This window comes from Stakelama pacifica (genome assembly GCF_004361835.1).
Classification (GTDB): Bacteria; Pseudomonadota; Alphaproteobacteria; order Sphingomonadales; family Sphingomonadaceae; genus Sphingomonas; species Sphingomonas pacifica.
Genome location: NZ_SNWD01000002.1, coordinates 285,867 through 397,335, shown reverse-complemented (window position 1 = coordinate 397,335; position 111,469 = coordinate 285,867). Strand labels below are relative to the sequence as shown.

117 protein-coding genes, 1 tRNA gene and 1 riboswitch (1 of these 119 running past the window's edge) are annotated in these 111,469 nt (G+C 64.0%); of the genes, 46 read left to right on the top strand and 72 right to left on the bottom strand.

Features of this window, described 5'->3' with window-relative positions:
- Nucleotides 1-84: the 3' portion of a serine hydrolase domain-containing protein gene (locus EV664_RS05015; protein WP_133494570.1), read on the top strand. It extends 1,245 nt beyond the left edge of the window; only the last 84 of its 1,329 coding nucleotides appear in the window; the start codon falls outside the window, past its left edge; its stop codon occupies nt 82-84.
- On the top strand, nt 81-956 hold the full coding sequence (gene nudC / locus EV664_RS05010; RefSeq protein WP_133494569.1) for an NAD(+) diphosphatase: 876 nt from the start codon (nt 81-83) through the stop codon (nt 954-956). Before EV664_RS05015 ends, nudC begins: the two co-directional genes overlap by 4 nt.
- 3 nt (nt 957-959) lie before the next feature.
- Here nudC and EV664_RS05005 read toward each other — a convergent pair whose 3' ends face one another.
- On the bottom strand, nt 960-1,856 hold the full coding sequence (locus tag EV664_RS05005; RefSeq protein WP_133494568.1) for a prephenate dehydratase: 897 nt from the start codon (nt 1,854-1,856) through the stop codon (nt 960-962).
- Nucleotides 1,857-1,969: 113 nt separating this feature from the next.
- Between EV664_RS05005 and EV664_RS05000 the strand changes: the two genes are divergently transcribed.
- Nucleotides 1,970-2,641, top strand: coding sequence for a c-type cytochrome (locus tag EV664_RS05000; RefSeq protein ID WP_133494567.1), 672 nt, complete (start codon nt 1,970-1,972; stop codon nt 2,639-2,641).
- Between the two features lie 192 nt (nt 2,642-2,833).
- On the opposite strand, the gene map is transcribed toward EV664_RS05000, so the two are convergent.
- The 3 genes from map to EV664_RS04985 all read right to left on the bottom strand — a co-directional run bounded on the left by map (nt 2,834) and on the right by EV664_RS04985 (nt 4,499).
- The gene (gene map, locus EV664_RS04995) at nt 2,834-3,613 is read right to left on the bottom strand and encodes a type I methionyl aminopeptidase (RefSeq protein ID WP_133494566.1); all 780 of its coding nucleotides are present in this window, start codon (nt 3,611-3,613) and stop codon (nt 2,834-2,836) included.
- Nucleotide 3,614: 1 nt separating this feature from the next.
- Nucleotides 3,615-3,821, bottom strand: coding sequence for a ParD-like family protein (locus EV664_RS04990; RefSeq protein ID WP_133494565.1), 207 nt, complete (start codon nt 3,819-3,821; stop codon nt 3,615-3,617).
- A gap of 75 nt (nt 3,822-3,896) precedes the next feature.
- A complete protein-coding gene (locus EV664_RS04985; protein ID WP_133494564.1) occupies nt 3,897-4,499 on the bottom strand; it encodes a TetR/AcrR family transcriptional regulator in 603 nt (200 codons plus the stop codon).
- A 49-nt stretch (nt 4,500-4,548) separates the two neighbouring features.
- On the opposite strand from EV664_RS04985, the gene EV664_RS04980 reads away from it, so the two are divergent.
- On the top strand, nt 4,549-5,394 hold the full coding sequence (locus EV664_RS04980; RefSeq protein ID WP_133494563.1) for an oxidoreductase: 846 nt from the start codon (nt 4,549-4,551) through the stop codon (nt 5,392-5,394).
- Between the two features lie 48 nt (nt 5,395-5,442).
- Here EV664_RS04980 and EV664_RS04975 read toward each other — a convergent pair whose 3' ends face one another.
- Nucleotides 5,443-6,321, bottom strand: coding sequence for an LOG family protein (locus EV664_RS04975; RefSeq protein ID WP_133494562.1), 879 nt, complete (start codon nt 6,319-6,321; stop codon nt 5,443-5,445).
- Nucleotides 6,322-6,369: 48 nt separating this feature from the next.
- Entirely contained in the window at nt 6,370-7,053 is a 684-nt protein-coding gene (locus tag EV664_RS04970) for an extensin-like domain-containing protein (protein ID WP_133494561.1), read from the bottom strand.
- A 149-nt stretch (nt 7,054-7,202) separates the two neighbouring features.
- Between EV664_RS04970 and EV664_RS04965 the strand changes: the two genes are divergently transcribed.
- The 4 genes from EV664_RS04965 to EV664_RS04950 all read left to right on the top strand — a co-directional run bounded on the left by EV664_RS04965 (nt 7,203) and on the right by EV664_RS04950 (nt 12,624).
- The gene (locus EV664_RS04965) at nt 7,203-8,375 is read left to right on the top strand and encodes a phosphoserine transaminase (protein ID WP_133494560.1); all 1,173 of its coding nucleotides are present in this window, start codon (nt 7,203-7,205) and stop codon (nt 8,373-8,375) included.
- 101 nt (nt 8,376-8,476) lie between these two features.
- Entirely contained in the window at nt 8,477-10,054 is a 1,578-nt protein-coding gene (gene serA / locus EV664_RS04960) for a phosphoglycerate dehydrogenase (protein WP_133494559.1), read from the top strand.
- A 32-nt stretch (nt 10,055-10,086) separates the two neighbouring features.
- Nucleotides 10,087-11,193 carry an ATP phosphoribosyltransferase regulatory subunit gene (locus EV664_RS04955; RefSeq protein ID WP_133494558.1) on the top strand — a complete coding sequence of 369 codons (1,107 nt, stop codon included), beginning with the start codon at nt 10,087-10,089 and terminating at the stop codon, nt 11,191-11,193.
- Between the two features lie 87 nt (nt 11,194-11,280).
- Complete coding sequence (locus EV664_RS04950) at nt 11,281-12,624, top strand: methyl-accepting chemotaxis protein (RefSeq protein ID WP_133494557.1); 1,344 nt, start codon at nt 11,281-11,283, stop codon at nt 12,622-12,624.
- Between the two features lie 23 nt (nt 12,625-12,647).
- Here EV664_RS04950 and EV664_RS04945 read toward each other — a convergent pair whose 3' ends face one another.
- On the bottom strand, nt 12,648-13,121 hold the full coding sequence (locus EV664_RS04945; RefSeq protein WP_162848770.1) for a DUF6456 domain-containing protein: 474 nt from the start codon (nt 13,119-13,121) through the stop codon (nt 12,648-12,650).
- A gap of 99 nt (nt 13,122-13,220) precedes the next feature.
- Between EV664_RS04945 and EV664_RS04940 the strand changes: the two genes are divergently transcribed.
- Nucleotides 13,221-13,784, top strand: coding sequence for a helix-turn-helix domain-containing protein (locus EV664_RS04940; protein WP_133494556.1), 564 nt, complete (start codon nt 13,221-13,223; stop codon nt 13,782-13,784).
- Nucleotides 13,785-13,819: 35 nt separating this feature from the next.
- On the opposite strand, the gene EV664_RS04935 is transcribed toward EV664_RS04940, so the two are convergent.
- Nucleotides 13,820-13,895 (bottom strand) — tRNA-Val (locus EV664_RS04935).
- Between the two features lie 138 nt (nt 13,896-14,033).
- On the opposite strand from EV664_RS04935, the gene EV664_RS04930 reads away from it, so the two are divergent.
- On the top strand, nt 14,034-14,831 hold the full coding sequence (locus tag EV664_RS04930) for a DUF72 domain-containing protein (RefSeq protein ID WP_133494555.1): 798 nt from the start codon (nt 14,034-14,036) through the stop codon (nt 14,829-14,831).
- 173 nt (nt 14,832-15,004) lie between these two features.
- Here EV664_RS04930 and EV664_RS04925 read toward each other — a convergent pair whose 3' ends face one another.
- From EV664_RS04925 to hemC, 6 genes are read right to left on the bottom strand one after another with little or no spacing between them, the layout of a single operon-like run.
- Complete coding sequence (locus EV664_RS04925) at nt 15,005-16,123, bottom strand: CaiB/BaiF CoA transferase family protein (RefSeq protein ID WP_133494554.1); 1,119 nt, start codon at nt 16,121-16,123, stop codon at nt 15,005-15,007.
- Nucleotides 16,120-16,575, bottom strand: coding sequence for a GreA/GreB family elongation factor (locus EV664_RS04920; protein WP_133494553.1), 456 nt, complete (start codon nt 16,573-16,575; stop codon nt 16,120-16,122). The genes EV664_RS04925 and EV664_RS04920 overlap by 4 nt, the downstream gene beginning before the upstream one ends.
- Nucleotides 16,576-16,577: 2 nt before the next feature.
- Nucleotides 16,578-17,762, bottom strand: a complete 1,185-nt coding sequence (locus tag EV664_RS04915; RefSeq protein ID WP_133494759.1) for an acyl-CoA dehydrogenase — start codon at nt 17,760-17,762, stop codon at nt 16,578-16,580.
- A gap of 22 nt (nt 17,763-17,784) precedes the next feature.
- Nucleotides 17,785-18,678: a hypothetical protein gene (locus EV664_RS04910; RefSeq protein WP_229668089.1), complete on the bottom strand. Its 894-nt coding sequence runs from the start codon at nt 18,676-18,678 to the stop codon at nt 17,785-17,787.
- A 31-nt stretch (nt 18,679-18,709) separates the two neighbouring features.
- A complete protein-coding gene (locus tag EV664_RS04905; protein ID WP_133494552.1) occupies nt 18,710-19,381 on the bottom strand; it encodes a uroporphyrinogen-III synthase in 672 nt (223 codons plus the stop codon).
- Nucleotides 19,378-20,292 carry a hydroxymethylbilane synthase gene (gene hemC / locus EV664_RS04900; protein WP_133494551.1) on the bottom strand — a complete coding sequence of 305 codons (915 nt, stop codon included), beginning with the start codon at nt 20,290-20,292 and terminating at the stop codon, nt 19,378-19,380. Before hemC ends, EV664_RS04905 begins: the two co-directional genes overlap by 4 nt.
- 41 nt (nt 20,293-20,333) lie before the next feature.
- Here hemC and tsaD point away from each other — a divergent pair, with 41 nt between their 5' ends.
- Together tsaD and EV664_RS04890 are read left to right on the top strand one after the other, a co-directional pair.
- On the top strand, nt 20,334-21,368 hold the full coding sequence (gene tsaD / locus EV664_RS04895; protein ID WP_133494550.1) for a tRNA (adenosine(37)-N6)-threonylcarbamoyltransferase complex transferase subunit TsaD: 1,035 nt from the start codon (nt 20,334-20,336) through the stop codon (nt 21,366-21,368).
- Nucleotides 21,365-22,342 (top strand): NAD(P)H-dependent glycerol-3-phosphate dehydrogenase, encoded by a 978-nt coding sequence (locus EV664_RS04890; protein WP_133494549.1) that lies wholly within the window; start codon nt 21,365-21,367, stop codon nt 22,340-22,342. The genes tsaD and EV664_RS04890 overlap by 4 nt, the downstream gene beginning before the upstream one ends.
- Before the next feature lie 137 nt (nt 22,343-22,479).
- Here EV664_RS04890 and EV664_RS04885 read toward each other — a convergent pair whose 3' ends face one another.
- Nucleotides 22,480-22,650 carry a DUF1674 domain-containing protein gene (locus EV664_RS04885; protein WP_133494548.1) on the bottom strand — a complete coding sequence of 57 codons (171 nt, stop codon included), beginning with the start codon at nt 22,648-22,650 and terminating at the stop codon, nt 22,480-22,482.
- Nucleotides 22,651-22,718: 68 nt separating this feature from the next.
- Here EV664_RS04885 and htpX point away from each other — a divergent pair, with 68 nt between their 5' ends.
- The 5 genes from htpX (at nt 22,719) to purH (ending at nt 29,043) form a co-directional block, all read left to right on the top strand.
- The gene (gene htpX / locus EV664_RS04880) at nt 22,719-23,672 is read left to right on the top strand and encodes a zinc metalloprotease HtpX (protein ID WP_133494547.1); all 954 of its coding nucleotides are present in this window, start codon (nt 22,719-22,721) and stop codon (nt 23,670-23,672) included.
- A complete protein-coding gene (locus EV664_RS04875; protein WP_133494546.1) occupies nt 23,672-24,955 on the top strand; it encodes an RsmB/NOP family class I SAM-dependent RNA methyltransferase in 1,284 nt (427 codons plus the stop codon). The genes htpX and EV664_RS04875 overlap by 1 nt, the downstream gene beginning before the upstream one ends.
- A 48-nt stretch (nt 24,956-25,003) precedes the next feature.
- Nucleotides 25,004-25,669 (top strand): ribulose-phosphate 3-epimerase, encoded by a 666-nt coding sequence (gene rpe, locus EV664_RS04870; protein ID WP_133494545.1) that lies wholly within the window; start codon nt 25,004-25,006, stop codon nt 25,667-25,669.
- Between the two features lie 95 nt (nt 25,670-25,764).
- Nucleotides 25,765-27,396 (top strand): heparinase II/III family protein, encoded by a 1,632-nt coding sequence (locus EV664_RS04865; protein ID WP_133494757.1) that lies wholly within the window; start codon nt 25,765-25,767, stop codon nt 27,394-27,396.
- A 60-nt stretch (nt 27,397-27,456) separates the two neighbouring features.
- The gene (purH, locus tag EV664_RS04860) at nt 27,457-29,043 is read left to right on the top strand and encodes a bifunctional phosphoribosylaminoimidazolecarboxamide formyltransferase/IMP cyclohydrolase (protein WP_133494544.1); all 1,587 of its coding nucleotides are present in this window, start codon (nt 27,457-27,459) and stop codon (nt 29,041-29,043) included.
- A 69-nt stretch (nt 29,044-29,112) separates the two neighbouring features.
- On the opposite strand, the gene EV664_RS04855 is transcribed toward purH, so the two are convergent.
- The 3 genes from EV664_RS04855 to EV664_RS04845 all read right to left on the bottom strand — a co-directional run bounded on the left by EV664_RS04855 (nt 29,113) and on the right by EV664_RS04845 (nt 34,779).
- Entirely contained in the window at nt 29,113-30,639 is a 1,527-nt protein-coding gene (locus EV664_RS04855; RefSeq protein ID WP_229668090.1) for a lipopolysaccharide biosynthesis protein, read from the bottom strand.
- Nucleotides 30,636-33,386 carry a DNA polymerase I gene (gene polA / locus EV664_RS04850; RefSeq protein ID WP_133494543.1) on the bottom strand — a complete coding sequence of 917 codons (2,751 nt, stop codon included), beginning with the start codon at nt 33,384-33,386 and terminating at the stop codon, nt 30,636-30,638. Before polA ends, EV664_RS04855 begins: the two co-directional genes overlap by 4 nt.
- Nucleotides 33,387-33,681: 295 nt before the next feature.
- On the bottom strand, nt 33,682-34,779 hold the full coding sequence (locus EV664_RS04845) for a serine hydrolase (RefSeq protein ID WP_244923122.1): 1,098 nt from the start codon (nt 34,777-34,779) through the stop codon (nt 33,682-33,684).
- A gap of 145 nt (nt 34,780-34,924) precedes the next feature.
- Between EV664_RS04845 and EV664_RS04840 the strand changes: the two genes are divergently transcribed.
- On the top strand, nt 34,925-36,172 hold the full coding sequence (locus EV664_RS04840; protein WP_229668091.1) for a cation:proton antiporter: 1,248 nt from the start codon (nt 34,925-34,927) through the stop codon (nt 36,170-36,172).
- Between the two features lie 2 nt (nt 36,173-36,174).
- Here EV664_RS04840 and nadB read toward each other — a convergent pair whose 3' ends face one another.
- Nucleotides 36,175-37,764, bottom strand: a complete 1,590-nt coding sequence (gene nadB, locus EV664_RS04835; RefSeq protein ID WP_133494542.1) for an L-aspartate oxidase — start codon at nt 37,762-37,764, stop codon at nt 36,175-36,177.
- A 117-nt stretch (nt 37,765-37,881) separates the two neighbouring features.
- On the opposite strand from nadB, the gene EV664_RS04830 reads away from it, so the two are divergent.
- Nucleotides 37,882-38,784, top strand: a complete 903-nt coding sequence (locus EV664_RS04830) for a CE1 family esterase (protein ID WP_133494541.1) — start codon at nt 37,882-37,884, stop codon at nt 38,782-38,784.
- A 4-nt stretch (nt 38,785-38,788) separates the two neighbouring features.
- Here EV664_RS04830 and EV664_RS04825 read toward each other — a convergent pair whose 3' ends face one another.
- The gene (locus tag EV664_RS04825) at nt 38,789-39,718 is read right to left on the bottom strand and encodes an ABC transporter ATP-binding protein (protein ID WP_133494753.1); all 930 of its coding nucleotides are present in this window, start codon (nt 39,716-39,718) and stop codon (nt 38,789-38,791) included.
- A 106-nt stretch (nt 39,719-39,824) separates the two neighbouring features.
- Here EV664_RS04825 and EV664_RS04820 point away from each other — a divergent pair, with 106 nt between their 5' ends.
- A complete protein-coding gene (locus EV664_RS04820) occupies nt 39,825-40,073 on the top strand; it encodes a zinc-finger domain-containing protein (protein ID WP_133494540.1) in 249 nt (82 codons plus the stop codon).
- 59 nt (nt 40,074-40,132) lie between these two features.
- Complete coding sequence (gene tldD / locus EV664_RS04815) at nt 40,133-41,560, top strand: metalloprotease TldD (protein ID WP_133494539.1); 1,428 nt, start codon at nt 40,133-40,135, stop codon at nt 41,558-41,560.
- Between the two features lie 11 nt (nt 41,561-41,571).
- Here tldD and EV664_RS04810 read toward each other — a convergent pair whose 3' ends face one another.
- Nucleotides 41,572-41,868: a CcdB family protein gene (locus EV664_RS04810; RefSeq protein ID WP_133494538.1), complete on the bottom strand. Its 297-nt coding sequence runs from the start codon at nt 41,866-41,868 to the stop codon at nt 41,572-41,574.
- Nucleotides 41,868-42,119 (bottom strand): type II toxin-antitoxin system CcdA family antitoxin, encoded by a 252-nt coding sequence (locus tag EV664_RS04805; protein WP_342353520.1) that lies wholly within the window; start codon nt 42,117-42,119, stop codon nt 41,868-41,870. Before EV664_RS04805 ends, EV664_RS04810 begins: the two co-directional genes overlap by 1 nt.
- A 40-nt stretch (nt 42,120-42,159) precedes the next feature.
- On the opposite strand from EV664_RS04805, the gene EV664_RS04800 reads away from it, so the two are divergent.
- The 4 genes from EV664_RS04800 (at nt 42,160) to EV664_RS04785 (ending at nt 44,765) form a co-directional block, all read left to right on the top strand.
- Nucleotides 42,160-42,711 carry a pyridoxamine 5'-phosphate oxidase family protein gene (locus EV664_RS04800; RefSeq protein ID WP_133494537.1) on the top strand — a complete coding sequence of 184 codons (552 nt, stop codon included), beginning with the start codon at nt 42,160-42,162 and terminating at the stop codon, nt 42,709-42,711.
- The gene (locus EV664_RS04795) at nt 42,711-42,914 is read left to right on the top strand and encodes a putative signal transducing protein (protein WP_133494536.1); all 204 of its coding nucleotides are present in this window, start codon (nt 42,711-42,713) and stop codon (nt 42,912-42,914) included. The genes EV664_RS04800 and EV664_RS04795 overlap by 1 nt, the downstream gene beginning before the upstream one ends.
- A 154-nt stretch (nt 42,915-43,068) precedes the next feature.
- Complete coding sequence (locus EV664_RS04790; protein WP_133494535.1) at nt 43,069-43,407, top strand: P-II family nitrogen regulator; 339 nt, start codon at nt 43,069-43,071, stop codon at nt 43,405-43,407.
- 14 nt (nt 43,408-43,421) lie between these two features.
- A complete protein-coding gene (locus EV664_RS04785; RefSeq protein WP_133494751.1) occupies nt 43,422-44,765 on the top strand; it encodes an ammonium transporter in 1,344 nt (447 codons plus the stop codon).
- A gap of 221 nt (nt 44,766-44,986) precedes the next feature.
- Here EV664_RS04785 and EV664_RS04780 read toward each other — a convergent pair whose 3' ends face one another.
- The 3 genes from EV664_RS04780 to recQ are packed head-to-tail and all read right to left on the bottom strand — an operon-like array spanning nt 44,987 to nt 47,613.
- Nucleotides 44,987-45,379: a hypothetical protein gene (locus EV664_RS04780; protein WP_133494534.1), complete on the bottom strand. Its 393-nt coding sequence runs from the start codon at nt 45,377-45,379 to the stop codon at nt 44,987-44,989.
- Nucleotides 45,376-45,810, bottom strand: coding sequence for a protein tyrosine phosphatase family protein (locus EV664_RS04775; protein WP_133494533.1), 435 nt, complete (start codon nt 45,808-45,810; stop codon nt 45,376-45,378). Before EV664_RS04775 ends, EV664_RS04780 begins: the two co-directional genes overlap by 4 nt.
- A gap of 39 nt (nt 45,811-45,849) precedes the next feature.
- Entirely contained in the window at nt 45,850-47,613 is a 1,764-nt protein-coding gene (gene recQ / locus EV664_RS04770; protein WP_133494532.1) for a DNA helicase RecQ, read from the bottom strand.
- Between the two features lie 133 nt (nt 47,614-47,746).
- Between recQ and EV664_RS04765 the strand changes: the two genes are divergently transcribed.
- The gene (locus tag EV664_RS04765) at nt 47,747-48,406 is read left to right on the top strand and encodes a hypothetical protein (RefSeq protein WP_133494531.1); all 660 of its coding nucleotides are present in this window, start codon (nt 47,747-47,749) and stop codon (nt 48,404-48,406) included.
- 66 nt (nt 48,407-48,472) lie between these two features.
- Here EV664_RS04765 and dcp read toward each other — a convergent pair whose 3' ends face one another.
- Entirely contained in the window at nt 48,473-50,689 is a 2,217-nt protein-coding gene (gene dcp / locus EV664_RS04760; RefSeq protein ID WP_229668092.1) for a peptidyl-dipeptidase Dcp, read from the bottom strand.
- A gap of 370 nt (nt 50,690-51,059) precedes the next feature.
- Nucleotides 51,060-52,874 (bottom strand): ABCB family ABC transporter ATP-binding protein/permease, encoded by a 1,815-nt coding sequence (locus EV664_RS04755; protein ID WP_188656358.1) that lies wholly within the window; start codon nt 52,872-52,874, stop codon nt 51,060-51,062.
- Nucleotides 52,875-52,970: 96 nt separating this feature from the next.
- Here EV664_RS04755 and EV664_RS04750 point away from each other — a divergent pair, with 96 nt between their 5' ends.
- The gene (locus EV664_RS04750; protein ID WP_133494530.1) at nt 52,971-53,204 is read left to right on the top strand and encodes a hypothetical protein; all 234 of its coding nucleotides are present in this window, start codon (nt 52,971-52,973) and stop codon (nt 53,202-53,204) included.
- Nucleotides 53,205-53,288: 84 nt separating this feature from the next.
- Nucleotides 53,289-53,699, top strand: a complete 411-nt coding sequence (locus tag EV664_RS04745) for a hypothetical protein (RefSeq protein ID WP_133494529.1) — start codon at nt 53,289-53,291, stop codon at nt 53,697-53,699.
- Nucleotides 53,700-53,720: 21 nt separating this feature from the next.
- Here the strand turns inward: EV664_RS04745 and EV664_RS04740 are convergent, their stop codons facing one another.
- From EV664_RS04740 to EV664_RS04715, 6 genes are all read right to left on the bottom strand, one after another.
- Nucleotides 53,721-54,686: a phytoene/squalene synthase family protein gene (locus tag EV664_RS04740; protein WP_133494528.1), complete on the bottom strand. Its 966-nt coding sequence runs from the start codon at nt 54,684-54,686 to the stop codon at nt 53,721-53,723.
- On the bottom strand, nt 54,683-55,264 hold the full coding sequence (locus EV664_RS04735; protein WP_133494527.1) for an LOG family protein: 582 nt from the start codon (nt 55,262-55,264) through the stop codon (nt 54,683-54,685). Before EV664_RS04735 ends, EV664_RS04740 begins: the two co-directional genes overlap by 4 nt.
- Before the next feature lie 116 nt (nt 55,265-55,380).
- Entirely contained in the window at nt 55,381-56,160 is a 780-nt protein-coding gene (locus EV664_RS04730) for an SDR family oxidoreductase (protein WP_133494526.1), read from the bottom strand.
- 240 nt (nt 56,161-56,400) lie between these two features.
- Nucleotides 56,401-57,879: a phytoene desaturase gene (locus EV664_RS04725; RefSeq protein ID WP_133494525.1), complete on the bottom strand. Its 1,479-nt coding sequence runs from the start codon at nt 57,877-57,879 to the stop codon at nt 56,401-56,403.
- Complete coding sequence (crtY, locus tag EV664_RS04720; RefSeq protein ID WP_133494524.1) at nt 57,876-59,039, bottom strand: lycopene beta-cyclase CrtY; 1,164 nt, start codon at nt 59,037-59,039, stop codon at nt 57,876-57,878. Before crtY ends, EV664_RS04725 begins: the two co-directional genes overlap by 4 nt.
- A gap of 135 nt (nt 59,040-59,174) precedes the next feature.
- Nucleotides 59,175-60,131, bottom strand: coding sequence for a hypothetical protein (locus tag EV664_RS04715; protein ID WP_133494523.1), 957 nt, complete (start codon nt 60,129-60,131; stop codon nt 59,175-59,177).
- Nucleotides 60,132-60,249: 118 nt separating this feature from the next.
- Between EV664_RS04715 and EV664_RS04710 the strand changes: the two genes are divergently transcribed.
- Nucleotides 60,250-61,017 carry an SDR family NAD(P)-dependent oxidoreductase gene (locus tag EV664_RS04710; RefSeq protein WP_133494522.1) on the top strand — a complete coding sequence of 256 codons (768 nt, stop codon included), beginning with the start codon at nt 60,250-60,252 and terminating at the stop codon, nt 61,015-61,017.
- 512 nt (nt 61,018-61,529) lie between these two features.
- Here the strand turns inward: EV664_RS04710 and pip are convergent.
- Nucleotides 61,530-62,483 (bottom strand): prolyl aminopeptidase, encoded by a 954-nt coding sequence (gene pip / locus EV664_RS04705; RefSeq protein WP_133494521.1) that lies wholly within the window; start codon nt 62,481-62,483, stop codon nt 61,530-61,532.
- A gap of 157 nt (nt 62,484-62,640) precedes the next feature.
- Between pip and EV664_RS04700 the strand changes: the two genes are divergently transcribed.
- Entirely contained in the window at nt 62,641-64,086 is a 1,446-nt protein-coding gene (locus tag EV664_RS04700) for a S10 family peptidase (protein WP_133494748.1), read from the top strand.
- A gap of 5 nt (nt 64,087-64,091) precedes the next feature.
- Nucleotides 64,092-64,799 (top strand): class I SAM-dependent methyltransferase, encoded by a 708-nt coding sequence (locus tag EV664_RS04695; protein ID WP_229668093.1) that lies wholly within the window; start codon nt 64,092-64,094, stop codon nt 64,797-64,799.
- On the opposite strand, the gene EV664_RS04690 is transcribed toward EV664_RS04695, so the two are convergent.
- The 5 genes from EV664_RS04690 to EV664_RS04670 form a co-directional block, all read right to left on the bottom strand.
- A complete protein-coding gene (locus EV664_RS04690) occupies nt 64,789-65,571 on the bottom strand; it encodes a helix-turn-helix domain-containing protein (protein WP_133494520.1) in 783 nt (260 codons plus the stop codon). The genes EV664_RS04695 and EV664_RS04690 overlap by 11 nt on opposite strands.
- A 67-nt stretch (nt 65,572-65,638) precedes the next feature.
- The gene (locus EV664_RS04685; protein ID WP_133494519.1) at nt 65,639-66,634 is read right to left on the bottom strand and encodes an alpha/beta hydrolase; all 996 of its coding nucleotides are present in this window, start codon (nt 66,632-66,634) and stop codon (nt 65,639-65,641) included.
- Nucleotides 66,635-66,788: 154 nt separating this feature from the next.
- On the bottom strand, nt 66,789-67,271 hold the full coding sequence (locus EV664_RS04680; RefSeq protein ID WP_170178724.1) for an RES family NAD+ phosphorylase: 483 nt from the start codon (nt 67,269-67,271) through the stop codon (nt 66,789-66,791).
- Complete coding sequence (gene parS / locus EV664_RS04675) at nt 67,268-67,756, bottom strand: type II RES/Xre toxin-antitoxin system antitoxin (RefSeq protein ID WP_133494517.1); 489 nt, start codon at nt 67,754-67,756, stop codon at nt 67,268-67,270. Before parS ends, EV664_RS04680 begins: the two co-directional genes overlap by 4 nt.
- 121 nt (nt 67,757-67,877) lie before the next feature.
- A complete protein-coding gene (locus tag EV664_RS04670) occupies nt 67,878-68,498 on the bottom strand; it encodes a TetR/AcrR family transcriptional regulator (protein WP_133494516.1) in 621 nt (206 codons plus the stop codon).
- A gap of 77 nt (nt 68,499-68,575) precedes the next feature.
- Here EV664_RS04670 and EV664_RS04665 point away from each other — a divergent pair, with 77 nt between their 5' ends.
- The 5 genes from EV664_RS04665 to EV664_RS04645 all read left to right on the top strand — a co-directional run bounded on the left by EV664_RS04665 (nt 68,576) and on the right by EV664_RS04645 (nt 71,501).
- A complete protein-coding gene (locus EV664_RS04665) occupies nt 68,576-68,929 on the top strand; it encodes a darcynin family protein (protein ID WP_133494515.1) in 354 nt (117 codons plus the stop codon).
- Nucleotides 68,930-69,061: 132 nt separating this feature from the next.
- Entirely contained in the window at nt 69,062-69,829 is a 768-nt protein-coding gene (locus EV664_RS04660) for a sterol desaturase family protein (protein ID WP_373287491.1), read from the top strand.
- On the top strand, nt 69,792-70,199 hold the full coding sequence (locus EV664_RS04655) for a DUF2141 domain-containing protein (protein ID WP_308423510.1): 408 nt from the start codon (nt 69,792-69,794) through the stop codon (nt 70,197-70,199). The genes EV664_RS04660 and EV664_RS04655 overlap by 38 nt, the downstream gene beginning before the upstream one ends.
- 114 nt (nt 70,200-70,313) lie before the next feature.
- Nucleotides 70,314-71,156 (top strand): MipA/OmpV family protein, encoded by an 843-nt coding sequence (locus tag EV664_RS04650; protein ID WP_229668094.1) that lies wholly within the window; start codon nt 70,314-70,316, stop codon nt 71,154-71,156.
- 18 nt (nt 71,157-71,174) lie between these two features.
- A complete protein-coding gene (locus tag EV664_RS04645; protein ID WP_133494514.1) occupies nt 71,175-71,501 on the top strand; it encodes a hypothetical protein in 327 nt (108 codons plus the stop codon).
- A 128-nt stretch (nt 71,502-71,629) separates the two neighbouring features.
- Here the strand turns inward: EV664_RS04645 and EV664_RS04640 are convergent, their stop codons facing one another.
- A complete protein-coding gene (locus EV664_RS04640; protein WP_133494513.1) occupies nt 71,630-72,085 on the bottom strand; it encodes a hypothetical protein in 456 nt (151 codons plus the stop codon).
- An 80-nt stretch (nt 72,086-72,165) separates the two neighbouring features.
- Here EV664_RS04640 and EV664_RS04635 point away from each other — a divergent pair, with 80 nt between their 5' ends.
- Nucleotides 72,166-72,618 (top strand): MarR family winged helix-turn-helix transcriptional regulator, encoded by a 453-nt coding sequence (locus EV664_RS04635; RefSeq protein WP_133494512.1) that lies wholly within the window; start codon nt 72,166-72,168, stop codon nt 72,616-72,618.
- Between the two features lie 92 nt (nt 72,619-72,710).
- Here EV664_RS04635 and EV664_RS04630 read toward each other — a convergent pair whose 3' ends face one another.
- The gene (locus EV664_RS04630) at nt 72,711-73,199 is read right to left on the bottom strand and encodes a flavodoxin family protein (RefSeq protein WP_133494511.1); all 489 of its coding nucleotides are present in this window, start codon (nt 73,197-73,199) and stop codon (nt 72,711-72,713) included.
- A gap of 77 nt (nt 73,200-73,276) precedes the next feature.
- A riboswitch (TPP riboswitch) is annotated at nt 73,277-73,368 on the top strand.
- Between the two features lie 48 nt (nt 73,369-73,416).
- Between EV664_RS04630 and thiC the strand changes: the two genes are divergently transcribed.
- The 4 genes from thiC to EV664_RS04610 all read left to right on the top strand — a co-directional run bounded on the left by thiC (nt 73,417) and on the right by EV664_RS04610 (nt 77,110).
- The gene (gene thiC / locus EV664_RS04625; protein WP_133494510.1) at nt 73,417-75,294 is read left to right on the top strand and encodes a phosphomethylpyrimidine synthase ThiC; all 1,878 of its coding nucleotides are present in this window, start codon (nt 73,417-73,419) and stop codon (nt 75,292-75,294) included.
- A gap of 26 nt (nt 75,295-75,320) precedes the next feature.
- Nucleotides 75,321-76,475 (top strand): site-specific integrase, encoded by a 1,155-nt coding sequence (locus EV664_RS04620; protein WP_133494509.1) that lies wholly within the window; start codon nt 75,321-75,323, stop codon nt 76,473-76,475.
- A 157-nt stretch (nt 76,476-76,632) separates the two neighbouring features.
- The gene (locus EV664_RS04615) at nt 76,633-76,875 is read left to right on the top strand and encodes a DUF4160 domain-containing protein (protein ID WP_133494508.1); all 243 of its coding nucleotides are present in this window, start codon (nt 76,633-76,635) and stop codon (nt 76,873-76,875) included.
- Nucleotides 76,850-77,110, top strand: a complete 261-nt coding sequence (locus EV664_RS04610) for a DUF2442 domain-containing protein (protein ID WP_133494507.1) — start codon at nt 76,850-76,852, stop codon at nt 77,108-77,110. Before EV664_RS04615 ends, EV664_RS04610 begins: the two co-directional genes overlap by 26 nt.
- 194 nt (nt 77,111-77,304) lie before the next feature.
- Here the strand turns inward: EV664_RS04610 and EV664_RS04600 are convergent, their stop codons facing one another.
- Nucleotides 77,305-77,613, bottom strand: a complete 309-nt coding sequence (locus EV664_RS04600) for an alkylphosphonate utilization protein (protein WP_133494506.1) — start codon at nt 77,611-77,613, stop codon at nt 77,305-77,307.
- 106 nt (nt 77,614-77,719) lie between these two features.
- On the bottom strand, nt 77,720-77,881 hold the full coding sequence (locus EV664_RS19150) for a hypothetical protein (protein ID WP_162848762.1): 162 nt from the start codon (nt 77,879-77,881) through the stop codon (nt 77,720-77,722).
- Nucleotides 77,882-78,018: 137 nt separating this feature from the next.
- Here EV664_RS19150 and EV664_RS04595 point away from each other — a divergent pair, with 137 nt between their 5' ends.
- Nucleotides 78,019-78,756: a hypothetical protein gene (locus tag EV664_RS04595; RefSeq protein WP_188656360.1), complete on the top strand. Its 738-nt coding sequence runs from the start codon at nt 78,019-78,021 to the stop codon at nt 78,754-78,756.
- 41 nt (nt 78,757-78,797) lie between these two features.
- On the opposite strand, the gene EV664_RS04590 is transcribed toward EV664_RS04595, so the two are convergent.
- The 4 genes from EV664_RS04590 to EV664_RS04575 are packed head-to-tail and all read right to left on the bottom strand — an operon-like array spanning nt 78,798 to nt 81,545.
- A complete protein-coding gene (locus tag EV664_RS04590; protein ID WP_133494505.1) occupies nt 78,798-79,934 on the bottom strand; it encodes a GGDEF domain-containing protein in 1,137 nt (378 codons plus the stop codon).
- A 12-nt stretch (nt 79,935-79,946) separates the two neighbouring features.
- Nucleotides 79,947-80,372, bottom strand: a complete 426-nt coding sequence (locus tag EV664_RS04585; RefSeq protein WP_133494504.1) for an ion channel — start codon at nt 80,370-80,372, stop codon at nt 79,947-79,949.
- Nucleotides 80,373-80,387: 15 nt separating this feature from the next.
- Nucleotides 80,388-81,101: a uracil-DNA glycosylase gene (ung, locus tag EV664_RS04580; RefSeq protein WP_133494503.1), complete on the bottom strand. Its 714-nt coding sequence runs from the start codon at nt 81,099-81,101 to the stop codon at nt 80,388-80,390.
- A gap of 30 nt (nt 81,102-81,131) precedes the next feature.
- Complete coding sequence (locus EV664_RS04575) at nt 81,132-81,545, bottom strand: DUF1810 domain-containing protein (protein ID WP_133494502.1); 414 nt, start codon at nt 81,543-81,545, stop codon at nt 81,132-81,134.
- A 78-nt stretch (nt 81,546-81,623) separates the two neighbouring features.
- On the opposite strand from EV664_RS04575, the gene EV664_RS04570 reads away from it, so the two are divergent.
- Complete coding sequence (locus tag EV664_RS04570; protein WP_133494501.1) at nt 81,624-82,259, top strand: DUF6445 family protein; 636 nt, start codon at nt 81,624-81,626, stop codon at nt 82,257-82,259.
- On the opposite strand, the gene EV664_RS04565 is transcribed toward EV664_RS04570, so the two are convergent.
- The 21 genes from EV664_RS04565 to EV664_RS04470 form a co-directional block, all read right to left on the bottom strand.
- A complete protein-coding gene (locus EV664_RS04565; protein WP_373287492.1) occupies nt 82,241-83,674 on the bottom strand; it encodes a UdgX family uracil-DNA binding protein in 1,434 nt (477 codons plus the stop codon). The genes EV664_RS04570 and EV664_RS04565 overlap by 19 nt on opposite strands.
- Nucleotides 83,646-84,128 (bottom strand): hemerythrin domain-containing protein, encoded by a 483-nt coding sequence (locus EV664_RS04560; protein WP_133494499.1) that lies wholly within the window; start codon nt 84,126-84,128, stop codon nt 83,646-83,648. The genes EV664_RS04565 and EV664_RS04560 overlap by 29 nt, the downstream gene beginning before the upstream one ends.
- 66 nt (nt 84,129-84,194) lie before the next feature.
- Nucleotides 84,195-85,442, bottom strand: a complete 1,248-nt coding sequence (locus tag EV664_RS04555; protein ID WP_133494498.1) for a putative DNA modification/repair radical SAM protein — start codon at nt 85,440-85,442, stop codon at nt 84,195-84,197.
- Nucleotides 85,443-85,532: 90 nt separating this feature from the next.
- Nucleotides 85,533-85,925, bottom strand: coding sequence for a hypothetical protein (locus tag EV664_RS04550; RefSeq protein WP_133494497.1), 393 nt, complete (start codon nt 85,923-85,925; stop codon nt 85,533-85,535).
- Between the two features lie 45 nt (nt 85,926-85,970).
- On the bottom strand, nt 85,971-86,507 hold the full coding sequence (locus EV664_RS04545; protein ID WP_133494496.1) for a demethoxyubiquinone hydroxylase family protein: 537 nt from the start codon (nt 86,505-86,507) through the stop codon (nt 85,971-85,973).
- Nucleotides 86,504-86,986 carry a disulfide bond formation protein B gene (locus EV664_RS04540; RefSeq protein WP_133494495.1) on the bottom strand — a complete coding sequence of 161 codons (483 nt, stop codon included), beginning with the start codon at nt 86,984-86,986 and terminating at the stop codon, nt 86,504-86,506. The genes EV664_RS04545 and EV664_RS04540 overlap by 4 nt, the downstream gene beginning before the upstream one ends.
- A gap of 6 nt (nt 86,987-86,992) precedes the next feature.
- A complete protein-coding gene (locus EV664_RS04535) occupies nt 86,993-88,315 on the bottom strand; it encodes a S41 family peptidase (protein ID WP_133494494.1) in 1,323 nt (440 codons plus the stop codon).
- A gap of 110 nt (nt 88,316-88,425) precedes the next feature.
- Nucleotides 88,426-89,607 (bottom strand): murein hydrolase activator EnvC family protein, encoded by a 1,182-nt coding sequence (locus EV664_RS04530; RefSeq protein WP_425326416.1) that lies wholly within the window; start codon nt 89,605-89,607, stop codon nt 88,426-88,428.
- An 8-nt stretch (nt 89,608-89,615) separates the two neighbouring features.
- The gene (locus EV664_RS04525) at nt 89,616-90,038 is read right to left on the bottom strand and encodes a 23S rRNA (pseudouridine(1915)-N(3))-methyltransferase RlmH (protein ID WP_133494492.1); all 423 of its coding nucleotides are present in this window, start codon (nt 90,036-90,038) and stop codon (nt 89,616-89,618) included.
- A 19-nt stretch (nt 90,039-90,057) separates the two neighbouring features.
- Nucleotides 90,058-90,444, bottom strand: coding sequence for a ribosome silencing factor (gene rsfS, locus EV664_RS04520; RefSeq protein ID WP_268237624.1), 387 nt, complete (start codon nt 90,442-90,444; stop codon nt 90,058-90,060).
- Nucleotides 90,445-90,477: 33 nt separating this feature from the next.
- Nucleotides 90,478-91,116, bottom strand: a complete 639-nt coding sequence (locus tag EV664_RS04515) for a nicotinate-nucleotide adenylyltransferase (RefSeq protein WP_133494491.1) — start codon at nt 91,114-91,116, stop codon at nt 90,478-90,480.
- Between the two features lie 7 nt (nt 91,117-91,123).
- Nucleotides 91,124-92,173 carry an aldo/keto reductase gene (locus EV664_RS04510; protein ID WP_133494490.1) on the bottom strand — a complete coding sequence of 350 codons (1,050 nt, stop codon included), beginning with the start codon at nt 92,171-92,173 and terminating at the stop codon, nt 91,124-91,126.
- A 137-nt stretch (nt 92,174-92,310) separates the two neighbouring features.
- Entirely contained in the window at nt 92,311-93,594 is a 1,284-nt protein-coding gene (locus EV664_RS04505) for a glutamate-5-semialdehyde dehydrogenase (RefSeq protein ID WP_229668095.1), read from the bottom strand.
- Between the two features lie 127 nt (nt 93,595-93,721).
- Complete coding sequence (locus tag EV664_RS19620) at nt 93,722-93,856, bottom strand: hypothetical protein (protein WP_268237625.1); 135 nt, start codon at nt 93,854-93,856, stop codon at nt 93,722-93,724.
- Between the two features lie 215 nt (nt 93,857-94,071).
- On the bottom strand, nt 94,072-96,039 hold the full coding sequence (gene ftsH / locus EV664_RS04500; protein ID WP_133494489.1) for an ATP-dependent zinc metalloprotease FtsH: 1,968 nt from the start codon (nt 96,037-96,039) through the stop codon (nt 94,072-94,074).
- A 64-nt stretch (nt 96,040-96,103) separates the two neighbouring features.
- Nucleotides 96,104-97,057, bottom strand: a complete 954-nt coding sequence (gene tilS, locus EV664_RS04495) for a tRNA lysidine(34) synthetase TilS (protein WP_280524582.1) — start codon at nt 97,055-97,057, stop codon at nt 96,104-96,106.
- A gap of 82 nt (nt 97,058-97,139) precedes the next feature.
- A complete protein-coding gene (locus EV664_RS04490) occupies nt 97,140-98,087 on the bottom strand; it encodes a tetratricopeptide repeat protein (RefSeq protein WP_133494487.1) in 948 nt (315 codons plus the stop codon).
- A 64-nt stretch (nt 98,088-98,151) separates the two neighbouring features.
- Nucleotides 98,152-98,955, bottom strand: a complete 804-nt coding sequence (locus tag EV664_RS04485; protein WP_133494486.1) for a helix-turn-helix domain-containing protein — start codon at nt 98,953-98,955, stop codon at nt 98,152-98,154.
- A gap of 107 nt (nt 98,956-99,062) precedes the next feature.
- Complete coding sequence (gene ptsP / locus EV664_RS04480) at nt 99,063-101,339, bottom strand: phosphoenolpyruvate--protein phosphotransferase (RefSeq protein ID WP_133494485.1); 2,277 nt, start codon at nt 101,337-101,339, stop codon at nt 99,063-99,065.
- 45 nt (nt 101,340-101,384) lie between these two features.
- On the bottom strand, nt 101,385-102,596 hold the full coding sequence (locus tag EV664_RS04475; RefSeq protein WP_133494484.1) for a hypothetical protein: 1,212 nt from the start codon (nt 102,594-102,596) through the stop codon (nt 101,385-101,387).
- Nucleotides 102,597-102,704: 108 nt separating this feature from the next.
- Nucleotides 102,705-103,736, bottom strand: coding sequence for an NAD(P)H-dependent flavin oxidoreductase (locus EV664_RS04470; protein WP_229668097.1), 1,032 nt, complete (start codon nt 103,734-103,736; stop codon nt 102,705-102,707).
- Nucleotides 103,737-103,806: 70 nt separating this feature from the next.
- Here EV664_RS04470 and EV664_RS04465 point away from each other — a divergent pair, with 70 nt between their 5' ends.
- Nucleotides 103,807-104,223 (top strand): secondary thiamine-phosphate synthase enzyme YjbQ, encoded by a 417-nt coding sequence (locus tag EV664_RS04465; protein WP_133494483.1) that lies wholly within the window; start codon nt 103,807-103,809, stop codon nt 104,221-104,223.
- Between the two features lie 138 nt (nt 104,224-104,361).
- A complete protein-coding gene (locus tag EV664_RS04460; protein WP_133494482.1) occupies nt 104,362-105,480 on the top strand; it encodes a GGDEF domain-containing protein in 1,119 nt (372 codons plus the stop codon).
- 479 nt (nt 105,481-105,959) lie between these two features.
- Here the strand turns inward: EV664_RS04460 and EV664_RS04455 are convergent, their stop codons facing one another.
- Nucleotides 105,960-106,223 (bottom strand): DksA/TraR family C4-type zinc finger protein, encoded by a 264-nt coding sequence (locus EV664_RS04455; RefSeq protein ID WP_133494481.1) that lies wholly within the window; start codon nt 106,221-106,223, stop codon nt 105,960-105,962.
- A gap of 348 nt (nt 106,224-106,571) precedes the next feature.
- Nucleotides 106,572-107,825, bottom strand: coding sequence for an aspartate kinase (locus EV664_RS04450; RefSeq protein WP_133494480.1), 1,254 nt, complete (start codon nt 107,823-107,825; stop codon nt 106,572-106,574).
- A gap of 55 nt (nt 107,826-107,880) precedes the next feature.
- On the opposite strand from EV664_RS04450, the gene ubiG reads away from it, so the two are divergent.
- The gene (gene ubiG, locus EV664_RS04445; RefSeq protein ID WP_133494479.1) at nt 107,881-108,618 is read left to right on the top strand and encodes a bifunctional 2-polyprenyl-6-hydroxyphenol methylase/3-demethylubiquinol 3-O-methyltransferase UbiG; all 738 of its coding nucleotides are present in this window, start codon (nt 107,881-107,883) and stop codon (nt 108,616-108,618) included.
- Nucleotides 108,619-108,870: 252 nt separating this feature from the next.
- On the opposite strand, the gene ppa is transcribed toward ubiG, so the two are convergent.
- Both ppa and EV664_RS04435 read right to left on the bottom strand, forming a co-directional pair.
- Nucleotides 108,871-109,410: an inorganic diphosphatase gene (gene ppa / locus EV664_RS04440; protein WP_133494478.1), complete on the bottom strand. Its 540-nt coding sequence runs from the start codon at nt 109,408-109,410 to the stop codon at nt 108,871-108,873.
- A gap of 9 nt (nt 109,411-109,419) precedes the next feature.
- Entirely contained in the window at nt 109,420-111,324 is a 1,905-nt protein-coding gene (locus tag EV664_RS04435; RefSeq protein ID WP_133494740.1) for a M61 family metallopeptidase, read from the bottom strand.
- Nucleotides 111,325-111,469 lie beyond the last annotated feature (145 nt).

The window sequence follows — 111,469 nt, the reverse complement described above, 5'->3', positions numbered from 1 at the left end:
GTGATGGTCAATTATATCCCGGCCGACAAATGGCCGCTGCGGCGCGAGATCGTCTCACGCGTCTACGCCGATCTCGGCAAATGATCGAAACCGGTTTTACCGGCGGGACGCTCGACCGCGCCGATCATGTCCGCACCGATGCTGCGGCGTATGCGGCGGCACTGCGCCACCCGGACGCGCGGCTGTTGCAGATGGACGGGCTGGCGGCGCTGATCCATCCCGACGGCGCGCTGCGCTGGGAGGCGCTTGGTGACGCGGGCGAAGGCGACGATCTCGTCCTGCTGGGCTTTGCCGGGGAGGTGCCGCATTTCGTCGCGGTCCCGCCGGGGATGCCCGATGGCGGCAATATGTTCGAGATCATGCGCGCGGTCGCCGCGATGCCGCGCGCCGATATGGCGCATTATGCCGCGGCGCGCAGCCTTGTTTCCTGGCATGCGCGCCATCGCTTTTGCGCGATGTGCGGCGGTCCGACGCATCCCATCCGTGCGGGATGGGCGCGGCTGTGCGATTCGTGCGGCACCGAACATTATCCGCGCACCGACCCGGTTGTCATCATGATCGCGCAGCATGACGGCCGCGCGCTGCTGGGGCGTCAGGCAAGCTGGCCCGAGAGGCGCTATTCGGCGCTGGCAGGATTTCTGGAGGTCGGCGAATCGATCGAGGAAGCGGTTGCGCGCGAAACGCTGGAAGAGGCCGGAATCGCGTTGTCGCGCGTGCGCTATATCGCCAGCCAGCCCTGGCCCTTTCCTTCCTCGCTGATGATCGCGTGCATCGGCGATGCCGTCGCCGACACGATTACGGTCGACACCAACGAACTGGAGGATGCCCGCTGGTTCACGCGTGACGAGGTACGCGCCGCGCTTGCCGGGGAGGAGCGCGCCGCGTTCCTGCCGCCGCCGCCGCACGCCATTGCGCATGCGTTGTTGACGGCATGGTTGGAGGAAGAGCCGGGCTGAGACCTAATCGCCGCCGCGCTTGCGCGCGCGCGGATAGGTGCCGAGCAGCCGCACCCATTTCGTTTGAAAGCGAAGTTCTTCCAGCGCGCGATCCAGCGCGGCATCGCCGGGGCCACCTTCGACATCGCAATAGAATTCGGACGCGGCGAAACTGCCCTCGCGCTGATAGCTTTCCAGCTTGGTGAGATTGATGCCGTTCGTCGCGAACCCGCCCAGCGCTTTGTAGAGCGCGGCGGGCACATTCTTCACCGCGAACATCAATGTCGTCATCATCGGCGTGTCTGCCGCTGCCGGAACGGCTTCGCGCGCGAGCACGACGAAGCGCGTGGTATTATGATCGGCATCGGCGATGCTCGCTTCGTGCAGGGTCAGGCCGTATAATTCCGCCGCCATCGGCGGGGCGAGCGCGGCGATTTCGGGATCGTCCATTTCGCGCACCCGTGCGGCCGCCCCGGCGGTGTCGGGATAGGCAAGCGCCGAAATCCCCTGCCCGGCGAGCCAGTGGCGGCATTGCCCCAAAGCCTGTTCATGGCTGATCGCCTGACGAATCCGCGCGCGTTCGCCGATGCTCATCATCGCGTGGCGGATCGGCAGGAAATATTCGCCGATAATCACCAGCCCCGATTCGGGCAGCAGAAAATGCATATCGGCGACGCGGCCATGCTGCGAATTTTCGATCGGGATGATCGCGCGATCGGCCCGGCCTTCGCGCACCGCGTCGATCGCATCGCCGAATCCGAAACAGGGAAGCGGCAGGCAGTCGGGAAAGGCGCCGAGTGCCGCAATGTGCGAATTCGCGCCGGGCGCGCCCTGATAGGCGACCGCTTTTTCGGGCGCTGCCAGCGCCGCTTCTGTCATGCGCGCGATCAGGGGCTGCGCGGGGCCGGGAAATTGTTGCATGGGACGCGCGAAGTAGATCGCCGTACGGCTCTAGGCAAGCATGGCTTGCGGTGGCAGGGTAGCGTCAATAGAAGACGCAATACCTGAGACGGCTCAAAGCATCGGCGGGGGCAATGGATAATCGAACGAATACAATTGCGGGGTGGGTGCTGGCAGCCTGTGTGGCGGCGCTGGGACTTTCGATCGTCGGCGGCATGATTTTTCTGGGGCATTCAGAGCCGGAGAAGTTCGGCTATCCGGTGGAAGGTGTCGAAACCGGCGGCGATTCGGGGCCGCAGGTCGCCCCGATCGCGACGCGGCTCGCCGCCGCTGACGCCGCTGCGGGTGAAAAGGTGTTCAACAAATGCACCGCCTGCCACACCGTGGCGCAAGGCGCGCCCAACGGCATCGGCCCCAATCTGTGGGGAACGGTGGGTGAGGAAATCGGCCACGGCAAGCGCGGCTTTGCCTTTTCCGATGCGCTCGCATCGCATGGCGGCAAATGGACCTTTGAAAATCTCGACGAATGGCTGATGTCACCGCGCAAATTCGCGCCGGGCACGAAGATGACCTTTGCCGGGCTGTCCGATCCGCAGGATCGCGCCGATGTGATCCTCTATCTCAATCAGCACGGCTCCAACCTGCCGCTCCCCGCCCCGCCGCCGCCGGGCGCGACCGGCGGCGACAATGCGGGCGCGGCGGCAGCGAATGAGGGCGCGGCGAACGAAACCGGCGCGCAGGAGAACGCGGTCGAACTCAACATGCCGCCCGCTAAGACGGGGCAGCAGCCCACGCCCGACCGGTAAGCGCCGGGCCGTGCCGGGGTCGTCGCTTATGCGGCGGGCCCTGGCGGGGCGGGGCGGGGCAGTGCGCAGAGCCATCCGTTTTACGCGGCGGCTCCGCCGGATAGGGCAGCGACGCCTTCCCCGTTCGTGTCGAGCGAAATCGAGACACGTAGCGCGATCCCGGGCGGTGCCCCTTCGCGCCCTCCGCCTTCCTCAGGCGGCGCGCGCCACCGGCGGGGTTTCGTCCTTGCGCAGGGTCAGCACCTCGACCCCGTCACGGGTCACCGCGACCGTATGTTCGAACTGCGCTGAGAGCTTCCCGTCCTTCGTCGCGACGGTCCAGCCGTCATCGCGGGTGACGACCCGTCGGCTGCCCTGATTGACCATCGGTTCGATCGTGAAGACCATGCCTTCGCGCAACTGCACGGCTTGCCCGCGATGGCCGAAATTCAACACCTGCGGCTCTTCGTGCATTTCGCGCCCGATGCCGTGGCCGCAATATTCGCGCACCACGGAACATCCGTTGCGCCGCGCATAGCGTTCGATGGCAAAGCCGATATCGCCCAGATGCGCACCCGGCCGGACTTCGCCGATGCCGCGCCACATCGCATTCTGCGCGATCTGGACGATCCGTCGGGCGGCAGGCGCGACGTCACCCACCAGATAGGTCTTGCTCGAATCGGCGATATAGCCGTTCTTTTCCAGCGTGATATCGAGATTGATGATGTCGCCGTCGCGAATCACGACATCATTGTCGGGCACGCCATGGCAGACCACATCGTTGATCGAACAATTGAGCACATAGGCAAAGCCATATTGCCCCTTGCTCGCGGGGCGCGAGGCAAGGTCATGCGTGATGAAGCGCTCGACCAGATCGTTGACCGCCATGGTCGACCGCCCGGCAAGGTCGACGCGATCGAGCATTTCGAACACGCTGGCGAGCAGCCGGCCCGATTGCCGCATCAGCGCGATTTCGTCCGGGGTCTTTACCATGTCAGGCCGCCGCGCGATCGGGCATGCGGACCTCAGCGCGGTCGAGCTCGCGCCGGACCAGATCGTTGAACGACAATTGCGGATTGGCCTCGGCGAGCATGCCGATCCTGATCCAGAATTCGGCCTGCGCATTGATCGAGCGGCACATCACCCCGCTCGCCTTGCGCACTTCCTCATGCAATTCGTCCCCGATCTTTACGATGCCCATCCGCGCGCTCCGAATATATGAATATATGAACCATATATGATTCGTATATCGGCGGGTCAACGGGCCGCAGCAGCCTCAACCCGACGGGGCCGGTCCGGTAAAGCCCGACAGCAGCATCCGCGCTGCCTCGCGCGCATGCGATGCCAGCGCGTCACCGGCCAGTTCGCCCGCGGTCCAGAAGGAGAGTACGCCGCGAAAGGCGAAAGCGAGCTGGCGCGGCAACGCATCCAGCGCTGCCTGCCGCCGCGCAGGGGCAAGGCCTTCGCCATCGCCGAGCGCGAGCGACCACAGCATCGTCGAATGGTGCAGCACATCGCCGCCCCCTGCGGTGCCGACCCAGCTCATCACCGCGCGGTTGATCGCCGGTTCCTCGATCATGACTGCCACGGCGATATCGATCGCCAGCAATATCCGGTCCTGCGCATTGCGCGGCGCGGGTGCGGCAGTGAACCGGCGGCTCATCGTGTCGATCCGGCGCTTCGAAAGCGCGTGCATGATCGCCGCCTTGCTGCCGAACTGATTGAACGGTGTCGCAAAACTGACCCCCGCCTCGGCGGCAAGCTGGCGCATCGAAAAATCCGCCTTGCCGTCGCGCAGGAGCGTTTCGGCGGCGTCGAGCACGCGATGGCGAAGCGGCTCACCGCGAAGCCCGCCCGATTCGGTGTTGCTGTTTGTCATAGCGCTATCTATATCATGATATAGTTATACATCATTTCCGAGGTAGACCATGACCAGCGCCAGCCCCAAAACTTTTCTCATCACCGGCGTCAGTTCGGGCCTCGGCCGCGCCTTTGCCGAAGCCGCGCTGGAGGCGGGGCACAGCGTCGTCGGCACCGTTCGCCGCGAAAGCGATGCCGATGCCTTTGCTGCTATGGCCGGGGGGCGGGCGCATCCGCTACTCCTCGATGTTACCGACTATGACGCGGTTCCGGACGCGGTTGCCGATGCGCAAAAGCGCGTCGGGCCGGTCGACGTGCTGGTGAACAATGCTGGCTATGGGCATGAGGGGATTATGGAGGAATCGTCGATGGACGATCTCCAGCGCCAGTTCGCCGCGAATGTCTTCGGCGCGGTCGCGATGACGAAGGCGGCCCTGCCGACGATGCGCGAGCGGCGGCGCGGGCATATCGTCAACGTCACGTCGATGGGCGGCTTCATCACCATGCCGGGGATCAGCTTCTATTGCGGCAGCAAATTCGCGCTGGAGGGGATCAGCGAGGCGCTGGGCAAGGAAGTGGCGTCGTTCGGCATCCGGGTGACGGCGCTCGCACCGGGCCAGTTCCGCACCGACTGGGCAGGCCGGTCGATGGACCGCACCGCGCGCAGCATCGCCGATTATGATTCGGTGATGGGCCCGATTCGCGCAGGGCGGCAGCAGAAAAGCGGGCAGCAGCCCGGCGATCCGGCGAAAGCGGCGCGCGCGCTGCTCACCCTCGTCGATTCGCCCGAGCCGCCGGTGCGGTTGTTTCTCGGCGACGATGCGCTCGGCCTGGTCGGGACAAAGCTCGATTCAATGCGCGCGGAACTGGCCGAGTGGGAGGCGCTGTCGCGATCGACGGGCTTTGCCGCCTGACCGGTGAAGGGCGATGGCGCGGCGAAACAAACCGCCGCGCCATGGCGATCAGTCGAGCTTGACCCCGTCGCGGTTGCGATAGAAATCGCGGATCAGCTCCCAGCCTTCTTCCGCCGTTTCGACGAAATGGAACAGGTTGAGGTCGCGCGGGGAGATCACGCCTTCCTCGCACAGCGCCTCGAAATTGATCACGCGGTTCCAGAATTCCTTGCCATAGAACAGCACCGGCATCGGATCGATCTTGCCCGTCTGGATCAGCGTCAGCAGCTCGAAACTCTCATCGAACGTCCCGAACCCGCCGGGGAAAACGGCAACCGCGCGCGCGTGCAGCAGGAAGTGCATCTTGCGCAGCGCGAAATAATGGAACTGCATCGACAGCGACGGCGTCACATAGGGATTGGGCGCCTGTTCGTGCGGCAGGACGATGTTCAGCCCGATCGATTCGGCGCCGACATCGGCGGCACCGCGATTGGCCGCTTCCATGATCGAAGGGCCGCCGCCTGAGCAGACGACGAAATGACGCTTGCCATCCTCGTCGCGCGGAAACTTCCCGGCGATCCGGCCGAGCTCGCGCGCGACTTCATAATATTTCGATTTCTCGATCAGCCGCTCGGCGATCCGCTTCGCCCGGTCATCCTCGGCAAGGTCGAGCAGCGCCTGCGCCTTTTCGGGCTCAGGGATTCGCGCCGACCCATACATGACCAGCGTCGAGCCGATATTCGCTTCGTCCATGATGAGCTGCGGTTTGAGCAGCTCCAGCTGGAAGCGCACCGGGCGCAGATCCTCGCGCAGCAGGAAATCCATGTCCTGAAAGGCAAGGCGATAGGCCGGATCTTCGGTCTGCGGCGTATGGCCATGGGTGCGGGCGGTTTCGGCCTCCTGCTGCGCGGGGCGGAAAACGCGGGACGGTACTTTGGGTTCGCTCATTGCCCCGGCCTTAGCGGATCGGGCGGGCGGCGCAACCCGGCGCTTTCCCTATCGGCAGAAGGTGCCGCCGCCCATATCCATGTGGAAATGGTTGTAATGTGCTGAATTATAATCGGGGCTGAGCACCGTGCGGAACCGCTTGCACGCCGAACGGTGAATGATTTCCATGAACCGGCGGATTTGCGGGTCGCTGGAATTCCAGTCCTTTTCGATCGTGATGTGCCGCCCGTCCGCCAGCGTGAATCCCGATATATCGACCGCATTGGCGCTCGCATGTTCGGACCGCTTCGTCGAATAGGCCGCATTGCCGCGAATATTGCGACAGGCATAGGTGCCGAAAGTTTCGACCCGCACGACATCGCTGCCCAATATCTGGATCGCTGCCGGGCGGACGCCATGGGTGATCCAGCCAGTGAATTTGTCGGCAAGGCCGCAGCGCATCGCCTTGATCCCTGTCACCGGCACGCCGATGTCGAGCAGCTGCACCGCGCCGTTAATCGAACATCCGCCCCCGAAATCGCGGTCGGGGAGCGATCGGAAACTATATCCGGCGCGCGTCAGATTGGCCTCGCACTGCCGGGTCTCGCGGCTCGTCGGGGCGCTGGGCGCAGGGCGCGCGCTTTGCCGCGCCGATTGCCGCGGCGTTGGCCGGTCTCCGCCTCCGCCGAAGATACAGGCGGCGAGCAGGCAGGGGAGCAGCAGGGCGGGCAACAGGCGAACAAGGACACGCATGGCCCTTTCATACCGCAGCCGATGCGAATTGCACCCTCGGCCCGCCTTGTTTCGGTGAAACGCAGCTTGACAGCGACTGGCGGCACGTTAGGGCCGTCGACGGGCCACGCTGTCCCAACGCAGCGCGTGCTCTCTGTAAGGAGAGATACATGACCGATTTGACTGCCGCCGACGCCACAACTGCGTCCGCAAAGCCCGCCACCAAAGCGGCGCGCCCCCATTTTTCCTCCGGACCCTGTGCCAAGCCGCCCGGCTGGTCGCCTGAAAAACTGGCGACGGAAGTGCTCGGCCGCTCGCATCGTTCGAAACTCGGAAAGGCGCGGTTGCAGTGCGCGATCGATCTGACCCGCGAAATTCTCGGCGTTCCCGATACGCACCGGATCGGCATCGTTCCGGCGAGCGACACCGGCGCCGTCGAAATGGCGATGTGGTCGATGCTGGGTCAGCGCCCCGTCACCACGCTTGCATGGGAAAGCTTTGGTGAGGGCTGGGTCACCGATGCGGTAAAGCAGCTAAAGATCGAACCGATCGTCAAAAAGGCCGGCTATGGCGAGATCGTCGATCTGGCCGAAGTCGATCAGAGCCATGATGTCATCTTTACGTGGAATGGCACGACCAGCGGCGTTCGCGTACCCAATGGCGACTGGATTCGCGACGATCGTGAGGGGCTGACCTTCGCCGATGCGACCAGCGCAGTGTTTGCGATGGAGCTTCCCTGGGACAAGCTCGATGTCACCACCTTCTCCTGGCAGAAGGTGATGGGCGGCGAGGGCGGCCATGGCGTCCTGATCCTCGGCCCCCGCGCGGTCGAACGGCTCGAAAGCTATACGCCCGCATGGCCGCTGCCGAAGATTTTCCGCATGACTAAAAGCGGGAAACTGATCGAAGGTATCTTCAAGGGCGAAACGATCAACACGCCCTCCATGCTGGCGGTCGAGGATTATATCTTCGCGCTCGAATGGGCGAAATCGGTCGGCGGGCTTAATGGCCTGATCGCGCGTTCGACGGCCAATGCCACCGCGCTCGGCCGGATCGTCGAGGAACGCGACTGGCTCGACCATCTCCCCGCCGATCCGGCGATCCGTTCGAACACCAGCGTCTGCCTGAAGCTCGTCACCGATGCCGATAGTGACGCACAGGCGGCAGCGATCAAGAAAATGGCCGCGCTGCTCGAAGCCGAAGATGCCGCGTACGACATTGCGGGCTATCGCGATGCGCCGCCGGGGCTGCGCATCTGGTGCGGCGCGACTGTCGACACTGCCGATATCGAAACGCTCGGCCCCTGGCTCGACTGGGCCTGGGAACAGGCAAAGCCCGCTTAAACGCCATTAATGCGTCGCCCCGGCGTCAGGCCGGGGCCGCCCCGTTTCGAATTCCCAATATATCGGCCCCGGCCTGCGCCGGGGCGACGAAGGAGGCAACTATGCCCAAAGTCCTTATTTCCGACAAAATGGACCCCAAAGCCGCCGAGATTTTCCGTTCGCGCGGGGTCGAGGTCGATGAAATCACCGGCAAGACGCCCGAAGAGCTGAAAGCGATCATCGGCAACTATGACGGCCTTGCCATTCGCAGCTCGACCAAGGTGACGCAGGAAATCCTCGATGCCGCGACCAATCTGAAGGTGGTTGGCCGCGCCGGGATCGGCGTCGACAATGTCGACATTCCCGCCGCATCTTCGCGCGGTGTCGTGGTGATGAACACGCCGTTCGGCAATTCGATCACCACCGCCGAACATGCCATCGCGCTGATGTTCGCGCTTGCCCGCCAGCTGCCGGAGGCGGATGCTTCGACGCAGCAGGGCAAGTGGGAAAAGAACCGGTTCATGGGGGTCGAACTGACCGCCAAGACGCTGGGCCTGATCGGTGCGGGCAATATCGGTTCAATCGTTGCCGAACGCGCGCTCGGCCTTCGCATGAAGGTCGTGGCCTATGATCCGTTCCTTACCGAAGAGCGCGCCATCGAAATGGGCGTCGAAAAGGTCGATCTCGATACGCTGCTCGCCCGCGCCGATTTCATCACGCTGCACACGCCGCTGACCGATCAGACGCGCAATATCCTGTCGAAGGAAAATCTCGCCAAGACGAAGAAGGGCGTTCGCATCATCAATTGCGCACGCGGCGGTCTGGTCGATGAGGCGGCGCTGAAGGAAGGGCTCGATTCGGGCCATATCGCCGGTGCGGCACTCGACGTGTTCGTCACCGAACCGGCGAAGGAAAGCCCGCTGTTCGGCACGCCCAACTTCATCTCGACCCCGCATCTCGGCGCATCGACGACCGAGGCGCAGGTCAATGTCGCGATTCAGGTCGCCGAACAGATGAGCGACTTCCTGCTGTCGGGCGGCGTCACCAACGCGCTCAACATGCCCAGCCTGTCGGCGGAAGAGGCACCGCGCCTCAAACCCTATATGGCGCTTGCCGAAAAACTGGGTTCGCTGGTAGGTCAGCTTGCGCATGGCGCATTGCAGGGCGTTTCGATCGAGGCGGAGGGCGATGCCGCCGCGCTCAATCAGAAGCCGATCACCGGTGCGGTGCTCGCCGGGCTGATGCGCGCGTATACCGACACGGTGAACATGGTGAACGCGCCGTTCCTCGCCAAGGAGCGCGGCCTTGACGTGCGTGAGGTGCGCCATGATCGCGAGGGCGATTATCACACGCTGCTGCGCGTCACCGTGCGGACAAGGGACGGCGAGCGCTCGGTCGCGGGCACGCTGTTCGGCGATAACAAGCCGCGTCTGGTCGAACTGTTCGGCATTCAGGTGGAGGCCGATCTCGCGGGCCATATGCTCTATGTCGTGAATGCGGATCAGCCCGGCTTTATCGGCCGCCTCGGCTCGCTGCTCGGCGAAAAGGGCGTCAATATCGGCACCTTCCATCTGGGACGTCGTGAAGCGGGCGGCGAAGCCATCCTGCTCCTTTCGGTCGATGGAGAGATGGACAAGGCGTTCCTTGATACCGTACGCGCGCTTCCCGGCGTGAAGACGGCGATGGCGCTGGAGTTCTGACGAAAGGCTGACATGCAAAAAGGGATCGACCGGTGAGCGGCGGATTGCTGCCCGAAGGTTTTCATGACCGGCTGCCGCCGATGGCGGGCGCTGCGTCGCGGCTGGAACGCGCGGTGCTCGATGTCGCGCACGGCCATGGCTATGAACAGGTCGATCCCCCGCTTGCCGAGTTCGAGGACAGTTTCGCCGCGCGGCTGAAATCGGGAAGCGCGCGCGACGCGGTGCGCTTCGTCGATCCGGTGTCGCAGCGAACGCTCGCCATCCGGCCCGATATGACCGCGCAGATCGGGCGGATCGCCGCCACGCGCATGGGCCATCATCCGCGGCCTGTCCGTCTGTCTTATGCCGGGCCGGTGCTCAAATTGCGCGCAACCGAGCTCAAGCCCGAACGCGCGCAGCGCCAGATCGGGGTCGAGCTGATCGGCCTCGATTCGGTCGCCGCCGCGCGCGAAGTGGTGACGCTCGCGGTCGAGGCGCTCCGCGCTGCCGGTGTCGAGGACGGGATCGCCATCGACTTCACATTGCCTGACCTGATCGACATCATGGCGGCGGACACGCTCACCGCCGCCGATTTCGCCGCGCTGCGCGACCGGCTGGATGCGAAGGACGCCGCCGGGGTTGCCGCTATCGATGCGTCCTATCTGCCGCTGATCGCGGCGGCGGGGCCGTTCGAACCGGCCATGGCGAAGCTGCGGGCAATATCGGGCGATGCGCTGGCAAGCCGCCTCGACGGGCTCGCGGCAATTGCGGAGGGGCTGGGCGGCGATGTCGCGGTCACGCTCGATCCGACCGAGCGGCATGGCTTCGAATATCAACGCTGGTTCGGGTTTTCGCTGTTCCTGTCGGGCGGGCGCGGCCCGATCGGGCGGGGCGGCGCCTATACGATTCTGCGTGGCGACTGCAGCGAAGAGCCTGCGGTCGGATTCTCGCTCTATGCCGATGCCATATTGGCGCTTGGCGTCGGGCAGGACGAACGCCGCCGCCTGTTCCTGCCGATCGGCACCGATCCGGCCCGTGCCGCCGAACTGCGCGCGGCGGGGTGGGTCACGGTGCAGGCGCTTGACGGCGACGACACGCCGGAGGCGCAATTATGCACGCATGCGCTACGCAGCGGCGAACCGGCAGCGGTGAACCGCTGAACCGCGCCGCGAAAAAAGATCGCCGTTTCGCTGAACTGTCATTTTCGGCTAAGAACCTGTTTACCCTGTTCTGACAGGACACCGCCCATGCAAGCGCTGCTGACCCTGCTGGAACCCCGCGCCGATCCGGCCACGACCGCGGAGCCTTCGGCGCCGCCCGACTGGATCACCCGCGCGGAATGCTCCCATCCGTTCGTGATGGAAGACACGCCCCTGATCGAGGCCGCCGAACATTTCCGGGTTGAGAGCGATTTGCGCATCCTGCCGGTGCTCGACAGCCAGCGGCGCCCGGTCGGGGCCATTTACGACTCGGACGTTCGCCGTATGCTGCTCAGCCCGTTCGGTCATGCACTGATGCGTAACCCCGCTTACGGTTCGGCACCGGGCAGCCTCGTCAAACCCTGCCCGGCGGCGGAGGCGACGCTTCCGCTTTCCGGCCTGATCGATCTCTATCGCCGCGCGCGGGGAAGCGACGGCATGATCCTGACGCTGAACGGCGAATTTTGGGCGGTCGTCGCGAACCGGCGCCTGTTGTATCTCACCGCCGAACAGGAACTGACACGGGTGCGCGCCCGTGCCGAGCGTGGCCAGCGCGTCGAAACGGCGAGTTGCGGCTTTGAGCGACACGTGGAGATACTCGCGGAAGAGCTTGTCCGGTTGTCGGCGCAAATGCACGACAATGCGAGCGCAACGGCGCAGCGTGCCGGGCTGCTGGGCGAAAGCGCATCGTCGGTCGCAGCCGCCGGGGCGCAGAGCCGCGCCAATCTCGCCGAGATCGAGGCCGATGGTCAGCATCTTGCCCGCGCGCTTTCGGATATCGCAACCAACACGCGTGAAGCGCGCGAGGCGGCCGAGGCCGCGACGGCGCTTGTCGCCCGCGTGACCGAACGCGCCGAAGATCTCACCCGATCGGCCCAGTCGATCGACACCGTGATTGCGATGATCGGCGATATCGCACGTCAGGTGAACCTGCTGTCGCTCAACGCCACGATCGAAGCGGCACGGGCGGGCGATGCGGGGCTGGGCTTTCGCGTCGTCGCCAACGAGATCAAGCAATTGTCGAATCAGACGAGCCGGGCGGCCTCGACCATCGTCACCCATGTCGATTCGATTCGCGGATCGGTTGCGGCGGTATCCTCCGCCAATGCTGATGTCGAAGCAGCGTTCGAACGGATCAGCCGATATAGCGAGAAAATCGAACGGTCGGTGGTGGCGGAAGAACATGTCACGCGGCGGATTGCCCAAAATGTCGGCGAGGCAGTGGATTCGGCCGATGCGACGCAGAACGATGTCGAGGCGCTGGCCGCAGCTACGCGCGAGGCTTCGGACGCCGCCGCCGATATTCAGGCGATCGCCGCGCAGCTGAACGACGGTGCCGGCCGACTTTCGCGTCAGGCGCGCGACTTTCTGCAAACGATCCGTCGGATCTGATCGCTCGTGGCGCTGCGCCATCGTCAGCGAATGCCGTAAAAATCGGCGATCCGGTCCAGCGCCAGCGTCAGCACCAGCTTCCCCGCACGCACCGGCCATCCCAAGGCCTTTTCGGCGTTCGGCAGCGTTTCATTGGCGCAGATCACCCGCCAGACAATATCCGACAGGCCCGGCCCGGCTGCCGCAATCGCCCCGTCGAAGCGGTCCTTCGCGGCGATCCGGACATGCGAGGGGTCGACATGGTCGGGCGCCGCGCCGCGTGCGGGCGCACGCGGCCCGCTGTCCCAGCGCATAGTGACGCAGGGCCCAAGCGAGGCTGTCTCATAATCGGCGCGCACTCGCTCGCCCGCTTCATATTGCGCATCGCTGATCATCCCGCGCGCCTTCAGCCAGCCGAGCGGCGATTCGTTCAAATTCACTGTAACGCTGCGTCCCCGTCCGCTCGGCGGTCCGGCGATTCGGCCGTCGCGAAATTCGCGTTCTTCCAGTTGCCGCATGGCGAATATCCTCCTGGCTCACCCGATTCGAATCAGGGCTTGCCATAAAGCGCTATGTGTAGGACAGTGAAAAACCGATCTGGTTCAAAAGGGGCGAAAATGATAACCGCAATCCGCGATGTGCGAAAGGCAAAGGGTCTGACGCTGGAAGATGTCGCCAAACGCTGCGTGCCTCCCACCACCGCGCAGACCGTCGGGCGGCTGGAAACGGGAACGCGAACCGTTTCGGTGAAATGGCTCAACCGGATCGCCGATGCGCTGGGGGTCGAGGCGGCCGATCTGGTAAGGCTGCCCGATCAGGCCGAACTGGCGGTCGCGGCGGTGCTCGACAATGGCGAGGCCCATGCGCCCCGCCGCCCCGCCATGGTGGTCGCGCCGCGCGTCGAACCCGAAATGGTCGCGGTGACCGTTACCGGATCGAGCGGCGATTATCGCGCGGGTGATGAGCTATGGTGCCGCCGCCTGTTGCCGCAGGACTTTGCAACCGCGCTTAACCGGGACGTTCTCGTGCCGCGCGCGGTCGGCCGCTTTGCCTTTGGCCGACTGATCGGGCTGGAGGCGGATCGGCTGCAATTGCTACCCACTGGTGCCGGGCAGCGGCAGATCGTCGTGACCGACCCGGCATGGATCGCGATGACGGTTCGGCTGGTCCGATCGCTATAGGGGCCGGGATGCTGCGGGGAGGGGCACCGAACGCATGGTGGGCGGTGACGGGCTCGAACCGCCGACCCTCTCGGTGTAAACGAGATGCTCTACCAACTGAGCTAACCGCCCCGATGCGTGGGACCGGCCCGATAGCGCGCTTTGCCCCGCTTGGGAAGCACCAATGTGCAGATTCGCGTCTTGCCGCGTAGCGCAGCGTGATTTCATCGCGCCATGCCAATTGTAGCGCGAACCGGCTACACTCGCCCGATGAGCAAGCGAATCATCCGCGTCGGGATCGGCGGCTGGACATATCCGCCCTGGCGCGGCGGTAATTTTTACCCCGCCGATCTGGTCCAGAAGCGCGAGCTGGAATATGCCAGCCGCGCGGTCACTGCGATTGAGATCAACGCGACCTATCACCGCTTGCAAAAACCGGCGAGCTTCGCTGCATGGGCAAAGACGGTTCCGGACGATTTCGTCTTCGCGGTGAAGGCATCACGCTATGTCACCAATCGCAAGGTGCTCGCCGAAGCAGGCGAATCGATCCAGACGTTTCTGGGACAGGGCCTCACCGAGCTCGGCGACAAGCTCGGCCCGATCCTCTGGCAGTTCATGGCGACGAAACAGTTCGATGCTGCCGATTTCGGCGCATTCCTGAAACTGCTCCCCGATCGCCATGACGGGCTGGCGCTGCGCCATGCGGTGCAGGTGCGCAACGACAGCTTCCACACCCCGGATTTCGTCGCGATGTGCCGCGATGCGGGCGTCGCGATCGTCTATGCCGATTCCGCCGACTATCCGGCGATCGCCGATGTGACGGGCGATTTCGTCTATGCCCGGCTGGAAAATGCGCAAGCGCGGTTCGCGGCGGGCTATGCCCCGTCCGCGCTAGACGACTGGGCTGCGCGCGCAAAAAGCTGGGCGGAGGGGCATCAGCCGCAGGGCCTCCCGACTTTCGGTACGGGCGATCACGGCGTTCGGCCGCGCGACACCTTCGTTTTCATGATCAACGGGTTCAAGGAAAAGGCACCGGCGGCGGCGCAGGCGCTGCTCGAACGGCTTTAGCGGCCCAAGCTGCGTTGATGTGGATATGTCCGCGTAGTGCGATCCTCGCCACCAGTCGTCACCCCAGCGAAAGCTGGGGTCTCCGGGGGCTTGGGGAGCACGGAGCAGTGTACCAGCAGCAGATGCCAGCTTACGCTGGCATGACGGCTGGGGGGCATCCGTGCAGCTTGGTATTACGCATCGTTGGCGGCACGCGGCGGGCTGGGCGTATCGGCGACCATGCGGTTTCCGTCGATGGTGATCGGGCTGGCCACGCCGGGAAGGCCGCCGGGCGCGACGCGCATTCCGCGCGCGACTACCTGCGGGTCGGCGAACACTTCGGCGACATTGTTGATCGGTCCCGCCGGAACCCCGCTTTTTTCCAGCGCGGCGGCAAGGTCTGCCTTGCGCCAGGATTCGATCGCTTTCGCAAGAATGGGAATCAGTTCGCCGCGGTTCGAAACCCGCGCCGGGTTGGTGGCAAACCGCGGATCATGGGCAAGCGGCAGATTCAGAATCGTGCATAATTTGCCGAACTGGGAGTCATTGCCGACTGCGATGATGAGGGCACCGTCGCTCGTCTCGAACGCCTGATACGGGGCGAGATTGGCGTGGCCGTTGCCCATCCGATACGGCACATTGCCGCTCGCCATCCAGTTCAGCGCCTGATTGGCGAGCACCGCGACCTGCGTATCGAGCAGCGCCATGTCGATATGCGCGCCCACCCCCTCGACATCGCGCCGACGCAGCGCCGCAAGGATCGCGACCGCCGAATAGACGCCGGTAAAGATATCGGCATAGGCGATTCCTGCCTTTTGCGGTGGCCCGTCCGGCTCCCCGGTCAGGCTCATGATCCCGCCCATCCCCTGAATGATGAAGTCATAGCCCGCGCGATGGGCATAGGGGCCGGTCTGGCCGAAACCGGTGATCGAACAGGTGATCAGGCGCGGATTGATCGCGGTCAGGCTGTCATGGTCGAGGCCGTATTTCTTCAGGCCCCCGACCTTGTAATTTTCGATGACGACATCGGCATCGGCGACCAGCGCCCGGATTTCCGCCTGTCCTTCCGCTGTGGTGATGTCGATCGCGCGCGATTGTTTCCCACGATTGGTCGAATGATAATAGGCAGCGTCGAGATTCCCGCCCTCCGCATCGTGCAGAAAGGGCGGCCCCCAATGGCGCGTATCGTCGCCCGCACCGGGCCGCTCGACCTTGATGACCTCCGCCCCCAGATCGGCAAGCAGCTGCCCGCACCATGGCCCGGCAAGGATGCGGGCAAGCTCGACCACGCGAATCCCGGCGAGCGGCTTCACGCGACCGCCACCACTTCGAGCGACTCCGCCTTGCCGCCGAAATCGACCAGATCGCCTGCCATCGCGCCCATCACCGCGCGGGCGAGGGGCGCGGTAAAGGCGAGCAGCTTTGCCGCCGGGTCCGCTTCATCATGCCCGACGATCCGGAATTGGTGTTCGCGCCCCTCACGACGCACCGTGACCAGCGAACCAAGCCCCGCCTCTCCGGGCGCGGGCGGCGGGGCGATCTGCGCGGTTGCGGCCTGTGTCGACCAGTAGCGCAGCTCGCGCCTCAGCTTCTTTGTCGACGCCTCATCGCTTTCGGCAGCAACCGCTGCTTTCAGCGCAGCCATCTTCTCCCCGATCAGCGCCAGCCCGCGTTCGGTGACGAGATTTGGCCCGACCGGGATCGGCAATTCGAATTCCGGCTCGCGATGCTCCTCATCGCTATCGCGGCGAAAGGCGACGCTCATCGTTAAAAGGCGGGAATGCCGGTGATCGCGCGGCCGAGGATCAGGCCATGGACGTCATGCGTCCCTTCATAAGTGTTGACCGTTTCCAGATTGATCGCGTGGCGGATCACATGAAATTCGCCCGAAATCCCGTTGCCGCCATGCATGTCGCGCGCGACGCGGGCGATGGCGAGCGCCTTGCCGCAATTGTTGCGTTTCAGGATCGAGATGGTTTCGGGTGCAAGGCTGCCCTCATCGAACATCCGGCCTGCGCGCAGACAGCCCTGAAGCCCCAGCGCAATCTCCGTTTCCATATCGGCGAGCTTGATCTGAACGAGCTGTTTGGAGGCAAGCGGTACGCCGAACTGGTGCCGGTCGAGCGTATATTGCCGCGCGGCGTGCATGCAGAATTCCGCCGCGCCCATCGATCCCCATGCGATGCCATAGCGAGCGCGGTTGAGACAGCCGAACGGCCCTTTCAGCCCCTCGACATTGGGGAGGAGCGCATCCTCGCCAACCTTGACCTCGTCCATCACGATTTCGCCGGTGACTGATGCGCGCAAGCTCAGCTTGCCCTCGATCTTCGGCGCGGACAGGCCCTTCATCCCTTTTTCGAGGACGAAGCCTTTGATCTTGCCGTCATGCGCGTCGGACTTGGCCCAGACGACGAAGACATCCGCGATCGGCGAATTGGTGATCCACATTTTCGACCCCGACAGCGAATAGCCGCCATCGATCTTTTTCGCCCGCGTCTTCATGCCGCCCGGATCGGACCCGGCATCGGGTTCGGTCAGGCCGAAACAGCCGACCCATTCGCCGGTCGCCAGTTTGGGCAGATATTTCTGCTTCTGCGCCTCGGTGCCATAGGCGTTGATCGGGTGCATCACGAGGCTCGACTGCACGCTCATCGCGCTGCGATAGCCGCTGTCGACTGCCTCCACCTCACGCGCGACCAGCCCATAGCTGACATAGCCAAGGCCCGCCCCGCCATATTCGACCGGCACCGTCGCGCCCAGCAGGCCGAGCGCGCCCATTTCCGACATGATGTCGCGATCGAATTCCTCGCGCTCGAATGCGGAGCCGACGCGCGGCAGCAGCTTTTCGCGGGCGTAATTATGCGCGGTGTCGCGCACCATCCGCTCTTCGTCGGTCAGTTGTGCATCGAGTGCGAAAGGGTCCTGCCAGTCGAACCGGCCCATACCTGTCATCATCCGTTCCTTAATTCCGGCCTTAATTCTGGTTCGTTATCGCGGGCGCATCGTCCTGCGCGCCCTGCTGCGCATCGGGTGCCGCCGGTTCGGGCTGGGGGAGCGGCTGCGCCCCGCCTTCCAGCGCGGTGGTTTCGATCGCATCGAGCGCGCGCCGCGCCTCGATATAGCGTTTTGCGGCCGTCATCCAGCTCGCGGCATCGTCGGCCCCCGGCATGTGCGATACTTCGGCCAGCGCGCCGTCGACATTGCCCGCATCGAGCATCCGCCGGGCACGCGCCAGCCGGTCGGTCGCGCGCGGGCTGGGCGTGCGTTCGTGGCGCACCACGATCAGGTTCGACAGTTCGCGCCGGGTCGCCGCCCACCATCCGGCATCCTCATTGCCGTTCATCAGCTGCGGCGCCATCGCATCGAGCGCAAGGCGAAGATCCTCCAGCGTCACCGGGCTGCGCGCCGCACGCACGACGATCGTCACCGCCTTGGGCCGCACCGCGCCGAAGCGTTCGCGAAGCTGCCCCTCGATATAGCCGAGCGGCAGCCCGCGATCGAGCGCCCGCCGCGCGGCAAAGGCGACCATCAGCCCTTCGGCACGCGTGGCAAAGCCCGATGCGGTGCGGCTGTCGCTGTCGATTCCCGACAGCCGCTCCTCCAGCTGGTCGATCCGCGTGCTGAGCATCGCCTCCCGCTCGGCAAGCGCATTCAGCCGCTGGGGGTCGGGAGATGTCGCGCTGCGTATCGCGGCGGGGGCTGCCGTTTCCTTGCGCCCGCCGAAATCGAACCGGTTGCCCCACAGGGCATAGCCGAGCCCCATTGCGGCGATCCCCGCCAGAAACGCGATGAGCCCGACGAGAAGAAGCATTCTTGCGGAGCTTTTGCGCGGAATGTTGACGCCGTCATGCGCTTGGCCGTTATCCATGCCGTCCTTATCCTCGCCCCGCATCGCCCGGTCAATCGGCGAGCGCGATCGCGGTGTCGACCAGCGCGGCATCGCCGATCCCGGGCGGTACTGCGATCGCGCGCCAGCCCGTGCCCGCCGCTTCCGCCGCCGCTTCGCTGATCGCGGCCAGCGCGATGCGCGCGCGATCGAGGCCGTGCGTATCGGCAAGCGCAGCGAGCGCCGCTCCTGCCCTCGGCGAATGGACCATCGCAACGCAATCGATCAGCGCACCCGCGCGCCCTTCGTCCATCTCGCAAGGCTCGCTCGCATAGACTTCGCGCAGTTCGACGATCGGCGGTATCGCGCTTAAGCGATGGTCGCGCCCGGTCAGGTGCAGCGCGCGGCGGATACCATCGCGCCGCGCCTGTTCGAGCAGCGCATCGGCCCCCTCGGTCCCGACATGCGCGATCGTGAACCCCATCGCCTGTGCCGAGGTCGCGGTCGCCGTGCCCACCGCATACACCGGAAGATGGGTAAGCGCCGCCAGCTGCGCGCCGCCATGGCGCATCGCATTGGCACTGGTCAGGATCAGCGCGTCATGTTCACGCTTCGGCGCGGGCCAGGGGAGCGGGCGCACGACGAACAGCGGCAGGCGGATCGCCGTGCCGCCCGCTCGCTCGACCCGGCGCGCGGTCACGCTATTGCCCGGTTCGGGGCGAAGAATGGCGATCGCCCGGCTCATCCGGCGAACAGGCTCCGGATCGCGGGCGGCGCACGGTTCAGGAGGTCGCGGGCAAGCGCGCCCGCAAAGCCGGTATCGCCGATTCCCGCGCTGGCGTCGCCGGCCACCCGCTCGCTGCCGTCGGTCGCATAGAGCATCGCACGCATCTGCACGCTGCTGCCGCTTTCGGTGGCAAGCGCCGCGACCGGCGAATGGCAATCGGCGCCCAGCGCGGCTAGCAGCGCGCGCTCGGCCCGCACGCAGCGGCTGGTCGGCGCATGGTCGATCGCGGCGAGCAGGTCGCGCATCGCCGCATCCTCCGCCCGGCATTCGATCCCGACTGCGCCCTGAGCGGGAGCGGGCAGCATCGTATCGATCGGTACCGGTCTTCCGATATCCGGCCGCTTCAGCCGTTCCAGCCCCGCCGCCGCCAGCATGGTAGCATCGGCCTCTCCCGCCGCCAGCTTGGCGAGCCTTGTATCGACATTGCCGCGGAACAGCAGGATCGACAGATCGGGGCGCAGATAGCGAAGCTGCGCCGCGCGGCGTGGCGAGCTGGTCCCGAACCGCGCGTTCTGCGGCAGCGTCTCGACCGACTCCGCCCCGATGATCCGGTCGCGCACATCGGCGCGCTCCAGCATCGCGGCGATCGCGATGTCGACCGGGCGGATCGTTTCGACATCCTTCATCGAATGCACCGCAAAGTCGATTTCTTCGTTCAGCAATGCGCGATCCAGCTCCTTGGTCCAAAGCGCCTTGCCGCCGATTTCGGCGAGCGCGCGGTCCTGCACCTTGTCGCCGGTGGTGCGCACCACCACGATCTCTATATCGTCAGGCGACATTCGATGGCGTGCGCAAAGCGCATCGCGCACCATATGGGCCTGGGTAAGGGCGAGCGGCGAGCCGCGGGTTCCGAGACGAAGCTGAGGCATGACGCCTTGTGCTAACGATGTGCCACAGTAGAGGAAAGCCCATGACAGTCATCCTTGGCCTTGAATCGAGCTGCGATGAAACGGCAGCGGCGCTCGTCACCGGCGACCGGCGTATCTTATCGCACAAACTCGCCGGGCAGGAGGCAGCGCACGCGCCCTATGGCGGGGTGGTGCCCGAAATCGCGGCGCGCGCGCATGTCGAGATTCTCGGCCCGCTGGTCGAGGCCGCGCTGGAAGAGGCGGGCGTTGCCCTGTCCGATGTCGACGCCATCGCCGCAACGGCGGGGCCGGGGCTGATCGGCGGGGTGATGGTCGGGCTGGTTACGGGCAAGGCGCTGGCGCTGGCGAGCGGAAAGCCGCTGGTCGCGGTCAACCATCTGGAGGGGCATGCGCTCAGCCCCCGGCTCGCCGATCCCGATCTTCAATTTCCCTATCTGCTGCTGCTGGTTTCGGGCGGCCATTGCCAGTTGCTGCTGGTCGAAGGGGTGGGCCGCTATCGCCGCCTCGCCACCACGATCGACGATGCCGCCGGCGAAGCGTTCGACAAAACCGCGAAGCTGCTCGGCCTCGGCTATCCCGGCGGGCCGCGAGTCGAGGAAGCGGCGAAGCAGGGCGATCCGCTTGCCGTGCCGCTGCCGCGTCCGCTGCTCGGTTCGCCCGAACCGCATTTCTCGTTCGCCGGGCTGAAAAGCGCGGTGCTGCGCGCCCGCGATGCCGGGGTGTACCGCGCGGAAGACATTGCGGCGGGGTTTCAGAAAGCGGTGGTCGATTGTCTGGAGGACCGCACGATCCGCGCGCTGCGGTCAGCGCACGGCGCGACCGCTTTGGTTGTGGCGGGCGGGGTCGCAGCAAATGGCGCGGTGCGGGCGATGCTGGAAACGCTGGCGGCGAATGCAGGGCTTCGCTTTGTCGCGCCACCGCTATGGCTGTGCACCGATAATGCGGCGATGATCGGCTGGGCCGGGGCAGAGCGCTTTGCCGCCGGGCTGACCGATCCGCTCGACACGCCGGCGCGCGCACGCTGGCCGCTCGATCCCGAAGCAGAAAAGGTGCGCGGGGCAGGAGTAAAGGCATGAAACTGGGAGTCATCGGCGCGGGCGCATGGGGCACCGCATTGGCGCAGGTCGCGGCACGGGGAGATTCGCCCGTCACGCTGTGGGCGCGCGAAAGTGAGGTGGTCGATGCGATCAATGCGCGCCATGAGAACAGCATTTTCCTGCCCGGCGTCGCGCTGTCCCCGACCATCCGCGCGACCGACCGGCTGAGCGATCTCGACGATCTCGACGCGCTGCTTGTCGTCGTTCCGACGCAGCATATCGGCGCGGTGCTTGGCGAGACGAAGGTGGCGGGCCGCCCGCTGATTCTGTGCGCCAAGGGGATCGAGGCGGGCAGCAAGCGGCTGGTGAGCGAGGTGGCGGCCGATGCGCATCCAGATAGCCCGCTTGCCGTGCTGTCGGGGCCGACCTTCGCGCATGAAGTGGCGGCGGGCCTGCCGACGGCGGTAACACTTGCCTGTGCCGACGAAGCGCTTGCCCGGCGCCTTTCCGACCGGATCGCCAGCGCGACCTTTCGCCCCTATGCCTCGAACGATGTGGTGGGCGCGGAGATTGGCGGCGCGGTGAAGAATGTGCTCGCCATCGCCTGCGGCGTGGTCGAGGGGGCGGGACTTAGCCTTAACGCGCGCGCCTCGCTGATCGCGCGCGGTTTTGCGGAGATGACCCGGTTCGGCATGGCGCGTGGTGCGCGGCAGGAAACGCTGGCGGGGCTGGCCGGACTGGGCGATCTGGTCCTCACCTGCTCCTCGACCAGCTCGCGCAATTTCTCGCTCGGGGTGGGGCTGGGGCAGGGTATTGCGGCAGAGGCGCTGCTCTCTGACCGCAAGACGGTCGCGGAAGGTGCCGCAACTGCGCCGGTGCTGCGCGAAGCGGCGCGGGACGCCGGCGTGGAGATGCCGATTGCGCAGGCGGTGTGCGATCTGCTCGGCGGCGCCCCGCTCGATGCGGTGATGGATGCCTTGTTGCAGCGCCCGCTCAGGCCTGAAGGGGTTTAGGCGACAAGAAGGACGGCCCTTCGACAAGCTCAGGGTCAACGGTATTCAGGCGATTACATCAGCCTCAAGGACCGTCGGTGCTGAGCCTGTCGAAGCACCGTTCTTCTTCACGCGCGCGATTCTTCATTCACGCGCGATCAAAAATCGACCGCAATGCCCTTCAATTCCCAGTCGCCATAGCGGGTGGGATCGCGGTCGAGCGGGTCGTCCTCGGCACTTCGTTCGCGCGGCATTGGATCGGGTTCGGGCACCGGCGGGCTTTTCGACAGATGGGCCGGGGGCTTCACATGCGGGGGGCGCTGTCCCATCGCGACTTCCTTCCAATTGATCCAAAGGCGCTTTGCACCCACATTGGGGGCGAAAGGATGTGGTTCAAGTGAACACGCTAAAGACCGGAATGTTGCTGGCGGCGCTGACCGCTTTGTTCATGATGCTCGGCCTGACGCTGGGCGGTCGGACGGGCATGCTTATCGCGCTGATGGTCGCGGTGGGGATGAACATCTTCACCTATTGGAATGCCGACAAGATCGTTCTTTCTATGCACCATGCGCGCGAGGTGGATGCAGCAAGCGCGCCCGAATTTTACGGTATCGTCCGCGAACTGGCCGAGCGCGCGAAGCTGCCCATGCCGCGCGTCTATATCGTCGATCAGCCGCAGCCCAATGCCTTCGCCACCGGGCGCGACCCGAACCATGCAGCGGTTGCCGCAACCAGCGGCCTGCTGAACATTCTCGACCGTGACGAGATCGCGGCAGTGATGGCGCATGAGCTTGGCCATGTTCGCAACCGCGACACGCTGATCATGACGATGGTGGCGACGATTGCGGGCGCGATTTCGATGCTCGCCAATTTCGGGCTGTTCTTTCGCGGCGGTGACGGGCGCGGTCCGGGCTGGGCGGGGCTGCTCGCCGTATTCGTCGCGCCGTTCGCTGCGATGATCGTGCAGCTCGCGATCAGCCGGACCCGCGAATATGGTGCCGACCGGGCCAGCGCCGAGATTTCGGGAAAGCCGCTCGCGCTCGCCTCCGCGCTCGAAAAGCTGCATCGCGGGGCGGCACGGGTGCGCAACCCGGTGGCCGAGCGGATTCCGGCAACGTCGCAACTCTATATCATTCCCGGCATTTCCCGGGGTAAGGGCGACAGCATGTTTTCGACCCATCCCGATACCGGCAACCGGATTGCCGAACTTCGCCGCATCGCGGGCGCCATGCCCGAGGTTGCGGGCGCTGCCCCGATGCGCAGCGTCGCCCGCGACGCGAGCGTTCCCGTCACTCGCGCCGCCTCGCCCAAAACCCGCCGCAGCGCGCTCGACCCGTTGAAGCGCGACTGATGGCGCGTCCCCGGCTTGCCCCCGAACCGCCCGGCGTTCCGGCGCGGCGGGCTGCGCTGAAACTACTCGACGCCGTGCTGCGGCGCGGGCTGGCGCTGGAGGCTGCGCTCGACAATGCCGCCGCCGGTCTCGACCGGCGCGAAGACCGCGCGCTTGCCCATGCCATCGTCGCGCAGGTGCTGCGGCGGCTTCCCGATCTCGACGCGCTGATCGATTCGGCGACGCAGCGCCGTCTTGCCGATGATGCCAAGGCGCGCAGCGTGCTCCGCATGGCGCTGGCACAGGTGCTCGCGATGGATACGCCCCCGCATGCCGCGATCTCGACCGTATTGCCGCTGGTCGATGGCGGCCCGCGCAAGCTGGTCCATGGCGTGTTCGGCACGCTGATGCGCGGAGAGGCTGCGCTGCCGGAAAAAACCACGCTGCCGCCAAAGGTCGCCGCGCGCTGGAAAAAGGCGTGGGGGCAGGACATGCTCACCCATGCCGCCCGCGCTATCGCGCAGCAGCCACCGACCGATGTGACCCTGCGCGACACGAGCGAAACCGACGCGCTTGCCACCGATCTGAACGGCACCAGCCTGATGCCCGGCCATGTCCGGCTGGGCGATGGTCCGGGCGTGACCGACCGGCCCGGCTTCGCCGAAGGGCGCTGGTGGGTTCAGGATATCGCCGCTTCGCTTCCCGCCCGGATTGCGGGCGGCGGTAGCGGCCGCGCGCTCGATCTGTGCGCCGCGCCGGGGGGCAAGACGCTGCAACTCGCCGCTGCCGGATGGGATGTGACCGCGCTCGACATTTCGGAATCGCGGCTTGGACGCCTTGCCGACAATCTCGAACGCACGGGGCTGTCCGCAAAGGCCGTCACCGCCGACGCGCTCGAATGGGAACCGGACGAAAGCTTCGACCTTGTACTGCTCGACGCGCCGTGCAGCGCGACCGGGATTTTTCGCCGCCATCCCGATGTGCTCCACCGCGTCCATCCGCGCCTGATCGATGAAATGGCCGAGTTGCAGGAACGCCTGCTCGCCCGCGCTGCCGACTGGGTACGGCCCGGCGGATTGCTCGTCTACGCCACCTGTTCGCTTGAACCTGCTGAGGGCGAGGCGCAGATCGAGCGCTTCACCGCCGCGCGCGACGATTTCGCAATCGACCCGGTGCTCGCCGACGAACTTCCCGAGGGTGTTTTCGCCGATAAAAAGGGCTGGCTGCGTACCCTGCCGGGAATGCTGGAGGGCGAGGGCGGCATGGACGGCTTCTTCATCTGCCGGATGATGCGCACCCGCTGATCGATCGTTCGGCTTGCGGGTGATTCGCGCCATGCTACATGGGACGTCATGCAGAAACCCGTACGTATCGCACCGTCCATCCTGTCCGCCGATTTCGCGCGGCTGGGGGAAGAAGTGCGCGCCATCGACGCCGCGGGCGCCGACTGGATCCATGTCGATGTGATGGACGGGCATTTCGTGCCGAACATCACCATCGGCCCCGCCGTGGTAAAGGCATTGCGAAAGCACAGCGCAAAGCCGTTCGACGTGCATCTGATGATCACCCCCGCCGATCCGTTTATCGAAGCGTTTGCCAATGCGGGTGCGGACTGCATCTCGGTCCATCCCGAAAGCGGGCCGCATCTCCATCGCACGATTCAGACGATCAAGGCGCTGGGCAAGCGCGCGGGGGTGGTGCTGAACCCCGCAACGCCCGCTTCGGCGATTTACCATGTCATGGACATGATCGACCTGATCCTCGTGATGAGCGTCAATCCCGGTTTCGGCGGGCAGAAGTTCATCGAAGGGCAACTCGACAAGATCGCGGATCTGCGGATGCGGATCGATGCATCGGGCCGCGATATCGATCTGGAGGTCGACGGCGGGATCGACCGCGAAACCGCTCCGCGCGCGATTGAAGCGGGTGCCGATGCGCTGGTCGCGGGCACGGCGACCTTTACCGGCGGGCCGGACGCCTATGCCGCCAATATCGCAGCGCTTCGGGGCGACAGGTGAGCAAAGACCGCCCGGCGGACATCAGGCCCGGCGGGGTGCCCGAGGAGCGGCTGGTCCGCACCGATGGCGACCGGGGCCTGTCGCTCGCCGAGCGGATGAGCGCGAGCCTGCATCGGCTCGCATGGCGCAGCCCGGTCCATTCGCTGCGGCTGAAAGGGCGGCATCCGCTGAAGCTCGTCGCGGTGGCCGACGATCCGTTTCTCGGCGACATTACGCGGGGGAGGGCGTTGCTGGGCGGTGCGCTGGTATGGCGCGGCGAAACGCATCCAATCGCCGACCTGTCGCTTGCCAAACCGAAATTTTCGGCCGAATTCGGCGAATATCTCCACAGTTTCCAATGGCTGCGCGACCTGTCCTCGGTCGCGACGCGCGCAGAGGCCGCGCCGATCGCCGAAGCGCTGATGCGCGAATGGCTGGCCGTGCATGAAAAGGTCGTTACCGATCCCGCATGGCGTCCCGATCAATGGGGGCGACGGATTCTGTTCTGGACCGCGCACGCGCCGCTGATCCTGTCCTCGACCGATCTCGTCTATCGATCGCAGGTGCTGAACGCGCTCGCCCGCGGCGCTCGCCATCTCGAACGTACCGCAGGCAAAGCGCCGATGGGGATGCAGCGCATGGCTGCGTGGAGCGGGGTGATGGTCGCCGGGCTGCTGTTGCCCGGTGGCGATTCGCGGCTTGCCGTCGGAGAGGCGGGGCTTCGCCGCGCGATCGGCGCCTGGGTGAGCGACGACGGCGGCACCGCCGCGCGATCGCCCACGAGGCAGGCAGAGGCGATCACGCTACTGACGCTGGTGCGCGGTGCCTATGCCGCGCGGCGGATCGAGCCGCCCGAATTTCTGACCGTGCGGATCGAGGCGATGCTCGCCGCGCTCACCGCCCTGTGCATGGGCGATGGCGGCACGTCGAGCTGGCAGGGCGCGGGGCCGATCGCCGGCGACACGATCGCGCAGATGATCGATGCGACCGGGGCGCGGATTCGCCCGCTGCGCAATGCCCGCGACTGGGGCTATCAGCGGATCGAGGGGGGCAATAGCGTGCTGGTCCTCGACGCCGCGCCGCCGCCTGTCGCTCGCATGGTGGAGGGCGGCTGCGCCTCGACACTGGCTTTCGAACTCTCCGATGGGCCGCACCGGCTGATTGTCAATTGCGGCGGCGCGCGCACGGCCGAGGTGGCGCTGCCGCGTGACCTGACCGAGGGGCTGCGCACCAGCGCGGCGCATTCGACGCTGATCCTTGCCGACAGCAATTCGACCGCGATCCATCCCGACGGCGCGCTGGGCAAGGGCGTAACCGAGGTCAGCGTCAACCGCCATGACAGCGCGGAGATGCAGCGGATCGAGGCAAGCCATGACGGCTATGCCCGCCGCTTCGGCTTTCTCCACCGGCGTCAGATCATCATGAGCCGGGACGGCAGCGATATTCGCGGTGAGGATTCGCTGATCCCGGCGGGCAAACGGCAAAAGCCCGCAACTCCGTTCGCAATCCGATTCCATCTTGGGGTCCATGTCGATGCTTCGCCGACCGCCGACGGGCTTGCCGCGCTGCTCCGCCTGACCGACGGCAGCGCATGGCAGCTGCGATGCAAGGGTGCTGTGCTGGGGATCGAGGAAAGCCTGTGGGTTGATGCGAAGGGCGGGCCGCGCCTCACCGGCCAGATCGTCCTGTCGGGCGAAGCGGGGGCGTCGGGCGCGACCGTCACCTGGCTGCTGCGTCGCAGCCGCTGATCGGCGGCGCACCAAACAGCCTCTTGCAACCTTGCCCGCTTTGCGAAAAAGAGCGCGGGCATGAGCACCATCAAAATCCGCCGCGCGCTTCTCTCCGTCTCGGACAAGAGCGGGATCATCGAATTGGGGCAGGCGCTTGCCCGCCACGGGGTCGAACTGGTTTCGACCGGCGGCACCGCAAAGGCGCTGCGCGATGCGGGGCTGGAGGTGCGCGACATCTCCGACCTGACCGGCTTTCCCGAAATGATGGACGGGCGGGTCAAGACGCTCCACCCGGTGGTGCATGGCGGCCTGCTCGCGGTGCGCGACAATGATGATCATGTCGCGTCGATGGACGAACACGGCATCGGCGCGATCGATCTAGTCGTCGTCAATCTCTACCCCTTTGAAGCGACGGTCGCGAAGGGTGCCGAACGTGACGAAGTCATCGAGAATATCGATATTGGCGGACCGTCGATGGTGCGTTCGGCGGCGAAGAACCATGCTTCGGTCGCGATCGTCACTGACCCGACCGATTATGGCGCGCTGATTGCGGAGATGGACGGTAATGACGGCGCTTCGACGCTGGAGACGCGCAAGCGCTTCGCGGCAAAGGCCTATGCCGCCACCGCCGCCTATGATTCGGCGATCGCGCAATGGTTCGCCTTTTCGGATCAGGGCGAGACCTTCCCGAAGACGCTGCCCGTCGCCTTCACGCTGGGGGACGAGCTTCGCTACGGCGAAAATCCGCACCAGTCGGCGGCGCTGTATCTGCCGCGCGCGGCGGGTGCGCGCGGTATTGCGCAGGGGCAGCAGCTTCAGGGCAAGGCGCTTAGCTACAATAATTACAATGACGCCGATGCGGCGCTCGAACTGGTCAGCGAATTTCGCGATGCCGATCCGACCGTGGTTATCGTCAAGCACGCCAATCCGTGCGGCGTCGCGACCGCGCCGACGCTGATCGAGGCCTATCGCGCGGCGCTTGCCTGCGACAGCGTGTCGGCGTTCGGCGGCATCGTCGCGACCAACCGACCGCTCGACGCTGAGACGGCGGCCGCGATCACCGAAATCTTCACCGAAGTCGTCGCGACCCCGTACGCCGATGATGAGGTGCGCGAAATCTTTGCGAAGAAGAAGAATCTGCGCCTGCTGCTCACCGGCGAACTCGCCGATCCGGCACGCCCCGGCCTGTCGCTGCGCTCGATTGCGGGCGGGCTGCTCGTCCAGTCTCGTGACGCGGCGCTGATCGACGGCGATTTGAAGGTCGTGACGAAGCGCCAGCCCACCGCGCAGGAACTTGCCGATTGCCGCTTCGCCTGGACGGTGGCCAAGCACGTCAAGTCGAACGCGATCGTCTATGCGAAGGACGGCAGCACCGCCGGGATCGGTGCGGGCCAGATGAGCCGCGTCGAATCCGCACGCATCGCCGCGTGGAAGGCAAAGGATGCGGCGGGAAAGGCCGGATGGGACAAATCGCGCACGATCGGGTCGGCGGTCGCATCGGACGCATTCTTCCCCTTCGCCGACGGTCTGCTGACCGCAGTGGAAGCAGGCGCGACCGCGGTGATTCAGCCCGGCGGGTCGATCCGCGATGATGAAGTCATCGCCGCCGCCGATGAAGCGGGTCTGGCGATGGTCTTCACCGGAATGCGCCACTTCCGCCATTAATCGGGTGGGGGGGCGGCTTCGCCCCCTCCTGCTCCGCAAACGTCGAGCGAAGTCTTTACCGGCGCACCTCTATCGCGCCGGTTCCTCCGACACGATCAGCGACGGCTCGCTCGCGCCCGGCAGTTTGCGGAACAGCGTCCGGTCTTCGGGGCCAAAGGCCCAGCGCCAGATGATGAATGCATAGACCGCGAAGATCACCGGAATCCCGATCACCAGCTCGACCCATTCATATTCCTTGGGCAGCAGTGTGAAAACGCCGCCCGCGCACAGCGCGGCCATGCCTGCCCAGACGAGCGGCCAGCGAAATCCCGATACGACATGGCCCAGCATATGGTGCAGGAACCGCGCCTTCAGCATTGAGGTGATGCCGATCGACACCATCAGCGCGATTGCCGGACCCGCCGCCTGATACATGATCGGCAGGCCCATCCCCCGCGCGATCCAGACCAGCGCGAAGCTCAGCCCGATCTGCACCCCCATCATCGTCATCGAAATGGCAAGGTTGCGCACCCGCGCGACGTAGACCAGCGCGGATTCGCACACCGTCCCGGTCGATGCGACAACTTCGGCGGCGAGCAGGAAGCCGAGCGCCGCCGTCCCCGCCACGAATTGCGGGCCGACAATCCCCATCACCGCTTCACCCGGAATGGTAAGCATCAGTGCGATGCCAAGCTGCGCCGCGATCGTCCAGAAGCCGACCTGCCGCACCTGATTGGCGACCGCGACCAGATTATTTTCGGCAAGGCTTTTGGTGATGACCGGTCCCATGACCGGCTCAAAACTGGTCTTCAGCTTTTGCGGGATAGAGGCGACCTGCTGTGCCATATAATAGATCCCGACCACCTTGGGCGCGAAGAGCAGGCCGAGGATGAAGCGGTCGACATTACGCGTCGACCATTCGATCGCATCCGCCCCGGCGAGCGGGATATTCTGCGTCGCCATGGAGAAAAGCGGCGCGATGCGCGGCGACCATCCGCGCGGCAGGCCATAGGTGCGGATGAACGGGATCAGCGACGCGATCATCGCGGCCGCCATCGACGCGACATAGCTCATCACCAGTCCGTCGCGCAGCGAGTAGAAGGAAAACAGCCATGCACAGATGCTGATCGTCCATGGCTCCACCACCGCGCGCGCGGTCACTGCCGCCTTGACGTTCAGCCGATAGGCAAGCGCGGCAAGGCTGACATCGGACCATGCGATCGCAAAGATGATGCACGGCAGAAACCGGTCCAGCCCGGCAATATCGCTGTCCGGATACATGACCTGCGGGAAGGCGATCAGCACGACGCTGGCACATAAAGACGCTACGAACGCCACCACCATCCCGTCCCATACGACATGAGCATGTGGTCGATCGGTATTGGCAAGCGCCTGTGCCAGTCCGCGTTTCAGCCCCAGCGTTGCAAGCAGCGCGGCAAGCTCCACCACCACCACGGCAAGCGCGAACCGCCCCACCATGTCCGGGCCATAGATGCGCCCGGCAATGAACAGGAACGGCAGCCGCGCGACCAGCCGCATGACGAAACCCACCGTATTCGTTCGCCCGCCCTTTGCCAGCGCGGCGATGTCTTGCTGCCCCCCTAGTGCCTCAGTCAATGTGCTGCGCCCCAGCTTTCTCCGGTGCCGATTTCGACCCCCAGCGGCACGGTAAGCGTGATTGCGGGTTCAGCCGCATTCGCCATCACCCGCTCGATCACGGCTTTGGCGGCATCGACATCGCCCTTTGGCAATTCGAACACCAGTTCGTCATGGACCTGCATCAGCATCTTCACATCCGGCAGGCCCGCGTCGGCAAGTGCCGGTCCCATGCGCACCATTGCGCGCTTGATAATGTCGGCGCTCGTCCCCTGAATCGGCGCGTTGATCGCGGCGCGTTCGCTACCTGCACGCTCATTCTGATTCTTCGATTTGAGCCGGGGGAAATGCGTTTTCCGCCCGAACAGCGTTTCCGTATAGCCGCGCTCCTTCGCCGTGGTCAGCGTTTCGGCGATATAGCGGTTGATCCCCGGAAAGCGTTCGAAATAGCGGTCGATCATTGCCTGCGCCTCATCCGCCGTCACATCCAGCCGCCCGGCCAGCCCCCAGCGCGAAATGCCGTAGAGGATTGCGAAGTTGATCGTCTTCGCGCGCGCCCGCGTCTCCCGGTTGACCTCCCCGAACAATTCGGTCGCGGTCATCGAATGGATGTCGTCGCCGCGCGCAAAGGCATCACGCAGCGCGGGCACATCGGCGATATGCGCAGCGAGCCGCAGCTCGATCTGGCTGTAATCGGCGGCGAGGATGACATTGCCCGGCTCCGCCACGAACGCCTCGCGAATCTGACGCCCGACTTCGGTACGGATCGGGATATTCTGAAGGTTGGGATCGGTCGAGGACAGCCGCCCGGTCTGCGCGCCGGTCAGCGAATAGCTGGTATGCACGCGCCCCGTGCGCGGATTGATCTGCGCCTGAAGCGCGTCGGTGTACGTGGATTTCAGCTTCGACAATTGCCGCCAGTCGAGCACCAGCCGCGCAATCGCATGCCCTTGCCCTGCAAGCCGCTCCATCTCGTTGACATCGGTCGAATAGACGCCCGATTTGCCCTTGCGACCGCCTTTCAGCCCCATTTGTTCGAACAGGACATCGCCCAGCTGTTTGGGGCTGCCGATGGTGAAGGGGCTTCCCGCAATGCCGTGGATTTCGGTTTCGAGCGCTGCCATCCGTTCGGCAAATTCGCCCGAAAGCTGTTTCAGCCGCTCGGCATCCACCTTCACGCCGATTGCTTCCATCTGCGCAATGACGGGGACGAGCGGCCGATCGACCATCTCGTACACGCGCGTCGCGCTTTCATAGGGCAGGCGCGGCTTGAACCGCTGCCACAGGCGAAGCGTCACATCGGCATCCTCGGCGGCGTAGCGGGTTGCCGCTTTCAGATCGACCTCGTTGAAACCGATTTGCTTCTTCCCCGTGCCGACCACGTCCTTATACGCGATGCAGCTATGCGAAAGATGCGTGGCAGCAAGCTCGTCCATGCCGTGTCCATGGCTTCCGGCGTCAAGGTCGAAGCTCATCACGATCGTATCGTCGAACGGCGCCACCGCGATATCGTGCCGCCCCAAGACGATCATGTCATATTTGAGGTTGTGGCCGATCTTGAGCACCGCCGGGTCTTCGAGCAACGCCTTCAGCCGGGGCAGCGCGTCGTCCCGGTCCATCTGCACCGGGCGTTCGGCGAACATGTCGCTGCCGCCATGGCCGAGCGGGATATAGCAGGCGCGGTTGGGGGCGAGCGCAAGGCTGACCCCGACCAGATCGGCCTGGGTCGCGTCCAGCCCCGTCGTCTCGGTATCGACCGCGACATGGCCCTGCGCCTGCGCAGCCGCGATCCAGCGATCAAGCGCGTCCGCATCGGTGATGGTTTCATAGGCATCGTGATCGCACGGCGGATCCTCCTGCTCGTCCGGCACCGGCGCTTCGCTCGGTGCGGCGGGCGCGTCGGCCACCGCGCCCAGCTTCGCCAGCAGCGAACGGAACCCGTGATGTTCCAGAAACGCGCGCAGCGGCGCTTCCGGAATTCCCTGCATCGCAAGGTCTTCGAGCGGATCGGGTAGCGGCACGTCGCACGCCAGCGTCACCAGCTTGCGCGACAGCCGCGCCATTTCGGCATTGTCGATCAGGTTTTCGCGCATCTTGGACTTTTTCATGTCCGGTGCAGCCGCGATCACCGCTTCAACATCGCCATATTCGTTGATCAGGTCGGCCGCGCGCTTCGGCCCGATCCCCGGAACGCCCGGCACATTATCGACGCTGTCGCCCATCAGCGCGAGGACCTCGCCCAGCTTATCCGGCGTCACGCCGAATTTCTCGCGGACATGTTCCTCGCCCAGCCGGCGATTGTTCATCGTGTCATACAGGTCGAGGCCCGGTTCGATCAGCTGCATCAGATCCTTGTCGGAACTGACGATCGTCACCTGCCACCCCTGCGCCAGCGCTGCCTTGGCATAGCTGGCGATCAGGTCGTCGGCCTCCCAGCCTTCCTCCTCGATGCACGGCAGCGAGAAAGCGCGCGTCGCGTCGCGGATCATCGGAAATTGCGGGACCAGATCTTCGGGCGGCGGCGGGCGGTGCGCCTTATACTGGTCGTACATCTCGTTGCGGAAGGTCTTGCTCGACTTATCGAGGATCACCGCCATATGCGTCGGGCCGTCGGCCTTGTGCAGCTCGTCCGCCAGCTTCCAGAGCATGGTGGTATAGCCGTACACCGCTCCCACCGGCTCGCCATGGACATTGGTGAGCGGAGGCAGCCGGTGATAGGCGCGAAAGATATAGCCCGATCCGTCGACCAGGTAGAGATGATTGGCCATGGGCTTGCGCTTAGCAGCCGAAGCGCGCCGGCGCGATAGCTTTACGCCCCGCTCGCGCGGCGCAGCAGGCATGCGCGCTTTTTCTGAAACTTAGTGCCGATACCGCAACAGTGCCGGGCGGCGGGAGAAGAAGAACGGCGCTTCGACAAGCTCAGCGCAAACGGTAATTGGAAAAGGCCCTGCCTCAGCCCCCACTGGTCCAGAGCTACCCCGCTGGCCCTCAACGACTCCGTTGGTCCTGAGCTTGTCGAAGGACCGTTCTTCTTCTTCTTCTTCTTCTTCCTGACGCGCCGCCCTACCGGCTGTTGCGGTCGCTGTTCACGATCGCTTTCACTACCGTGTGCATCAGTTCCCAGCGCTGCGGGATGGTGCGTGCGGTGTCGCCGATCATCACCGCGACCGTATAGCTGCGGCCATCGGGCGCGGTCAGGATGCCGACATCGTTATAGCCCGCCGTGCGCCCGCCGAAATCCTGCCCGGTACCGGTTTTGTGCCCGAACAGCCAGTCGCCCGGCACTTCCCCGCGCAGCCGGTTGCGCCCGGTATGCGAGGATTGCATCGTGGTGATCAGCCAGCTGGTCGATCCCGCCGACAGCAATTCCCCGCGCTTCAGCCGGGCGAGCGCGTCGGCGATCGCGACCGGCGCGGCACCGTCGGGCGGATCGGCGATATAGGCGTTGAACGCCTTGGCGCGCACCTCATTGGGAAGCGCGGCGCGCGCCTGATAGAAATTGCGGCCCAGCGAATAGCGCTGCTGCCAGGTAAGCCCGGCGGTGCCGCTTTGCAGCAGCCGCTCGCCGGGGCCGAACCGGATCGCGCCGAGCTTTCGGCTCTCGATAAACGCGCGGACTGCGGGCGGCCCGCCGACCAGCCACAGCAATTTGTCGTTGCACGTATTGTCGCTCATGGTGAGCGCGCGTTTCATGATCTCGCCGACCGTGCTGGTGTAGCGACCGCCATTTTTCTGCACGAGCGCGGCGATCGGCTGGTGAAACAGCGTCAGGTCGGCGGTGGTGATCGTCAGCGGATCGTCGAGCGACAGCCGCCCTTCATCGCGCTGCGCCAGCACGGTCATCGCGACCCAGGTCTTGCTGACGCTTTGCTGCGGCATCAGCGTTTCGCCGTTCGCCGATACGATCCAGCCGTCATCCACGCTCTCGACCGCAACACCCGCTTTGCCGTCGAAATTGCGCACCGCCGACTGGATAATCGCGGTCAGCGCGGCGGGCGCTTCCTTGGGTTTGGGGGCAGGGGGCGGCACCGGAACCGCGACGGTGCGGACGGGCGGTGCGACATAGGCATCGGGGCCGGCGGGGATCACACCATGCGATCCGCAACCCGTCATCACCACGGGGCCGATCGCAGCCATTGTTAACGCCCGGAAAAATTTCATGTTTCTATGCGTACTCGCCACGGTTGATTTGCCCTTTGCCCGGTCCGATCATGCGGTCACACAGGGCATGGCCGCAAGCGAAGTTTTGGATACATGCGACGAATATCCGCATTGTAGCGGCAAAGTGCGAAAAAGGGGGGCGGTTTTGCAAGAGTTTGACTTCACGATGATGGGCGGCCTGCTGTTCGTGGCGTCGCTCGTCGCGATCGCGACGCACCGACTGAAACTGCCCTATAGCGTCGGGCTGGTGGTGGCGGGGGTAGCCATAGCGATGCTGCCCGTCGCGGTGCCGCTGACCCTCACCCCCGACCTTATTTTCTTCGTGCTGCTGCCGCCTTTGGTGTTCGAAGCGGCGATCCAGATCCCGTGGAAGCCGTTTCGCCGCGAATTGCCGCTGCTGATCGCGCTCGTCACGTTCGGCGTGCTGCTCGCCGCCGCAGTGGTGACGGTGGGGATGCACTGGCTGAGCGGGTGGAGCTGGCTGGGCGCTGCCTTTTTCGGGGTGCTGATCGCGGCGACCGATCCTGTCGCGGTGATCGCTGCGTTCAAGACGATGCATGTCGAACGGCGGCTGCATCTGCTGGTCGAATCCGAAAGCCTGCTCAATGACGGCGTCGCGGCGGTGGGTTTTGCGATCCTGATGATGTTCGCGACCGGCGCGGGGGCCAGCGCAGGCGAGGTCGGCCTGCATCTCGTCACCAATATCTCAGGCGCGATCCTGTCGGGCGCGGCGGTCGCGGTGCCGCTGATCCTCATTGCCGGGCGGACGAGCGACCGGCTGGTCGAGGTGACGATCACGATGCTGATCGCTTATGGCTCGTTCATCCTTGCCGAACATTTCCATTGTTCGGGCGTACTCGCAACGCTGACCGCCGGGCTGATCGTCGGCAATTACGGCTTTCTGGGGTCGATTTCGGACAGCGGGCGGCCCGCCGTGCTCAACCACTGGGAATATGTCGCTTTTCTCGCCAATTCGGTGGTCTTCCTGTTAATCGGCGTGCGCGAAACGCAGATGCACATCCTCGCGGTGGTGGAGGCAGCGGCGCTTGCCACCGGCCTGTCGCTACTGGGCCGGGCGGTGGCGGTCTATCCGGTGATGGCGGCGTTCGCGAAGACGCGGCTGGCGGTGCCGTGGAAATATAAGCATGTGCTGTTCTGGGGCGGGCTTCGCGGCGCATTGGCGTTGGCGCTGGCACTCGCGCTGCCCGCTTCGATCCCTGAACGCAGCACGATCATCACCGTGGCGTTTGCGGTCGTCGCTTTCTCGATCTTCGTTCAGGGGCTTACCATGCCCTGGCTGATCGAAAAACTCGGCCTGCGGGTGAAGGAGGAGAAGTCGCATCTCGGCGATCTCAAAGCATGGCGGCGCGACGAGAAAGAGCCGGAGGCGTAAGGTCAGGGCACAAGCACGGTGTCGAGCGCCTCGTCGGCCAGCGCTGGATAATCCAGATTGAAATGCAGCCCCCGGCTTTCATGCCGGGCAAGCGCGGATCGCACGATCAGCTCTGCCGCCTGATGCAGGTTTCGCAGTTCGACCAGATCCGGCGTTACGCGGAAATGGCCGTAATAATCGGAAATCTCATCGCCCAGCATCTTGATGCGATGCGCGGCGCGCTCCAGCCGCTTGGTGGTGCGGACAATGCCGACATAATTCCACATGAAGCGGCGAATTTCGGTCCAGTTCTGCTTGATGACGACCTCTTCGTCCGAATCGGTCACCCGGCTTTCGTCCCATGGCCGGATGGCGGGCGGTTCGGGCAGATCGTCCCAGCAGCCGGCGATATGGTTCGCCACCGCATCGCCATAGACGAAACATTCGAGCAGGCTGTTCGAGGCAAGCCGGTTTGCGCCGTGAAGCCCCGATTGCGTCACTTCGCCCGCCGCATACAGGCCGGGAAGGTCGGTGCGCCCGTCGCGATCCACCACCACGCCGCCACAGGTATAATGCTGCGCCGGGACCACCGGGATCGGCTCCTTCGTCATGTCGATGCCGAGGGTGAGCAGCTTTTCATAGATGTTCGGGAAATGCCCTTTCACGAATTCCGGATCGCGGTGCGAAATGTCGAGATGGACATAATCGAGGCCCAGCCGCTTGATCTCATGGTCGATCGCGCGCGCCACGATGTCGCGCGGGGCAAGCTCTGCACGCTCGTCGAAATCGGGCATGAAGCGATAGCCGCTGTCGGGCAGGAGCAAATGTCCGCCTTCGCCGCGCACTGCCTCGGTAATCAGGAAATTCTTGACCTCCAGATTATACAGGCAGGTCGGGTGGAACTGCATCATCTCCATATTAGCGACGCGCGCACCCGCCCGCCACGCCATGGCGATGCCGTCCCCGGTCGCGCCGCGCGGCGCGGTGGAGAACAGATAGGCGCGACCCGCCCCGCCGGTCGCCAGCACGGTCGCGCGCGCGGTGAACAGCGTCACCCGGCTGGTTTCCTTGTTTACCGCATAGACGCCCCAGACATTGCCCGCGCCCGAATAGCGCTGCTCATGCCGGCTGGTGGCAAGGTCGATCGCCACCATGTCGGGGACCAACGTGATGTTGCGATGGGCAAGCGCGGCGTTGAGCAGCGCCTCCTGCACCGCCCAGCCGGTGGCGTCGGCGACATGGACGATCCGCCGATGGCTGTGCCCGCCCTCACGCGTGAGGTGCAGCGCCCCCGCTTCCTTGTTGAACGGCACGCCAAGCTCGATCAGCCGCTCGATCGCGGCGGGAGCGCCGCCGACTACCATCTCGACCACCTCGCGGTCGTTCAGCCCAGCACCCGCGATCATCGTATCTTCGATATGGCTTTCGAACGTGTCGCCGGGTTCCAGCACCGCCGCGATGCCGCCCTGCGCCCAGGCGGTCGAGCCTTCGTTCATCTGCCCCTTGGCAATCACCGTCACCCGGAACCGGTCGGCGAGGTTGAGGGCGGCGGTCAGCCCCGCCGCGCCCGAACCGATGATCAGGACGTCGCTGTGATGAGGAGTGCCGGCCAAGAATAGCTCCGTTCGAACGGGGGAAGGTCAAACCACCTGCCTACGCGCTGACAATCGCGGCGCAAGCGCTTATACGCGCTTTCCCATGTCGTCAGGACGCCAAAGAGAGGAATATTCATGCGCAACTGGCTGCTCGCCTGTCTTTCGATGATCGTCGCGCTGGTGGGCGGCACATCGCTGGCGCATGCCGACGCGCTATGCGGGGTGGGAAAGCCGGGTGAGACCGCGCCGCTTTCGCTCGCCGACGGGCGGGCGGTTCAGCTTTACCTGCCGCACGATGCGAAGGGCCGCCTGCCGCTGGTCTTCGTCCTGCACGGCAGCGGGTCGAGCGCGAAGGGCGTGCTGGCCGATTCAAAGCTGGCGGCGGAGGCGGATGCCAGCGGCTTTGCGCTGGTCGCGCCCGACGCGGCGATCCCGCTGGGCGATGGCTATGCGTGGAATATTCCCGGCGTGCCCACCGTATCGGGTAAGGTGCCGGGACCGGAAGTGCCCGACGACGTCGCGTATATCCTTACCACCATCGACACGCTGGTTCAGGCAGGATGCGTCGATCCGGCGCGCGTCTATGTCACCGGGATTTCGGGCGGCGGGCGGATGACGTCATGGCTTGGCTGCGTCGCTGCTGATCGGTTCGCCGCGATCGCGCCGGTCGTCGGCCTTCGCGCAGGCAATCCGCTGGAGAGTGATCCGACCCGCCCCGATCCGGCCACCTGCCGCCCCGATGCGCCGCTGTCAGTGCTCGCCTTTGCCGGGGATAAGGACACGGTGAACCCGGTGGAAGGAGGCGGCGCAGGCTATTGGCAATATTCGATGGATGCCGCGCTCGCCCGCTGGGCCGCGCTCGACGGTTGTACCGAAGGGCCGCGCCGGTTCGATTTTACCGGCAAGCTGCTCGTCACCGGCTATGGCGAATGTCAGGACGGCACCAGCGTCACCGCCTGGGTCTATCATGGCCGGGGCCATGAATGGGTCGCCGACAATCACGCAATGTGGCGCTTCTTCGAACGCCACCACCGATAAGCGGTTACGCCGCCTGCGTCGCCGCGCGGGTCAGGTTCAGGAAGACGTCTTCCAGATCGGGCTCGCGCGTCACGACATCGACAATTCCGTATCCGTCGCGCTGAATCGCGGAGAGGACTTCGCCCGCATTCACTTCGCTCTTGTCGAACCGCACCGATAGCGTGCGCTCATCTTTGCGCTCGATCTTCTGGAAGCAGCGATTGTCGGGCACTGTCGCGATGTCGCGATCGACCGTCACTTCGACCAGCTTTTCCTGCGCCCGTGCGATCAGCACGCGGGTAGGTTCGTTCGCGATCAGCTGCCCCTGATTGATGATCGCGATCCGGTCGCAAAGCTCTTCGGCCTCTTCCAGATAATGGGTCGTCAGCACCACGGTGACGCCCGAATCGTTGAGGCCGCGCACATATTCCCACAGCCGCTGGCGCAGCTCGATATCGACGCCAGCGGTCGGTTCGTCGAGTACCAGCACCGGCGGCGAATGGACCATCGCCTTGGCCACCATCAATCGCCGCTTCATGCCGCCCGAAAGCGTGCGCGAATAGGCGTTTGCCTTATCCTCCAGCCCCATGGCGCGAAGCAATTCCATTGAGCGGCGCTTCGCCTTTGGCACGCCATATAGCCCGCCCTGAATTTCCAGCGTTTCAAAGGGCGTGAAAAACGGATCGAAGGTAATTTCCTGATTCACGATGCCGATCGACCCGCGCGCATTGCGGGGGTGCGCGTCAATGTCGAAGCCCCAGATGCTCGCCGACCCGCCGGTTTTGTTCACCAGCCCGGCAAGAATGTTGATCAGCGTGGATTTGCCCGCGCCATTGGGGCCGAGCAGCCCGAAAATCTGCCCGCGCGGCACGTCGAACGTGACATCGTTCAGCGCTTGCTTGCCGCCTGCATAGGTCTTGCTCAGACCCTCGATCCTGATCGCCGCTTCGCTCATATCGGGGGAAATGCGCTCGCTGCGCTGCGGACGCAAGCATTGTCGCGCATAAAAGCTGCGCAACGGTGATTGCAGCGACGCCGAAGCGTTGCTATCGGATCGACCCATGATTGCTCCGCCTGAAACGATCAAGGTCACCACCCGCCGGGTTTCCTGCGACGGCGCCACCGATATTCCGGGCGGCGCGGCATTGGGGCATCCGCGCGTGTTTCTGGAAATCGACGAACATGGTTATGTCGATTGCGGCTATTGCGACCGGCGTTTCATCCTGATCGGCGGCCCTGCCGATGGCGTGGACCAGTCGCAGCTTCCCGACATCGCATCGGGTGCAAGCCCCTCGGGCGAAGCGGCCTGAACGCACGATAAGGGACATGCGGCGTTAGACTTGGCCGCAATCCTTCCTATATCGGGTGGATGACCACGACTATCGACCCGCGCGGCTTTCTGTATCGCGACTCGCTCGACCCCGAAACGGCAAAGCGCCTGACCGCCGATCTGCTGGGCAAAGCAGAGGATGGCGAGCTTTTCCTGCAATATCGCAAATCGGAAAGTTTCGTTTTCGATGACGGGCGGCTGACCAGCGCGTCGTACAATAATGATTCGGGGTTCGGCCTGCGCGCCGTGACGGGCGAGGTAAGCGCCTTCGCCCATGCCAATGAGCTTTCCGCCGATGCGATCCGGCGGGCGGGGGAGACTATGGCGCTGATCGATCCGGCGAAACAGGCAAAGGCACCGCCGCCACGCCACAATAACCGCCATCTTTATACCGATGCCGACCCGATCGACCTCGTCCCCTTCGCGGACAAGGTCAATCTTTGCCAGACGATCGACGCCGCAGCGCGTGCGCGCGATCCCCGCGTGGCGCAGGTGTCGGTGGGACTGATCGGTAGCTGGCAGGTGGTTGAGATCGTTCGCCCCGACGGGTTCGTCGCGACCGATATCCGCCCGCTCACCCGGCTCAACGTCAATATCGTCGTCGAATCGAACGGTCGGCGCGAAAGCGGCAGCTTCGGGCTCGGCGGGCGTGCGCTCTATGACAATCTGCTCAAACCGGAAACGTGGAACCGTGCGATCGACATGGCGCTGGCACAGGCGCTCACCAATCTCGAAGCGGTCGATGCGCCTGCGGGCGTGATGCCGGTGCTGCTCGGACCGGGGTGGTGCGGCGTGCTGCTCCACGAAGCGGTCGGGCACGGGCTGGAAGGCGATTTCAATCGCAAGGGCACCAGCGTGTTTTCCGGCCGGATCGGCGAACAGGTCGCGGCAAAAGGCGTCACCGTGGTCGATGACGGATCGATCCTCGACCGGCGCGGCTCGCTGTCGATCGATGACGAAGGCACGCCGACGCGCGAAAATGTGCTGATCGAGGATGGCGTGCTGAAAGGCTATATGCAGGACCGGATGAACGCCCGGCTGATGGGGGTCGAACCCACCGGCAATGGCCGCCGTCAGGGCTTCGAACATGCGCCGATGCCGCGCATGACCAACACCTTTATGCGCGCCGGTAACCACGATCCCGGCGAGTTGATGAGTCGGATGAAGAACGGCATCTATGCCAAGAGCTTCGGCGGCGGGCAGGTCGATATCGTGTCGGGCAAGTTCGTCTTTTCCTGCACCGAAGCCTATAAGGTCGAGAACGGCAAGATCGGCGCACCGATCAAGGGCGCGACGCTGATCGGCAACGGGCCGAAGGTGCTCAATCAGATCACCGGCATCGGCAACGATTTCGCGCTCGACGAAGGCATCGGCATGTGCGGCAAGGGCGGCCAGTCGATTCCGGCAGGCGTGGGTCAGCCAACGCTGCTGGTCGAAGGTCTGACGGTCGGCGGCACGGCGGTATAGCCCGCGCCGCTTCAGAAGCCTGAGATCAGCATGTCGAGCGCGCCGGTGATGCGAATATAATCATCGGCGAGCGAGCCAAGGCTTGCCTCGATCTCGCGCGCCATCACCGCGCCCGCGAACTGGGTGACCATCACCCAGTCCTCGCCTTCGATCGCAAAAACGGGATTGAGCCGCTCACGGCGCGGCGGCGAATCATCGGGACGCCGCAACGGCACGACGAATCGCGTATTGATCCCCTGCAGCAGGTCGCTCTGACAATCCACGGCAAGCGCGCCGCCGTTCAGGCGCACCACATCGAACTGCGCCATCAGAACATGCGAAATTCGGCGAGGGGGAGGCCGTTCTTTTCAACCCATGCGTTGTTCGCAGCGATCCATTCGCGATTCTCCTCGCGCCACTTCGCTTCGCGTTCCTTCTTCGCGGCATCGCGCAGCGCCGCCTCGCATATCTGGCTGAGGTTCAGCCCCGCCTCGCGCGCAGCCGCCACCACGCCGGTGTCGAGCGACAGGTTGACGGCTTTGCGCTTGCCAGATCGAAGGGCATCGTGCTTCATACGCATAAGCTATGCGCATAGGCGGCAACCGTCAACGGAGCGGCAAATGGCCGAGTTTTTCGAATCGATCACGAACGACCATCGCGCCTTCATCGCGAAACAGCCGCTATTCTTCGTCGCGACCGCTGCCGATGCGGCCCGGATCAACCTCAGCCCCAAGGGGATGGACTGTTTCCGCGTGCTGGACGATTCCACCGTCGCCTATCTCGATGTCGGCGGGTCGGGGAACGAGACCAATGCGCATCTTGCCGCCGACGGGCGCATCACCATTCTGTTCTGCGCCTTCGAAAATCCGGCACTGATCCTGCGTTTGTACGGCCGGGGCCGGGCCGTGCTGCCGCAGGACGCAGAATGGGAGGAACTAATCGGGCATTTCACCCCATTGCCGGGAACGCGGCAGATTTTCGTGATCGCCGTCGAAACGCTGCAAACGAGCTGCGGCTGGGGCGTTCCGATCATGCGCTTCGAGCGGGAGCGGCAGACGCTTTCCAAATATCATTCGGGCGTCAGCGATAGCGAGCGGCTCGAAAAATGGGCCGCGCGGACGAGCAGCATCGACGGCCTCCCCGTCCGCGTGCCGAGCCAGGCGCCCGCCTGATGGCATTGGTCGAAATCGGCCGGTTCAACCGGTTCGAGGCGCATATCCTCGAAGGACGGCTGAAATCCGAAGGCATTCCCTGCTTCGCTTTTGATGCCGAGGCGAGCATCGCGGACGGCAGCGCCTTCCTGATCCCGGTGCGGGTGATGGTCGATGAAAGCGATGCGGAGGCAGCGCGCAGGATCATCGACGACGCTGCCTGATTTTTAGGCAGTCGTACGCCGCCCTGCCCATATTTTTACACTTCGGTAACAATTTGCTGCACCGCAAGGCGCGTGGGCGGGTGCTTTCGTACTTGGCACGCCCCTTGCTGCTGTTCCTCCCGCAAGTTTCTTTCTGAAGAGGGAAGGGGGGCAAATGAAACTGGTCATCGCCATCATCAAGCCGTTCAAGCTTGATGACGTGCGCGAAGCGCTGACGGAAGTCGGCGTGACGGGCATGACGGTCAGCGAGGTAAAGGGGTTCGGTCGGCAAAAGGGCCAGACCGAAATCTATCGCGGCGCCGAATACAGCACCAATATGGTGCCCAAGATCAAGATCGAGGTGGTGTGCGCCACCGATATCGCCAGCCGGGTAGTGGAGGCGATTCAGGCCTCGGCCAACACCAATGCGATCGGCGATGGCAAGATCTTCGTCCTCGATGTCGGACAGGCGGTTCGCATCCGCACCGGCGAAACCGATCAGAGCGCATTGTGAGCGAGGGGGGCATGATGAAATTTGGAACCAGAACCGTCGGCGCGATCGGCGCGGCCGGCATTTCGCTGTTCGCGGCGCTTCCCGCATGGGCGCAGGATACCGCGCTTCAGGCACCGGAAACGGCGGCCGCACCCGTGGTCCATCCCGGCGACAATGCGTGGATGATGACCTCCACTTTGCTCGTGCTGATGATGATCCTGCCCGGCCTTGCGCTATTCTATGGCGGTCTGACCCGGTCGAAGAACATGCTGTCGACCATGACGCAGATCGGCGGCGTTGCGTGTCTAGCGATGCTGCTCTGGGTCATGTACGGCTATGGCCTCGCCTTTGGGCCGGAAGGCAATGACTTTATCAGCTGGGGCAAATTCTTCCTGTCGGGCGTCACCCCGGCCAGCCTTGCCGACACCTTTTCGGACGACAAGATTTCCGAATATGTCTTCATCAGCTTCCAGATGACCTTTGCCGCGATCACGGTCGCGCTGGTCCTGGGCGCGCTGGTCGAGCGGATGAAGTTCTCGGCGGTGATGGTGTTCGCTGCAGTGTGGCTGACCATCGCATATTTTCCGATCGCGCATATGGTCTGGGCGGGCAGCGGCCTGTTGTTCAAGGCGGGCGCGCTCGACTTCGCGGGCGGCACCGTGGTGCATATCAATGCCGGCGTGTCGGCGCTCGTCGCGAGCTTCTTCCTCGGCAAACGGCGCGGCTATCCGACCGAGCCGATGCCGCCGCATTCGCTCACCCTCACCATGGTCGGCACCGGCCTGCTCTGGGTGGGCTGGTTCGGCTTCAACGCCGGTTCGGCGCTTCAGGCGGACGGATCGGCCGGTCTTGCGATGATCAACACGTTCGTCGCTACCGCATCGGCCGGATTGTTCTGGATGCTGACCGAACGCGTGATGGGGCATAAGGGATCGGCGCTCGGCTGGTGTTCGGGCATCATCGCCGGGCTGGTCGCGGTCACCCCTGCGGCGGGCAATTCCGGGCCGTTCGGCGCGATCATTCTCGGCGCGGTCGCCTCGGTCGTCTGCTTCTTCTTCGTCTCGGTAGTGAAGCCGAAGCTCGGTTATGACGACTCGCTCGATGCGTTCGGCATTCACGGCATTGGCGGGATGATCGGCGCGATGGGCACCGGCATCGTCTATCAGCCCGGCCTGGGCGGTCCCGGTGACGGTTCGGTCGGCATGGGCGCGCAGCTCGGCATTCAGCTGTACGCAGTCATCGTCGCGATTGTCTGGGCAGCGGTCGGCACCGTGATCGCCATCCTCGTTGCCAAGGCGCTTACCGGCCTGCGCGTCAGCCAGGAGGTCGAGCAGGAAGGGCTCGACCTCGGCGAACATGGCGAGCGCGCCTACAACTGATCCACGCTTCCGGGGCGGCGGTGCCGCCCCGATACAGAGTTCCTCCTGCGGACCACTGGGCCGGCCTCGTGCCGGCCCTTTTTTGTGTGTGGGTAAGCGCCGATTGCAGACTGATACCAGAGAGCGATGAGAATGACTCATCGCTCTCTGGTTAAGCCCGCGCGGCGCCTGAGCGAAGCCAAAGCGCGATGCGTAAGCATCTATGCGCTTTGGTATGAGCGTCAGCGCCGGGACTGCAGCATCCGGGTCAGGTCGCGCGCCGCGCGCTCGCTGTCGAGCCGCACCACGCAGGGGCCGTACAGCGCTTCTTCCAGACCCACCGAAACCACGGTCAGGTCGCGGCGAAACGGCGGTGCATCGCCCAGCCGCTGGGCAACGAAATGCGCACCGTGCAGTTTGACGAACGCAACGCCTTTGGGGCCGAACAGCAGCGCACTTTCGCCGACACTGTCGCGCACCACCTGTTCGCAGGGAAAGTCGGGAAGCAATTGCTGCGCGATCCGGCGCACCCCTGCCTCATCATCCAGCGCGGCATGGCCGAGCTTCCAGAGGCGGACAAGGCCGGCAAGCGCAAGGATCGCGACAAACGACCCGATCAGCGCCCACCAGCTCATGCGCCGGCGGAGAGCGACTCCAGCAAAGGCCGGATCGAGGAAAGATCATATCCGGCACCGGCGGCTTTCGCGACGATCGCATCGGGATCGCCGCCCGCCTTCGCGCTTGCCAGCGCCCAGAGATTGGCCGAGCGCGTGCCCGACCGGCAATAGGCCAGCACCGGCCCGGTCGCTGCGTCCAGCATCTCACGCATCGCGTCGATCTGCGCATGGCTGAACCCGGCATGGGTCACCGGAATCGCGCTATATCCAAGCCCAAGCGTCTGCGCCGCCGCAGCGATCGCGTCGCCGTCAGGCTGGCCCGCATCCTCGCCATCGGGGCGGTTGTTGATGATCGCGGTAAAGCCTTCGCCCGCAATTTCGCCGAGATCGGCAGGGTCGATTTGCGGAGCGACAGAGATTGTCTCGTCAATGCGTCGGATATCAGCCATGGCCATGCTGTACCGCGCCCGCTTCCTCCCGCCAAGTCCTCAGGCTGCGTCGCGGATGACCGCCAGAAACGCATCGCCATAGGCATCGAGCTTTTTCGCGCCCACCCCGCTGATCTCCCCCATCGCCGACAAGGTGGACGGGCGGATCAGCGCCATGTCGCGCAACACCGCGTCATGAAAGATGACATAAGGCGGCAGCCCCATCTCCTTGGCCAGATCGCGGCGGCACGTGCGCAGCGCCTCGAACAGCGGATTGCCGATCGGATTGGGCGTCGCCGCCGCTCCCCGCCGCCCTTTGCGCCGGGCAGGGGGCAGCACCAGTTCGACCCGCGCCTCGCCCTTCAGGATCGGTTTCGCGCCGGGGCCGAATTCCAGCCCGCCATGCGGATTGGCGCGCAGCGCGTCGCGCAGCAGCAATGCGCGGTGCACCGGCTTGATCAGCGCAGTCTCCTCGCCCGAGACGATGCCCCAAACCGAGAGCTTCTCATGCCCGTTGGTCATGCTGCGCTCGGTCGAACGGCCAAGCAGCACTTCTTCGATATAGCCCGCCCCGAACATCTGCCCGGTGCGGAATACGGCGGACAGGAATTTCTGCGCCGTCACGCTCGCATCGAGCGCCTTGGGCGGGTTCAGGCAATTGTCGCAATTGCCGCAGCGTTCGGGCGGGGTCTCCCCGAAATGGCGCAGCAGGATGGCGCGCCTGCACCCCGCCGTTTCGACCAGCGCGCCCAATGCGGTAAGCCGCGCCCGCTCACCCGCCTGCCGCCCCGGTTCTACTTCGCCGATCCGCTGGCGCGCCCGCGCGAAATCATCGGCGCCCCAGAACAGATGCGCCACCGCCGGGTCGCCGTCGCGGCCCGCGCGGCCGGTCTCCTGATAATAAGCCTCGATTGATTTGGGGATACCCGCATGCGCGACGAAGCGGACATCGGGCTTGTCGATACCCATGCCGAACGCGACCGTGGCGCAGATCACCATATCCTCGCTCGCCACGAAATCGGCCTGATTGCGCGCGCGCACCGGTGCGTCCAGCCCGGCATGGTACGCGCGGGTGGGGCGTCCGGTCTTGGCCAGCGCTTCGGCCAGCCGCTCGGTCTGTGCCCGCGTCTGGGCATAGACGATGCCGGGCCCCGGATTTTCGGCGATAAAGTCCGAAAGCTGCCGCGTCATATTGCCGCGCGGCGAAATGGCGTAGCGGATATTGGGCCGGTCGAACCCGGCGACGATCAGCCCGTCGGACGCGATGCCGAGCTGCTCGAGAATATCGGCGCGGGTATGCGCATCGGCGGTCGCGGTCAGCGCGAGGCGCGGCACATCGGCGAAACTGTCGAGCAACGGGCGCAGCAGCCGGTAATCGGGGCGGAAATCATGCCCCCATTCGGACACGCAATGCGCCTCATCGATCGCGAACAGCGCGATTTTCGCCTGACTCAACAGCTCACGAAAATGCGAGGAGGAGGCGCGCTCCGGCGCGACATAGAGCAGGTCGAGCTCACCGCCGCGAAAGCGCGCGATCGTCTCCGCCCGATTGTCATCGGCGGAGGTCAGCGTCGCGGCACGGATGCCCACCGCTTCGGCCGCGCGCAGCTGATCGTGCATCAGCGCGATCAGCGGGGAGATGACCACGCACGTCCCCTCCAGCACCACCGAAGGCAGCTGATAGCAAAGCGACTTGCCCGCGCCGGTCGGCATCACGGCCAGCGTGTTCTGCCGGTTCAGCACGCGTGCGACGACATCGCCCTGCACGCCGCGAAAACCGGGAAAGCCGAAAACCTTGCGAAGAATGTCGGTGGGCTGGTTCACGGTGTCGCTCTATCGCGGAGCAGGCGGGCAGGGGCAAGGGGCGCATGAGGAAACTCAGGACACATCCCTATCGTTAAACGCCTTCATCCGCCGTAAGGCCGGTGATCCAGCGATAATCGTGGAGCGAAATTCGATGCGTATTCCCCTTGCCCTTGCCGGGCTCACCCTGCTTGCCGCGTGCGGATCGGGGCAGACTGACAAGGATGACGCCGACGGCACCGGCAATATGACGGTCGAACTGCCCGCCGGGCCGGTGCCTGACGCGACCCCGACCGCTGCCCCCGCCAATGACAGCGCGCAGAACGATGCGGATGGCGTGGCGAACGGCCGCGCGCTGCTTCCCACCGGCTGGGGGCCGCTCAGGATCGGGATGAGCAAGGCGGCGGTGACCGACGCGCTCGGCCCCGACGTCAATCCGGGGGATGCGAACGGCCCTGATCCGGATCAGTGCGAAATCTATCGGCCGGAAGGGGCGCCGGTGGGCATGATGGTGATGCTGATCGACGGGCGGCTGGCGCGGATCACCCTGTCGCGCGGATCGGATGTGAAGACCAGCGCGGGAATCGGGGTTGGGGCGACCGCCGCCGCGGTGCGCGCGGCGTATGGCGCACGGGTCAAATCCAGCCCGCATGCCTATCTCGATTCGCCGGGCGAATATCTGACGCTCTGGTCGACGGGTGGCCCGCAAAGCCCATCGGGCCGCGGCATCCGCTTCGAAATCGACCGCGACGGGCGGGTGCAGTTCATCCATGCCGGCGGCCCGGCAATCGAATATGTCGAGGGCTGCGCCTGATAGCAGGCACAGCCCCCAAAGTCTGAAAGAAGGGCGGGAGCTGTTCCCGCGCCCTTTGTCGTTCGCTTACCGGTCGATCGGTTCGCCCGCCGGCTGCTGCGCCGGGCCGTCGGCGGTCGGTGCGGCTGTGTCGGCATCGGCATGCCCGGTCAGGCCGCGCGCCTTCAGCATCGGGCCGATCTCCGGGTCCTTGCCGTAAAAGGCGCGGAACATCGGGCCGTAATCCATGGTATGACCCTTTGACAGGATCATGTCGCGGAAACGCTGACCATTTTCGCGGGTCATGCCGCCATGGTTTTCGAACCAGTCATACGCGTCGTCGTCGAGCATTTCGGTCCACAGATAGGCATAATAGCCGCTGGCATAGCCGTTCGACCAGATATGCTGGAAATAGCTCGACCGATAACGCGGCGGTACGTCGCGGATATCCAGCCCCATGCTGGCGAGCGTCTTCGCTTCGAACGTATCGACATTCTGACGCGGTGCGGTGGCGGGAAGCGCGTGCCAGGCAAGGTCGAGCTTCGCCGCCGCAAGCAGTTCGCCCAGCGCATAGCCCTGATTGAAGGTCGCTGCCTTTTTGATCTTGGCGACCAGCGCATCCGGGATCGGTTCGCCCGTCTTGTAATTCACCGCATAGTTTTTGAGCACCTTGGGTTCCAGCGCCCAATGTTCGTTGAACTGCGAGGGGAATTCGACAAAGTCGCGCGCGGTCGACGTGCCCGAAATCGACGGATAGGTCTGATCCGCGAACAGGCCGTGCAGCGCATGGCCGAATTCGTGGAACATCGTCGTCACATCGTCAAAGCTGATCAGCGCGGGCTGGCCCGGCGCTGGCTTGGTGAAGTTGCAGACATTATAGATGACCGGCTTGGTGCCGAGCAGATGCGACTGATCGACGAAATTCGACATCCATGCGCCGCCCGATTTATTGTCGCGCTTGAAATAGTCGAAATACATCAGACCCAGCGGCGACCCGTCGGCGTCGATCACTTCGAACACGCGAACGTCGGGCTGATAGACCGGAATATCCTTCCGCTCCTTGAACGTCAGGCCGTACATCTGATTGGCGGCATAGAATACGCCGTCTTCGAGCACCTTGTTCAGTTCGAAATACGGCTTCACCTGATCTTCATCGAGGTCGTATTTCGCCTTGCGCACCTTTTCGGCGTACATGTCCCAATCCCAGGGTTCGAGCTTGAAGTCCTTGCCCGACTTCTCGATCATCGCCTGAATATCGGCAGCTTCGGCCCGTTCGCGTGCCGCCGTGGCGGGAACCAGCTTGGCCATGAAGGTATCGACCGTTGCCGGGTTCTTCGCCATCTGATCGTCCAGCACATAGGCCGAATAGCTGTCAAAGCCGAGCAGCTTCGCCTTTTGTGCGCGCAGCAGCGCGAGCTGCGAAATCGTGTCGCGCGTGTCGTTGGCGTCGCCGCGTTCGGCGCGCGTCCAGCTGTTTTCGAACAATGCCTTGCGCGTCGCACGATCGGTCAGCGTCTGCAGCAGCGGCTGCTGCGTCGTATTCTGCAGCGTCAGGGCATATTTGCCGTCCAGCCCGCGATCCTTCGCCGCCTGTGCTGCCGCAGCGATCTGGTCGTCGGAAAGTCCGGCCAGCTCTTCCTTCGTGTCGACGATCAGCGCACCGTCCTTGGTCGCGGCAAGCAGCTTTTGCTGGAACGCGGTCTGAAGCGACGCGATTTCCTTGTTCATCTCCTTCAGCTTCGCCTTGTCGGCGGGCGAAAGCTGCGCCCCGGCATGCACGAAATTGTCGTGATACACTTTCAGCAGCATCGCCTGTTCGGGATTGAGGTTCAGCGAATCGCGCTGCTTGTACAACGTGTCGACCCGCCGGAAGAGCTTGTCGTTCATATAGATCGCATCGCTGTGCGCGGTCAGTTCGGGCGCGACCTCGGTCTGCACCTTTTGCAGCGCATCATTGCTGTTCGCCGATACGATGTTGAAAAACGTGTTCGTCGCGCGGGTCAGCAAGCGACCCGATTTTTCCATCGCGACGATCGTATTGTCGAATGTCGGTGCCGCTTTGTTGTTCGCGATTCCTTCGATCTCGGCGAGATGCTGCTTCATGCCTTCGCGGATCGCGGGCAGATAATCACTGTCTTTGATCAGGTTGAACTGCGGCGCCTGAAACGGCAGCTGGCTTTTGGTCAGCAGCGGGTTGGCGCGGTTCTGATCGGCCTGGGGGGCGGCATTGGCGGTCATCGGGGTCATCGCGCTGGTGGTGAGGGCTAGCATGGCTGCGGCGGCAATTGGCGAGAGGCGCATCATATCTCCTGTTATCAACGGCCCGACGGCTGGCGGCGGGCGCAAGGCGCGAATATTCCTATGCGCCTGCTTTAGCGGAGATTCCATAGCAGGATAAAGCTGTCACTGCGCTGAAGGCCCCCGCCGCGCAGCACGACGGGGGGCCTTGATCCCGCAAGGGCCGCACGAGGGGGGCGGCCTTACTGTTCGGGTGCGTCGCGGATTGATACTGCCCGGGCGCAAAACGCGACCCGGGCAGATATAGCGGGCATCCTCCTGCGGGCTGATTCTCAACCGGATCAGCCTCACGGCAATCATATGGCAGCGATTTGCGGTTAAGGGAAACGAAATTTCCAGTTGCTGCGCAAAAATTGTCCCAAAATAACGTTCTCAGTCACTGCGCTGCCATTTTTTCCTCGCGTTCGGCCTGCTGGCGTGTCCACATTTCGGCATACAGGCCGCGCCGGCGCAGCAATTCGGCATGCGTGCCGCGCTCGGCGATTCGCCCGGAATCGAGCACCACGATCTGATCGGCATGAACGATGGTGGAGAGGCGATGCGCGATCACGATCGTCGTGCGCCCGCGTTCGATTCGTTCCAGCGTCGCCTGAATTTCCGCCTCGGTCCGGCTGTCGAGCGCGCTGGTCGCCTCATCGAGGATCAGGATCGGCGGGTCTTTCAGCAGCGTCCGGGCAATCGCCACGCGCTGCTTCTCCCCGCCAGACAGCTTCAAGCCGCGCTCACCCACACGCGTGTCATAGCCGTCGGGCAGGCGTTCGATGAAATCGGCAATTGCCGCGCCGCGCGCCGCTGCATGAATGTCCTCCTTCGTCGCGCCCGCTTTGCCATACGCGATATTGTATCCGATCGTGTCGTTGAACAGCACCGTATCCTGCGGCACGATGCCGATCGCTGAGCGCAGGCTTTGCTGCGTCACCTGCGCAATATCCTGCCCGTCCATGGTGATGCGCCCGCCGGTCACGTCGTAAAAGCGGAACAGCAGCCGGGCGAGCGTCGATTTGCCCGCGCCCGACGGCCCGACCACCGCCACCGTCGATCCCGGCGCGACGTCGAGCGTGATCCCTTTCAATATCTCGCGCTCGTCATAGGCGAAGCGGACATCCTCGAGCCGGACATGCCCCTTTGCGATGGTCAGCGGCTTTGCATCGGGCACGTCGGTCACATCGGCGGGCGTATCGATCAGGTCGAACATCGCGCCCATATCGATCACCCCCTGCCGCACGGTGCGATACACCATGCCGAGCAGGTCGAGCGGGCGGAAAAGCTGCGACAACAGCGTCGAAACCAGCACGACATCGCCCGGCGTAAACCGCCCCGCCGCCCAGCCGTAAACGATGATCGCCATCCCGCCGCCCAGCATCGCATTGGTGATCAGCGACTGCGCGACGTTCAGCAGCGCAAGGCTGTTCTCGCTCTTCACCGCCGCTTCGGCATAGGCGTTGACCGCGCGGTCATAACGCTGTGCTTCGCGGCCTTCAGCGTTGAAATATTTGACCGTTTCGAAATTCAGCAGCGAATCGACCGCATGCGCGACCGCGCCGGTGTCGAGATCGTTCATCTGCTCGCGCAGCTTCGTCCGCCAGTCGGTGATGATCCGCGTCGTGGCGATATAGACGACCACCATCACCAGTGTCGCCGCGACAAGCCACAGGCCGAAGCGTGTCCAGAAAATGCCGATGACCAGCGCGAGTTCGAGCACCGTCGGCGCGATATTGAACAGCAGGAAATACAGCATCGTGTCGATGCTCTTGGTCCCGCGTTCGACCACGCGCGTCACTGCGCCGGTGCGCCGTTCCAGATGGAAGCGCAGCGACAACTGGTGGAGATGGCGGAAGACATTGGCGGACAGCCGCCGGGTAGCCTCCTGTCCCACACGCTCGAACACCACATTGCGCAGATTGTCGAACAGGACGGTGCCGAACCGCGCCAGCGCATAGCCGAGCACCAGCAGCACGACCAGCGTCACCCCGTCGCGCGTGCCCGTGGCCATGCGGTCGACCGCACCCTGCAGCGCGAAGGGAGCGCCATAGACCTGCAACAGCTTCGACGCGATGACCAGCAGCATCGCCCCGCAAATGCGCACCTTCAGCGCGCGCGAATCGGCGGGCCAGAGATAGGGCAGGAAGCGGCGGATCGTGGGCAGCAGCGGTCGTTCGACCGCGCCCGGCGTGCTGGAAATCGGAGGCATGACGGCTCTCTATCTGGGCGCTGCGACGAACGGAAGCAATGCGCGCGACGGAACTTAACGCGGTGCGAGGATTTCCTCTTGACAGGAGGCTGATACATGGAACCGCTCACTTTCGTCATTGCCCTGATGGGCTGCGCCGATTCAGGCGCTGTGTGCCGGCAGCAGCGGGTCGAAGCTCATCATTATGCCAGTGCCGCCCAGTGCGAGGCGGCGATTCCCGCCGCGCTGTATCGTAATACCGATATCGATTATCCGGTGATCGAAGCGCGCTGTCGCCAGACCAGCCAGCGCTGGGCCGATGCCGACGGCAACCGCAATAATCGCGGCTGACCGCCCGGCTTTCCCGCAAAAAATCTGATCGCGCCCTCGCATCGTGCTACACCGTCCGGCCAGGGGTCGGGGCGAGGGGAAAGCATGCGGAAAATTCTGGGCATATTGATCGGCATCGCGATCGGTTTTCTAATCACGATCCTGCTTGAATCGATCGCGCATCTGCTGTTTCCGCTCGCTCCGGGCACGGACCCGGGTTCGCCCGACCTGTTCGATCATGTGCCGGTGCCTGCAAAGATCATGGTGCTTCTCGCATGGTTTTTCGGCGCGGCTGCCGGATGCTATATGGGGCAGCGGATCGGCGGCTGGCTGTGGTCGGGCTGGATCACCGTCGCGATCCTGCTGATCGCGGGGCTTTCCGCAACCTTCATGATCCCGCACCCCTTATGGATGCAAATCTGCGCGGTGGCGGTGCCGATCCTCGGCGGGCTGATTGCCGACCGCCTTCCCGGCGGCAGGGTCAGGCGGAGTGCTCAGACTCTCCGTTCGCGCTGAGCCTGTCGAAGCGCCGTCCGTCTATCCGTTCGCTACATCGCGGCGCGGCGTCCACAATTGCGGATCGCGCGGACGCTGCGCGATCCTCCCGCGATTCATCGCCTCGCCGAACGCCCGCGCTACCGATGCCAGCTTCTCAGCCCTGGACGTGCTGATCCGATGGTCCCATGCATGTTCGCCCGCCGCCGCCACCTTGCGCGCGATCCCGCCATAGATATGCGCCGCCGACAGCACTGCCCATGCCGAGCGGAAGGGCAGTTTCGCAGCCCCGACCCGCGCGCTCGCCTCATAGCGTTCCGCCATGCGTGCCAGCCGCCGGGCGAGCACCGCCAGACGCTGCCGGTTCCACGGTTTGAAATGATCGCCCGGTGCCATGTCCATCTCGACCAGCCATTCGATCGGCAGATAGCAGCGCCCGACCCGGCCATCCTCCTCGATATCGCGCGCGATATTGGCGAGCTGAAAGGCAAGGCCAAGGTCGCAGGCACGCGCCAGCGTGGCCTCATCCTCCGGATCGACGCCCATCACCACCGCCATCATCTCGCCCACCACGCCCGCGACATGATAGCAATAGGTGAGGAGGTCCGCCTCGGTCCGGGGACGCCAGTCGCGCGCGTCGAGCGCGAACCCTTCGATCAGGTCGTTTGCCATGCGATGCGGCAGGTGCGTTTCGGCGGCAACGATGCGCAGCGCATCGAAGGCAGGATCGCCCACCACTTCGCCCGCCAGCGCTTTTGCGGTCGCGTCTCGGATCAGCGCGAGGCGCGCCGGACCGTCCTCGACCCGCTCCATGCCATGGCCCAGCTCCTGCCCGTCGGCGATATCGTCGCACGCCCGGCACCATGCATAGAGCAGCCATGCCCGTTCGCGCGTCCGGCGATCGAAGAGCCTGCTCGCCGCGGCAAAGCTCTTCGACCCCTTTGCGATCGTTTCCCCCGCCGTTGCGACGATGGCTTCACGCGTGGGAAGGGCGGCGTGGTCGCTCACAGGTCGGCGCGCGTCATCCGCACGATCGGCACCGCCGGTTCGTGGGACGCCATCTTGTCCAGCAGCCCCTCGAGCGTGTCATCGACGATCAGCAATTGCTGATGCTGCGGGCGCAGAAACCCGACCTCGCCCATCTTCGCGACAAATGCGATCAGATGGTCGTAATAGCCCGCAATGTTGAGCAGGCCGACCGGATCGGTGTGATAGCCAAGCTGTGCCCAGCTCATCGCCTCCCACAATTCGTCCATCGTGCCGGTCCCGCCGGGGATGGTGACGAAGCCGTCCGAAAGCTCGGTAAAGCGTGCCTTTCGCTCGTGCATCGTCTCGACGACATGCAGTTCGGTCAGCCCCTGATGCGCGACCTCCGCATTGACCAGCGCCTGCGGGATGATGCCGATCACCTCGCCCCCGGCGGCCAGCGCGCTGTCGGCGACCGCGCCCATCAGGCCGAGCTTTCCACCGCCATACACGACGCCGATCCCCCGCTTGGCAAGCGAGCGCCCGACATGGCGTGCAGCTTCGATATAAACGGGATCGGCGGGCGTGGCGGAGCCACAATATACGGCAAGGCGCTTCATCGGATTTCCATTCAGGCAGGGCAGCGCGCCCCGCTTCTTTAAAGTGCGACCGGCTTTAGGAAAAGCGCCCCGCCGCCACAAGCGCGACGATGCGAGGCCTCACCCCGGCCCCGCATTCAGCCGGGAGAGGCGGCGGACCCGGCAAGCAGGCCGCCGTCGATATTCACTTCCGTGCCGGTAACATAGGTCGCTTCGTCGGAGGCAAGCATAAGCGCAATGGCAGCCACCTCGTCGGGCATCCCGAACCGCTTGAGCGGCGTGTCTGCGACGAGCGCCTGCATCCGGGCGTCCCGGTCGGGGCCAGTGCCCAGCATCGGTTCCCAGATCGGGGTGAGGATCGCGGCAGGGTGGATCGAGTTGCATCGTATCTTCCAACCCTGCTGCGCGCAGTACAGTGCGACGCTCTTGCTATGGTTGCGGATCGCTGCCTTTGAGGAGGCATAGGCCGCCGCGCCGGGGATGCCGACCAGCCCGGATCGCGATGATATGTTGATGATCGACCCCGTTCCCTTGCCCTTCATCGCGCCGATCGCATAGCGACAGCCGAGAAAGGTGCCGTCGAGATTGACGCGATGAACCTCGCGCCAGTCCGCAAGGCTGGCATGTTCGGGGTCATGCGGTGTCATGCCCGCCTCAAAGCCGGTGATGCCGGCATTGTTGACCACCACATCGGCCATCGGAACGAGCGTGCTCAGCCGGGCCCAGTCGCTTTCCTCGCGCACGTCGAGCGGTTCGAACCGACACCCGATCTCGGCAGCAGCGTCCGCCCCTGCTGCTTCGTCCAGATCGGTGAGGATGACGATCGCACCTTCGTCATGGAAGCAGGCTGCAATGGCGCGCCCGATACCACGCGCCGCGCCGGTGATGACACACGTCTTGTTCTTCAATCGGTGCATGATGTTCTCGAAATCAGAAGTCCAGTCGGCGGATCACTCCGCAGCCATATGCTTTTCCGCTTTAGCGGTGACGCTGGATCATTTCGAAAACTCCCGGAAAACCCGGTCATCGTACAGAATTGGGACCGGAACCGCAATTCTCCATAGCCGTGTCTTTCCGGGCCGGAGCGCGGGTTCAGCGTGCGGCCCCAACCTGCCATTCCGCCATTGTGCAGGTCGCGACAGCCTGTCGGGCAGGCCCTATTCCCCCCGCTCCAGCATCAGTGCGGCGGTCGCCTTGGCGCTTCCCACAACGCCCGGAATCCCTGCGCCGGGATGCGTGCCCGCACCCACCAGATACAGGTTCGGGATATTGGAGTCGCGATTATGCCCGCGGAAATAGGCGCTTTGGGTGAGGATCGGCTCCAGCGAAAAGGCGCTGCCCATATGTGCGTTCAGGTCATGGGCGAAATCGGTCGGCGCATAGCTGAACTTCGTCACGATCCGCTCATGAATATCGGGGATCAGCCGCCGCCCGACCTCGTCCAGGATGCGCTTTTCCAGGATCGGTGCGACATCGTCCCAATTGGCCGGGAACTTGCCCATATGCGGCACCGGGGCGAGCGCATAAAAGGTCGAACAGCCTTCGGGTGCCATCGCCGGATCGGTCGCGGTCGGATGGTGGAGATAGAGCGAGAAATCTTCGCTCAGCACACCATGATCGTAGATGTCGGACAGCAGCCCCTTATAGCGCGGCCCGAACAGGATCATATGGTGCGGAATGCCGGGCCAGCGGCCCTTCACGCCGAAATGCACGACGAACAGCGAAGGCGAAAAGCGTTTCTTTTCCAGCGATTTCAGCGTGCGCTGCGCGCTGCGCGACGTCTTCAGCAGGTCGCGATAGCTGTGCACGATATCGGCGTTCGACGCGACCGCATCGACATCGAGATGCAGCCCGCTTTTCGCCGTAACCCCGGTCACCCGGTCGCCCATCGTCACGATTTCTTCGACCGGATCGCCAAGGCGCAGCGTGCCGCCCAGCCGTTCGAACAGCGCGACCATGCCCTTGACGAGCTGGTTGGTGCCGCCTTGCGCGAACCACACTCCCCCGTCGCGCTCCAGCTTGTGGATCAGCGCATAGATGGCGCTGGTCGTCATCGGATTGCCGCCGACCAGCAGCGTGTGAAAGCTCAGCGCCTGTCGCAGCTTCTCATTCTTCACGAACTTCGAAACCATCGAATAGACTGACCGCCATGCCTGATATTTGGCAAGCGCGGGCGCTGCCTTGATCATCGAGGCGAAGTCGAGAAACGCGACATGGCCGAGCTTTTCATAGCCTTCGCGATAGACACCGGCGGAATATTCCAGAAACTGGCGATAGCCCTGAATATCGGCCGGATCGAGCGCGCCGATCTCGCGCATCAGGATGTCGTCGTTATTGGTGTAATCGAAATTGGTGCCGTCGGGCCAGTTCAGCCGGTAAAAGGGCTGGATCGGCACCAGCTTCACGTCGCGCTCCATCGCGTCGCCCGACAATTCCCACAATTCGCGCAAGGATTCGGGCGCGGTGATGACCGTCGGCCCGGCATCGAAGGTAAAGCCGTCGCGCTCCCAATAATATGCGCGCCCGCCGGGCTTGTCGCGCGCTTCGAGGATCGTGGTATCGACGCCCGCCGATTGCAGCCGGATGGCAAGCGCCAGCCCGCCGAACCCCGACCCGATCACTGCTGCGCTTCTCATCGCTTCGTCCCCAAAATCGCCTCAATCGCCCGGCCGATCGGCACGGGCGGCTTGCCCGTCAGGACCCGTCCCTGATCGAGCAAGGTCGCTTCGCCGGCATAGAAGCGGGCAATCAGCCCCGCGTCCAGCCGATAGAAGCGTTCGAGGATGCGATAGCGTGCCTCAGGCTCGGATGCACGAAACAACATCTTGGTGAGCATCCGGTAAAATCCGCGCGCTTTCCACGTCTGGCGCGCCAGCCCGTGGAGCAGATCGTGCAGCGCGGTGCCTGAAAGGTCGCTTTGCCGCGCGACCAGCGCTGCGCTGCGCACCGCATCGGGCAGCGAATAGCCGGTGAGCGGGTGGAACAATCCGCCGCGCATCCCCGCCTTGGCGATACGATTGCCGCCGCTTTTCCAATAGGCTTCGAAATCGCCGCTCATCACCACGGGCAGCGCACCCGCCTCTGCCCGAAGCACACGGTCCCATCCCCAGCCGCGTGCGCGCGCATAGGCTTCGATCCGCCCGCGCAACGCCGCCCGGTCGATATCGGGCGTGTCCGAATAATAGGTGTCCTCGATAAACATCCGCGTCGCGGCAAAGGGCAGGCAATAGACGAAGCGATAGCCGTCGATCTGCTCGACCTGCGCATCCATGACGATCGGCCGGGCAAGGTCATGCGCATCGGCAAGGTCGAATTCCATGCCGACAAATTTCTGCCACCCGCAATCGAGCAGCCCCAGATCGCCCGCGCCCCGGCAATCGATGACGCCCTTCGCCTCGATCCGCTCGCCCTCGCCCAGCACGACCGCGCGCGCGCTCGCGCCCAGCACATGGGCCTGAGTAATGAGCTCATGCGGGGCAAGCGTCGCGCGCACCACCGTGTCCAGCCGCTCGCTCTCGATCGAATAATAATTCTGTTTCAACCCCCGCGAATGCGCCGGGAAATGCACGTCATAGCCGGTCCAGCCATAGCTGATCAGCGGGGCGATCAGCCACCGGTCATCCTGCGCAATATCGCCGGAGAAAAAGGACCAGATATGATTCCCGCCGATACGGGCAGTAGATTCGATCAGGCGAAGGGAGATGTCCGGACGACGCTTTTTGAGCGCCAGCGCAATCAGCGCGCCGGAAAGCCCCCCGCCAACGATCGCGACATCACAGGATAGGCGTTCGGGCATGGGGACAAGCGCCTAGACCAAGCGATTGGGTATCGAAAGCCCCGTCAATCGCAATTTTGCTGTCCGGCACCGCTTCTTGCGCCGAACCGTGTATCCCCGCCCATGATGTGATTGATCATCAGTGGGGCCACCGGATCAGGAGCCGTCCGCATCTTCCTGGCTGCGTTCCGGAATACCGGACAGATGCTCCAGTTTCTCCCTTATACGTCGACGCTGTATATTGGTGATGTTGGTTGAAGCATAATAGCGGATGGTGGTGGAATATAAGGCGCGCAGGTAATTCAGATCGACCGGCATCAATCCTGCCGGCGCCGTGTCGCCGTCATGTTGGTACAGCGAGAGAATGGAACCGTCAGGAAAGTCTCCGTCCATCAACGGGTTGGCAAGGGCCACCATCGCGCAATAGTCGCTGAGCTGACGCAGATTGACCGGACCCTGGCTTTTGCCGTCGACCAGTATCTGCATCCGACGAAAATATCGCTGACGCGGGGGATTCAGCCGGGACGCTGACGTTTGCGGCATTGCGCTGATGTCCTGCGATTGCATTTCGCCTGCGATCGGGACAATCGGATTGAACCAGCTCGTATTGGCGAACCACCGCACCGGCCGGGCTTCGCGAAGCATCGCCTTAACTCTGCGCAGGTCCAGTATCCCGCTGCTCAGATCGAAACCGAGGCGCGGAAAGCGTCTGAGCAACTCTGCTGTCAGTTCGTCCGCGTCGCTGGACACGGTGATGACAACCGAGGGGTCGCATCCATCCGTGCGCACCGGGGGCGCTCCCGCAGCTTTCGCGATAGCCGAGATTCGCTGGACCATATATTCAGATTGTTTGGGAGCAGGACCCTCAACCTTTAAACAAATTGAAACGCCCCATCGGGGCACCTGCTCGCCCACATAATTTCCTGAAGCTTCGTGAATATAGGAACGCAGGGCCTTTGGCGTCATCCCGGTAACGATGATGTCCTGATCCGACCGTTGCGGCTGTTGTGACGATGGGACAGTGGAATCACCAGAAGGTGAAGAAGCGGGCGGCACTGTCTGAGGCGCAGACAGCGCTAGCGAGGCTAAAGCCAGAAGATCGGCTACCCACATGAACCTAGCATGTGCCTAAAAACCCCGACGCGCAACAGCAACTTGTCTGAATCGTTCGGAAATTCATCCATCGTGGCGCGTTTCGGGTTCATCTGTGTTTGCAGGGGAAACAACAGCAATGAAAACCGCCATCGTTACCGGCGGCGCTCAGGGGATCGGGCGCGGCATTGTCGATCATATGCTGGGCGAGGGCTGGCGCGTTGCCGCGCTTGATCTGGATGGCGAGGCGCTCGCCGATCTTGCCGATGTCTATCGCGGGCAGCCGCTGCTGCCACAGGGCTGCGATGTCGGGGATGAGGATTCGGTCGCCGCTGCGTTCGATGCGATTCGTGCCTGGCAGGAAGCGGCCGGGGAGGCGGGGATCAACCTGCTCGCCAGCAATGCGGGGATCGCGAACCCGGATACCGGCCCGGTCGAAAAACTGTCGCTCGCCGACTGGCGCAAATGGCAGGATGCGCATCTCACCGGCGCGTTCCTGATGACCCGCGCTGCTGTGCCGCTGCTCCGCCAGCGCAAGGGTTCGATTGTGTTCACCGCGTCGACCCGCGCCATCCAGTCCGAACCGAACAGCGAAGCCTATGCCGCAGCAAAGGGCGGGCTGCTCGCGCTCACCCATGCCCTCGCCATCAGTCTTGGCCCCGATATCCGGGTGAATGCCGTGCTGCCCGGCTGGATCGAAACCGGGCCCTGGCAAAAGCCTTCAGCGCGCAGCCGGCCCGACCATCGCGATATCGACCGCGATCAGCATCCGGTCGGCCGTATCGGCGTGCCGGAAGATATCGCCGCCACCGTCGCCTTCCTCGCGAGCGAAGGCGCAGGCTTCATCACCGGCCAGCATATCGCCGTTGATGGCGGCATGACGAAGAAGATGATCTACGCGCATTGAGGCTCGCTGACGGCGGTTTTCCTCTCTCGTCACCGGGACTTTGTGCGGGGGGCACGGTGCCGCGCGAATGTCGGCACGTTCGCCCGGCGAGCGATATGCTGGTTGCAGAGAGCTTGCCTCGCCTGCCTCCTCCGTCATGCCGGACCTGTTCCGGCATCTACCGCTCGGCGGGAGCAACGGCCCGAGGCTGAGGCGGCACCGTGGATGCCGGGACAGGCCCGGCATGACGATCATGATGTATCTCGCGGCATGCGCTTCGGACGGTACCGTCACCCAAATTACGCCGTCACCCCGGACCTGATCCGGGGGCCAGTGCGGCAGGCGCGCCATGCCTTGTTTCTGCGGTGCGGCAGACACCGTTGCGGAGGATCAGCGTCGCATGCCCCCATCATGCCGGACCTGTTCCGGCATCTACGGCTCGGCGGGAGCAACCGCCCGAGGCTCAGGCGGCACGGTGGATGCCGGGACAAGCCCGGCATGACGGGCGTAAGCGCAACGCCAAGATATGGCCCTCACCCCCCCGCAAAGCGATCGGTCGCCGCGATCAGCGCGTCCAGTATCCCCGGCTCGCTATAGGCATGGCCCGCGCCCTCGATCAGCACCAGCTCACTTCCCTGCCAGCGCGCATGCAGGTCGAACGCGGTGCGCGCGGGGCAGGGCATGTCATAGCGGCCATGGACGATCACCCCCGAAATCCCGTTCAGCTTCGGCGCATCGCGCAGCAACTGCCCCTCTTCCAGCCAGCCTTTGTTATAAAAGAAATGATTCTCGATTCTCGCAAAGGCGAGCGCGAAATGCCCGTCATGAAACTGGTCCGACGTGCCCGGTTCGGGGAGCAGGGTGATCGTCTCGCCTTCCCAGATCGACCAGGCCTTTGCCGCTTCCAGCTTCGCTTCCTCATCGTCGCCGGTCAGCAGCCGGTGATAGGCGGTAATCATATCGCCGCGATCTTCGGGCGCGATGGGCGCTAAAAAGCGTTCGAACTTTTCGGGGAACATCTCGCTCACCCCGAACTGATAATACCAGTCCATCTCACGGCGAGTGAGCGTATAGATGCCGCGCAGCACCAGCTCGCTGACGCGGGCAGGATGCGTCTCGGCATAAGCAAGCGCCAGCGTCGATCCCCATGATCCGCCGAATACCTGCCATTTTTCCACCCCCGCCATTGCGCGCAGCCGCTCGATATCATCGACCAGATGCCAGGTCGTATTCGCTTCCAGCGAGGCATGGGGCGTCGAACGCCCGCACCCGCGCTGGTCGAACAGCATCACGTCATAGCGCGCGGGGTCGAACAATTGCCGATGCGCGGGCGAGGACCCGCCACCCGGTCCGCCATGCAGGAACACCGCCGGTTTCGCGCCCGGCGTGCCGACCCGCTCCCAATAGACGCGATGGCCGTCGCCCACATCCAGCATGCCGCTGTCATAGGGGTCGATGGGCGGATAGGGGGTGCGAAAGCTGGTCATGCCTCGATCCTATCGCGGGGAGCGGGCAGGGTCGAGCGTCAAAGACGCTATTGCGCAGCGTCCGGCAGCGGCTTAGGCTGATGTTTCACTATATCATCGGGGACATTTCTTGCATTTCAAGCCGCTGATCGCCGCGCTCGCCTGCGCAACGCTCGCCATGCCCGCCTTTGCGCAGGACAAGCCGCAAACCGCAGCCGAAAAGGGTGCCGACGACAGCAACCAGTTCCCGCCGCTTCCCGACGATAAAAGCGTCGATCAGACCGTTCAGATCGCGGGCCGCACCATCCGGTACAAGGCGACCGTGGGCACCATTCCGGTGCGCGATGACAAGGGCAACGAAATCGGTCAGGTCGTCTATACCGCCTATACCGTGCCCGGCGGCGGGGCGGATCGCCCGGTAACCTTTGCATTCAATGGCGGCCCCGGTGCATCGTCGGTCTATCTCAATATGGGCGCGATCGGGCCGAAGCGCGTACCCTTTGGCGATCAGGGCGATTCTCCGTCCGATGCCCCGGTGACGACCGATAACCCGAACAGCTGGCTCGATTTCACCGATCTGGTGTTCATCGATCCGATCGGCACCGGATTTTCGCGCAGCCTTGTCGATCCCGATGAAACCAAGAAGCATTTCTACGCCAACGATCCCGATATCGAATATCTGTCGAAAGTCGTTTTCGACTGGCTGGTAAAAGAGGAGCGACTGCGTTCGCCCAAATATCTCGTCGGGGAAAGCTATGGCGGCTATCGCGTGCCGCGTATCGCCCACGAACTGCAATCGCAGATCGGTGTCGGCGTGAACGGCATGGTGCTGGTTTCGCCCTATCTCGACCCGGCATCGGGCGCGGGTTCGACTGCCTTGTCGCCGCTTCCCTGGATGGTCGATCTGCCCTCGATGGCCGCTGCGCATCTGGAACGCGAAGGGCGGCTGACACCCGAAGCCATGGCGCAGGTGGAGGCCTATACGCGCGGTCAGTTCGCCACCGACCTGCTGCAGGGGCGGTCGGATCCGGCAGCGGTTGCCCGGCTGGTCGATCGCGTCACTGAGCTGACCGGTCTCGACCGCAATCTGGTCGCAAAAATGGGCGGCCGCGTCGATGCGGGCACCTATCTTCGCGAAGTGCACCGCGCAGAGGGAAAGATCGGCAGCGTGTATGACAGCAATGTCACTGGCTTCGATCCCTTTCCTTGGGCGGCGCAGCAGCAGTCGAACGACCCGCTGCTCGAAACGCTGATCGCGCCGACGACCAGCGCGATGGTCGATTTCGTGACGCGCGTTGTGGGGTGGAAGACGACCGCCCGCTATCATGCGCTTTCCTATGCGGTGAATCAGGCATGGGATCGCGGCCAGCCCGATGACGCCCCGGTGCAGGATTTGCGGAAAGCGATCGCCAACGACCCGAAAATGGCAGTGATGATCGCGCATGGCTGGGACGATCTGTCCTGCCCCTTCTTCGCCTCGCGCCTGATCGTCGATCAGATGCCCAGCTTTGGCATGGCGCAGCGGGTGAAGCTCGACGTCTATCCCGGCGGCCACATGTTCTATTCCCGCCCCGACAGCGGCGCGCGTTTCCGCGCCGATGCAAAGGCACTGTACGGGCGCTGATTGCCGTGCCGGGATCATCCGACCTGCCGTTCAGCGATCCCAAAGCGGTGGCGAACTATGTCGAACAGACTCCGCGCAAGGTGCCGGGTCTTTTCGATCTCCACCGCATGGCGCATGTGCTGCTGACCGAGCGGCTGGGGCGCGAGGCGCGGCTGCTCGTGCTCGGCGCGGGCGGCGGGATGGAGCTTCGCGCGCTGGCCGCGGCGGAGCCGGACTGGCGCTTTACCGGTGTCGATCCGTCGGAGGCGATGCTCGCCATCGCTGCGCAGCTCACCGAATCCCATCGTGACCGGATCGACCTCGTCCCCGGCTATATCGAAGATGCGCCCGCCGGGCCGTTCGACGGCGCGCTGTGCCTGCTCACGCTGCACTTTCTCGAAGCCGGGGAGCGGTTGCGCACGCTGCGCCAGATCGCCCGGCGGTTGCGCCCCGATGCACCCTTCATCGTCGCGCACCATTCGCCGCCCGACCGCGATGACGCCGCCCGCTGGTTTGCCCGCTCCGCCGCCTTTGCCCGCGCCGACCCGCGCGACCCGGAGGCTCAGGCGTCGGCGCAGCAAATGGCGGAGCGGCTCCCCTTTCTGACAGCGGCGGAGGATGAAGCGTTGCTGGGCGAAGCGGGCTTCCACGCCATCGAACTATTCTACACCGCGCTCAGCTTCCGCGGATGGCACGGTCTTGCCCCCGGACCGCTGAACCCGATTACTGAATGAAATAGCCGATAACCTTCCAGCCATCGGCCTGCTTCGCAAGGACAACCGTCTCGGTCGCTCCGGCGCGATGGGCGAAGTCGGTGGCGAACTGCACCATCGCATAGTCGCCCTTCGGCGCACCCGGCAGTGCGTTCATCTGCTTCCCGCTTTTGAACGCGCGCGCCGTCACCTTGCCCAGCGGCCCGCTCACTGCCTTTGCCATATCGGTCCATCGCGCCTGTGTTACCTGTTCGCGAAACAGGCTTCCGGCCTCCGACCAGCTTTCGCCCCATGCGCCCTTGTCCATCAGCGCGAGCCAGTCGCGCGCTGCGGTCACCGCCGGGGCATTGGCGGCGATCGCGTCCGACTGCGCGGCTGCGGCTTCGGCGGCGGGCGGTCGCGCGGCATTCTGGCTGGGCAGGGCAGTGAAGACGAGCGTTGCGATGATCAGTGACATGATGAGCATTCCTCCTCCAAGCCAGACAAGCGGCAAACCGATTGCCGGGCGGCGTTGCGATGGAGGAAAGGTTTTGGGATCGGTGGGTGCGTCGGCCATCCCGATTTTCATGCGCCCGGATAATTGGGGGGTGGCGGCCTCGGCCTGTCCCAGCATCCGTGCGGCCTCGCGGCTGCTCGACACCCCCAATTTTTTGCGTGCATCGCGCAAACGATCATTGATCGTATGCACCGACAGGTCGAGCGTCGTCGCCACCGATTTGGTGTCATGCCCGGCGAGTAGCAGGCGAAGCGCCTCCTTCTCCCGCTCGGTCAGCGATTCGATTCGCTCGGTCATGGCGCTCCGTTCAATGCCGTTCCTGCCCGCATCTGCGTTTCTGTGGGGCAATTGTGCCGCGACACGCTCAGCGCGGCAACATCCCGATATCGGTCAGCCATTGCTTTGCTTCGCCCGGCCATTCGGTCGTCACCGGCGCATCTGTCGGCCGCATGCCGAACGCATGGCCGCCGCGCGCATAGAAGCGCACGTCCACCGGCACGCCCGCTTGTTTCAGCGCCAGCGCATAGGCCATCGGGTTGCGGACATCGTCGGTGGGATCGTTCATCGCATGGATGATCAGCGTCGGCGGCGCGTCCGGGCTGATCTTCACCCAGGGCGCCAGCGAAAGGTCGGTCGGCGCTTTGCTATTGTCTCGGATTCGCGCGGTATAGGCGATGATCGCGAAATCGGGCACGGGCGATTGCTTGTCGGCCGCATCGACCGGCGGATAATCGCGCGTCGGCGCATTGCTCATATTCGCGGCGAGATAGGCCCCGGCGGAAAAGCCGATCACCCCGATCCGGTCCGGATCGATATCATAGTCGGCGGCGCGCTCGCGCAGCATTCCCATCGCCCGCTGCGCGTCGTCCAGCGCCAGCAGCTTGTCGGGCCGCTTGCCCCCGGTCCATGCCTGCGGCACGCGATATTTCAACACCGCGCAGGTCATGCCCAGTCTGACCGCCCAGTCACAGATTTCGGTGCCTTCCAGATCCATCGCCACCGCCGCGAAGCCGCCGCCGGGCAGCACCAGCATCGCGCTGTGCGTACTCTCCCCCTTGGGACGATAAATGGTCATGGTCGGCCGCGTGACATAGCTTGCCCATTGCCATGGTTTCCCCGCCACCGGGCCGGTGCCATGGCCGACCTCTTCGGGATGGTCGCCGGTGTCCGGCTTGTCGAGCTTTACGCTCCGGGGCCACAGCACAATCTGCTCACCATCGGGGCCGGGCTGCCACACCTCTACCCAGGCGCCTTTCTTCACCTCCGCCAGCGGATCGACGGATTTCCCGCTCTGCGCAGAGGCGCTGGTGCCCCCAAGCGTCAGACACAGGAAAACAACCGTCAAAGGCAGACGAGGCATGGCACGCTCTCCCGAAAAGCCGCGCCGCGACCCGCAGCGCGCGCAAGGCGCAGCATGCCTCTGTGCGCCATCGGTCGCAAGACGCAGAAGCGCTTAAAATCAGCGTCTTTGTGCGATTTTTCCGTGCCGGGGAGGGGGCGGGGCGCTCCGGCAATCATCCCCGCGTCAGGCGCGGGTCGTACTGCCATTTGCGCACCTTGCGCGGGGTAATCCGCCCCGCATCGGGGTGGCGCGGGTTGATGAGGATATTCGCTTCTTCCGGCACGATCACCGATGGCACGATCAGCAGCAGCGATGCGCCGGATTTCGCCCAGCCGGTCCCGAAATCAACGCTGGTCAGGCTGGCCGGCTCCGCATCCCAACCGACGGAAAGCGACGCTTCGCTCTCCACTTGCGCCGCGTCCCACAGCGCGTCGTCGATCTCGATCCCGACTAGATAGCGGTTGAGCGGCAACCCGCCCGAATTGAGATGGACGAAGGTTTCAAGGCACGCCAGCGCCCGGCTGCTCGCGCTATAGAGCATCGGCGTGCCCTTGCGGTTCCAGCGCCCGCCGGTGACCTCCGCCCCCCGGCCGCTTGCATCATCCGCCGGATAGTCCCGTGTGTCCGCCGCGATGCGCCACACGGTGCGCGTCACGCAAAGGCCCCGCTCTGCACCTTGGCCAGCGTGTCGGCGACCAGCGCCTGCCCCTCCATCGTGTCGAGCAGCGACAGCGGTTTTTGCCCGCCCAGCGCGGCGAGCGGTTCGCGCAGCCATTGCGACAGCCACAAAGTCGCGTCGAACCCGCGCGGGTCGCCCGATTCCTCGACAATCGCCTGCAATTGCCCGACCAGCCGCGCGATACCCAGCACCCGCTCGCTTTCTTCGCTCGACAACGCTTCGCCGCGCGCCGCCTTGCGATTGACCGTCGCGATTTTCAGGTTGAGCGCGCGCAGCAGCGCCTGCTGATCGAAATGCAGATCGCTGATCATCTGCTTGGCATCGCCCGCCAGCACGCCGCTGCGGATCATCGCAATCCGCGCCTGCGGGGTGGAGCGAAAGATGCGGACATAGAAATCCTTGCCCCGCACAGATTTTGGCTGCCGCCGGGTGGGAGCAGCTTCGCTCGGGATAGTGGCCATAACAGCAATGCTCCTTTGAGCATCAAGATAGCGCATTTGAGCGAAATTTCAATTGCGCGACCGGTGGAGTCGAGAACCCAGATCGGAGGGAGGAAAGCGTCCGTCGATCCGGTAAGGTCGATCAGACGTGATCCGAACTGTTCAGATAACCGTCGACCGCTCGCCGTACCCGACGGGCAAGCAATGGCTGATCGCCTTCGCCGCGTTCCCCCGCTGCGTCGATCATGCCTTTGATGATGGCCAGTACATCTGCTGCTGCGACTTCCGGATCGGGCTGGTGCGGCAGATCCGGCCTCGCCAGCACCTCCAGCAATAGCGCCCGCAACCGATCCGACACACGGCGCGTATCCCGGTCGAACGGAAGTCGCGCCTCTTCGACATCGAGCAGGCGGGCGAGCGCTGGTCGTTTCAGCTGATGCGCAACCGCCGACCCGATCATGTCGGTCAGCGCCTGTGCGCCGTCCGGTGCGGTCGCGTCGCGCTCCCAATCGGCGATCAGCTGCCCCGTTTCGCGAACGATCAGCGCGCCGATCAGCGCCTCCTTGCCCGGAAAATATTGATAGAGCGATCCGATGCTCACACCCGCCCGCCCGGCCACGGCGTTGGTCGTGAATCCGCCCGGGCCGTGCTGCTCCAGAATGCGAGCCGCCGCTTCCACCAGCACGGCGACCGTCTCGACCGATCGCGGCTGACGAGGCGTTTTGCGCGGGGTGGGGCGATGATGTGGCGGCGGTCGGACCATGGTGGCAATGCGAGTAGCGAATATGAGGCTTTGCTCGCATTCTATCGGGGTCGAACACGTATTGCAAAGGACAGACCATGACCCCCGTTTCCGACCCCGCCATCACCGTCTTCATGCTGGTCAAGACATCGCCCGAATGGCTCGGCTTTCCGGTGGAGCGTCGGTTCGCGCTGTTCACCGAACAGTTCAAGCCGATCCTCAAAAAGCACGAATCCGTCGTTTCGCTGCGTTTTTTTGATGTCGAATTCTATTCGACGCGGGTGACCGATATCTGGATGTGGGATGCCAAAGACCATGAATCCTACCAGCTTCTGGTCGAGGACTTGCGCGAAACCCCCTTTTGGGATCGTTATTTCGACATCGTCGAAATCCTGCCCGGCGTGGAAAACGCCTATGCCCGCAATTATAATCGCGTACCGATAAACGCCTGACCGGATGGGGCGGCGCGGCTAAGCTGCGGCGTTGCCCCCGACTGGCGTCGACCCGCTCTCGCCACCGCCTGCGCGATCCGCTAAACCGCGCCTGTGACCATCGCGCTTGCCATCCTCGCCTCGGCGCTTGCCATGACGTTCATCGTCGGCGTTCGCTATCTCATCGCCAGCGGCGGCTTTGCACTGGCCACGCGCATCAAACATCCCGGCCTGTATGCGGGCCTCGACAAACAGATGTGGCGCGAGGTGCGCTGGAGCCTGTATTCCGCCGCCATTTACGGTGTGCCCGCAGGCGTGGTCGCATGGGGCTGGCAAAATCACGGCTGGACGAAAATCTATGCCGACATTCACGCCATGCCGCTATGGTATGTGCCGGTCAGCATTTTCGCCTATCTCTTCCTGCACGACACCTGGTTCTACTGGACGCATCGCTGGATGCACATTCCCAAATGGTTTCGCATCGCGCATGCCGTCCACCATGCCAGCCGCCCGCCCACCGCATGGGCGGCGATGAGCTTTCACCCGATCGAGGCGCTGACCGGCGCGATCGTCATTCCGGCGCTGGTGTTCCTCATTCCCATTCATGTCGGCGCACTGGGCGTTGTGTTGACAGTCATGACCGTTATGGGGGTGACCAACCATATGGGGTGGGAAATCTTCCCCCGCTTCCTGTGGTCCGGGCCGCTGGGTGCATGGCTGATCACCGCCAGCCATCATCAGCGGCATCACGAACGCTATGGATGCAATTATGGCCTCTATTTCCGCTTCTGGGATCGTCTCTGCGGCACGGATGAAGGCCTTGGGCGGTTCCGGCATCGGTCCGATGCAGCGCTTTGCCCGCCGGCTGGGGGTGGCGCTGATCGTGGTCGCACTGCTGAGCGGTGCCGCGACGCCGCCTGAATCGGGGCCGCTGACCGTCGAAATCGAAAATCTGCGATCGGACAAGGGGATGATCCGCCTGTGTCTCACCGCCGATGAAGCGCATTTCCCCAATTGCGACCGCGATCCGCGTGCCGTTACCCGTTCGGTTCCGGCGGGGCAGCGGGTGATCCTGTTTCCCGGCCTGGCTCCGGGCGATTATGCCCTGTCGGTCATCCATGACGAGAATGGCAATAACCGGCTCGACACTTTTGCGGGCATTCCGCGCGAAGGCTTTGGGTTTTCGCGCAATCCCGCGATCCGCTTCGGTCCCCCGCGCTTCTCGGCGGTGCGTTTCGAAGTCGGTCCCAAAACGCCCGTTCAGGATGTGCGGATGCGCTACATTTTCTGATGATGCAATTCGGCAACGGTGCCGTTCAATTGTAACATCGGCGTAACGCATCGCCGGACCCGAAGCGACCATTCATGCGTTCGCAGCGCAAACAATACCGAAAGGGACCCATTCTTGTATATTCGCTCGTTCATCGCCGCGAGTGTCGCCGCCATTTCCGTGCAGCCCGCCCTCGCTCAGTCGTCCGGCGCTGACATCGACACCGGCGGCGATCGGATCAGCATCGGCGTCGGGGCTGCCAATGTGCCCGATTATGAAGGCGCCGACACCAACCAGTGGACGCCCGCCGCGCTCGTCAATGGCCGGATCAGCGGGGTCGATTTCTGGTCGCGCGGAACGCAGCTCTATGTCGATCTCATTCCCGATAAGGGCGGGGTGGGGACGAAGTTCAGCGCAGGCCCGATCGCCGGCGTTCGGCTGAACCGCACCGGCGATATCGACAATGCGCAGGTGCGTGCGCTGGGCAAGCTCGACACTGCCTATGAACTGGGCGGTTTCGTCGGCATTTCGCGCACCGGCGTCATCACCAGCGATTATGACTCGCTCTCGGCGCGCATCGCGGTGGTCGCTGATGTCGCGGGTGCCTATGACAGCTATGTCGTCACCCCGCAGATCAGCTATCTCACGCCGCTGTCGCGCACTACGGCGGTCGGCCTGACCGCTTCGGCCGATTATGTGGGTAAGGGCTATGGCCGCACCTATTTCTCGGTCACGCCGCAGGGCAGCGCAGTCAGCGGACTTCGCACCTATGATATCAGCGACAGCGGCTTCAAGAACGTGTCGTTCGGCCTGTACGGCGTGCAGAGCATTACGGGCGATTTGCTCCACGGTCTGGGCGTCGGCGGCGGCGTATTCTACAGCCGGATGCTCGGCAAATATAAGGACAGCCCGCTCGTCTCCGATGTCGGCGATGCCGATCAGTGGACGATCGGCGCAGGGCTTACCTACACCTTCTGATCCCGATGATTACAAACCATGCCGCCCGCTGACACCGCGGGCGGCCATCCGGTCACGCCCGACGGACGTTATTTCGTCGTGCGTGGCCGGCTATGGCGGATGAGCGATCCCACGCTCGATCCCGAAAAGCGCGAGGCGCTGGTGAGCGAACTCATGTCCGCCCGCCGCGCCAAACGCGACGCCCCCGACGATACCGCCCGCAAGGATGCCCGCCGCCGCGTCGATGCCGCCAAACGCGCCCTTGGCGAACGCGGCCCCGTCTGGTGGAACGACAACGCCCCCGACTGGAATCGCCATCTCGCGAAGAACACGCCTTACGCGGAATGGTTTGCGGGGCTGGGCTGAGACGCGAGGCCGAAGGTGGCTGTCGAAGAAGCGCAGAATGCAGCTGCGAAGGACCGATACGGGGGTAAAAACTGCCGGTCACGTAAGGGAGCGTCCCTCGCAGCCACGCGAAGAGATACGCAGCTTGCTCAATTACTGACGTCGCGCAGCGCCGGACGTTTGCGGGTCAGACGCAGTCCGTCGCGCATGTTGAGGCTGAGCAGGGTGATGTTCACCGCGCCCGCGATCAGCTCCAATGTTTGCACGATGTAAAACCCGGCATCGAAGGACTCCGCCTGAGCCTTGAACGACAGATAAAGCGCCGATGGTATCAGAATTAGAATACCGCTCCCTGCAATGATCGGCATGCGCTTGCGCTTCACACTGACCAATGGGTTGCGCCATCCCTTGCCCAATAGAAAACCGGAGCCGCCTGCCGCCATCAGCGACGGGATCAGGATCAGAAAGCCCCACGGGATCATGGTCTTGACGGTGACGACCAGCGCGTCACTGCCAAACAGTTCTGACGACACCGTGGATAGCCAGAAGAAACTAATGGTCAGCAGAGCGATTGCGCCTGCGATGGGGTGGATCACTCTCGCCATGGAAACCTTCCGCGTTCTCCAAAAACATAGTCAGCTATGTAATCTTGTATAGCTTGCTATGCAAGTGCTAACAGCGCGGTATGAAATTTTCTAAAGAGCTGTCAGCCGGATACCTCGTCAATCACATGGCCCGGCTTTTCGAGAGAGGACTCGCTGAGCGCATCCGTCCGCTTGGACTTACCCCCGGCACGTTCCCGGCATTGCTGGAACTGTGGGAGGGCGATGGGCTCACGCAAAAAGAGCTGGTCGAACGTCTGGACATTGAACAGGCCACCATGGCCAACACGCTGGCGCGCATGGAACGCGATGGGCTGGTCCGGCGGCAAAAGGACGAGGCAGATGGCCGGGTGCAGCGGATCTGGTTAACCGACCATGCAAGGGGGCTGCGCGATGCGGCAATTGAGGCGGCCAGGTCAGTCAATGCTGAAACAATGGCCAGCCTGTCAGCGCAGGAGCAGCGTCAGCTTGTCGCACTGATGCAAAAGATCGTTTATGACGACAAGGCGTCTGCAACGCCAACCTCATCGGAATGACCGGCAGCATTGGGGCACAAGCGGAACGAGCATTTTTTGCCTTGCCGGGCAAAGCGTAGCAGCTATCGCTTCGGCTTTCCGCCCCGCCCGGCCTAAAACACCCCCATCGCCAGCCCCGCCGCCAATGCCTGCCCCATCTCCCGGCACGTCGCCAGTTCCTCCTCCCCAATCACCTTGGGCGCCAGAATAGCCTCGGGCGTCTGCGCATCGGTATTGACGATCATCGGCTCTGCCACTTCGCGCAACCGCCAGCCCTTGGCGATCCGCGCAATCTGCCGCACCGCGCTTTCCCCGTCCGAGCCTGCGCACACCATCACCGCATAGCCGCGCCCCTCGATCCGCCCCAGCACGGGATAGTAGGTGCGGTCGAAAAACTCCTTCATCATCCCCGACATCGCCGCCAGATTTTCGGGGCACACGAACAGATATCCGTCTGCGCGCAGCATATCCTCGACCTGAGCATCGCCCGCCGCGACCATCCGCACCGCGCAGTCCTCAGCCGCCGCGCCCTGGCACGCCGCGCGCGCCATCGCCTCGCTCCCCCCGGTGCGCGAATGCCAGACGATCAGCAGCTCAGCCATGGCCCGAAACTGCCCCGCGCAGCACGCCCTGCCAACCCCCCTTTCATGCGCGATCCAAACCCGTTACACATGACCCATCCCCGGGGGAGCGCTGATGCAGCGCTTGAGAGGGGGGCCGCAGCCCCCGACCCGCTGAACCTGATCCGGTTGAAACCGGCGTAGGGAGGGAGCGGCCGCACCGGCGTATCGCTTCCTCCACAAGGAAGGAACGACACTGATGGCCGATATTCCCGCCCGTACCGAAATGAAAGTCACCACCGGCCCGATTCGCGGCAGCCGAAAGGTGCATGTCGGCCCCCTCAACGTCGCCATGCGCGAGATCGACCTCGAACCCGGTTGCGGCGAACCGCCGCTTCGCGTCTACGACCCCTCCGGCCCCTATACCGACCCCAATGCCCGCATCGACATCATGGCCGGCCTGCCCGAACTTCGCCGCGACTGGATTCGCGGCCGCGACGATGTCGAGGAAGTCACCCAGCGCGAAGTAAAGCCCGAAGACAACGGCATGTCCGGCCCCGACCGGTCGGGCGGCGTCCAGCCCTTCCCGAACGTGCGCAAGAAAGTACTGCGCGCGAAACCCGGCGCGAATGTCAGCCAGATGCACTATGCCCGCAAAGGCATCATTACGCCCGAAATGGAATATGTCGCGATCCGCGAAAATATGGGCCGCGACGCGATGCACGAGGCTGCGACCCGCGACGGCAATAGCTGGGGCGCGGCGATCCCCGACCACGTCACCCCCGAATTCGTCCGTGACGAAGTCGCCCGCGGCCGCGCGATCATCCCCAACAATATCAACCATCCCGAAAGCGAGCCGATGGCGATCGGCCGCAACTTCCTCGTGAAGATCAACGCCAATATCGGCAATTCGGCGGTGGCGAGCGACGTCGCGGCGGAAGTCGACAAGATGGTCTGGGCCACCCGCTGGGGCGCGGACACCATCATGGACCTGTCGACGGGCCGCAACATCCACGACACGCGCGAATGGCTGCTGCGCAATTCGCCCGTGCCGATCGGCACCGTGCCCATCTATCAGGCGCTCGAAAAGGTCGGCGGCATTGCCGAAGACCTGACCTGGGAAATCTTCCGCGACACGCTGATCGAACAGGCGGAGCAGGGCGTCGATTATTTCACCATCCATGCCGGCGTTCGCCTGCCCTATGTCCCGATGACGGCAAAGCGCGTCACCGGCATCGTGTCGCGCGGCGGATCGATCATGGCGAAATGGTGCCTCGCGCATCACAAGGAGAGCTTCCTGTACGAGAAGTTCGACGAGATTACCGAGATCATGAAGGCCTATGACGTCGCCTATTCGCTGGGCGACGGCCTGCGCCCCGGATCGATCGCCGATGCCAATGACGAGGCGCAGTTCGCCGAACTCTACACGCTGGGCGAGCTCACCAAAAAGGCGTGGGATCAGGACGTTCAGGTGATGATCGAAGGCCCCGGCCATGTGCCGATGCACAAGATCAAGGAGAATATGGACAAGCAGCTGGAGGCGTGCGGCGAAGCCCCCTTCTACACGCTTGGGCCGCTAACCACCGACATCGCGCCGGGCTACGACCATATCACCAGCGGCATCGGCGCCGCGATGATCGGCTGGTACGGCACCGCGATGCTTTGCTACGTCACGCCAAAGGAGCATCTGGGCCTTCCCGACCGCGACGATGTGAAGGTCGGCGTGGTGACGTACAAACTCGCCGCCCATGCCGCCGACCTTGCCAAGGGGCATCCGGCGTCCAAGCTGCGCGACGATGCGCTGAGCCGCGCCCGTTTCGAATTCCGCTGGCGCGACCAGTTCAACCTGTCGCTCGATCCCGACACGGCGGAGCAGTATCACGACCAGACGCTCCCGGCAGAAGGCGCGAAAACCGCGCATTTCTGCTCGATGTGCGGCCCCAAATTCTGCAGCATGAAGATCACGCAGGAAGTACGCGACTTCGCGGCAAAGCAGAATAGCGACAGCTACCTCGCCAGCGAAAACATCCGCCGCGAAACCCCGGCAGACGAACGCGAAGACGCCCGTGAAGGCATGGAAGAAATGAGCGAAAAGTTCAAAAAAGAAGGCGGAAAGCTTTATCTGCCTGCTGACTAATGCCGAAGGCTTGCCTGACGCCAGAAATGGTCGATGCGATTGATCCGCCGATCCGGGGAGAAACCTGGATCGGGGACAATCATCTCGACCATTTCGGGTTGCGGGTATGGGCTGGCAAGAAAGGCGGAGGCAAAGCCTACGCAATTCGCTTGCGCGACCGATCCGGCGTTTTGGTTCGAGAAACATTTCGTCCTGAACGTGACTACGCGCTTTTTTGGTGGCGTCGGGACCGGGACAAGCCGCTCGGCCATTTCTTAAATGCTGCGCGTACGTGGGCGCGCGATCGGATCGCGTTTCATCTGGGCTTGCCAACATCGGCCGATCGTAGCGAACGAGCTTGGCAGCGGCGAAAAGCAAAAGTGCTTTCGACAATGATTGGCGATGCTTTCGATCACAAAATCGCTCGGTTGCGACGCAGTTCAAAGGATCATTTATATTTAGACCAGATCAGCAATCTGGTGGGTAGCTATGTCCCAAAGGCGATACTCGCATCGACATTTGACGATGTGCCTATCCGGGAATTGGCGGAGGCCATTTCTCAACCGGGGATCAGCCGTGGAAACGGCAAAGTTCTCAGGTCGTTTGTAGGCGGCGTATTCAAAGATGCTGGCGACCAGTTTGGTCCGCTCCGTCGGAAGCTCAAAGCGCTTCAACGGCAATGTGCAAAAAATCTGGATTCACGCAAATCGCCGCCGTTTCCAGAGATTTTTAAAATAAGTGATGCAGACTATCAGCGGCTTTTCGATGCTCTTGAAGCGGATAAGAGCTGGCGTCAGGCTTTGGCGATTCGCCTTTATTTCGCTACCGAAGCAAGGCTTCAGCCGATCCTGCGCGCGCGATGGTCAAATATCATCGATTCCATCTGGTATCCTTACCTGCCGGATGAACGAAAGCTTTGGTTTGTATCTAGACAGCCGCTCCGTGACGAAGGAATGCGCATTTTAGCACTCATCGAGCGACGCCATAGGGAAGAACAATTGGCCTCGCCCTATCTATTTCCCTCACCCGCCTCCGAGAATGCTCCGATAAAGACGGTGCAGCGGCATTGGCAGAGATGCAGCCAGAATTTCGGTTGGAATGGACTGCTGATGTCGCACGTTGTTTTGCGCCACCGACCTCGCGCAAACCACAGCTATTCCTTGGAATTTTACCAAAGATTTTCCGTGTTTGATCGCTTCTAAAGCGTGGCCGCTGTGTCCAAAGTCGCAAAACGACGAAAACAAAACCCAATTTCTGCAAATGGTTATCGGTAGGGCGTTGGTCTCCGTAAATTTTAATCGCTTGAGCTTCGATTGCGGTCGGCTCACGTTGAATGGGCCGCAACGAGAGCTTAGCCCAATGCCTACCGCACTTCGCAAAGACGGGTATCGCTTCTATTTCTTCAGCCATGAACCCAATGAGCCGCCGCATATCCATGTCGACAAAGATGGCGCGACACTAAAGGCTTGGCTCGACCCCATTTCACTTGCCAAAGCCAGCGGCTTTCGCCCGCGGGAAATCAATGCCATATTAGGGCTAGTAGCGGAGCATCGATTGACGCTGCTGGAGGCATGGCATGAACATTTCGGTCAGAATAACTGACGAGCGCGTAGCCGATGTGCACTGCACAGAGGACAGCCTCGTCGTGGATTTGATGGATGGACGCACAATCTCCGTTCCCCTTGCCTGGTATCCGCGCCTTCTCTCGGCAACGCCGGAGCAGCGATCGGTCTGGGAGCCAGCGGGCGGGGGGTTTGGCATTCATTGGCCGGAGATCGATGAAGATTTGAGCACCGAAGGACTTTTACGAGGGATTCCGGCACCGAGAACTGCGTGACATAGGCTGGATTTGCGCGCCGATCATCGGAAACGCGGCTCAGTTCAAGCCGCATCCTTGCTTCCGGCGCTCTTGCGCAGTCCGGCGCGCAGTTCATCAAGATAGTCGAACGGATCGCGCTCACTCACCCCCGAAGCGCGTCCCTCATTGATCGCGGGCCGCAAGCGTCGCCGCGCTTTCTCCAGCTCGCCACCCTACCGCTTCTTCACAAACTCCGCGCGCAGCACCAGTCCTTTGATACCGTCGAATTTGCAGTCGATTTCCTGCGCATCGCCGGTCAGCCGGATCGATTTGATCAACGTGCCGCGCTTCAGCGTCTGGCCTGCGCCCTTGACCGTCAGGTCCTTGATCAGCGTCACCTGATCGCCATCGGTCAGCACATTGCCCACCGCGTCGCGTACTTCGACCGCGTCTTCGCCGCCGCTATCTGCCTTTGCTGCGGCTTCGCTCGCGGGAATCCATTCGCCGCTGGCTTCGTCGTACACATATTCTTCGTCGCTCATATTCGGGCTCCGTGTAAAAACGACGGACCTAAGCCGCCGGGCCCTGCGCGACCAGCCAAAAAGCACGACCGGCGCCCGCGCAATAGCTACGGGCGCCGCGCCGCGATCAGCTGTTCAGATTCACCATCGCGACCGGTTTGGTCGACGGGTTGGAGGCGTTCTGCTTTTTGGGCTTTTCCGCTTTGGGCTTGCGCACTTCGCGGTTCGATCGTTTCTGGCTCTTGGCCATCATGGTTCCTTCATGGACGACATCGCCCGCCACCCTCATACGCCCTTTCCGGCCCGGACCCTGCATCAATTCGGCGGTGCTGATGGATGCCGATCCGCCACACCCAAATCCTACATTGTCCTACAATCCTGCGGATTCGCTGTCCTACACGCGCAAAATCTGGTTCATCCTGTTCGATGACCCATGGCAGAACCCCCATCCCGCCCGAAGGCCGCGACGATGTTTCCGCCTTCGATTCCGATTTCGATCCGGTAGAGGTGCGTCCGCGCCACGACGGCTGGACGCCCGACAAACAGGTCGCCTTTGTCGAGGCGCTGGCCGAATGCGGCTGTGTCGATCATGCCTGCGGGCGCGTCGGCATGTCGGCCAGTTCGGCCTATGCGCTGCGCCGCCGCGTCGATGCCCAATCGTTTCGCGTGGCATGGGATGCCGCGCTTGATTATGCGGTCCGCCGCCTGTCCGATGCTGCTTTTTCGCGCGCGCTGAACGGCGTGGTGCGGCCGGTCTTCTATCAGGGCGAACAGATTGGCGAGCGGCGCTATTATGACGAACGCCTGACCATGTTCCTGCTGCGCTATCGCGATCCCGTCCGCTATGGCGCATGGCTCGACGGGATGGAGCATCAGCGGCACCCCGACGGCGCGGCGCTCACGCTGTCACAGGCGATCGACCGTGTGGCGCAGGATGGCTGGGCCGATGCTTTCGGGGTGGAGCGCGATGCGCATGACCCGATCGCCACCGCGCACCACCTCACCGAACGCGAAGTCGCCGACGCCCGCAATCAGGCGATGGACCGCGAGGCCGAACGCGAAAAGCGCGCGGTGCTCGACGGGATCGACGCGATCATCGCGGAAGTGGCCGAACAAAAGGGGAAGGGGCAGGCAAGCGGAGAGGGGGCGCGAGGCGGGACGTAGTGTGAACTTCCACAACTTCCGCGCGGGCGAACGGCGATCGCTTATGCCGCCGCGCGCGCCCGCCGCCGCCGGTCCGGCCGCAATGCCTTTTGCGCGTACAGCCGCATATCGGCGGCGTGGAGCAGCGCCGCCGCGCTTGCCCCGTCCGCCGGGCTTGTCGCCGTGCCGATGCTCGCCCCGACCGACAGCGTCACTCCGTCGAAATCGACCGGATCGGGCAGGGTGCGCGAAAGCTGCTCCATCACGGGGGTCGAATCCGAACCCGCGGCGAACAGGATGGCAAACTCATCGCCGCCCAGCCGCGCGACCGACAGCGCCTCGGGTGCCGCTTCGCGCATCCGTGCGGCAAGCGCGATCAGCACCGCATCGCCCGCCTGATGGCCATGGCGATCATTGACCGGCTTGAACCCGTCGAGATCGGCCAGCGCGATCAGCACGGATTCGCCCCGGCCAAGCGCTTCGTCCAGCGCACCCTCAAACGCGCGGCGATTGTCGAGCCCGGTCAGCGGGTCCGCCTGTGCCATCTGCTCCAGCCGGTGTTCCAGCACCAAAGTCGAAATCGTCTCACGATATTTGGAAAGGACCACGCCCGCCTGCATCACACTGACCAGCGCCAGCATCACCGACATCGCCCGCAGCGAATCATACGGATATTGCGACAGCTTGATGACGATCGGCGCCAGTGTCGTCCCCATCGCCGCAATCGCGGCATAGGGTACGCTCAGCAGGCACGTCGCCGCAATGATCGCTGCGATGCCGATAAATACCGGCGCGGTCATGCAATAATATTGCTCGGTCTCGGTAAAGGCATTGATGCACCAGAACCCCGCGACCAGCCCCAGCGCCCCGGCAATCCCCGCCGCGAACCGGTGCTGCCGCCGCGCCGCCGCTGCGGTTTCGGGCTTGCCCCGGATGCGGCTGACGGCCAGCACGGCAAGGCAGGTTCCGGTGATGATCGCCGGCGGTGCGACCTGCTGCCACCAGGGCAGATCGCCCAGAATCGCCCATGCCATGGCAAGCGAATTGCCCGCGATCAGGATACACAGCAGCGGCAGAAAGCCATGCAACCGCTCGCTTTGCTGCAGCGCCAGCCGGTCGCGAATCGCTGCTGGCACTGTGGGCCGCACCAGCGCCCGGATGCCGCCGCCAGACATGCGCTTCACCGCCGCAACCGCCATTGCTCGTCCCCCTTATCGTCGCCCCAATCGCCCCACCACCGTTACGAAAAATGCGGTGGACCAGCCGAGAAGGATCACCCCGTTAATCCCCTCAATCGCCGCAACCAGTCGCCATGTCGCGGCGAGTCCCTGATCGTCATATCCGATCGTCGCATAAGTTATCGTCGAAAAATAGACGGCATGTTCCAGCGCGCCCAGCGCACCGCCCGCCAGATACAGCAGCGCATAGAGCCATATCTCGATTCCGTGCAGCACGAAGAGGCCAAGCACCAGCGTCAGGACGAACACGAATCCGCGCCAGGATGCATGCGGAATATGCGCCGCGCGCTCCTCGGCTTCCTCCAGCCGCATCAGCCGGACCAGCGCGATGATCCCGCCGCCATGGATCGCGACGGTCAGCAGCACCATGGCGGTGGCGATGGCCAGCTGGGCGATCATCGCCGGTCCATCCTCCTACGCCGCCGCTTCGCCCGCATCGGCGGGCAGCGCCCAGTCGACCGGTGCGCGCCCCTGCGCCTGCAAAAACGCATTGGCTTTCGAAAAATGGCGGCATCCGAAAAATCCGTTATGCGCCGACAGCGGCGAGGGATGGGCGGCTTTGAGCACCAGATGCTTTCCCCCGGCTTCGACCGACCGGATGAACCCGGCCTTTTTCTGCGCATAGGCACCCCAGAGCAGGAACACGACCGGCCGGTCCTGCGCCGCCACCGCCTGCACCACCGCATCGGTGAAGCGCTCCCATCCGCGCCCGCGATGCGAAGCCGCATTGCCCATCTCTACGGTCAATACGGAATTCAGCAACAACACCCCCTGCCGCGCCCAATGTTCCAGATGCCCATGCCCCGCCGGTTCGACGCCGAGATCGCTGCGCATCTCCTTGTAAATATTGACCAGACTGGGCGGCGTGCGGACGCCGGGCCGGACGGAAAAGCAAAGCCCGTGTGCCTGTCCCGGCCCATGATACGGGTCCTGCCCCAGAATGACGACGCGCACCTGATCGAGCGGGGTAAGGTCGAGCGCACGAAACCATTCGCGAGCCGCCGGGAAGATTCGCTTGCCCGCCTTGCGCTCACCGATCAGAAATTCGCGCAATTGCGCCATATAGGGCGAATCGAATTCGCCCTGAAGCGGAGTCAGCCAGCTGGGATCGAGCTTTACCGAGTTCATGGCCGCGACGCTAACCGCAGCGTCGCCGCCTCACAACCGTCTGAGCGTCTCGGGATCGCGCTCGCCATCGTAAAACGCGTCGAGCACCGCGCCGAACGGCCCGGCGGCAGTGACCCGTTCGAACAGCGTCATCGACGATCGCAACTTCACCGCGTCGATATCGCCCATGATCGCGCGCGCACTGCGCTCGCCCGCATGGGCAAGCACCGCTTCGCTCGCGGTGACGAGGCGCGGGCCGAGTATGTCATGCGCCAGATACGCGGTCGCCTCTCCGATATCGGCAATCGCATAAAATTGCGCGGTGGGACTGCGGCCCAGCCCGGCAATCTGCGGAAAGATGAACCACATCCAGTGGCTGCGCTTCTCTCCAGCCTGCAACTCGGCCAGCGCTGCTTCCCAGACGCCCTGCTGCGCCTCGACAAAACGGTGGAGCGGATCGGTCATGCACGATACAACGCATTGCGTCCGAAAGCGGATGCGGCCATTGCATCGGTCTGTCTTTGCACCGAAACCTGTCGTCTTATGCTGCCTTCGCTCATCATCCTCGACGATTTTCTGCCCGACCCGACCGGTTTTCGGGAAGCTGCTCTCGCGCTCGAATATGATCCGGCGTTCAAAAAGGGCAAATATCCCGGCCTGCCCTCGCGCAGCCCGCTCGCCATCGGCAATCTCGACGCTGCGATATCGGCGCGGCTGGGGGTGCATGTCGAGGGGATGCCCGGAACGCTGCACGAGCATTGCCGCCTCACCCTCGCACGCGAAACCGGCAAAACCGGCGTGCATATCGATCCGTGCTTTTATTCGGGGATATTGTTCCTGTCGCTCAACCGTGATTGTCAGGGCGGGACCGATTTTTTCCGGCATAAGCTTACCGGACTGGAAGGTGTGCCGCGTACCGACGACGCGCTGCTTCAGGCGGGTTTTCGATCGGCCGACGAATGCGTGCGCCGCGTCGTCAATGCCGACACCAATTTCCCCGACCGGTGGGAACGGGTGATGCGCGTGCCGATGCGCTTCAACCGATTGATCCTGTTCAGCCCATGGCTGTTCCACAATGCCGCCCCCGGTTTCGGAGACCGGCCCGAAAATGCCCGCCTCGTCCATCTGATGTTTTTCGCAGCCGCCCGCCGACCGGAGAGTCAGCCAAGCAAGGCGTAAGCGGCTTTCAGATCGCTGAGGAAGCGCGCTTTCTCCTCTTCCGCCTTTGCCGCATCGGGAATGCGCAGCAAATAGCTGGGATGGACCGTAATCCACCCCGTGGCGCCATCGCCCAGTTCGATCGGCCGCCCGCGCTCGCGCCCGATCGTCACCGTCCGACCGAGCAGCGAGCGCGCCGCCGTCGCCCCCAGTGCGACGACCACTTTCGGCCGGACCAGCGCGCGCTCCTGTTCGACCCACCAGCGGCAGGCCTCGATCTCACCAGCGTCGGGCTTAGCATGGATTCGCCGCTTGCCGCGGGGCGTGAATTTGAAATGCTTGACCGCATTGGTGACATACAGCGCGTCGCGTTCAATCCCTGCTGCGGCCAGAACTTCGTTTAGCAGCTGCCCCGCAGGGCCGATAAAGGGGCGCCCGGTCAGATCTTCCTGATCGCCCGGCTGCTCGCCGATCAGCATCATCGCTGCATCGCCCGGTCCTTCGCCGAACACCAGTTGCGTCGCATCTCTGTAGAGGGGGCAGCGGGTGCACCCCGTCGCTTCCTCGCGAAGCGCGGTCAGCGTCGCGGTGCGATCTCCCGTCATACTGGCTCGGTCGGTCGTAATCATCGCTCGCTCGCGTTGCCGCGCGGTGGCGATCAGTTCGCCGACCAGCGCGGTCTCCGGCATATTCTTCCAATATTTGCGCGGCATCTCTTTCAGCATCGCCCGTGCTTTCAGCCGGGCGGGATTGAAGATCGACGCATAATAAGTCTTCCACACCGCTTCGACCGGATCGTCGCCGGGAGCATCGCCGCGCACCGCTTCCGGACCTTCGCGTAAGGTCTCGCCGTCCCAGTGGATCGATCCTTCGGGCGTCAGGATCGACCAGCGCATCGCGGCGAAGCGGTTGACGAAAAAAGCGGCATTGGCACGGACGATATGATGTTCGGGTTCGAACCATGCGACATAATGGTCGCCGCTCTCGTCCGTGACGCTGCGGAAGCGGACAAAGGCCCGCATCTTGTGCATGTCGCGCCGCACCGATTTGGCCATCGCCTCGGCGCGGCGCATCATGGGATCGGCGCGATCGTCTATCAGCGCGGGCTGTTCCGCCATGCGCAGCAGCAGCGCATAGCAAAGCGAAAACCGTTCGGAATCGCGATGAAGCAACACGCCCCGGGCAAGCTCGATAAACCGCTTCGACACCCGGATTTCACGATTCCCCGGCGGAAGTGCCTCGCTGGCCGGTGAAGCGAAAAGATCGCCCGCCGCATCGCCGACCTGCCAGTGCACCGCGTCCGCCGGCACTTCAGCGGCGGCGAGCGAGCGGGCGGCGTCGCGCCACCCGTCAAAATCATCCTCGCCCGCCAGCCTTATGCAAACGCTGCGCGCCGCCGCCTGCCGATCATTCGCGATCGTCGCCGGCCTCGCTATGTTCGGCACGTTCCGCCTCGCGCGGTTTGCGCGTCTCGAAGATCTTTGCAAGCCGCGCCTCTTCCGCATCCGACAGTCCGTCGGCGGCGGCGGGGAACATATCCTCCTCTTCTTCATCGATATGATGTTCATACCGGTGACGCATTTCCTTGAACGTCGTCAGCCAGCCGCTCGAGCTCATATCCTTATCAGCAAGCTCGCCCAGAAAATCGTCGATTTCCTTATGCTCCGACACCGAATGCCGCGCATCGTCGCGCAGATCGGGCTTTTCGAGCATCGCTGCATATAGCGACTCTTCTTCCGCTGCGGCATGCGCCGACACTTCGACCCGGAATTTCTCGAACAGCGTCCGGCGCTCCTCGCTGTCCCCCTGCGTCTCGGCAATTTTGGCGAGCAGATCGCGATGCCGGTCGTGATCGTCCTTCAGGTCCTGAAAAATCCGCGCATCGGCCATCGATATATCTCCTGTTCTGGTTCGCGCCTTTCACAACCGGCGAGAGCGTCAGAGGTTCAACCGGCCTTATGCTGCGAACAGTTCGAGCTGCTCGGCGCGCGGGGACACGAAGCGCCGCAGATCCGCCTGATCCGACAGCATCACCGGCCGCCAGTCCGCTGCGATCAGAAAGGGGCGAACCTTGTTCACCGAAACGGTCAGCCGCGCGATGTCGGCGATCCGCAACTGCCGCCATCGGCGCGTCGACAGAATCGCATTCACTGCCTTCACCCCGAGGCCGGGCACGCGCAGCAACATTTCGCGCGGTGCGCGGTTCACATCGACCGGAAAGCGATCCCGAAATTTCAACGCCCAGGCAAGTTTCGGATCGATATCGAGCGGCAGCATTCCCGTCGCCGGGTCCGCCGCCTCCGCCACTTCGTCGGGCCGATATCCGTAAAAACGCATTAGCCAGTCCGACTGGTACAGCCGATGTTCGCGCATCAGAGGCGGGCGTTGCAGCGGCAGCACCGCGCTTGCCTCCGGGATCGGGCTGAACGCCGAATAATAGACCCGGCGCAGCCCGAAGCGCCCGTATAGCTGTGACGCGCGCAGTACGATATCGCCATCGGTGGCGCTGTCGGCGCCAACGATCATCTGCGTCGACTGGCCCGCCGGGGCAAAGCGCGGTGCCGAGCGATAGCGCCGCCGCGCATCGCCGCCATCCTCGATCGCGCGATGCATCGCCCCCATCGCGCCTTCGATTCGCGGCTGCGACTTTTCGGGCGCAAGCCGTTTCAGCCCGCGCTCGGTCGGCAGTTCGACATTGATCGACACCCGGTCGGCATGGCGCCCGGCCGCCTCGACCAGCGCCGGATCGGCATCGGGGATCGTCTTGAGATGAATATAACCGCGGAAATCATGGTCTTCGCGCAAGGCCCTTGCGACCTCGACGATCTGCTCCATCGTATAATCGGATGAACCGATAATCCCCGACGACAGAAACAGCCCCTCGATATAATTGCGCCGGTAAAAGGAGAGGGTGAGGTCGACCACTTCCTTCGCCGTGAACCGGGCGCGCCGGACGTTCGAGCTTTTGCGGTTGATGCAATAATGGCAGTCGAAAATGCACGAATTGGTGAGCAGGATTTTGAGCAGGCTGATGCAGCGTCCGTCGGGTGCATAGGCATGGCAGATGCCCATCCCTTCGGTCGAACCGATCCCCTTGCCGCCCGCCGAATTGCGTTTCACCGTTCCCGACGAGGCGCAGGACGCGTCATATTTCGCCGCATCGGCCAGAATGCCCAATTTGTCCTGAACGGATAGTTGTGCCATGCCGTTCTTGTTATGTTCTGAAATCCAACTTGTCAACGCGGGTGTATAAACGCTATCGGCGAAGCCATATCCGCCGATAGCGCGTTCCGGTCACTTCCCGGCTTCGTCGGCGGCGTCGCGACGCTGGCGATATTCCTGTTTGCCGCGATTGATCATCTGGGCGGTGCAGCCGGTAAAGCCACCTGCGCCGACCGCCGAACAGCTGCCCACGCCATTCTCGCCCGCATTGCGCACATCATCCACCCGCGTTGCCCAGCTACCGCGCTGCGGCGGCACATCCTCGTCGCGCAGCTCTTTGGGGATGCGATAGCGCTCATCTTCCGGGCGACGCGAACATACGACGATTTCATTGCCGTTCGAATCGGTCGGACACACATCGTCGCCATAGATGACCAGTACGCCGTTCTGCGTCTGCGCATGCGCCGGCGCGATGCCTGCCGCTCCGGCAATGCCGATCAGGGCAGGGATAAGCCATTTCGCCATTTCAATCCTCCTTATGCGCCCAACGCATCGGCGCCGCCGATTGCTTCAAATTCGTTTCGAAAGCCCGATCGCGACCCGGCATCCCGCCCGGATCAGCCCGGACAGCAGCGGATAGGCCGGGGCATTTTCGGCACCCGCTTCCAGCGCAGTATCGCGATGTTCGAGTTCTTCGTTGCGAAAGCGCGCCACCGCTTCCGACAATTCGGGATCGCTGTCGCCCAGCGTTTCGAGCTGGCGCGCATAATGCCGGTCGATTTCGGTCTCGACTGCCGCAGTGCACGCCATCGCCGCTTCCGGGCCGATCGCTGCCGTTGCCGCACCCAGCGCATAGCCCGCGACATGCCAGAAGGGCTGGAGCGCGGTCGGCCGCACCCCGCGCCGCGCCAGCATCGCGTCGAAAAATTCGCGGTGGCGCACCTCCTGCTCGGCCATGCCCGCGATCGATGCCGCATGGGCGGTGCGGTCCGACATGATGGCAAGCTGACCGCCATAAATGCGCGTGGCGCCGAATTCGCCTGCCTGATCGACGCGGATCATATCGGCGACGGCTTCGCGCCGGTCGCCCGGTTTCCAGCGAGTCATGCCTTTCTCCTCATGGCTGACAATAGCAGGATCGCGGCCGCACCGCACAGCGAAAACAGCGCATTGAACCCCGCGAGCGAAATGCCCATCAGCGTCCATTGCGGCTCGTCGCACCGAACGATCGGCGCATGGATCACGTTCAGAAAGTCGGCACCGGGTTGGAACGTCGCGGTGCACGCGGTGATGCCGTCCCACCATTTATATTCGACCCCTGCATGAAACACGCCGATCAGCCCGCTCGCCGCGATCAGGATCGCTGCCAGCACGACCAGCGCGATCGCGTCTTTGCCTCCCTTCGGCAAGGCAAAGGACAGCAGCGCGACGATAATCGCGGCATAATGGGGCCAGCGCTGCCACTGGCACATTTCGCACGGGATCAGTCCGCCGATATATTGCGACCCCAGCGCCCCCGCCATCAGCGTGAGGGGGAGCAGCAGCGCCAGCCATTGCGCGGCGCGAAACCGTGGGTTCGTCCCCATCGCGGCTTATTTCGCGGCTGCGGTGCGGGCATCGCCGAGCCGCGCGAGCGTCTGTACCGCATAATTCAGCTGGAAATCCTCGATCCCCTTCTTCTTCAGCGCCTCGGCATTGGTGTCGAAAGCGGGATCGGTCTTTTCATCATCTTCCAGCAGCGCATTGTCCGCCTTCGCCGTATTGATCAGATGGCGGCGAAGATCGGCCTCACGAAATACCGGACGGCTGTCGAGATCCTCATCCGAAAGCTGCGGCACGGCGAGATCGGGCTCGATCCCGCCTTCCTGAACCGACCGGCCCGACGGCGTGTAATAGCGCGCGGTGGTCAGGCGAAGCGCGGTCTTCGGCCCCAGCGGCAGCAGCGTCTGCACCGACCCCTTGCCGAAGCTGCGCACGCCCATCACCAGTGCGCGGTGATGGTCCTGCAGCGCGCCCGCGACGATTTCGGAGGCGGAAGCGGTCCCCGCATCGACCAGCACGATCACCGGCGCGCCCTTGGTCACATCGCCCGGCACCGCGCTTTCGGCGTAATAGCGTTCGATATCGTTGCCGCGCCCGCGCTGCGACACGATCTCGCCATGGTCGAGGAAAACGTCCGAAACCTCGATCGCCTGGCTGAGCAGGCCGCCGCCATTTTCGCGAAGATCGACGACATAGCCCAAAGGCGCATGGCCCAGCGACTTGTTGATCGCCAGAATCGCCGCGCGCGTATCCTTGCCGGTGGAGGCGGAGAAGGTGTTGATATTGATGATGCCGACACCATCCTTCACCTCCCATTTGACCGGCTTCTGGGTGATGATTTCGCGCGTCAGCGTCTTTTCGAGCGGCTTGTCCATGCCCGGCCGAACGATGGTCAGCGTGATCTTCGTCCCCGGCTCGCCGCGCATCTTCTCGATCGAAGAATCCAGCGTATCGCCGTAAATCAGCTTCCCGTCGATATGGGTGATATAATCGCCCGATTTGATCCCGGCCTTGTCGGCGGGAGTGTCTTCGGTCGGGGCGATCACCTTCACCACGCCGTTTTCCTGCGTGACCGTCAGGCCAAGCCCGCCATAATTGCCCTGCGTCTGGATCTGCAGATTGTCGTAATCCAGTTCGTCGACATAGCTGCTATGCGGGTCGAGCGCCGCAAGCATCCCGTCGATCGCGCCTTTTACCAGCGTCTTATTGTCGACCGGATCGACATAATCCGCCTTCACCCGGTTGAACACGTCCATGAACAGGTCAAGGTCGCGATAGCTGTTGGTATCGACCTGCGCCATCGCACCGGTGGACACGGGGATAAGCGCCATTGCGCCGACAATGGCGGTGGCCTGCAGAAGCGGACGGGACATGGATACGCTTTCGAGAATAGGACGAAACATGGGTTATCGCGCATGCTACCCTGTTTCCGGGGCGGGATCAAAGCGCAGATTTGCGAAGCGGGGACACGATAGCGTGCGGATCATCGCATCAGCGCGGTCATATCGACCGGCTGACCGCCCCGGCGCAGTTCGACCGTGATGTGCGGCGAACCGCTTTGCGGCGCATTGCCCAGCGCCTGTCCCTGTTGCACCCAATCGCCGCGCACGGGCCATAGCTGATCCAGCCCGGTGATCAGCGTCGTCCAGCCATCACCATGATCGAGGATCAGGATCGTGCCGAACGCGCGGAACCGCCCCGCATAACGCGCGCGCCCCGCCGCCGGGGCGATGACCCGCGCGCCGGGCTTCACCGCAAAGGTCAGCCCGCGCGACCGCACCCCGGCCGGCGACAATTCGCCGAGCCCGGTTTCCAGCCGTCCCCAAACGGGGAGCAGATAGGGGGCAGGACCGCTTGCCCCGCTCGCTGCCGCCTTGCCCCCGCCGGTTCGCGGTACCGGTCCCGGCAGCGCAGCGAGCTCCGCCCGGGTCGCATCCGCGCTTCGCCCCGCCGCGATCCGTCCGGCAATCGAGCGGGCATCCTCGCCCAGCGCGAGCGCCCGGTCGGATTCGTCCATCGCGCGCTGTTCCAGCCGCTCCCCGCGCGCGCGGTGCCGCGTTTCGAGCCGGGCAAGTTCGCCGCGTTCCTGCTCCAGCCGCCCGCGACTGCGGCTCAGCGCGGCCACCGCCTGCGCCGCTTGCGCGCGCAGCGCCGCGATTCGCGCAACCCGTGCGCGCGCCGCTTCGGTACGCTTCAGGATCGCCGGGCGGATCGTTTGCAGCGCTGCGCGGACATGCACCGCATCGCTGACCGATCCCGGCTGGGCGAGGCTCAGCAGCACCGGGCGTCGCGCCATCGACTGCAGCGCGGCGATTGCCCGGGCAAGCGGCGCCTGCTGCCGCGCCAGCGCCGCGCGCTCCTGCGCGAGCCGCGCCTGAAGCAGCGCCACGCGCGCCTTCGCTTCCCGGATATCGGCCTCGGCAGCCGCCACCCGTTCGGCCATTGCCGCTCGCCCGGCGCGCGCCTTCGCCGACGCATCCTGTTCGATGTCCGCCTGAGCCGCCGCCTCCGCCGCCCGGTCGCGCGCAATCTCCGCTGCCTGCCGTGCCGCCTGCATCCGGTCGCGCAGCGCGGGCAAATCGGGCTGGCGCGCGGGCAGCATCGTTGCCGCGCCCCCGCCAAGCATCAGCGCGAGCGCTGCCCCCGCCACCAGTCGCGGCGACACGCGCCGCATCACCCTTCGCGGTGATAGGGATGGTTGGCGAGGATACTCGCCGCGCGCCACAATTGTTCGGCCAGCATCGCGCGCGCCAGCATATGCGGCCATGTCAGCCGCCCGAACGAGATCAGCAGATCGGCCTCAGACCGCTCCGCATCGTCGAACCCGTCGGCGGCACCCAGCATGAACCGCGCCTCGCGAACGCCGTCGTCGCGCCAGCGGCCCAGTATCTGCGCAAATTCCATCGAGGGCATGTCGCGACCGGTTTCGTCGAGCAGGATCAGGCGGCCGGGCGTCTCCATGGCGGGTACCTTGCCGCCCTTATCAGGCAGCTCGGTAATCCGCGTGTCCCAGCTGACTCGCTTCAGATAGCGCTGAACGATCTCGTTTTCCGGGCTGCGGCCGATCTTGCCGCGCGCGACGATATGCAATTGCATGGCTGCGCGCGCGGATCGGTCAGGCGTTACCGGCCGGCGAATCCTCGCCGAACGACCACATCCGTTCCAGATTGTAGAAGGTGCGCACTTCGGGGCGGAACAGATGGACGATGACATCGCCCGCATCGATCAGCACCCAGTCGGCGGTCTGCAGCCCTTCGACCCGCGGGCTGCGGCCGAAGCGCGCCTTGATCTTTTCGGACAATTTACTTGCCATCGACGCGACCTGACGGCTCGAATTGCCCGACGCGATCACCATGTGATCGGCGATGCTGCTCTTGCCGGCCAGCGGGATGGAAATCATCTCGACTGCCTGATCGGCATCGAGCGAGTCGAGAACGAGCGTGTGCAGCGCCTCGGCATCTTCTGCGCCGGGCGTGGGGGTCACATGGGAAGATGCGGCCAAGACTGCTCCTAGGGTTTCGCTAAACAATGTGCACTAAACATGGGACGACGAATTTCGCCGGTGCCAGGCGGGATCGGCGGCGCGAATGGCACTCGCCGAAGTCGGATCGGGACGGAAACGCAAGCGCACAAGGGCCGGCAACCTCCACTCAGTCCATCTCTTCGCCTGGCCTGCGGGCCGCACAAAGCGCCGCAGCCAACCCATTGCAGGACTTGCATGGGCACGGCGATCATAACCCGGACGCGCGATAACCGCAATCGGAACGGTGCGTGCAATGGTCCGCCAGTCGCGCCAGCGGTGAAACTGGTCGAGATTGTCGCCGCCCATCAGCCAGATAAAGCGCTTGTCGGGATAGCGAAGGGTCAGTTTGCGCAGCGTATCGACCGTATAGCGCGTGCCCAGTCGCCGTTCGATTGCGGTCGGGCGGATGCGCGCGCGCTTCGCCATCGCCCGGGCAGAGGCCATCCGCGCGGCAAACGGCGCCATATCGCCGGCCTTCGCCTTTAACGGGTTGCCGGGCGACACCAGCCACCACACTTCGTCAAGCTGCAAGGCGCGAATCGCCGCCAGCGAGATGGCACGATGGGCATGATGGGCGGGATTGAACGATCCGCCGAGCAGCCCGATCCGCCGGGACCGGGCTGCGGCGGCTGCGCGCGCGCGATATGCCAAGCCGCGATCAGTCCTTGTCGGGCGCGGGCGGCTGACCCGCCTTACCGCCGCCGCTGCGATATTCGCCCTGCCGTTCAATCATCCAGCCGGGATATTCCTTGGGCAGGCGACTTGCCTTGTCCAGCGCGGCCAGATCCTCGTCCGAAAGCCGGATTTCGGCAGCGGCAAGATTGTCCTCCAGCTGATCCATGCGCTTTGCCCCCATGATGACGCTCGTCACATGCGGCTGGTGGAGCAGCCAGGCAAGCGCGATCCGCGCCATCGACACGCCGTGCCGCTGCGCAACCGGCTCCATCGCGTCGAGGACCTTGTCGCCGCGCTTCGTATCGACCGGCGGGAAGTCGAACTCCGCCCGGCGGCCATCCTTCGCATCGCCGCGATATTTGCCGGACAGATAGCCCCCGGCGAGCGGCGACCAGACCATCAGGCCGACCTGTTCCGACCGCATCATCGGCACGATCTCACGCTCAAGATCGCGCCCCGCCAGCGTATAATAGGACTGCACGCTTTCGAACCGCGACAGGCCCTCGCGCTCCGAAATGCCCAGCGCCTTCATGATCTGCCACGCGGCCCAGTTCGACACGCCGACATAGCGGACATCGCCCGCCCGCACGAGATCATCGAGCGCGCGCAGCGTTTCTTCGATCGGGGTGAGGGGGTCGAAACCGTGAATCTGATACAGATCGATATGATCGGTATTCAGCCGCTTCAGACTGGCCTTTACCTGATCCATGATGTGCCCGCGCGATGCGCCCCGGCTGTTCGGGCCATCGCCCATCGGACCCAGCACCTTGGTCGCCAGCACGACATCCTCGCGCCGCAGCCCCAGATTGCGGATCGCCTGACCCGTAATCTCTTCCGACATGCCCTCCGAATAGACATTGGCAGTGTCGATGAAATTGACGCCCGCGTCGATCGCGCGGCGCATCAGCGCGTCGGCATCGTCCTGCCCGACCTGCCCCACTGCCTTGAAAAACCCCTTCCCGCCAAAGGTCATGGTGCCGAGGCAAAGCTCGGAAACGAGAAGGCCGGTACGGCCAAGTTGATTATAGCGCATGGGATGCTCCCTTTTGGAAAGTGGGGCGGGGCCGGAGGGCCCTTGTGTCGCGTCAGATGGGGGCGCAACGCAAAAGCGGCAAGGGGACTGCTCCCCCTGCCGCTTGTCGTGTCTGTGCTGTCCGCGTGGCGCGGATGTCAGGGACGGGTCTGACCCGATCCCAATACCACCCATTTATAGGTGGTAAGCCCTTCCAGCGCGACCGGGCCGCGTGCGTGCAGGCGCCCGGTTGAAATGCCGATCTCCGCGCCCAGCCCGAACTCGCCGCCATCGGCGAACTGGCTGGATGCGTTCCACATCACGATCGCCGAATCGACATTGTCGATAAATTTTCGGGCAGTAGCTTCGTCGCTGGTGACGATGACATCGGTATGGCCCGACGAATGCCCGGCGACATGCTCCAGCGCGTCGTCGACGCCATCGACGAACTTCACCGCGACGATTGCTTCGAGATATTCGGTATCCCAATCCTCGTCATTGGCGGGCTTTGCCGTGTCGAGCAGCTTCACCGCCTCTGCATCGCCGCGAATCTCGCATCCGGCATCGGCAAGCGCCTGCACCACCGATTTCGCCTCGCCGAAACCGCGATCGATCAGCAGCGTTTCCATCGCGCCGCAAACCCCGGTGCGCCGCATCTTGGCGTTCACCGCGATCTGGCGCGCCATTTCGGGGTCGGCCTTGGCATCGATATAGGTGTGGTTCATCCCGTCGAGATGCGCGAGCACCGGCACCTTCGCCTCGCTCTGGACGCGCGCGACAAGGCTCTTGCCGCCGCGCGGGACGATCATGTCGATGAGCCCGTCGGCCTTCAGCATCGCGCCGACTGCCGCACGATCAGTGGTGGGGACCAGCTGCGCCGCATCTTCGGGCAGGCCCGCTTCCTTAAAGCCGCGCACCAGCGCCGCATGGACCGCGCGGTTGCTTTCGATCGCTTCTGAACCGCCCCGCAGGATCGCTGCATTGCCGCTCATCACACACAGCGCGCCCGCATCCGCCGTCACATTGGGACGGCTTTCATAAATGATGCCGATCACCCCGATCGGAATGCGCACCCGGCGCATTTTCAGGCCGTTGGGCTGGGTGTGTTCGGAGATGATGTCGCCGACCGGATCAGTCAGCTTCGCGACTGCCTCGACTCCCGCTGCGGTCCCTTCGATCCGCGCATCGTCGAGCTTCAGCCGGTCGAGCATTGCGGAGGTCAGGCCCTTGGCCTCGCCATTCGCCATGTCCTTCGCATTCGCCGCCTTGATCGCCTCCGCATCGGCGCGGATCGCCTTTGCAGCCGCCATCAGGCCTTTCGCCTTATCCGCGCTCGACATCGTCGCCAGCTTCTTGGCGGCGGCGCGTGCGCGCTTACCCATATCGCCGATCAGCGCTTCGGGGTCTTCGGTGCGGGCCATGGTCGTTACAGTGGCGTTCATAATTTCCCTCTGTTCTCTCGTGGTCACGCGATCAACGCAGCAACCGGTGATACTGATCCCGTTCATGGACGGGGGAATGGCGGCCGGCGATATTGCCACCGGCGCGCTTGTCGGGCGCGCGATGGAGCTAGGTCACGGCGCGGGAGGCGAGGGCGCGCAGGACGCCCTCTGCCTCAATTGCGGGACCGCGCTGATCGGCACGCATTGCCATCGCTGCGGTCAGCATGCGCATGTCCATCGTACGCTCGGCGCCATCGGACATGGACTATTACATGGGGTCGTTCATTGCGAAGGCAAGCTCGGAGCCACGCTGCCCCGCTCATCCAGCTTCCTCCGGATCGTCTTTGCGAGCGAAGCGAAGCAATCCGGCGCCGCAAAACACGCTGCAGCCGCCCCATCCGATCGCCAAACTGCCTCCCCAACGAAGAAGGCCCTCCCGGTCTCCCGGAAGGGCCTTTGTGTTTCAAGCCGTGGCGATCAGGCGGGTTGCGGCGAACCCGAACCGAACGGGCCCTTGGGCCGCTTGGTCTTGGGAATCGAGGTACCGCCCAGCGGCACCGATTTCTTCTCCGGGCTGATCACATCGCGGCCGATATCCTCGCCAGCGATCAGGCGCTTGATCTCGTCGCCCGACAGCGTCTCATAATCCAGCATCGCACCGGCAAGCGTATGGAGCTGGTCGAGATGCTCGGTCAGCACTTCCTTCGCCCGTTCATAACCCTGTTCGACGATGCGGCGGATTTCGCTGTCGATCGCCTTGGCGGTTTCGTCCGACATCGAGCTGTTCTGCTGGCGCGAATAGCCCAGGAACACTTCTTCCTCGCCCTCCGAATACATCAGCGGGCCGAGCTTGTCCGACATACCCCAGCGCGTGACCATGTCGCGCGCCAGCTTGGTGGCGTACTGGATGTCGCCGCTCGCGCCGCTCGACACCTTGTCATAGCCGAAGATCAGCTCTTCGGCGATCCGCCCGCCCATCGACACGGCAAGGTTCGCGTACATCTTGTCGCGATGATAGCTGTAGGAATCGCGCTCGGGCAAACGCATCACCATGCCCAGCGCACGACCGCGCGGAATGATCGTCGCCTTGTGAATCGGGTCTGATGCGGGTTCGTGCAGCGCGACGACGGCATGACCTGCTTCATGATAAGCGGTCATCCGCTTCTCATCGTCGGTCATGACCATAGAGCGGCGTTCCGCGCCCATCATCACCTTGTCCTTGGCGTCCTCGAACTCGCTCATCGCGACCAGACGCTTGCCGCGCCGCGCCGCGACCAGCGCCGCCTCGTTCACCAGATTGGCAAGGTCGGCACCCGAAAAGCCCGGCGTGCCGCGCGCAATCACCCGCGGATCGACATCGGGGGCAAGCGGCACCTTCTTCATATGGACTTCAAGGATCTTCACCCGGCCTTCGATATCGGGACGCGGCACCACGACCTGACGGTCGAAGCGGCCGGGGCGCAGCAGGGCAGGGTCAAGCACATCGGGACGGTTGGTCGCCGCGATGATGATGATGCCTTCATTCGCCTCGAACCCGTCCATTTCGACCAGAAGCTGGTTCAGCGTCTGCTCGCGCTCGTCATTGCCATTGCCAAGGCCCGCACCACGATGGCGACCCACCGCGTCGATTTCGTCGATAAAGACGATGCACGGCGCTGCCTTCTTGGCCTGTTCGAACATGTCGCGGACACGGCTCGCACCGACGCCGACGAACATTTCGACGAAGTCCGAACCCGAAATGGTGAAGAACGGCACGCCTGCTTCACCCGCAATTGCGCGGGCGAGCAGCGTTTTACCGGTACCCGGCGACCCGACGAGCAGTGCACCCTTCGGGATCTTGCCGCCCAGCTTGGCGAATTTGGTCGGGTCCTTCAGGAATTCGACGATTTCCTGCAACTCTTCGCGCGCCTCATCGATGCCCGCGACATCGTCGAACGTTACCTTGCCCTCTTTCTGGGTCAGCATCTTTGCCTTGGACTTGCCAAAGCCCATCGCGCCCGATCCCGAATTTTTCTGCATCTGGCGAAGCACGAAAAACGCGATGCCGAGGAACAGCAGGAAGGGCAGCGACTGATACAGCAGATACATCCAGATCGACGGACCTTCCTGCGGCTTGGCGTTGATCTCGACGCCCGCCTTGCGCAGCGTGTCGATCAGCTGCGGATCGTTCGGGGCATTCGCCTTGAACGTCTCGCCCGATTTCAGCTTGCCGCTCACCAGGTCCTTGGACACATTGACCGACTGAACCTGCCCGCCCTCGACCTGATCGAGGAACGCCGAATAGGAAATCGTCTGATTGGCCGTGGGGCCCGACTGTCCGCCCAGAACGGTCACGAACAGCGCAAGACCCACCAGAATGCCGACCCAGATCAGCAGGCTCTTCATCCAGGGATTATTGCCGCCGCCATTGTCCGGGCCGCCGGGCTGCTTGTCGTTGTCGTTCATGAATCGGTACCTTTCGCACCCCAAGATAGGCGGGCGCACCTTAATGACAATGGAACAATGCCGATCAGTGTGATTGACGCGGCGGAGCAATCCGGAAAAGCCAGCGACGACCGGGCCGCACAGCGATTCCGGCGAGCGTTCCCGCCTGTCCCGTTTCCAGCGCCGCTACCAGCCGTTCCAGTCCCGTGCCTTTCCACGCCTCATCCAGTCCGGCCTCACGCCGCAGATAGACTATAGCACGCAGCGCCAGCCTCCGGCGCATCTCATGCGGCAAATCGTGCATGTCGAGCGACACTGCCTCGTGCCGCTCGATCGTGCTGCGATTGCGCCAGGCATCTTCGCTCGCCCATTCGAGCGCGATTTCGGCATCGCGCAGATTATGCGCCGCCATGGCGAGCCGGGGGACGGGCAGGTCGTCGCTCGCGGCGATCATCGCGCGGATCCGGCTGCGATCATATTTCGGGTCGTGATTGCCCGGATCGGCAACCGGGGTCAGCCCCGCTTCGGCGACGATCGCTGCCAGCTCGGCGCGGCGCCACCCGAGCAGCGGCCGGATCAGCCTTGCGCTTCCCCGCCGCTGCGACAGCGCGCGCTCGGCCACCATCATTGCCATGCCGCCGACGCCTGCGCCGCGGCGGGCGCGCATCAGAAATCCCTCGGCGACATCGTCCTGCTGATGCGCGACCGCGACCCAGTGGCGAGTCCGCCTGCCGCCATAGCCTGCCCAGTCGGCAAGCGCGGCATAGCGCGCCTCGCGCGCCCATTGCTGGCGATTGCCGCGCTCCGGCGGGGCGTCAGGCAGCCGGACGATATCGTGCGGTACATGGATCGAGGCGCAGATATCGGCGACCTTCTGCGCCTCGTCAGCCGCTTCGGCGCGCAGCCGATGATCGACCGTCACTGCCGTCACATGCCCCGGATACGCAGCCGCGGCGAGCAGCAACAGGCCAAGGCTGTCGCCCCCGCCCGATACCGCAATGCCCAGCGGCGACAGTGCGTCGGGCGGACGCGTCGTGATCGCCTCCAGATCGTGGCGAAAGCGGCTCAGCGTGTCGGGGTCGATGGCATCCCCCGGCTCGCGTGTCGCGGCGCGCTTTCGATCACTGGCATTTTGCGGTCCGGCGGCCTTCCTCGACCTTCGCCTTCATATCGGCGGAGATCTTGTCGCCATAGACATCGGTCAGCTCGGCATAGACCTGACACGCGTCCTTGGGCTTTTTCAGCTCGATCAGCGCCTTGCCGAGGTAGAACAGGCTGTCGGGCGCACGCTCGCCGTTCGGCATCTTCTTGTAATTTTCGTAAAAGGCGATCGATGCAAGGCTCGGCTTGCCCTCGTCCAGATAGGTGCGGCCCAGCAAATTCTGGGCCCAGCTCGCCCGGCGATGATCGGGATATTTCTTCACCACCGATTTCAGCTGCGCCTCCGCCTCGGGATACAGGCCGGCATCCCACAGGCGATAACCATAGACATAGGCGTCATCGGCGGCATCGCCGGTATCGGGCTTCTGAATCGCCGCCAGCTTTTCGGCGCGCGCGCCGTTCGCGGCAGGTTTCGCCGCGGGCACGGGCGCAGCAGCGGTGCTGTCGCCTGCATCGGCCGACGATCCGAACGAAGTCCCGCCCGAAGCGCCGCCATCCCCGGCGGTGCCTGCGCCGATCGTCGATCCGCCCGCCTCCAGCGCTTTTACCCGCGCGTCCATCGTCTGCTTATAGCTGTTGAACGCGTCCTGAAGCTGGCGGACCTTATATTGCGCTTCCTCGACCTGCCCGGTGATCGACGCGACCTGCGATTCCAGCGCACTCACCCGCGACTCCAGTGCGATGACCGGGCTGGTTGCCGGGGTGCCCGGCGCGGTCTGCGGCGTCTGCGGGGCCGTAATTTCGGGGGTGAAATATTCGCCTGAGCCGCCGGGAAAGACCTTGCGTTGCACTGCCTTCATCTCGCGCTCCAGCCGGTCCACCCGGCCGTCCAGCGCGCTTTGCGCCGATGCGCTGCTCGCCCAGCCAAGGCCGGTGGTCACCAGCAACGCCGCCATCATCAAACGCATCGATACAATCCCAGTATTGTGTCCATTGTCATCGCCCTGTCCGACATGATCGCTTTCGCTCGCCTTAACCGGCGGTGCCCGGGGCCTGCGCGGCATCGCGGGCGCGCAGCGCGTCCGCTGAAATGCCGACATCCTTGATCGCGCGCTCGCCGGTGCCCAGCGGCGCAACCTCGGCACCGTTGATCGTTACCGTCAGCTGGTCGGGACGACCGACATTGATCATCGGACGATCGGCATCCTGCGGCACCTCATAGGTTTCGCCCGGTTGCATCGTCTTCATCATCAGCGTCTTGTCATTGCCGTCATAGACGCGCACCCAGACTTCGTCCTTCGCGGTCAGCACGACCTGTCCGCCGCTTTGCGGCACCGTCGCGCTCGCCTCGGGCGTTGCGATCGGTTCGGGGGTCGGGCTCGCCGCGATGATCGGTGCGGGCGGCGCGTCGTCGCGCTGGAACCAGTCGGTGCCGTACCAGATGCCAACGCCGATCAGCACCAGAATCGCAACCGCCAGCCCGGCAATGGCCAGCCCGCCGGTGGGCACGCGCACCGGATCGGACGTGTCATAGGGCATGCTGGGCGGTTCGCGATAATAGTTGAGGTCGAGTTCCTTGCGCAGGTCGCGCGCGATCGCGACCTCGTCCAGCCCGACGATACGCGCATAGGCCTTGGCAAAACCCAGCGCATAGGTGGTCGAGGGCAGATCATTATATTGCGCCGTCTCAATGCTTTCGAGATGGCGAAGCGGAATCCGGGTCTTCTCGGCAACGTCGCTCAGCGCCATGCCCTTCGCCTCACGGGCTTCGCGAAGGCGCTCCCCTACATTGCGCGGGAAAAGCTGCGCGTCTTCGCTGGGCTCGTTGTCTGCCATAATTACTCCGGCGAATGGTTGCCCGCTTGTCGCCAAGCGGAGAATATAAGGATGTCCAACAGCTGTGCCGTGCTGTCAACGCCGCAACCGCAGAAATCGACGGTGAATCAGGCCAGTTCGACCTTGTTTGCTGCCGCCCAGTCGGTCAGCGGTGCGCGCAGGCTGCGTGGCGGATGCTCCAGCAGCTGCGCCATATACGCCATCAGCTTTTCGCGGTCGAGCGAACGCACCATCGCCTTGATCGGCCCGACCGCTGCGGGAGTGATCGAAACCCGGTCGATCCCGACGCCCAGCAGCGCCATGCATTCGATCGGCCGCCCGCCCATTTCGCCGCATACCGCGACCGGCACGCCCGCCGCATCGGCCTGACGCACGATCCGCCGGACGAAGCGCAGGATCGCCGGACTCATCCAGTCATAGCGCAGCGCCAGCTTGGGATGCGCGCGATCGGCGGCGAACAGGAACTGGGTCAGGTCGTTGGTCCCGATCGACAGGAAATCCAGCCGGGGCAGCAGCATGTCGATCGTTTCGGCAAGTGCGGGCACTTCCAGCATCACCCCGAAGCGGATCTGGTTGGGCATTTTGCGCCCCCGTCCGGCCAGCCAGTCGCGCTGCGCCTCGAACAATGCGCGCGCTTCGTCGAACTCCCAGGGTTCGGACACCATCGGGAACATCACGTTCAGCTGCCGCCCCGCCGCCGCTTCGATCAGCGCACGCGCCTGCGCCTTCATCAGCCCGTCGCGTTCGAGCGCAAGCCGCAGCGCGCGCCAGCCCATCGCCGGATTCTCTTCCTCGCCATGCCGGTCATGATCGAGATAGGGCAGTGCCTTATCGCCGCCGATATCGACGGTGCGAAAGATCACCGGGCGGCTCCCTGCAGCGTCAAGCACGTCCTTGTAGAGGCGCATCTGCCGCTCGCGCTGGGGCAAAGTGGCGGAAACCAGAAACTGGAATTCGGTACGGAACAGGCCGATCCCGTCGGCACCCGTCAGGTCGAGCGCAGCGACATCGTCGCGAAGCCCCGCATTCACCATCACTGTGCAGCGGTGCCCGTCCAGCGTCATCGGCGCTTCGCTTTTCAGCTCGGCGAATTTCGCCCGCCGCTTCTGACTCACCAGCAATTTCGCCTCGAACGCCTCTTCCATATCCGCGCCGGGACGGATCATCACTGTCTCTTCGCCGCTGTCGAGCAGCAGCCGGTCGCCTTCACCGATCAGCGTGCGGATATCGCGCACCCGGCCCAGCATCGGAATGCCCATCGCGCGCGCGACGATGGTCACATGCGCGGTCAGCGATCCTTCCTCCAGGATCACGCCTTTCAGCCGCCGCCGGTCATATTCGAGCAGTTCGGCAGGGCCCAGATTGCGCGCGATCAGGATCGAATCGCCGCGCAGCCCCATCTGCGCCGCCGTGCCCAATTGCCCCGACACGATGCGGATCAGCCGGTTCGACAGATCCTCCAGATCGTGCATCCGGTCGCGCAGCAACGGATCGCCGATCTCGCGCATCCGCATTCTGGTGCGTTGCTGGACGCGTTCGATCGCCGCTTCGGCGGTCAGGCCGGAATCGATCGCCTCGTTGATCCGCCGCGCCCAGCCTTCGTCATAGGCGAACATCTTATAGGTTTCGAGAACCTCTTCATGCTCGCCGCCCACGCCGAATTCGGCCTGGCTCGACATGCGGTCGATCTGGTCGCGCATCTTGTCGAACGCGGCATAGACGCGGTGGCGCTCCGCCTCGGTATCCTCGGCAACGGTATGTTCGATATGGATTCGCGGCTGGTGGAACACGGCCGCGCCCGCCGCCATCCCCTCGACCAGCTTGAAACCGCTCGCCCGTGCGCTCGCGGTCGATTGCGGGCGGGTCAGATTATCGCCATGCCCGTCGATCAGCCCGGCATTGGCGATCAGCTCGCTCATCACCATCGCGACCGTCTGCAATGCCTCGATCTCGACATCGGCATAAGGGCGCGGATCGACATGCTGCACGGCAAGCACGCCGACCGCTTCTTCGCGCCGGATGATCGGTACGCCCGCGAAACTGTGGAACCGGTCCTCGCCGGTTTCGGGGCGATAGGCGAAATCGGGGTGCCGCGCCGCTTCGTCGAGGTTCAGCGTCTCGACATTGCGCGCGATCGTGCCGACCAGCCCTTCGCCCAGCGCCAGCTTGGTGACATGCACCGCCTCTTCCATCAGGCCGCGCGTCGCGAACAGCTCCAGCACGCCCTCGCGCAGCAGATAGATCGAGCAAACCTCGCTATCCAGCGCCTCGCCGATGACGTTGACGACGGCGTTCAGCTTCGCCTGAGCCGGGCTGCGCGACGCCATCACGTCGTGAAGGCGTGTCAGAATTTCGCGAGCGGATGCGGCGGCCGAAACGGACATGATTGATTCGCTACCAGATTGCAGAGCTTTGCGCCAATGCGATGGTCATCCTTCCGCCGGTGCCCCGGCGGCGACCGCCACCAGACAGAGCAGCCCGACGAACAGGAACAGGAGCTGGCGCGCGAGCCCCGCCTTGCCCGCACGCCGCGCGACCCAGATGGCGATCGCGCACTGAAAGGCATAAAATAGCGCAAAGGCGCGCGATGCCACTGCGATCACCTGCAACGCATCGGTGGTCCAGGTGACGACCAGCGCCAGCGCCCCCGCCATCAGGAACCCGGTCGCGGTGTTCAGCCGGTGGCGCGACAGTTCGACAGCAAGTCCGGTCGATCCGATCGAATCGGCGACCGCTGCCGACAACTGGCTCGTCACTGCCGCTGCCAGCACGAACGCGCCCAGAAACGGCGCGACCGACTCCATCACGTCGAGCACGCCCGCCACTCCCTGCGTATCCGCTGCCTGCCCCAGACGCGGGGTGAGCAGCACCAGAAACAGCACATAGATGACCGAAGAGATGATCTGCGCGTTGCGCATCGTGCGGATGCGCGTTTCGGCATCATAGCTTTCGCCCATATAGCGGCTCGTCTCGAACCCCTGCACGGTGATGATCAGGCCCAGCAGCAACAGCAGCGAATGCCCGTCCACCGGCGCCGCCGGGATCAGCCCGGTTCCGCCCGTCCGGCCCCAGTCGAGGCCCAGCGCGACCAGCATCCCCGCGATCAGCCCCAGTTTCAGCGACACGCTGGCATCGGCCACCCGCTCGACCCGGCGCAGACCACCGCTGAAGGCCAGCAGGCCAAGCACTGCGATAATCGCGCTGACGATGCTGTTGGCGAGCAACAGGCTCTGCGAATCGATCGCGCGCAGGCAGAACATTGCGAGCAATTTCAGATAATAAGCGACCGACACGGCATAAGCGGCGGCAAGCACGCCCTGTCCCGTCCGCGCGGTCCATGCCAGCGGATGGTGCGTCGAAATCTCCGCCAGCACGGGTTCGGCATGCGCGATGTTGAACCGGATGATCGATCCCACGGTGAAGGCGAGGATCAGCAGCGCGATCATCGCCGGGGCGGCCATTGACCCGAATTCGCGCGCGAGCAGCGGTCCGCAGATCAGAAAACCGCTGCCGATGATCGACGCAAGCGGCGTCACCGTTGCCAGCCAGCTGTCGGTCCGCGCGAACCGGGCAAAGATCAGGGTGAGCGCAACCGCAGCGCCCGTCACGACCGCCGCGCCGATGATCAGATGGTCGCCCAAGCGCGCCTGCCCCCCAATTACCCTGTCCGTTGTCGCAAAGCCCGCGCCGGGACCGGGGCGGGTATCATCAACGTTGCCCGAACGTAATGGCTCCGCCCCGCGCGCAACTTATGCCGCGCGCTTCTCCAGCGCCGCCGCCGCTTCGGCCATCAGCGACGCGATGATGTCGGCGACCGGCTCTTCCGCCTTCACCATGCCGACCGACTGGCCCGCCATGATCGACCCATATTCGACATCGCCGTCGATCACCGCGCGGCGCAGCGCACCTGCCCAATAATGTTCGATCTGCAGCTGTGCCTCGGCCATGGCGACGCTGCCTTCGTCGAGCGATTGTGCCACTTCGCGCTGCTTGGCGGTGAACAATTCGGTGCCCGCATTTTTCAGCGCGCGAACCGGAATTACCGGCAGCCGCGCATCGACCTGAACGCTCGCCACTGCATCGCGGGCGGATGCGCGGATAAAAGCTTTCTTGAAGTTCGCATGCGCGATGCTCTCGGTCGCGCACACAAAGCGCGTGCCGAGCTGAACCCCCGCCGCACCCATGTCGAGATACCCCGCGATCGCCTCACCCCGACCGATTCCGCCCGCCACGAAGACCGGCGTGTCGGCGGCGATTTCGGGCAGGATTTCCTGCGCCAGCACGCTGGTCGAAACCGGGCCGATATGGCCGCCCGCTTCATTGCCCTCGACGACCAGCGCGTCGACGCCCGACCGGATCAGCTTTTTGGCGAGCGCCAGCGCGGGCGCGAAACAGATCAGCTTCGCGCCGCTTGCCTTGATCGCATCGATGCTGCCCGACGGCGGCAGCCCGCCGGCCAGCACGACATGGCCGACCTCATGCTGCGCGCATATGCCGATCAGATCGGTCAGGTCGGGATGCATGGTGATCAGGTTCACCCCGAACGGCTTGTCGGTCAGCGCCTTTGTGGCTGCGATTTCCCTGTCGAGCAGATCGGGGGTCATCGCGCCGCACGCAATCACGCCGAAACCGCCCGCATTGGAGATCGCCGAAACCAGATTGCGCTCCGATACCCAGGACATGGCCCCGCCCAGAATCGCGACTTGGGTGCCCAGAAATTCGCAGCCTCGGGCCATGCGGCGGGCGAGTCGTTCCTCGCCGGTTGAATGCGTTATCGTCATGGCCCACGCCGTAGCGTCGCTCGACACGATCGGGCAAGCGTGACGATGCAATGACAAAGGGAAACGACCGATGCGGCAGGCGCAGACGAGCATTACCATCGCTACCTCAGGGCAGGGGCTGTACGAATGCACGGCCGATGTCGTCGCATGGGTCGCCTCGACCGGAATCGGGCAGGGACTGCTGACGCTCTTCATCCGCCACACCTCCGCTTCGCTGCTGATTCAGGAAAATGCAGCGCCCGCCGCGCGCCGCGATCTCGAACGCTATTTCGCCCGGATCGCGCCGGAAAGCGGCAGCTATGAACATGATGACGAAGGACCGGACGATATGCCAGCGCATCTGCGCTCGGCGCTCACCGCGACCAGTCTTTCGATCCCCGTCGCTGACGGGTGCCCCGTGCTCGGCACCTGGCAGGGCATGTATCTGTTCGAACACCGCGATTCACCGCATCGTCGCGAAATGGTGCTGCATCTGCTCGGCAACTAAAAAAAGCGAGCGATTTGTATGAAATAATTTATTAAGGAAGACTCTGTTTATGCATGACGCTGCAAAGGAGGGCGGCGGTACCGGCTAATAATGAATGTCAGTCTGTCCCTGATAACCGCGCTCTTGATGGGCGGACTCATGACCCTGTGCGCCGGTGCTGCAATCGCGCTGCGGGGGAATCGTACGCTGCTTTGGCTCACCTTGGCGCTTTCCGGCGCGGGGGCATTCGCCATTGCCTTGCGATTCGGCGATTCGCAGCCGGGATTCACTGCGATCGGAATAGCGACGCTGGCGGGCGGCTATTATTGCGTCGGGCGCGCAGTGCGGCTGTTATTTTCGCAAAACGATACGATGCACGGCCTGCATCTCGGGGTAGCGCTCATCGCGCTGGCGGGCGCGGCGATAGAGGCATGGGGCGGGTCGGAGGCCTGGCAGAGTATCGCGCTTTATGGCGCGGCAGCGCTTGCCGCCTCCGAATCGGTCTTTCGCCTGATGCGCGTTCGCCGCCGCCGGACGATCGATTCGGTGCTGCTGGTTGCGCTGATCGGGGTGGTCGCCCCCTATATCATCCGCATCCCCTTTCTGGTCGCTATGCCGCAGACCGCCACCCAGGGCGGCCCGTGGATTTTCGGCCAGTCGCTGGGGCAGCTCGTGCTGGCTTCGGAGGGGATGCTCACCACCTTATGCGTCTTCCTGTTGATGGCAAAGACGATCGGCGATGTGATTTCCTTTTATCGCCTGCGGTCCGAACAGGATGCACTGACCGGTCTGCTCAACCGGCGCAGCTTCGCCGAACGGCTCAGCCTGCCCGGTATGAGCGGCGCGTTGCTGCTGTGCGATATCGACCATTTCAAACGCGTCAACGACCGGTTCGGCCATCCTGCGGGCGATTCGGTGATCCGGGCGCTCGCCGGCCTGTTCCATTGCACCGGCTATCCCGCCGGGCGCATGGGGGGCGAGGAATTTGCCCTGCTGCTTCCCGGCTTCGATCTGGACCGCGCCGAGCGGCTGGCCGAGGAACTGCGCCTCTGTTTCGAATCGCTCGCGATCAATCCGATCCCGCGCGACTATCGGCTCAGCGCCAGTTTCGGCGTTGCGCTGTTCGGCGAGAATGAAAGCGTCGAGGCGATCCATGCCCGTGCCGACGAAGCGCTTTATGCGGCCAAGGAGGCAGGGCGAAACCGCGTCATGGTCCATCATGCGCAGGCGAACGGTTCGATCCCTGAGATGATGGGCGCACTCTACCGCGTCGCCTGAAATCGGGCCGTTATACCAACCCGCAATACCCCGCACTCACTGCCGGAATCGTCGCTGTTGGGGTGATGGCAGACGATGGCGGCCCCGGCCTGCGCCGGGGCGACGATTGTGAAAAATCGCAGTGCATATAAGCGGCTAATACCAAACTGCAGCGATGGCGACCCATCCCCTCGCCGTCATGCCAGCGCAAGCTGGCATCTGCTGCAGGTGCGCGGCTCCGTTCTACCCAGGCCCTCCGCAGACCCCGGCTTTCGCTGGGGTGGCGACGGGTGGCGAGGACCGCAATACGCGGATCGGTCCAACATCAACGCAGCTTGATATAACCCGGTGCGTCGCCCCGGCGAAGGCCGGGGCCGGGGCCGTTGCCGTGTGGCGCTATGGTGGCGGGGGGCGGCGTGATGCGAGGCTGGGGGCGGTCTGGCGCTCCGGATTGCTTGCTATTGGCACCATCGCTTCGGACTAACGCAGGCGGGCGTTACTCAGCGCAGCTGGCTGTCCTTACTGCCCCGCCGGTTGAACCCCGAATTCTGCCGAACCGAATCGCGCTCCGCCTGACATTCAACGCAAAGCCGGACACCGGGCAGCGCCTCGCGCCGTTTCTGCGCGATCGGCTCACCGCATTCGACACAATGCGTGGCGCTCTCCCCACGCGGCATGCGCGCGCGTGCCTCCATTACGGCATCGCTCACCGTATCGTCGATCTGATCCTGTACCGCGCCGTCGCGCGTCCATCCTCCGGCCATCGTCCTTTTCCACTTTCATTGGGAACAGGGCATCAACGAAGGAACCGCGCTTCGGGGTCCGCCGGTGCGGTAATAGCAGAGAGCGATGAGGATGACTCATCGCTCTCTGGTCAAGCCCGCGCGGCACCTGAGCGAAGCCGAAGCGCGATGGGTAAGCATCTATGCGCTTTGGTATAACGGCGCGCTGGCAATGTAGGATTTGCGGTGCTCTATGCATGCTTCATGCAGCCGGTTTCCTCCCTTTCCGCCCCTCGTCACGGCCGAAGCGCATGCGGGGGAGAAAGAGGGGGGACGTACCGTGAACTTTGTGAACTTCCGACGTGCGGGCGGGCGCGTCGGACGATCGGATCAGGCGGCTTCCTCTTCCGAATCGAGCCCGTATGCCGTGTGCAGCACGCGCACCGCCAGTTCGGTATAATCCTCTTCGATCAGGACGCTGACCTTGATCTCGCTGGTCGTGATCGCAAGGATGTTGATCCCGCGCGCGCCCAGCGTGTCGAACATCGTCGCGGCAACGCCCGCATGGCTGCGCATGCCGACGCCCACTACCGAAATCTTCGCCACACGGGTATCGTGGATCGCCTTCGAAAAGCCGATATCGCCGCGTGCCTTTTCCAGCACGTCGAGCGCGCGGGTCAGCTCGGCGCGCGGCACCGTGAAGGTCACATCGGTCGAGCCGGTCGAATGCGCGATATTCTGCACGATCATATCGACATTGATATTCGCCTGCGCCAGCGGCCCGAAAATTGCTGCGACCGCGCCGGGGCGGTCGGGCACTTCGGCAAGCGTGACCTTGGCCTCGCTCTTGTCATGCGCGATGCCGGTGATGAGCTGACGTTCCATATCCTCGATTTCCTCTTCGCCCACGATCAGCGTGCCGGGTTCCGGGTCGTCGGTCGCATCGACGAACGACGACAGCACCTGAACGCGCACGCCTTCCTTCATCGCCAGACCGACCGATCGGGTCTGCAAAACCTTTGCCCCGACGCTCGCCAGTTCGAGCATTTCTTCATAGGTGACTCGCTTCAGCTTGCGTGCCCTCGGCACGATGCGCGGATCGGTGGTGTAGACCCCGTCGACATCAGTATAAATGTCGCAGCGATCCGCCTTCATCGCCGCCGCCATCGCCACCGCGCTGGTATCCGATCCGCCGCGCCCCAGCGTCGTCACCCGCTCGCCGGGCGCCAGTCCCTGAAATCCGGGGATCACCGCTACTTCGCGATTGGCGAGGCTCTGGCCCAGCGCCGTCGTATCGATCTGTTCGATCCGCGCGCTGGCATGGCCGTCAGAGGTGCGGATCGGCAACTGCCATCCCATCCAGCTGCGCGCCGGAACCCCGATCGCCTGCAACGCGATGGCCAGCAGGCCGCTGGTGATCTGCTCCCCGCTCGACACCACCACGTCATATTCGCGCGGATCGTAGAGCGAGGAAGCCTCGCGACAGAAATTGACCAGCCGGTCGGTTTCGCCGGCCATGGCGGATACGACGACCGCGACCTCGTTGCCCATTTCCCATTCGCGCTTTACGCGTTCGGCCACGATACGGATTCGTTCGATCCCGGCCATGGAGGTCCCGCCGAACTTCATCACGATCCGCGTCATTTAATTTCGTCCACAGCCTCTTTAGAGCAACGGGGCGTCCTGATAGGAGCCGTTCATGACAAAGGCAAGCACTGGAACCGCCACGATCGATCCGCGCGAGGCGGAGCATTTCGGACGGCTGGCAAAGGATTGGTGGGACCCCAGGGGTTCGTCGGCGATGCTGCACCGGCTGAACCCGCCGCGCCTCGCCTATATCCGCGCCGCGATCGATTCGCACTGGCTTGGCGAAGCCGATGATTTTACGCCGCTTACCGGTCGCAGCGCGCTCGATATGGGCTGCGGTGCAGGGCTGCTCGCCGAACCGCTCGCCCGGCTGGGCGCGAGCGTCACCGGCGTCGATGCAGCGCCCGAAAATATCGGTGCTGCGGCGGCGCATGCGAAAGCTGCCGGGCTCGACATCGAATATCTGTCGGGCGGGGTGGAGGCGATTGCCGGGCGCAGCTTTGACCTCGTCGCCTCGATGGAGGTGATCGAACATGTCGCCGATCCGCAGGGGTTCGTCGACGGGCTGGCGGGCGCGCTCGCCGATGACGGGCTGATGATCCTCTCGACCCCCAACCGCACGCAGAAATCGCGGCTTGCAATGATTACGCTCGGCGAAGGGTCGGGCGCGATCCCGCGCGGCACGCACGACTGGGACAAGTTCATCACGCCGGAAGAACTCACCCAAATGCTCGAAGCGGCGGGGATGCGCGTTACCGACACGCGCGGGCTCGCTTTCTCACCGGGGCGGGGTTTCACTTTGTCGAACGACCTCTCGCTCGATTATTTCGTCACTGCGGTAAAGGCCTGAGGGGGCTCAGCGCCCGCGGCACAACGTCATGCCGGACCCGTTCCGGCATGCACCGAGCCAAAGACGCTCCGGCCGACCCTCCTGCCTCGATCGCTGATATTGCCCGACAGCCAGGCGCGATGCACGTTCCGGCCGCGCCTGAACCGGCAGCCGCCGCTCTTTGAAACCGGATCGATACCGGCCCTGCACGAAAAAGGGCCGGCCCGGCGCATCCGCCGGATCGACCCTTTGTATATCCGCCTGTCGAACGGCTTACTCGACGCCCTCGGCCTTGGCGCGGGCGATCGCCTCAAGCACGATCTGCTTGGCTTCCTCGGCATCGCCCCATTTGCCGATGCGCACCCATTTCTCGCTTTCGAGATCCTTGTAATGGGTGAAGAAGTGCTCGATCTGCGCCATCACGATATCGGGCAGATCGGTCTTTTCCCCGACCTTCGCATAATAGGGAAAGGTCGAATCCTCGGGGACGCAGACCAGCTTTTCATCGCCGCCATGCTCGTCCTCAAGATTGAGTACCGCAATGGGACGCGCCCGAACGACGCAGCCCGGCACGAACGGCGAACGCGCGATCACGAGCGCGTCGAGCGGATCGCCGTCGGGCGAAAGGGTGTGCGGCACGAACCCGTAATTGGCGGGATAGCGCATCGGCGTGTGCAGAATACGATCGACGTATAGTGCGCCGGATTCCTTGTCGAATTCGTACTTTACCGGCTCGCCCCCGACAGGGACTTCGATGATTACGTTCAGGCTGTGCGGCGGGTTCTTGCCGACCGGCACCATATCAATGCGCATCTGCGTCCTCTACTTCGCTTCAAGCAGTCGATCGAGCCCGGTCGTGCCGGTTCCGATCTTTTCGAGGTGCGGATAGCGAAGCCCGCCATGATAGTCGATGGCGATTTCACGATACTTGCCGTCGCCCTTGATCAGCAGTTTGATCGGCTTGTTCGTGCCCTTTGCTTCGGAAACGGCCTTTTCTATGGCGTCTGCGCTATAATCCTCGCCGTTCACCGCGACTACCTTGTCTGCGATGTCGAGGCCCTGTTCAAAAGCGGGACTGTTCCAGGCAACGGCATTGATATCGCCGTCGCTCGAAAGCGCGAGACCGATCGAATAGGACAGGTCGGCATTGCCCTTCTTCGTCCGCTCCTTGTCCAGATCGCTCTTCTGGTCGGTATAGACGAGCTTATAACCGTTCTGCTCCAGTCCGGCGGTCACGCCGTCGGGATGCAGGTCATAGACCCATTTTTTCAGGAACCCCATCCAGTCATAAGGCTGGATCGTGTTCAGCGTGTCGGCGACGTCCTGCATCGTATAGGTCAGTTCGCCCCAGTCACCGTCGCGCATCCCGAAAAACGCCCTGGCGAAATCGTCGAGCGATTTCTTGCCCCCCGACTGGTCGCGCAGCATCGCATCGACCTTCATCCACATCAGCAGGCCTTCGTTATAATAATCCTCGCTGCGCTGATAATCGCGCCAGCCGATCGGCATGCGGTGCGAAATGATCGGGTCGTTGGTGGTGTCGACCAGCGCGCGCCATTTGCGGCCCGCCATGCTGTCATAATAAGCCGCGATCCGGGCATAGGCATCAAGCGTCTGCTGCTTGGTATACAGGCCCGACCGGTTGCCGAGCACATAGCCCCAGAACTGCGTCTGGCCTTCATAGACCCAGAGCAGCGAATCGCGCATCGGCATCCGGTAATCGGGGGTCCACAGATCGGCACCGCGGCGGAACTTGCCGTTCCAGCTATGGGTGAATTCGTGCGGCAACAGGTTGCGCCCGCCCGCGCCCTCGTCCCATTTGGTGAAATAGCCCGGCCCCGGATTATTTTCCGAGCTGCGATGATGCTCAAGGCCGATGCCGCCCATTTCGTCCGACAAAGCGAGCAGGAATTCATAATGGTCGTAATGCTGCGCGCCGAACAGCTTCACCGCCTGTTCGACCAGCCGCTTATGCGCCGCGATCTGTTCGGGGCTCGCCTCGATCTCCTTGGCATTATCGGCAAAGACGTTGAGGTCGACCTTATCCGAAAGCGGATATTCCTTGTAATAGCGCCCGGCAAAGACGGGAGAATCGACCAGCGTCTGATAATCGGTCGTCTGATAGACGTAGCTGTTGCCCTGCTTCGTCGCGGGCAGTGCCGATACCGCGGTCCAGCCGTCGGGATAGCGCACCGTTGCGTGGATCGGGATGTCGCGGGCGAAATATCCGGCCGGGTACAGCGTCATCGACTGGAATTGCAGGTTCATGATGTCGGGACCGACCACGACGCGGCCCTGATCGGGCGAGGTCGCCGACAGGAACTGGAACGTGGCTTTGATTTCCCTGGCCCCGGCAGGCACGTCGATATGAAAGGCAGTGACATCGACCGTGTCGCGGACCCAGGGGAGCAGCTTGCCGTCGGCGGTGACGCGCAGCCCGGCGAGCTTTTCGATCTGGCCGCGGGGCGAATGATGGCCGGGCAGCCAGCTGGGATAGAGCAAGGTCATCTTACCCGCTTTGGCGACCGGAATGGTTTCTTCGACCTCGAAAATGCGCTGATCGAGATTGGTAGCGTCGATATTGACCGTGATCGTGCCGGGATAGGCAGTGTCGCGCGCATCGGGGATCGTATTCACGATCGGCACCGGCTGCGGTTTAGATCGTTGCTGCGCGAACGTCGACGTGGAGGACAGGAGCACGGCGGTAGCAAGCGCAAAGCGAACGATCACGGCAATACCTTTTCAGCGGAAGGGAAGGGGAGGTCGTTGAACATCAAGGGTTATACGGGGCATTGGTCGCACGTCCACCCCGCAGCGTCGCAAATCTGCCTTCGTGCCTTTCGATCCGGGCACGTTGCTTTCGAACGGAAGG

Bases quoted from the DNA above. Each gene is read 5' to 3' on its own strand.
- nudC (WP_133494569.1), top strand. From the start codon at position 81: ATGATCGAAACCGGTTTTACCGGCGGGACGCTCGACCGCGCCGATCAT.
- EV664_RS05005 (WP_133494568.1), bottom strand. From the start codon at position 1,856: ATGCAACAATTTCCCGGCCCCGCGCAGCCCCTGATCGCGCGCATGACA.
- EV664_RS05000 (WP_133494567.1), top strand. From the start codon at position 1,970: ATGGATAATCGAACGAATACAATTGCGGGGTGGGTGCTGGCAGCCTGT.
- map (WP_133494566.1), bottom strand. From the start codon at position 3,613: ATGGTAAAGACCCCGGACGAAATCGCGCTGATGCGGCAATCGGGCCGG.
- EV664_RS04990 (WP_133494565.1), bottom strand. From the start codon at position 3,821: ATGGGCATCGTAAAGATCGGGGACGAATTGCATGAGGAAGTGCGCAAG.
- EV664_RS04985 (WP_133494564.1), bottom strand. From the start codon at position 4,499: ATGACAAACAGCAACACCGAATCGGGCGGGCTTCGCGGTGAGCCGCTT.
- EV664_RS04980 (WP_133494563.1), top strand. From the start codon at position 4,549: ATGACCAGCGCCAGCCCCAAAACTTTTCTCATCACCGGCGTCAGTTCG.
- EV664_RS04975 (WP_133494562.1), bottom strand. From the start codon at position 6,321: ATGAGCGAACCCAAAGTACCGTCCCGCGTTTTCCGCCCCGCGCAGCAG.
- EV664_RS04970 (WP_133494561.1), bottom strand. From the start codon at position 7,053: ATGCGTGTCCTTGTTCGCCTGTTGCCCGCCCTGCTGCTCCCCTGCCTG.
- EV664_RS04965 (WP_133494560.1), top strand. From the start codon at position 7,203: ATGACCGATTTGACTGCCGCCGACGCCACAACTGCGTCCGCAAAGCCC.
- serA (WP_133494559.1), top strand. From the start codon at position 8,477: ATGCCCAAAGTCCTTATTTCCGACAAAATGGACCCCAAAGCCGCCGAG.
- EV664_RS04950 (WP_133494557.1), top strand. From the start codon at position 11,281: ATGCAAGCGCTGCTGACCCTGCTGGAACCCCGCGCCGATCCGGCCACG.
- EV664_RS04945 (WP_162848770.1), bottom strand. From the start codon at position 13,121: ATGCGGCAACTGGAAGAACGCGAATTTCGCGACGGCCGAATCGCCGGA.
- EV664_RS04940 (WP_133494556.1), top strand. From the start codon at position 13,221: ATGATAACCGCAATCCGCGATGTGCGAAAGGCAAAGGGTCTGACGCTG.
- EV664_RS04930 (WP_133494555.1), top strand. From the start codon at position 14,034: ATGAGCAAGCGAATCATCCGCGTCGGGATCGGCGGCTGGACATATCCG.
- EV664_RS04920 (WP_133494553.1), bottom strand. From the start codon at position 16,575: ATGAGCGTCGCCTTTCGCCGCGATAGCGATGAGGAGCATCGCGAGCCG.
- EV664_RS04915 (WP_133494759.1), bottom strand. From the start codon at position 17,762: ATGACAGGTATGGGCCGGTTCGACTGGCAGGACCCTTTCGCACTCGAT.
- EV664_RS04910 (WP_229668089.1), bottom strand. From the start codon at position 18,678: ATGGATAACGGCCAAGCGCATGACGGCGTCAACATTCCGCGCAAAAGC.
- EV664_RS04905 (WP_133494552.1), bottom strand. From the start codon at position 19,381: ATGAGCCGGGCGATCGCCATTCTTCGCCCCGAACCGGGCAATAGCGTG.
- hemC (WP_133494551.1), bottom strand. From the start codon at position 20,292: ATGCCTCAGCTTCGTCTCGGAACCCGCGGCTCGCCGCTCGCCCTTACC.
- tsaD (WP_133494550.1), top strand. From the start codon at position 20,334: ATGACAGTCATCCTTGGCCTTGAATCGAGCTGCGATGAAACGGCAGCG.
- EV664_RS04890 (WP_133494549.1), top strand. From the start codon at position 21,365: ATGAAACTGGGAGTCATCGGCGCGGGCGCATGGGGCACCGCATTGGCG.
- EV664_RS04885 (WP_133494548.1), bottom strand. From the start codon at position 22,650: ATGGGACAGCGCCCCCCGCATGTGAAGCCCCCGGCCCATCTGTCGAAA.
- EV664_RS04875 (WP_133494546.1), top strand. From the start codon at position 23,672: ATGGCGCGTCCCCGGCTTGCCCCCGAACCGCCCGGCGTTCCGGCGCGG.
- rpe (WP_133494545.1), top strand. From the start codon at position 25,004: ATGCAGAAACCCGTACGTATCGCACCGTCCATCCTGTCCGCCGATTTC.
- EV664_RS04865 (WP_133494757.1), top strand. From the start codon at position 25,765: ATGAGCGCGAGCCTGCATCGGCTCGCATGGCGCAGCCCGGTCCATTCG.
- purH (WP_133494544.1), top strand. From the start codon at position 27,457: ATGAGCACCATCAAAATCCGCCGCGCGCTTCTCTCCGTCTCGGACAAG.
- polA (WP_133494543.1), bottom strand. From the start codon at position 33,386: ATGGCCAATCATCTCTACCTGGTCGACGGATCGGGCTATATCTTTCGC.
- EV664_RS04845 (WP_244923122.1), bottom strand. From the start codon at position 34,779: ATGAAATTTTTCCGGGCGTTAACAATGGCTGCGATCGGCCCCGTGGTG.
- EV664_RS04830 (WP_133494541.1), top strand. From the start codon at position 37,882: ATGCGCAACTGGCTGCTCGCCTGTCTTTCGATGATCGTCGCGCTGGTG.
- EV664_RS04825 (WP_133494753.1), bottom strand. From the start codon at position 39,718: ATGAGCGAAGCGGCGATCAGGATCGAGGGTCTGAGCAAGACCTATGCA.
- EV664_RS04820 (WP_133494540.1), top strand. From the start codon at position 39,825: ATGATTGCTCCGCCTGAAACGATCAAGGTCACCACCCGCCGGGTTTCC.
- tldD (WP_133494539.1), top strand. From the start codon at position 40,133: ATGACCACGACTATCGACCCGCGCGGCTTTCTGTATCGCGACTCGCTC.
- EV664_RS04810 (WP_133494538.1), bottom strand. From the start codon at position 41,868: ATGGCGCAGTTCGATGTGGTGCGCCTGAACGGCGGCGCGCTTGCCGTG.
- EV664_RS04805 (WP_342353520.1), bottom strand. From the start codon at position 42,119: ATGCGTATGAAGCACGATGCCCTTCGATCTGGCAAGCGCAAAGCCGTC.
- EV664_RS04800 (WP_133494537.1), top strand. From the start codon at position 42,160: ATGGCCGAGTTTTTCGAATCGATCACGAACGACCATCGCGCCTTCATC.
- EV664_RS04795 (WP_133494536.1), top strand. From the start codon at position 42,711: ATGGCATTGGTCGAAATCGGCCGGTTCAACCGGTTCGAGGCGCATATC.
- EV664_RS04790 (WP_133494535.1), top strand. From the start codon at position 43,069: ATGAAACTGGTCATCGCCATCATCAAGCCGTTCAAGCTTGATGACGTG.
- EV664_RS04785 (WP_133494751.1), top strand. From the start codon at position 43,422: ATGAAATTTGGAACCAGAACCGTCGGCGCGATCGGCGCGGCCGGCATT.
- EV664_RS04780 (WP_133494534.1), bottom strand. From the start codon at position 45,379: ATGAGCTGGTGGGCGCTGATCGGGTCGTTTGTCGCGATCCTTGCGCTT.
- EV664_RS04775 (WP_133494533.1), bottom strand. From the start codon at position 45,810: ATGGCTGATATCCGACGCATTGACGAGACAATCTCTGTCGCTCCGCAA.
- EV664_RS04765 (WP_133494531.1), top strand. From the start codon at position 47,747: ATGCGTATTCCCCTTGCCCTTGCCGGGCTCACCCTGCTTGCCGCGTGC.
- dcp (WP_229668092.1), bottom strand. From the start codon at position 50,689: ATGATGCGCCTCTCGCCAATTGCCGCCGCAGCCATGCTAGCCCTCACC.
- EV664_RS04755 (WP_188656358.1), bottom strand. From the start codon at position 52,874: ATGCCTCCGATTTCCAGCACGCCGGGCGCGGTCGAACGACCGCTGCTG.
- EV664_RS04750 (WP_133494530.1), top strand. From the start codon at position 52,971: ATGGAACCGCTCACTTTCGTCATTGCCCTGATGGGCTGCGCCGATTCA.
- EV664_RS04745 (WP_133494529.1), top strand. From the start codon at position 53,289: ATGCGGAAAATTCTGGGCATATTGATCGGCATCGCGATCGGTTTTCTA.
- EV664_RS04735 (WP_133494527.1), bottom strand. From the start codon at position 55,264: ATGAAGCGCCTTGCCGTATATTGTGGCTCCGCCACGCCCGCCGATCCC.
- EV664_RS04730 (WP_133494526.1), bottom strand. From the start codon at position 56,160: ATGCACCGATTGAAGAACAAGACGTGTGTCATCACCGGCGCGGCGCGT.
- EV664_RS04725 (WP_133494525.1), bottom strand. From the start codon at position 57,879: ATGAGAAGCGCAGCAGTGATCGGGTCGGGGTTCGGCGGGCTGGCGCTT.
- crtY (WP_133494524.1), bottom strand. From the start codon at position 59,039: ATGCCCGAACGCCTATCCTGTGATGTCGCGATCGTTGGCGGGGGGCTT.
- EV664_RS04715 (WP_133494523.1), bottom strand. From the start codon at position 60,131: ATGTGGGTAGCCGATCTTCTGGCTTTAGCCTCGCTAGCGCTGTCTGCG.
- EV664_RS04710 (WP_133494522.1), top strand. From the start codon at position 60,250: ATGAAAACCGCCATCGTTACCGGCGGCGCTCAGGGGATCGGGCGCGGC.
- pip (WP_133494521.1), bottom strand. From the start codon at position 62,483: ATGACCAGCTTTCGCACCCCCTATCCGCCCATCGACCCCTATGACAGC.
- EV664_RS04700 (WP_133494748.1), top strand. From the start codon at position 62,641: ATGCCCGCCTTTGCGCAGGACAAGCCGCAAACCGCAGCCGAAAAGGGT.
- EV664_RS04690 (WP_133494520.1), bottom strand. From the start codon at position 65,571: ATGACCGAGCGAATCGAATCGCTGACCGAGCGGGAGAAGGAGGCGCTT.
- EV664_RS04685 (WP_133494519.1), bottom strand. From the start codon at position 66,634: ATGCCTCGTCTGCCTTTGACGGTTGTTTTCCTGTGTCTGACGCTTGGG.
- parS (WP_133494517.1), bottom strand. From the start codon at position 67,756: ATGGCCACTATCCCGAGCGAAGCTGCTCCCACCCGGCGGCAGCCAAAA.
- EV664_RS04670 (WP_133494516.1), bottom strand. From the start codon at position 68,498: ATGGTCCGACCGCCGCCACATCATCGCCCCACCCCGCGCAAAACGCCT.
- EV664_RS04665 (WP_133494515.1), top strand. From the start codon at position 68,576: ATGACCCCCGTTTCCGACCCCGCCATCACCGTCTTCATGCTGGTCAAG.
- EV664_RS04660 (WP_373287491.1), top strand. From the start codon at position 69,062: ATGACGTTCATCGTCGGCGTTCGCTATCTCATCGCCAGCGGCGGCTTT.
- EV664_RS04645 (WP_133494514.1), top strand. From the start codon at position 71,175: ATGCCGCCCGCTGACACCGCGGGCGGCCATCCGGTCACGCCCGACGGA.
- EV664_RS04640 (WP_133494513.1), bottom strand. From the start codon at position 72,085: ATGGCGAGAGTGATCCACCCCATCGCAGGCGCAATCGCTCTGCTGACC.
- EV664_RS04635 (WP_133494512.1), top strand. From the start codon at position 72,166: ATGAAATTTTCTAAAGAGCTGTCAGCCGGATACCTCGTCAATCACATG.
- EV664_RS04630 (WP_133494511.1), bottom strand. From the start codon at position 73,199: ATGGCTGAGCTGCTGATCGTCTGGCATTCGCGCACCGGGGGGAGCGAG.
- thiC (WP_133494510.1), top strand. From the start codon at position 73,417: ATGGCCGATATTCCCGCCCGTACCGAAATGAAAGTCACCACCGGCCCG.
- EV664_RS04620 (WP_133494509.1), top strand. From the start codon at position 75,321: ATGGTCGATGCGATTGATCCGCCGATCCGGGGAGAAACCTGGATCGGG.
- EV664_RS04615 (WP_133494508.1), top strand. From the start codon at position 76,633: ATGCCTACCGCACTTCGCAAAGACGGGTATCGCTTCTATTTCTTCAGC.
- EV664_RS04610 (WP_133494507.1), top strand. From the start codon at position 76,850: ATGAACATTTCGGTCAGAATAACTGACGAGCGCGTAGCCGATGTGCAC.
- EV664_RS04600 (WP_133494506.1), bottom strand. From the start codon at position 77,613: ATGAGCGACGAAGAATATGTGTACGACGAAGCCAGCGGCGAATGGATT.
- EV664_RS19150 (WP_162848762.1), bottom strand. From the start codon at position 77,881: ATGAGGGTGGCGGGCGATGTCGTCCATGAAGGAACCATGATGGCCAAG.
- EV664_RS04595 (WP_188656360.1), top strand. From the start codon at position 78,019: ATGACCCATGGCAGAACCCCCATCCCGCCCGAAGGCCGCGACGATGTT.
- EV664_RS04590 (WP_133494505.1), bottom strand. From the start codon at position 79,934: ATGGCGGTTGCGGCGGTGAAGCGCATGTCTGGCGGCGGCATCCGGGCG.
- EV664_RS04585 (WP_133494504.1), bottom strand. From the start codon at position 80,372: ATGATCGCCCAGCTGGCCATCGCCACCGCCATGGTGCTGCTGACCGTC.
- ung (WP_133494503.1), bottom strand. From the start codon at position 81,101: ATGAACTCGGTAAAGCTCGATCCCAGCTGGCTGACTCCGCTTCAGGGC.
- EV664_RS04575 (WP_133494502.1), bottom strand. From the start codon at position 81,545: ATGACCGATCCGCTCCACCGTTTTGTCGAGGCGCAGCAGGGCGTCTGG.
- EV664_RS04570 (WP_133494501.1), top strand. From the start codon at position 81,624: ATGCTGCCTTCGCTCATCATCCTCGACGATTTTCTGCCCGACCCGACC.
- EV664_RS04560 (WP_133494499.1), bottom strand. From the start codon at position 84,128: ATGGCCGATGCGCGGATTTTTCAGGACCTGAAGGACGATCACGACCGG.
- EV664_RS04555 (WP_133494498.1), bottom strand. From the start codon at position 85,442: ATGGCACAACTATCCGTTCAGGACAAATTGGGCATTCTGGCCGATGCG.
- EV664_RS04550 (WP_133494497.1), bottom strand. From the start codon at position 85,925: ATGGCGAAATGGCTTATCCCTGCCCTGATCGGCATTGCCGGAGCGGCA.
- EV664_RS04545 (WP_133494496.1), bottom strand. From the start codon at position 86,507: ATGACTCGCTGGAAACCGGGCGACCGGCGCGAAGCCGTCGCCGATATG.
- EV664_RS04540 (WP_133494495.1), bottom strand. From the start codon at position 86,986: ATGGGGACGAACCCACGGTTTCGCGCCGCGCAATGGCTGGCGCTGCTG.
- EV664_RS04535 (WP_133494494.1), bottom strand. From the start codon at position 88,315: ATGTCCCGTCCGCTTCTGCAGGCCACCGCCATTGTCGGCGCAATGGCG.
- EV664_RS04525 (WP_133494492.1), bottom strand. From the start codon at position 90,038: ATGCAATTGCATATCGTCGCGCGCGGCAAGATCGGCCGCAGCCCGGAA.
- EV664_RS04510 (WP_133494490.1), bottom strand. From the start codon at position 92,173: ATGCGCTATAATCAACTTGGCCGTACCGGCCTTCTCGTTTCCGAGCTT.
- EV664_RS04505 (WP_229668095.1), bottom strand. From the start codon at position 93,594: ATGAACGCCACTGTAACGACCATGGCCCGCACCGAAGACCCCGAAGCG.
- EV664_RS19620 (WP_268237625.1), bottom strand. From the start codon at position 93,856: ATGTCCGATGGCGCCGAGCGTACGATGGACATGCGCATGCTGACCGCA.
- ftsH (WP_133494489.1), bottom strand. From the start codon at position 96,039: ATGAACGACAACGACAAGCAGCCCGGCGGCCCGGACAATGGCGGCGGC.
- EV664_RS04490 (WP_133494487.1), bottom strand. From the start codon at position 98,087: ATGCGTTTGATGATGGCGGCGTTGCTGGTGACCACCGGCCTTGGCTGG.
- EV664_RS04485 (WP_133494486.1), bottom strand. From the start codon at position 98,955: ATGGCAGACAACGAGCCCAGCGAAGACGCGCAGCTTTTCCCGCGCAAT.
- ptsP (WP_133494485.1), bottom strand. From the start codon at position 101,339: ATGTCCGTTTCGGCCGCCGCATCCGCTCGCGAAATTCTGACACGCCTT.
- EV664_RS04470 (WP_229668097.1), bottom strand. From the start codon at position 103,736: ATGACGATAACGCATTCAACCGGCGAGGAACGACTCGCCCGCCGCATG.
- EV664_RS04465 (WP_133494483.1), top strand. From the start codon at position 103,807: ATGCGGCAGGCGCAGACGAGCATTACCATCGCTACCTCAGGGCAGGGG.
- EV664_RS04460 (WP_133494482.1), top strand. From the start codon at position 104,362: ATGACCCTGTGCGCCGGTGCTGCAATCGCGCTGCGGGGGAATCGTACG.
- EV664_RS04455 (WP_133494481.1), bottom strand. From the start codon at position 106,223: ATGGCCGGAGGATGGACGCGCGACGGCGCGGTACAGGATCAGATCGAC.
- EV664_RS04450 (WP_133494480.1), bottom strand. From the start codon at position 107,825: ATGACGCGGATCGTGATGAAGTTCGGCGGGACCTCCATGGCCGGGATC.
- ubiG (WP_133494479.1), top strand. From the start codon at position 107,881: ATGACAAAGGCAAGCACTGGAACCGCCACGATCGATCCGCGCGAGGCG.
- ppa (WP_133494478.1), bottom strand. From the start codon at position 109,410: ATGCGCATTGATATGGTGCCGGTCGGCAAGAACCCGCCGCACAGCCTG.